107 protein-coding genes, 2 tRNA genes, 1 pseudogene and 1 riboswitch (1 of these 111 cut by a window edge) are annotated in these 112,363 nt (G+C 63.0%); of the genes and pseudogenes, 63 read left to right on the top strand and 47 right to left on the bottom strand.

What is annotated here, in order from left to right; all coding sequences use genetic code 11:
* Both cobT and BQ8794_RS03130 read left to right on the top strand, forming a co-directional pair.
* Positions 1-823: the final stretch of a cobaltochelatase subunit CobT gene (cobT, locus tag BQ8794_RS03135; RefSeq protein ID WP_077372972.1), read on the top strand. The gene continues 1,076 nt to the left of window position 1, outside the view; 823 of the gene's 1,899 nt are visible here — the last part of the coding sequence; the start codon falls outside the window, past its left edge; its stop codon occupies positions 821-823.
* Complete coding sequence (locus BQ8794_RS03130; RefSeq protein WP_077372969.1) at positions 820-1,851, top strand: esterase-like activity of phytase family protein; 1,032 nt, start codon at positions 820-822, stop codon at positions 1,849-1,851. The genes cobT and BQ8794_RS03130 overlap by 4 nt, the downstream gene beginning before the upstream one ends.
* Before the next feature lie 33 nt (positions 1,852-1,884).
* On the opposite strand, the gene BQ8794_RS03125 is transcribed toward BQ8794_RS03130, so the two are convergent.
* The 3 genes from BQ8794_RS03125 to rpmB all read right to left on the bottom strand — a co-directional run bounded on the left by BQ8794_RS03125 (position 1,885) and on the right by rpmB (position 3,708).
* Complete coding sequence (locus tag BQ8794_RS03125; protein ID WP_077372965.1) at positions 1,885-2,586, bottom strand: spermidine synthase family protein; 702 nt, start codon at positions 2,584-2,586, stop codon at positions 1,885-1,887.
* Positions 2,587-2,648: 62 nt separating this feature from the next.
* Complete coding sequence (locus tag BQ8794_RS03120) at positions 2,649-3,329, bottom strand: queuosine precursor transporter (protein ID WP_077372962.1); 681 nt, start codon at positions 3,327-3,329, stop codon at positions 2,649-2,651.
* A gap of 82 nt (positions 3,330-3,411) precedes the next feature.
* Positions 3,412-3,708, bottom strand: coding sequence for a 50S ribosomal protein L28 (rpmB, locus tag BQ8794_RS03115; RefSeq protein WP_006328411.1), 297 nt, complete (start codon positions 3,706-3,708; stop codon positions 3,412-3,414).
* A gap of 254 nt (positions 3,709-3,962) precedes the next feature.
* On the opposite strand from rpmB, the gene BQ8794_RS03110 reads away from it, so the two are divergent.
* The 3 genes from BQ8794_RS03110 to BQ8794_RS03100 are packed head-to-tail and all read left to right on the top strand — an operon-like array spanning position 3,963 to position 6,335.
* The gene (locus BQ8794_RS03110; RefSeq protein ID WP_077372959.1) at positions 3,963-4,751 is read left to right on the top strand and encodes a DUF3108 domain-containing protein; all 789 of its coding nucleotides are present in this window, start codon (positions 3,963-3,965) and stop codon (positions 4,749-4,751) included.
* A gap of 28 nt (positions 4,752-4,779) precedes the next feature.
* Positions 4,780-5,667, top strand: a complete 888-nt coding sequence (gene yddG / locus BQ8794_RS03105) for an aromatic amino acid exporter YddG (RefSeq protein ID WP_077372956.1) — start codon at positions 4,780-4,782, stop codon at positions 5,665-5,667.
* On the top strand, positions 5,667-6,335 hold the full coding sequence (locus BQ8794_RS03100) for a lysoplasmalogenase family protein (RefSeq protein WP_077372953.1): 669 nt from the start codon (positions 5,667-5,669) through the stop codon (positions 6,333-6,335). Before yddG ends, BQ8794_RS03100 begins: the two co-directional genes overlap by 1 nt.
* On the opposite strand, the gene BQ8794_RS03095 is transcribed toward BQ8794_RS03100, so the two are convergent.
* Both BQ8794_RS03095 and gloB read right to left on the bottom strand, forming a co-directional pair.
* Positions 6,310-6,750 (bottom strand): cupin domain-containing protein, encoded by a 441-nt coding sequence (locus tag BQ8794_RS03095; RefSeq protein WP_077373337.1) that lies wholly within the window; start codon positions 6,748-6,750, stop codon positions 6,310-6,312. The genes BQ8794_RS03100 and BQ8794_RS03095 overlap by 26 nt on opposite strands.
* Positions 6,751-6,772: 22 nt before the next feature.
* Entirely contained in the window at positions 6,773-7,540 is a 768-nt protein-coding gene (gloB, locus tag BQ8794_RS03090; protein ID WP_077372950.1) for a hydroxyacylglutathione hydrolase, read from the bottom strand.
* Positions 7,541-7,839: 299 nt separating this feature from the next.
* On the opposite strand from gloB, the gene BQ8794_RS03085 reads away from it, so the two are divergent.
* From BQ8794_RS03085 to BQ8794_RS03075, 3 genes are all read left to right on the top strand, one after another.
* Entirely contained in the window at positions 7,840-8,616 is a 777-nt protein-coding gene (locus tag BQ8794_RS03085; protein ID WP_077373334.1) for a class I SAM-dependent methyltransferase, read from the top strand.
* Between the two features lie 115 nt (positions 8,617-8,731).
* Positions 8,732-10,558: an ABC transporter ATP-binding protein/permease gene (locus BQ8794_RS03080; protein ID WP_077372947.1), complete on the top strand. Its 1,827-nt coding sequence runs from the start codon at positions 8,732-8,734 to the stop codon at positions 10,556-10,558.
* Between the two features lie 240 nt (positions 10,559-10,798).
* Complete coding sequence (locus BQ8794_RS03075) at positions 10,799-11,593, top strand: DUF1194 domain-containing protein (RefSeq protein ID WP_244554835.1); 795 nt, start codon at positions 10,799-10,801, stop codon at positions 11,591-11,593.
* A gap of 69 nt (positions 11,594-11,662) precedes the next feature.
* Here BQ8794_RS03075 and metW read toward each other — a convergent pair whose 3' ends face one another.
* A complete protein-coding gene (metW, locus tag BQ8794_RS03070; protein WP_077373331.1) occupies positions 11,663-12,277 on the bottom strand; it encodes a methionine biosynthesis protein MetW in 615 nt (204 codons plus the stop codon).
* Positions 12,278-12,335: 58 nt separating this feature from the next.
* A complete protein-coding gene (metX, locus tag BQ8794_RS03065) occupies positions 12,336-13,505 on the bottom strand; it encodes a homoserine O-acetyltransferase MetX (protein WP_077372941.1) in 1,170 nt (389 codons plus the stop codon).
* Between the two features lie 120 nt (positions 13,506-13,625).
* A riboswitch (SAM riboswitch) is annotated at positions 13,626-13,703 on the bottom strand.
* Between the two features lie 173 nt (positions 13,704-13,876).
* Between metX and hisC the strand changes: the two genes are divergently transcribed.
* The gene (hisC, locus tag BQ8794_RS03060; protein WP_077373329.1) at positions 13,877-14,986 is read left to right on the top strand and encodes a histidinol-phosphate transaminase; all 1,110 of its coding nucleotides are present in this window, start codon (positions 13,877-13,879) and stop codon (positions 14,984-14,986) included.
* Positions 14,987-14,992: 6 nt separating this feature from the next.
* Positions 14,993-15,928: a prephenate/arogenate dehydrogenase family protein gene (locus BQ8794_RS03055; RefSeq protein ID WP_174654354.1), complete on the top strand. Its 936-nt coding sequence runs from the start codon at positions 14,993-14,995 to the stop codon at positions 15,926-15,928.
* A 21-nt stretch (positions 15,929-15,949) separates the two neighbouring features.
* Here BQ8794_RS03055 and BQ8794_RS03050 read toward each other — a convergent pair whose 3' ends face one another.
* Together BQ8794_RS03050 and BQ8794_RS03045 are read right to left on the bottom strand one after the other, a co-directional pair.
* Positions 15,950-16,876 carry a PfkB family carbohydrate kinase gene (locus tag BQ8794_RS03050; protein ID WP_077372935.1) on the bottom strand — a complete coding sequence of 309 codons (927 nt, stop codon included), beginning with the start codon at positions 16,874-16,876 and terminating at the stop codon, positions 15,950-15,952.
* 53 nt (positions 16,877-16,929) lie between these two features.
* Positions 16,930-17,928 (bottom strand): DUF2125 domain-containing protein, encoded by a 999-nt coding sequence (locus tag BQ8794_RS03045; RefSeq protein ID WP_077372932.1) that lies wholly within the window; start codon positions 17,926-17,928, stop codon positions 16,930-16,932.
* Positions 17,929-18,048: 120 nt separating this feature from the next.
* Between BQ8794_RS03045 and BQ8794_RS03040 the strand changes: the two genes are divergently transcribed.
* On the top strand, positions 18,049-18,573 hold the full coding sequence (locus BQ8794_RS03040; protein ID WP_077372929.1) for a gamma-glutamylcyclotransferase: 525 nt from the start codon (positions 18,049-18,051) through the stop codon (positions 18,571-18,573).
* 76 nt (positions 18,574-18,649) lie between these two features.
* Here BQ8794_RS03040 and BQ8794_RS03035 read toward each other — a convergent pair whose 3' ends face one another.
* The gene (locus tag BQ8794_RS03035) at positions 18,650-19,630 is read right to left on the bottom strand and encodes a quinone oxidoreductase family protein (RefSeq protein ID WP_077372926.1); all 981 of its coding nucleotides are present in this window, start codon (positions 19,628-19,630) and stop codon (positions 18,650-18,652) included.
* A gap of 170 nt (positions 19,631-19,800) precedes the next feature.
* On the opposite strand from BQ8794_RS03035, the gene BQ8794_RS03030 reads away from it, so the two are divergent.
* The 3 genes and pseudogenes from BQ8794_RS03030 (at position 19,801) to BQ8794_RS03020 (ending at position 22,291) form a co-directional block, all read left to right on the top strand.
* On the top strand, positions 19,801-20,769 hold the full coding sequence (locus BQ8794_RS03030) for a GlxA family transcriptional regulator (protein ID WP_077372923.1): 969 nt from the start codon (positions 19,801-19,803) through the stop codon (positions 20,767-20,769).
* Between the two features lie 165 nt (positions 20,770-20,934).
* Positions 20,935-21,588: pseudogene (locus BQ8794_RS03025) on the top strand (aldo/keto reductase); the annotation flags it as partial.
* A gap of 85 nt (positions 21,589-21,673) precedes the next feature.
* Positions 21,674-22,291, top strand: coding sequence for a LysE family translocator (locus BQ8794_RS03020; RefSeq protein ID WP_077372920.1), 618 nt, complete (start codon positions 21,674-21,676; stop codon positions 22,289-22,291).
* 27 nt (positions 22,292-22,318) lie between these two features.
* On the opposite strand, the gene BQ8794_RS03015 is transcribed toward BQ8794_RS03020, so the two are convergent.
* Entirely contained in the window at positions 22,319-23,113 is a 795-nt protein-coding gene (locus BQ8794_RS03015) for a lysophospholipid acyltransferase family protein (RefSeq protein WP_077372917.1), read from the bottom strand.
* An 80-nt stretch (positions 23,114-23,193) separates the two neighbouring features.
* Positions 23,194-24,105, bottom strand: coding sequence for a LysR family transcriptional regulator (locus BQ8794_RS03010; protein WP_077372914.1), 912 nt, complete (start codon positions 24,103-24,105; stop codon positions 23,194-23,196).
* A 118-nt stretch (positions 24,106-24,223) separates the two neighbouring features.
* Between BQ8794_RS03010 and BQ8794_RS03005 the strand changes: the two genes are divergently transcribed.
* A complete protein-coding gene (locus BQ8794_RS03005) occupies positions 24,224-24,856 on the top strand; it encodes a pyridoxamine 5'-phosphate oxidase family protein (RefSeq protein ID WP_077373327.1) in 633 nt (210 codons plus the stop codon).
* Between the two features lie 24 nt (positions 24,857-24,880).
* On the opposite strand, the gene BQ8794_RS03000 is transcribed toward BQ8794_RS03005, so the two are convergent.
* The 3 genes from BQ8794_RS03000 to ftsE all read right to left on the bottom strand — a co-directional run bounded on the left by BQ8794_RS03000 (position 24,881) and on the right by ftsE (position 27,320).
* Entirely contained in the window at positions 24,881-25,600 is a 720-nt protein-coding gene (locus tag BQ8794_RS03000) for a YdcF family protein (RefSeq protein WP_077372911.1), read from the bottom strand.
* A gap of 81 nt (positions 25,601-25,681) precedes the next feature.
* Positions 25,682-26,668: a cell division protein FtsX gene (locus BQ8794_RS02995; protein WP_077372908.1), complete on the bottom strand. Its 987-nt coding sequence runs from the start codon at positions 26,666-26,668 to the stop codon at positions 25,682-25,684.
* Positions 26,661-27,320 carry a cell division ATP-binding protein FtsE gene (gene ftsE / locus BQ8794_RS02990; RefSeq protein WP_023797212.1) on the bottom strand — a complete coding sequence of 220 codons (660 nt, stop codon included), beginning with the start codon at positions 27,318-27,320 and terminating at the stop codon, positions 26,661-26,663. The genes BQ8794_RS02995 and ftsE overlap by 8 nt, the downstream gene beginning before the upstream one ends.
* Before the next feature lie 235 nt (positions 27,321-27,555).
* On the opposite strand from ftsE, the gene BQ8794_RS02985 reads away from it, so the two are divergent.
* The 3 genes from BQ8794_RS02985 (at position 27,556) to BQ8794_RS02975 (ending at position 29,164) form a co-directional block, all read left to right on the top strand.
* Positions 27,556-28,161, top strand: a complete 606-nt coding sequence (locus tag BQ8794_RS02985) for a hypothetical protein (protein ID WP_244554834.1) — start codon at positions 27,556-27,558, stop codon at positions 28,159-28,161.
* A 27-nt stretch (positions 28,162-28,188) separates the two neighbouring features.
* Positions 28,189-28,731 (top strand): hypoxanthine phosphoribosyltransferase, encoded by a 543-nt coding sequence (gene hpt / locus BQ8794_RS02980; RefSeq protein ID WP_077372902.1) that lies wholly within the window; start codon positions 28,189-28,191, stop codon positions 28,729-28,731.
* 61 nt (positions 28,732-28,792) lie between these two features.
* Positions 28,793-29,164 (top strand): response regulator, encoded by a 372-nt coding sequence (locus tag BQ8794_RS02975; RefSeq protein ID WP_077372899.1) that lies wholly within the window; start codon positions 28,793-28,795, stop codon positions 29,162-29,164.
* A gap of 12 nt (positions 29,165-29,176) precedes the next feature.
* On the opposite strand, the gene BQ8794_RS02970 is transcribed toward BQ8794_RS02975, so the two are convergent.
* Positions 29,177-30,127: a DMT family transporter gene (locus tag BQ8794_RS02970; RefSeq protein ID WP_077373324.1), complete on the bottom strand. Its 951-nt coding sequence runs from the start codon at positions 30,125-30,127 to the stop codon at positions 29,177-29,179.
* 273 nt (positions 30,128-30,400) lie between these two features.
* Between BQ8794_RS02970 and BQ8794_RS02965 the strand changes: the two genes are divergently transcribed.
* The gene (locus tag BQ8794_RS02965) at positions 30,401-31,258 is read left to right on the top strand and encodes a LysR family transcriptional regulator (RefSeq protein ID WP_077372896.1); all 858 of its coding nucleotides are present in this window, start codon (positions 30,401-30,403) and stop codon (positions 31,256-31,258) included.
* A 19-nt stretch (positions 31,259-31,277) separates the two neighbouring features.
* Here the strand turns inward: BQ8794_RS02965 and BQ8794_RS02960 are convergent, their stop codons facing one another.
* Together BQ8794_RS02960 and BQ8794_RS02955 are read right to left on the bottom strand one after the other, a co-directional pair.
* Complete coding sequence (locus BQ8794_RS02960; RefSeq protein ID WP_077372893.1) at positions 31,278-33,932, bottom strand: TIGR02302 family protein; 2,655 nt, start codon at positions 33,930-33,932, stop codon at positions 31,278-31,280.
* A gap of 173 nt (positions 33,933-34,105) precedes the next feature.
* Positions 34,106-35,047, bottom strand: coding sequence for a threonine/serine dehydratase (locus BQ8794_RS02955; RefSeq protein ID WP_077373321.1), 942 nt, complete (start codon positions 35,045-35,047; stop codon positions 34,106-34,108).
* A 51-nt stretch (positions 35,048-35,098) separates the two neighbouring features.
* On the opposite strand from BQ8794_RS02955, the gene BQ8794_RS02950 reads away from it, so the two are divergent.
* Entirely contained in the window at positions 35,099-35,401 is a 303-nt protein-coding gene (locus tag BQ8794_RS02950; protein WP_077372890.1) for an ArsR/SmtB family transcription factor, read from the top strand.
* Between the two features lie 75 nt (positions 35,402-35,476).
* Here the strand turns inward: BQ8794_RS02950 and lysA are convergent, their stop codons facing one another.
* The 3 genes from lysA to argH all read right to left on the bottom strand — a co-directional run bounded on the left by lysA (position 35,477) and on the right by argH (position 38,472).
* Positions 35,477-36,745, bottom strand: a complete 1,269-nt coding sequence (lysA, locus tag BQ8794_RS02945) for a diaminopimelate decarboxylase (RefSeq protein WP_077372887.1) — start codon at positions 36,743-36,745, stop codon at positions 35,477-35,479.
* A gap of 52 nt (positions 36,746-36,797) precedes the next feature.
* Positions 36,798-37,004 (bottom strand): hypothetical protein, encoded by a 207-nt coding sequence (locus BQ8794_RS02940; protein ID WP_077372884.1) that lies wholly within the window; start codon positions 37,002-37,004, stop codon positions 36,798-36,800.
* Between the two features lie 67 nt (positions 37,005-37,071).
* Entirely contained in the window at positions 37,072-38,472 is a 1,401-nt protein-coding gene (gene argH, locus BQ8794_RS02935) for an argininosuccinate lyase (RefSeq protein ID WP_077372881.1), read from the bottom strand.
* Between the two features lie 34 nt (positions 38,473-38,506).
* Between argH and tlpA the strand changes: the two genes are divergently transcribed.
* From tlpA to BQ8794_RS02910, 5 genes are all read left to right on the top strand, one after another.
* Positions 38,507-39,193, top strand: coding sequence for a thiol:disulfide interchange protein TlpA (gene tlpA / locus BQ8794_RS02930; protein WP_077372878.1), 687 nt, complete (start codon positions 38,507-38,509; stop codon positions 39,191-39,193).
* Positions 39,194-39,433: 240 nt separating this feature from the next.
* The gene (ugpB, locus tag BQ8794_RS02925; protein WP_077372875.1) at positions 39,434-40,744 is read left to right on the top strand and encodes a sn-glycerol-3-phosphate ABC transporter substrate-binding protein UgpB; all 1,311 of its coding nucleotides are present in this window, start codon (positions 39,434-39,436) and stop codon (positions 40,742-40,744) included.
* Between the two features lie 83 nt (positions 40,745-40,827).
* Complete coding sequence (gene ugpA / locus BQ8794_RS02920; protein ID WP_077372872.1) at positions 40,828-41,712, top strand: sn-glycerol-3-phosphate ABC transporter permease UgpA; 885 nt, start codon at positions 40,828-40,830, stop codon at positions 41,710-41,712.
* 8 nt (positions 41,713-41,720) lie between these two features.
* Complete coding sequence (gene ugpE, locus BQ8794_RS02915) at positions 41,721-42,569, top strand: sn-glycerol-3-phosphate ABC transporter permease UgpE (protein ID WP_077372869.1); 849 nt, start codon at positions 41,721-41,723, stop codon at positions 42,567-42,569.
* A gap of 7 nt (positions 42,570-42,576) precedes the next feature.
* Positions 42,577-43,644: a sn-glycerol-3-phosphate import ATP-binding protein UgpC gene (locus BQ8794_RS02910; protein WP_077372866.1), complete on the top strand. Its 1,068-nt coding sequence runs from the start codon at positions 42,577-42,579 to the stop codon at positions 43,642-43,644.
* 48 nt (positions 43,645-43,692) lie between these two features.
* On the opposite strand, the gene BQ8794_RS02905 is transcribed toward BQ8794_RS02910, so the two are convergent.
* The 3 genes from BQ8794_RS02905 to BQ8794_RS02895 all read right to left on the bottom strand — a co-directional run bounded on the left by BQ8794_RS02905 (position 43,693) and on the right by BQ8794_RS02895 (position 47,536).
* Positions 43,693-44,775 (bottom strand): ABC transporter ATP-binding protein, encoded by a 1,083-nt coding sequence (locus BQ8794_RS02905; protein ID WP_077372863.1) that lies wholly within the window; start codon positions 44,773-44,775, stop codon positions 43,693-43,695.
* Positions 44,772-46,352 carry an ABC transporter permease gene (locus tag BQ8794_RS02900; RefSeq protein ID WP_167378605.1) on the bottom strand — a complete coding sequence of 527 codons (1,581 nt, stop codon included), beginning with the start codon at positions 46,350-46,352 and terminating at the stop codon, positions 44,772-44,774. Before BQ8794_RS02900 ends, BQ8794_RS02905 begins: the two co-directional genes overlap by 4 nt.
* 176 nt (positions 46,353-46,528) lie before the next feature.
* Positions 46,529-47,536 (bottom strand): iron ABC transporter substrate-binding protein, encoded by a 1,008-nt coding sequence (locus BQ8794_RS02895; RefSeq protein ID WP_077373319.1) that lies wholly within the window; start codon positions 47,534-47,536, stop codon positions 46,529-46,531.
* A gap of 206 nt (positions 47,537-47,742) precedes the next feature.
* Here BQ8794_RS02895 and BQ8794_RS02890 point away from each other — a divergent pair, with 206 nt between their 5' ends.
* The 7 genes from BQ8794_RS02890 to BQ8794_RS02865 all read left to right on the top strand — a co-directional run bounded on the left by BQ8794_RS02890 (position 47,743) and on the right by BQ8794_RS02865 (position 53,577).
* On the top strand, positions 47,743-48,312 hold the full coding sequence (locus tag BQ8794_RS02890) for a sigma-70 family RNA polymerase sigma factor (protein WP_077372857.1): 570 nt from the start codon (positions 47,743-47,745) through the stop codon (positions 48,310-48,312).
* A 1-nt stretch (position 48,313) separates the two neighbouring features.
* Positions 48,314-48,952 (top strand): NrsF family protein, encoded by a 639-nt coding sequence (locus tag BQ8794_RS02885; RefSeq protein WP_077372854.1) that lies wholly within the window; start codon positions 48,314-48,316, stop codon positions 48,950-48,952.
* A gap of 289 nt (positions 48,953-49,241) precedes the next feature.
* The gene (locus BQ8794_RS02880) at positions 49,242-51,107 is read left to right on the top strand and encodes an adenylate/guanylate cyclase domain-containing protein (protein ID WP_077372851.1); all 1,866 of its coding nucleotides are present in this window, start codon (positions 49,242-49,244) and stop codon (positions 51,105-51,107) included.
* A 120-nt stretch (positions 51,108-51,227) separates the two neighbouring features.
* A complete protein-coding gene (locus tag BQ8794_RS02875) occupies positions 51,228-52,556 on the top strand; it encodes a gluzincin family metallopeptidase (protein ID WP_077372848.1) in 1,329 nt (442 codons plus the stop codon).
* 22 nt (positions 52,557-52,578) lie between these two features.
* Positions 52,579-53,220 (top strand): hypothetical protein, encoded by a 642-nt coding sequence (locus tag BQ8794_RS02870; protein WP_077373317.1) that lies wholly within the window; start codon positions 52,579-52,581, stop codon positions 53,218-53,220.
* Positions 53,207-53,353 carry a hypothetical protein gene (locus BQ8794_RS35435; RefSeq protein WP_167378604.1) on the top strand — a complete coding sequence of 49 codons (147 nt, stop codon included), beginning with the start codon at positions 53,207-53,209 and terminating at the stop codon, positions 53,351-53,353. The genes BQ8794_RS02870 and BQ8794_RS35435 overlap by 14 nt, the downstream gene beginning before the upstream one ends.
* A gap of 8 nt (positions 53,354-53,361) precedes the next feature.
* Positions 53,362-53,577: a hypothetical protein gene (locus tag BQ8794_RS02865; RefSeq protein WP_077372845.1), complete on the top strand. Its 216-nt coding sequence runs from the start codon at positions 53,362-53,364 to the stop codon at positions 53,575-53,577.
* A 136-nt stretch (positions 53,578-53,713) separates the two neighbouring features.
* Here the strand turns inward: BQ8794_RS02865 and BQ8794_RS02860 are convergent, their stop codons facing one another.
* The 7 genes from BQ8794_RS02860 to BQ8794_RS02830 all read right to left on the bottom strand — a co-directional run bounded on the left by BQ8794_RS02860 (position 53,714) and on the right by BQ8794_RS02830 (position 59,404).
* On the bottom strand, positions 53,714-54,592 hold the full coding sequence (locus BQ8794_RS02860; protein ID WP_023797239.1) for a 3-hydroxybutyryl-CoA dehydrogenase: 879 nt from the start codon (positions 54,590-54,592) through the stop codon (positions 53,714-53,716).
* A gap of 117 nt (positions 54,593-54,709) precedes the next feature.
* A complete protein-coding gene (locus BQ8794_RS02855) occupies positions 54,710-55,639 on the bottom strand; it encodes an electron transfer flavoprotein subunit alpha/FixB family protein (protein WP_077372842.1) in 930 nt (309 codons plus the stop codon).
* 159 nt (positions 55,640-55,798) lie between these two features.
* Positions 55,799-56,548, bottom strand: coding sequence for an electron transfer flavoprotein subunit beta/FixA family protein (locus BQ8794_RS02850; protein WP_077372839.1), 750 nt, complete (start codon positions 56,546-56,548; stop codon positions 55,799-55,801).
* Positions 56,549-56,883: 335 nt separating this feature from the next.
* Positions 56,884-57,687 carry a rhomboid family intramembrane serine protease gene (locus tag BQ8794_RS02845; RefSeq protein ID WP_077372837.1) on the bottom strand — a complete coding sequence of 268 codons (804 nt, stop codon included), beginning with the start codon at positions 57,685-57,687 and terminating at the stop codon, positions 56,884-56,886.
* 25 nt (positions 57,688-57,712) lie between these two features.
* Positions 57,713-58,294, bottom strand: coding sequence for a cob(I)yrinic acid a,c-diamide adenosyltransferase (locus BQ8794_RS02840; RefSeq protein ID WP_077372834.1), 582 nt, complete (start codon positions 58,292-58,294; stop codon positions 57,713-57,715).
* Positions 58,295-58,322: 28 nt separating this feature from the next.
* Positions 58,323-58,514, bottom strand: a complete 192-nt coding sequence (locus BQ8794_RS02835) for a twin transmembrane helix small protein (RefSeq protein WP_023797244.1) — start codon at positions 58,512-58,514, stop codon at positions 58,323-58,325.
* Between the two features lie 23 nt (positions 58,515-58,537).
* Positions 58,538-59,404, bottom strand: a complete 867-nt coding sequence (locus BQ8794_RS02830; RefSeq protein ID WP_077372831.1) for an SDR family oxidoreductase — start codon at positions 59,402-59,404, stop codon at positions 58,538-58,540.
* 57 nt (positions 59,405-59,461) lie between these two features.
* Between BQ8794_RS02830 and BQ8794_RS02825 the strand changes: the two genes are divergently transcribed.
* Positions 59,462-60,313, top strand: a complete 852-nt coding sequence (locus tag BQ8794_RS02825; protein WP_077372828.1) for a YihY/virulence factor BrkB family protein — start codon at positions 59,462-59,464, stop codon at positions 60,311-60,313.
* Between the two features lie 68 nt (positions 60,314-60,381).
* Here BQ8794_RS02825 and BQ8794_RS02820 read toward each other — a convergent pair whose 3' ends face one another.
* Both BQ8794_RS02820 and gluQRS read right to left on the bottom strand, forming a co-directional pair.
* Positions 60,382-61,257 carry a DMT family transporter gene (locus tag BQ8794_RS02820; RefSeq protein ID WP_077372824.1) on the bottom strand — a complete coding sequence of 292 codons (876 nt, stop codon included), beginning with the start codon at positions 61,255-61,257 and terminating at the stop codon, positions 60,382-60,384.
* 255 nt (positions 61,258-61,512) lie between these two features.
* Positions 61,513-62,388: a tRNA glutamyl-Q(34) synthetase GluQRS gene (gluQRS, locus tag BQ8794_RS02815; RefSeq protein WP_077372820.1), complete on the bottom strand. Its 876-nt coding sequence runs from the start codon at positions 62,386-62,388 to the stop codon at positions 61,513-61,515.
* A gap of 91 nt (positions 62,389-62,479) precedes the next feature.
* On the opposite strand from gluQRS, the gene BQ8794_RS02810 reads away from it, so the two are divergent.
* On the top strand, positions 62,480-63,121 hold the full coding sequence (locus BQ8794_RS02810; RefSeq protein ID WP_077372817.1) for a DNA-3-methyladenine glycosylase family protein: 642 nt from the start codon (positions 62,480-62,482) through the stop codon (positions 63,119-63,121).
* 228 nt (positions 63,122-63,349) lie between these two features.
* On the top strand, positions 63,350-63,907 hold the full coding sequence (locus tag BQ8794_RS02805) for an HNH endonuclease (RefSeq protein WP_023797250.1): 558 nt from the start codon (positions 63,350-63,352) through the stop codon (positions 63,905-63,907).
* A 254-nt stretch (positions 63,908-64,161) separates the two neighbouring features.
* Here BQ8794_RS02805 and BQ8794_RS02800 read toward each other — a convergent pair whose 3' ends face one another.
* Positions 64,162-64,680, bottom strand: coding sequence for a disulfide bond formation protein B (locus BQ8794_RS02800; protein WP_077373315.1), 519 nt, complete (start codon positions 64,678-64,680; stop codon positions 64,162-64,164).
* A 94-nt stretch (positions 64,681-64,774) separates the two neighbouring features.
* On the bottom strand, positions 64,775-65,362 hold the full coding sequence (locus BQ8794_RS02795) for a YqaA family protein (RefSeq protein WP_077372813.1): 588 nt from the start codon (positions 65,360-65,362) through the stop codon (positions 64,775-64,777).
* A gap of 467 nt (positions 65,363-65,829) precedes the next feature.
* On the opposite strand from BQ8794_RS02795, the gene BQ8794_RS02790 reads away from it, so the two are divergent.
* Positions 65,830-65,914 (top strand) — tRNA-Leu (locus tag BQ8794_RS02790).
* 302 nt (positions 65,915-66,216) lie between these two features.
* On the opposite strand, the gene BQ8794_RS02785 is transcribed toward BQ8794_RS02790, so the two are convergent.
* Positions 66,217-67,974, bottom strand: coding sequence for an adenylate/guanylate cyclase domain-containing protein (locus tag BQ8794_RS02785; RefSeq protein WP_077372810.1), 1,758 nt, complete (start codon positions 67,972-67,974; stop codon positions 66,217-66,219).
* A gap of 584 nt (positions 67,975-68,558) precedes the next feature.
* On the bottom strand, positions 68,559-69,575 hold the full coding sequence (locus BQ8794_RS02780; protein WP_077372807.1) for an alcohol dehydrogenase: 1,017 nt from the start codon (positions 69,573-69,575) through the stop codon (positions 68,559-68,561).
* A gap of 1,018 nt (positions 69,576-70,593) precedes the next feature.
* On the opposite strand from BQ8794_RS02780, the gene BQ8794_RS02775 reads away from it, so the two are divergent.
* The 5 genes from BQ8794_RS02775 to BQ8794_RS02750 all read left to right on the top strand — a co-directional run bounded on the left by BQ8794_RS02775 (position 70,594) and on the right by BQ8794_RS02750 (position 75,829).
* Positions 70,594-73,056, top strand: a complete 2,463-nt coding sequence (locus BQ8794_RS02775; protein ID WP_143744445.1) for an arylsulfatase — start codon at positions 70,594-70,596, stop codon at positions 73,054-73,056.
* A gap of 629 nt (positions 73,057-73,685) precedes the next feature.
* Complete coding sequence (locus BQ8794_RS02765) at positions 73,686-74,369, top strand: DUF2092 domain-containing protein (protein WP_244554844.1); 684 nt, start codon at positions 73,686-73,688, stop codon at positions 74,367-74,369.
* The gene (locus BQ8794_RS02760; protein ID WP_077372798.1) at positions 74,366-74,578 is read left to right on the top strand and encodes a hypothetical protein; all 213 of its coding nucleotides are present in this window, start codon (positions 74,366-74,368) and stop codon (positions 74,576-74,578) included. The genes BQ8794_RS02765 and BQ8794_RS02760 overlap by 4 nt, the downstream gene beginning before the upstream one ends.
* A 96-nt stretch (positions 74,579-74,674) precedes the next feature.
* Entirely contained in the window at positions 74,675-75,580 is a 906-nt protein-coding gene (locus BQ8794_RS02755) for a lipase family protein (RefSeq protein ID WP_167378603.1), read from the top strand.
* 164 nt (positions 75,581-75,744) lie between these two features.
* Positions 75,745-75,829: transfer RNA gene (locus tag BQ8794_RS02750), tRNA-Leu, on the top strand.
* A 118-nt stretch (positions 75,830-75,947) separates the two neighbouring features.
* Here BQ8794_RS02750 and BQ8794_RS02745 read toward each other — a convergent pair.
* The 4 genes from BQ8794_RS02745 to secA form a co-directional block, all read right to left on the bottom strand.
* Positions 75,948-76,556: a hypothetical protein gene (locus tag BQ8794_RS02745; protein ID WP_077372793.1), complete on the bottom strand. Its 609-nt coding sequence runs from the start codon at positions 76,554-76,556 to the stop codon at positions 75,948-75,950.
* 501 nt (positions 76,557-77,057) lie between these two features.
* Positions 77,058-78,338, bottom strand: coding sequence for a GNAT family N-acetyltransferase (locus tag BQ8794_RS02735; RefSeq protein WP_077372790.1), 1,281 nt, complete (start codon positions 78,336-78,338; stop codon positions 77,058-77,060).
* Positions 78,338-79,738, bottom strand: coding sequence for a lipopolysaccharide biosynthesis protein (locus BQ8794_RS02730; RefSeq protein WP_077373312.1), 1,401 nt, complete (start codon positions 79,736-79,738; stop codon positions 78,338-78,340). Before BQ8794_RS02730 ends, BQ8794_RS02735 begins: the two co-directional genes overlap by 1 nt.
* Positions 79,739-80,218: 480 nt before the next feature.
* On the bottom strand, positions 80,219-82,951 hold the full coding sequence (gene secA / locus BQ8794_RS02725) for a preprotein translocase subunit SecA (protein ID WP_077372788.1): 2,733 nt from the start codon (positions 82,949-82,951) through the stop codon (positions 80,219-80,221).
* A gap of 251 nt (positions 82,952-83,202) precedes the next feature.
* Here secA and BQ8794_RS02720 point away from each other — a divergent pair, with 251 nt between their 5' ends.
* Positions 83,203-84,135 (top strand): peptidylprolyl isomerase, encoded by a 933-nt coding sequence (locus tag BQ8794_RS02720; protein ID WP_077372786.1) that lies wholly within the window; start codon positions 83,203-83,205, stop codon positions 84,133-84,135.
* 279 nt (positions 84,136-84,414) lie between these two features.
* Here BQ8794_RS02720 and BQ8794_RS02710 read toward each other — a convergent pair whose 3' ends face one another.
* Positions 84,415-85,071 (bottom strand): TetR/AcrR family transcriptional regulator, encoded by a 657-nt coding sequence (locus tag BQ8794_RS02710; protein WP_077373310.1) that lies wholly within the window; start codon positions 85,069-85,071, stop codon positions 84,415-84,417.
* Between the two features lie 195 nt (positions 85,072-85,266).
* Here BQ8794_RS02710 and argJ point away from each other — a divergent pair, with 195 nt between their 5' ends.
* From argJ to BQ8794_RS02685, 5 genes are all read left to right on the top strand, one after another.
* Positions 85,267-86,508: a bifunctional glutamate N-acetyltransferase/amino-acid acetyltransferase ArgJ gene (gene argJ, locus BQ8794_RS02705; RefSeq protein ID WP_077372783.1), complete on the top strand. Its 1,242-nt coding sequence runs from the start codon at positions 85,267-85,269 to the stop codon at positions 86,506-86,508.
* Complete coding sequence (locus BQ8794_RS02700; RefSeq protein ID WP_174654353.1) at positions 86,508-87,287, top strand: GNAT family N-acetyltransferase; 780 nt, start codon at positions 86,508-86,510, stop codon at positions 87,285-87,287. Before argJ ends, BQ8794_RS02700 begins: the two co-directional genes overlap by 1 nt.
* Positions 87,284-87,706 (top strand): (deoxy)nucleoside triphosphate pyrophosphohydrolase, encoded by a 423-nt coding sequence (locus tag BQ8794_RS02695; RefSeq protein ID WP_077372780.1) that lies wholly within the window; start codon positions 87,284-87,286, stop codon positions 87,704-87,706. Before BQ8794_RS02700 ends, BQ8794_RS02695 begins: the two co-directional genes overlap by 4 nt.
* 112 nt (positions 87,707-87,818) lie before the next feature.
* Positions 87,819-88,166 (top strand): hypothetical protein, encoded by a 348-nt coding sequence (locus BQ8794_RS02690; RefSeq protein WP_077372777.1) that lies wholly within the window; start codon positions 87,819-87,821, stop codon positions 88,164-88,166.
* 98 nt (positions 88,167-88,264) lie between these two features.
* Complete coding sequence (locus BQ8794_RS02685) at positions 88,265-88,444, top strand: Flp family type IVb pilin (protein ID WP_143744444.1); 180 nt, start codon at positions 88,265-88,267, stop codon at positions 88,442-88,444.
* A 28-nt stretch (positions 88,445-88,472) separates the two neighbouring features.
* On the opposite strand, the gene BQ8794_RS02680 is transcribed toward BQ8794_RS02685, so the two are convergent.
* The gene (locus BQ8794_RS02680) at positions 88,473-89,345 is read right to left on the bottom strand and encodes a methyltransferase domain-containing protein (RefSeq protein WP_077372771.1); all 873 of its coding nucleotides are present in this window, start codon (positions 89,343-89,345) and stop codon (positions 88,473-88,475) included.
* Positions 89,346-89,398: 53 nt separating this feature from the next.
* Here BQ8794_RS02680 and BQ8794_RS02675 point away from each other — a divergent pair, with 53 nt between their 5' ends.
* From BQ8794_RS02675 to BQ8794_RS02650, 6 genes are all read left to right on the top strand, one after another.
* A complete protein-coding gene (locus BQ8794_RS02675; protein WP_077372768.1) occupies positions 89,399-90,184 on the top strand; it encodes a ComF family protein in 786 nt (261 codons plus the stop codon).
* Between the two features lie 27 nt (positions 90,185-90,211).
* Positions 90,212-90,481: a glutaredoxin 3 gene (gene grxC / locus BQ8794_RS02670; RefSeq protein ID WP_077372765.1), complete on the top strand. Its 270-nt coding sequence runs from the start codon at positions 90,212-90,214 to the stop codon at positions 90,479-90,481.
* A 10-nt stretch (positions 90,482-90,491) separates the two neighbouring features.
* Entirely contained in the window at positions 90,492-91,373 is an 882-nt protein-coding gene (locus BQ8794_RS02665; protein ID WP_077372762.1) for a carbon-nitrogen hydrolase family protein, read from the top strand.
* On the top strand, positions 91,370-91,795 hold the full coding sequence (locus BQ8794_RS02660) for a DUF1178 family protein (protein ID WP_077372759.1): 426 nt from the start codon (positions 91,370-91,372) through the stop codon (positions 91,793-91,795). Before BQ8794_RS02665 ends, BQ8794_RS02660 begins: the two co-directional genes overlap by 4 nt.
* 242 nt (positions 91,796-92,037) lie before the next feature.
* Positions 92,038-92,295 carry a BrnT family toxin gene (locus tag BQ8794_RS02655; RefSeq protein WP_244554833.1) on the top strand — a complete coding sequence of 86 codons (258 nt, stop codon included), beginning with the start codon at positions 92,038-92,040 and terminating at the stop codon, positions 92,293-92,295.
* Positions 92,292-92,570, top strand: coding sequence for a helix-turn-helix domain-containing protein (locus BQ8794_RS02650; RefSeq protein ID WP_077372756.1), 279 nt, complete (start codon positions 92,292-92,294; stop codon positions 92,568-92,570). Before BQ8794_RS02655 ends, BQ8794_RS02650 begins: the two co-directional genes overlap by 4 nt.
* Before the next feature lie 138 nt (positions 92,571-92,708).
* Here BQ8794_RS02650 and BQ8794_RS02645 read toward each other — a convergent pair whose 3' ends face one another.
* Complete coding sequence (locus BQ8794_RS02645) at positions 92,709-92,981, bottom strand: ankyrin repeat domain-containing protein (protein ID WP_244554843.1); 273 nt, start codon at positions 92,979-92,981, stop codon at positions 92,709-92,711.
* Positions 92,982-92,995: 14 nt separating this feature from the next.
* Entirely contained in the window at positions 92,996-93,487 is a 492-nt protein-coding gene (locus BQ8794_RS02640; RefSeq protein ID WP_077372750.1) for a MarR family winged helix-turn-helix transcriptional regulator, read from the bottom strand.
* 98 nt (positions 93,488-93,585) lie between these two features.
* On the opposite strand from BQ8794_RS02640, the gene BQ8794_RS02635 reads away from it, so the two are divergent.
* A complete protein-coding gene (locus BQ8794_RS02635; protein WP_077372747.1) occupies positions 93,586-94,515 on the top strand; it encodes a DMT family transporter in 930 nt (309 codons plus the stop codon).
* 19 nt (positions 94,516-94,534) lie between these two features.
* Here the strand turns inward: BQ8794_RS02635 and ubiG are convergent, their stop codons facing one another.
* Positions 94,535-95,284 (bottom strand): bifunctional 2-polyprenyl-6-hydroxyphenol methylase/3-demethylubiquinol 3-O-methyltransferase UbiG, encoded by a 750-nt coding sequence (gene ubiG, locus BQ8794_RS02630; protein ID WP_077372744.1) that lies wholly within the window; start codon positions 95,282-95,284, stop codon positions 94,535-94,537.
* A gap of 365 nt (positions 95,285-95,649) precedes the next feature.
* On the opposite strand from ubiG, the gene BQ8794_RS02625 reads away from it, so the two are divergent.
* The 9 genes from BQ8794_RS02625 to BQ8794_RS02585 all read left to right on the top strand — a co-directional run bounded on the left by BQ8794_RS02625 (position 95,650) and on the right by BQ8794_RS02585 (position 109,940).
* Complete coding sequence (locus tag BQ8794_RS02625; protein ID WP_077372741.1) at positions 95,650-96,903, top strand: aspartate kinase; 1,254 nt, start codon at positions 95,650-95,652, stop codon at positions 96,901-96,903.
* Positions 96,904-97,084: 181 nt separating this feature from the next.
* Positions 97,085-99,355: a phosphoenolpyruvate--protein phosphotransferase gene (gene ptsP / locus BQ8794_RS02620; protein WP_077372739.1), complete on the top strand. Its 2,271-nt coding sequence runs from the start codon at positions 97,085-97,087 to the stop codon at positions 99,353-99,355.
* 241 nt (positions 99,356-99,596) lie between these two features.
* Entirely contained in the window at positions 99,597-100,676 is a 1,080-nt protein-coding gene (gene prfA, locus BQ8794_RS02615) for a peptide chain release factor 1 (RefSeq protein ID WP_077372735.1), read from the top strand.
* Positions 100,677-100,817: 141 nt separating this feature from the next.
* Positions 100,818-101,708, top strand: coding sequence for a peptide chain release factor N(5)-glutamine methyltransferase (prmC, locus tag BQ8794_RS02610; RefSeq protein WP_077372731.1), 891 nt, complete (start codon positions 100,818-100,820; stop codon positions 101,706-101,708).
* Positions 101,709-102,010: 302 nt separating this feature from the next.
* Positions 102,011-102,940, top strand: a complete 930-nt coding sequence (locus BQ8794_RS02605) for a DUF4167 domain-containing protein (protein WP_077372728.1) — start codon at positions 102,011-102,013, stop codon at positions 102,938-102,940.
* A gap of 224 nt (positions 102,941-103,164) precedes the next feature.
* The gene (gene clpB, locus BQ8794_RS02600; protein WP_077372725.1) at positions 103,165-105,774 is read left to right on the top strand and encodes an ATP-dependent chaperone ClpB; all 2,610 of its coding nucleotides are present in this window, start codon (positions 103,165-103,167) and stop codon (positions 105,772-105,774) included.
* A gap of 44 nt (positions 105,775-105,818) precedes the next feature.
* Positions 105,819-106,184 carry an MmcQ/YjbR family DNA-binding protein gene (locus BQ8794_RS02595; RefSeq protein WP_027153335.1) on the top strand — a complete coding sequence of 122 codons (366 nt, stop codon included), beginning with the start codon at positions 105,819-105,821 and terminating at the stop codon, positions 106,182-106,184.
* Between the two features lie 252 nt (positions 106,185-106,436).
* Complete coding sequence (locus BQ8794_RS02590) at positions 106,437-107,915, top strand: L,D-transpeptidase family protein (protein ID WP_077372722.1); 1,479 nt, start codon at positions 106,437-106,439, stop codon at positions 107,913-107,915.
* A 465-nt stretch (positions 107,916-108,380) separates the two neighbouring features.
* The gene (locus tag BQ8794_RS02585) at positions 108,381-109,940 is read left to right on the top strand and encodes an MFS transporter (RefSeq protein WP_077372719.1); all 1,560 of its coding nucleotides are present in this window, start codon (positions 108,381-108,383) and stop codon (positions 109,938-109,940) included.
* 25 nt (positions 109,941-109,965) lie between these two features.
* Here BQ8794_RS02585 and BQ8794_RS02580 read toward each other — a convergent pair whose 3' ends face one another.
* Entirely contained in the window at positions 109,966-111,927 is a 1,962-nt protein-coding gene (locus BQ8794_RS02580) for a M23 family metallopeptidase (RefSeq protein ID WP_167378601.1), read from the bottom strand.
* Between the last annotated feature and the right edge of the window lie 436 nt (positions 111,928-112,363).

Below are 112,363 nucleotides of genomic sequence, written 5' to 3'. Positions count from 1 at the left end.
CCGGCTGCAGCGCCGCCTGATGGCGCAGCAGAACCGGTCCTGGGATTTCGATCTCGAAGAGGGTTATCTCGATCCGGCGCGGCTGGTGCGCGTCGTCATCGACCCGATGCAGCCGCTGTCCTTCAAGCAGGAGCGCGACACCAAATTCCGCGACACGGTGGTGACGCTGGTGCTCGACAATTCGGGCTCGATGCGCGGCCGGCCGATCACGGTCGCCGCCACCTGCGCCGACATCCTGGCGCGCACGCTGGAGCGCTGCGGTGTCTCGGTCGAGATCCTCGGCTTCACCACCCGCGCCTGGAAGGGCGGGCAGGCGCGCGAGAAATGGCTGAAGGAAGGCAAGCCGCCCAATCCCGGCCGGCTCAACGATCTGCGCCACATCATCTACAAATCCGCCGACCATCCATGGCGGCGGGCGCGGCGCAATCTCGGCCTGATGATGCGCGAAGGCCTGCTCAAGGAAAACATCGACGGCGAGGCGCTGTTGTGGGCCCACAACCGCCTGATCGCCCGGCCGGAGCAGCGCAAGATCCTGATGATGATCTCGGACGGCGCGCCGGTCGACGATTCGACGCTGTCGGTCAACCCGGGCAACTATCTCGAACGGCATCTTCGCGCGGTGATCGAACTGATCGAGACGCGCTCGCCGGTCGAGCTCCTGGCCATCGGCATCGGCCACGACGTTACCCGCTACTATCGCCGCGCCGTCACCATCGTCGATGCCGAGGAACTGGCCGGCGCCATGACCGAGCAATTGGCCTCGCTGTTTGGCGAGGAAAACATGCGGGACACGCGACGCGGCGGCATGCGGCGCGCCGGATGATTTTTTTGCGGGGCGGCTTTCGGCAGACGCTTTTCGCCGCCACAGCGCTGTTCGTTGCCGGCATGGCCCTGTCGCCTCCCATCGCTGCCGGCAGCGTTTCGGTCGAGCCGATCGAAATCTCGGCGCGGCTGATAGACCGGTTTCAAATCGGCCGTGACGAAAAGCGGTTCGGCCCGCTCGAATTCGTCGGCGGACTGGAAATGACCTCGCGGTCACGCGATTTCGGTGCGCTGTCGGCGTTTCGCTTCCGCAAGCCCGGCAGTGATTTCATCGGCGTCGCCGACACCGGTTTCTGGTTCTTCGGCACCGTCACCCATGATGCCGACAAGCGCCCGTCCGGCATCCGGAATTTCCGTATGCAGCAAATGGCCGACGATGCGGGCCATCCGATCGACGAGAAATGGCAGGTCGACTCCGAAGGGCTTGCGGTCAAGGACGGCATTGCCACAGTCGGCTTCGAGCGCGATCACCGCATTGCACAGTTCAAGATCGAACCGGGCGACATGAAGCCGCCGTTCAAGCAATTGGATTTCCTGATTCCAGCCTGGGAGCTCCGCCGGAATCGCGGCTTGGAGACCATCACCCACGCCAATCCTCACGGGCAGCACGAAGGCGGGCTGGTCGTGGTCTCGGAAAAGAGCCTCGACAAATCAGGCAACATCTATGCGGCTGTTATCGAAGGGCCGCACAAAGGCGTTTTCACCGTTAAGCGCAACGGCGATTTCGATATCACCGACGGCGCCTTCCTGCCGGACGGCGACCTCTTGCTTTTGGAGCGCAGCTATTCGACGGCCCGCGGCGTCAAGATCCGGCTGCGGCGCATCTATGGCGAGAGCGTCGAGAAGGGCGCCGTTGCCGACGGGCCGCTGCTGATGGAAGCCGACATGAGCTACCAGATCGACAACATGGAAGGGCTAGACGTCTGGACCCGCGACGACGGCGCGCTGATGGTGTCGCTGATCTCCGACGACAACCACTCGGTGCTACAGCGTAATCTCTATCTGGAATTTATGCTGCACGAGGATTGAGAGGCGGTCGGCAAGGGACGGCCGATAACAAGTCTACAGCTTCGCGCCGGTTGCCGCAGGCTGGGGTCCGTTGGTCGCGATCCAGATGACGTGGCGCGCGCCGCGCTTGCCATTGGCGCGGACTTTGACTTCCTCGACCGCGAAGCCCGCCTGCTTGAGCCTGCGGGTAAAACCGCTGTCGGGTCCCTGCGACCAGACCGCCAGAACGCCGCCGGGCGTGAGCGCTGCTCTCGCGCTGATCAGCCCAGCTATACTGTAAAGAGCACCGTTGGCCTGGTGGACGATCCCTTCCGGACCGTTGTCGACGTCGAGCTGGATGGCATCCCAGGCCGAGGCCTCCGATCGTATGAGCTGCCCGACATCCGCCTCGCGAACAGTCACGCGTGGATCGTCGAGACAGCCACCCAACACCGCGGTCATCGGGCCGCGCGCCCACGCCACGACGGCGGGCACCAACTCGGCGACAACGATACGGGCATCGGCGCCAAGCCCGGCTAGAGCGGCACGCAGCGTGAAACCCATGCCCAGCCCGCCAATCAGGATTTTCGGCTGGCTACGGCCGGCAATCCTTTGGCAGGACAGCCTCGCCAGCGCTTCCTCAGAACCGCAGAGGCGGCTGTTCATCAACTCGTTCGAGCCGAGCATGATCGAGAATTCGGCGCCGCGTTGTTTCAGGCGCAACTCGTGGTCGCCGTCAGGCGTTTTCGCGGTATCGAGTTGGACCCATGGGATCATGCTCGAGAACCTGTGAGCATGATCTTTTCCGAAAACCGGTTCCCACTTTTCGGGATCATGCTCTATGCCGCCAGTGCCGGCTGGCTCCAGCGGGCGGCAAGCAGCCGGTAGGGGATCAGCGCCACCACGGCGATGACCAGCTTCACGCCGAGGTCGCCGAGCGCCCATGACACCCAGCGCATGGCCTCGACCGGCAGCACGCCGATCAGCGGCGCGGTTTCGAGCGCAAAGCCATCGTTCGGGCCAGCGAAGGCGAAAGCCGCCGAAAAGGCGATCGTGAAGAACACCGCGGTGTCGAACACCGAGCCGACCAGCGTGCCGACGATCGGCGCCCGCCACCAGCTCTGCCGGCGCAACCGGTTGAACACGGTCACGTCGAGCAGCTGCGCGATCAGGAACGCGGTGCCGGAAGCCGCCGCAATGCGCACCAGCCGGTCGGCAGCCGTCTCGAATTCGATCAGGCCGTAGCGGAACAGCAAGGGCGGGATGACGACCGAGCAGATCACTGCAGCCGTGAAGCCGACAAACACGATCCGGCGCGCCACAGCCGGGCCGTAGCGGCGATTGGCAAGGTCGGTGATCAGGAAGGAGAATGGGTAGGTGAAGGCGCCCCAGGTCAGAATGTCGGCCAGCGACAGGCCGCCGATCGCACCCTGCAGCGGGAACTGCACGAGGATGTTCGACGCCACCACGACAAGCGCCATGGCCGCAACAAAGGGCAGATATCGGGAGAAAAAGCTCATTTTTTTATCCTGGGTAATGGAACCAGCGGGGTGTCATGCCGAGTTCGGACGACACTCCTTGGAGGGCGGCTGCCTGAGAAAATTAAGCGGCCGGCTGTTCGGCAAGCTTCTTGGCGATCTGCTTCTTCAGCAGCCGCGCGCGCTGCGACAGCTCCTTGGCGTCGGCCTTGGCCAGGAACGCATCAAGGCCGCCGCGATGCTCGACCGAACGCAGCGCGTTGGCCGAAATGCGCAGGCGCACATTCTGGTTCAGCGCTTCCGAGATCAGCGTCACATTGACGAGATTGGGCAGGAAGCGACGCTTGGTCTTGTTGTTGGCGTGGCTCACATTGTTGCCGGACATGACTGCCTTGGCAGTGAGTTCGCAGGTGCGGGACATGGTTCTAAACCTTCAGTTCTCGGTCTGGCCAAACATTCGACCCGCGCCGGGTGGCGCGCGGTTTCGGTCAGGCGGCCTTATGGAAAAAGTTGGCGTTCCATAGTTGCATTTCGCCGATGCGTCAAGCTCCGGCTTGCGCCCGGGTGTGACGACGTCTTTCACATAAAGGCCGAAATTCAGTCTATAAGCGGTCGCACAAGGAGATGCCAGGCTGGAGTTGCGCCTTCTGCTGAAAATCGAGGATCGATCCCGCCATGCTTCGTTCGTCTCATGCTCTCCTTGCCTCGCTCGCCGTGGCGCTGCCGACGGCAATTTCTGCCGCCACGCAACAATCCTTCAAGGGCGAGTATACGGTTTCGGTCCACGGCCTCTCGGTGGCCAAGGCAAGCTTTTCCAGCAGTTACGAAGGCGATACCTATTCGATCGAAGGCAGCGTCTCCAGCGCCGGCCTCGCTACAATATTCGACGACACGCGTGGCACGGTCTCGTCGAAGGGCAAGATTTCAGGCAAGCAATTGCAGCCGCAGGCGTTCCGCGCCGACTACAAATCGGGCGACAAGGCATCGATGATCGATATCCGTTTCGCCAACGGCACTGTTACCGCGACGAAGGTCGTGCCTGCGCCGAAGAAGCGCAATCCCAAGAACTGGATACCGCTGGCCGCCAGCCATCTCGCCTCGGTGCTCGATCCGATGGCCGCCACCGTCATCCATGCCGATAGCCTCGACAAGGTCTGCGGGCGAACGGTGAAGCTCTATGATGGCGAGATGCGCGCCAATCTGACGCTGACCTACGAGTCAAAAGGCTCGACCTCGGTGCGCGGCTACAAGGGCGATACCGTCACTTGCCGGCTGGATTTTGAGCCGGTGGCGGGTTATCGCAAGAACCGCAAATCCTTGGATTACCTGAGAAAGCACAGCCGCATCACGGTGACGTTTGCACCGGTCGGCCAAACCGGCGTATATGCGCCGATCCACGCCACGGTCGGCACGAAAATCGGCACTCTCACCGTCAGCGCGGAGCGGTTCGAAGCGACAGAATAGGCGCGATCGCGCGCCGCCGGAGACGGACATGGGGCGCGCAACACTGATCGGCTTCTCGGCGGTCGCCATGTGGGCGCTGCTGGCGCTGCTTACGGACGCTTCCGGCGCGGTGCCGCCGTTCCTGCTTTCGGCGATCACCTTCACGATCGGCACCGGTGTCGGGCTCGTCGCGTGGCTGTTCACGCCGGCCATCGCCGGGAGCGAGAAAATACCGCCGCAAGTGTGGGTGATCGGCATTGCCGGCCTGTTCGGCTATCACTTCTTCTATTTCACTGCGCTGCGCAACGCGCCGGCGGTGGAGGCGAGCCTCATCGCCTATCTGTGGCCGCTGCTGATCGTGCTCGGATCGGCGCTGATGCCGGGCGAGCGGCTGGCCTGGAACCATGTCGTCGGCGCACTGCTCGGCCTTGCCGGCACTTTCCTGATCGTCACCAAGGGCGGCGGGCTTGCCTTCGACGCGCGCTATGCATTCGGCTATGCGATGGCCGGCGTCTGCGCCGTGCTGTGGGCGTCCTACTCGCTGTTGTCGCGCCGCTTCCCGTCGGTGCCGACCAGCATCGTCACCTGGTTCTGTGCGGCCACGGCAGCGCTTTCCCTTGTCTGCCATCTCATGCTGGAAGAAACGGTGTTGCCTGTCGGCGCCGGCCAGTGGCTGGCCGTGCTCGGCCTCGGGCTGATGCCGGTGGGCGCGGCCTTCTACGCCTGGGATATCGGCGTCAAGCGCGGCAACATCCAGGTGCTGGGCGCGGCAAGCTATGCCGCGCCGCTGCTGTCGACGCTGGTGCTGATATCGGCTGGTTTCGCCGAGCCGTCCCTGCGCATCTTCGCCGCCTGCGTGCTGATCACCGGCGGCGCAGCGCTTGCGGCGAAATCGCTGTTCTTGCGCAAGAGGGCTGCGAGCGAGGCAGGGGCGTGATGCCGTTTCCCGGCGGCATCGACGCCGACGCCAATGCGACGCTGCTGTTTTCGCTGGCGGCGGCGGTGATCTACGCCTTCACCATCGACATGCCGCCGAAGCTTGCGCGGTCCGCGGTCAAGACGCTGGCCGTCGCGATGCTTGCCGTGCTGGCATCGCTGCAGGGCGGTCCGTGGCTGCTCATCGCTGCGCTGGCGCTCAGTGCTATCGGCGATGCGTTGCTGTCACGCGACGGCGAAAAGGCTTTTGTCGGCGGGCTGGCCAGTTTTCTCGTGGCGCATGGGCTTTACATCGCGCTGTTCCTGCGCTCCGGCGATGGCGTTGGACTGTTTTTGGCCGAGCCGTGGCGCGCGGCGATTACCGGGGCAATGGCCGTGTTCGCGCTCGCCATGCTTTTTGCGCTCTGGCGTCGCGTCGGTCCCGCCCTGCGCCTTCCGATCAGCGTCTATATCGCGACAATTTTTGCCATGGGCATTTCGGCCCTCACTCTGAGCAATCTCTGGGTCGTCGGCGGCGCCGTGCTGTTCATGGCGTCCGACGGGCTGCTCGCCTCGGAAAAGTTCCTCCTGAGCGCCATCTCGCCGCACCGTATCTGGACGCGCCACGCGGTCTGGATGCTGTATTACGCCGCCCAGATGGGGATCACGATGGGTTTCCTGCTGGGTTAGGACTCCAGCCCGGTTCGGCCAGCTCGAATGCGGCGAAATCGAAGCCCGGCGCCACGGTGCAGCCGGCCAGCGTCCACTCGCCCAGGCTGCGCGCCGACTGCCACCAACCTGCCGGCACAACGATCTGCGGCCGCTCGCCCGCCGCCAGTGCCGTGCCGAGCACCTGCTCGATCACCGGCCCGTTTTCCCGATGCATCGACAGTGCCAACGGGGCGCCGGCATAGAAATGCCAGACCTCGGCGGCGTCCTTGACGCGGTGCCAGGCCGACACTTGCTCCTGCTCCAAAAGGAAATAGATCGCGGTCGAATGGCCGCGAGCGCCTTCCGCGCCATCGCGAAAGGTCTCGGCATACCAGCCACCTTCCGGATGCGGTTTCAGGCCGAGCGTCGCGATGATTTCGGCGGAACTGGTCATGATTTCCAGCACGTCATGGTGCTCAGAAATTATCCTTGCGCTTGCGAATTTCGGCGAACACTTCGGCGTCGGAGGCGTTCTCCATGCCGAGATGCTTGCGGATTGCCGGATCGTGCCAGCGCAGGAACGGATTGGTCGACAGTTCCTCACCGATGGTGGTCGGCAGCGTCGGCTTGCCGTCGGCGCGCAGCGCCTCGATTTTCGCGGCGCGCTCCTTCAATGCCGAATTGGTCGGATCGACGGTCAGCGCGAAGCGGGCGTTGGAAAGCGTGTATTCATGGCCGCAATAGACGACCGTCTCGGCCGGAAGTGCCGCGAGCTTCTTCAACGAATCGTACATCACCGGCGGCTTGCATTCGAACAGCCGGCCGCAGCCGAGCGCGAACAGCGTGTCGGCGGTGAACGCCACCTTCGACGCCGGCAGATGATAGGAGACATGGCCCGCCGTATGGCCGGGCGTGGCGATCACGTCGATCCTCTCCTCGCCGAGGTGGATGACCGAACCCTGCTCGACGGTTTCGTCGATGCCGGGAATCTTGGCCTGTTCCGCCTCCGGTCCGACGATGCGCAGCTTGAACCGCTCCTTCAACGCCAGATTGGCCTCGACATGGTCGACATGGTGGTGCGTGGTCAGGATCGTCGTCGGCGCCCAGCCGGTGCGCTCGATCGCGGCTAGGATCGGCGCCTCCTCGGGCGCGTCGATGATCGCGGTCTGGCCGCTTTTCGGGTCATGCACCAGCACGCCGAAATTGTCGCTGCGGCACATGAATTGTTCGATTTCAACCGGCATCGCATCTCTCCACGAGAGCGGTTCATCGTTTCACGGAAACGCCGAACCGCTCTCTCTCCTTGTTTTTGCGCAATTCCAGGAAAACCGTTTCACACTTTTCCTGGAATTGCTCTAGTGCGCCGCGCGTCCAGTTGGACGCACAAAGGACGCTCTAACACTTTTTATCTGCTGCATCGTGCTTTCCGAAATCGAAACCGATTTCTGGCCGATGCAGCAGTCGCCGCAGACATAGGGCGCTTGCCCGCGGATGTCATCCGCCTTTGTTGAACTTGGACAGCATCGAAGATAGCGTGCCGCGCATGTATTCCGATATCGTCGACCTTCGCTCCTTTTATTCGACCACGCTCGGGCGATTGGCCGAACGCTCGATCACCATGGCGTTGTCCTCGATATGGGCTGTTGTGCCCAATGAGCGGCTGGTCGGCCTCGGCTACACTTTGCCGTGGCTGGAGCGGTTCGGCACCGATGCCGAACGTGTCTTTGCCTTCATGCCGGCGACGCAAGGCGCGGTGGTCTGGCCGGCCACCGGGCCGACCGCGACCGCGCTGGTCTTCGATGAGGAATTGCCGCTGGTCGATGCCTCCATCGACCGCATGCTGCTCGTCCATTCGCTCGAACATGCCGAGAACCCGCGCGAGACGCTGAACGAAATCTGGCGGGTGCTGTCGCCCGCCGGCCGCGTCGTCATCGTCGTGCCCAACCGGCGCGGTGTCTGGGCCCGTTTCGAGCATACGCCGTTCGGCAGCGGCCGGCCTTTTTCGCGCGGCCAGCTCACCGAATTGCTGCGCGAAGCGAATTTCACGCCCGCGGCCTGGTCCGACGCCCTGTTCTTCCCGCCATCGCGGCGACGCTTCATGATGCGGTTCCACAATGTGCTGGAGCGCGCCGGCCGCAGGTTCTGGCCGATCTTTTCCGGCGTCATCGTCGTCGAGGCGCAGAAGCGACTCTATCAGGGTGTGCCGGTCGTCCAGCGCGCCTCTCGCCGCGTCTTCGTGCCGGTTTTCTCGCCGCATGGAGCCACAAGGCTCGGCCGGATATCGCCGACCGGAAACGCCCCGTCGCCGGGCTGTCGATGACGTTTTCGTGATCGGAATCACGCTTTTTCCCACCTATCTGTCGTGGGCGGGTTTGCTACCCGATTGAGTCGACTTGCTCACCGGTTTCAGCACCGCTTGCGAAGGGTCTTCATCAATGGCTGATCATCCGGATTTCGAGGCCAGCGCCAAGCCGATTGCCGCGTCGGTCGAAGCCAGCAGCCTGCGCGACCAGCTGGCGACAATCAGGCTGGCGATGGCGAAGTCGCCGATCCGCAAACAACTGCTCTGGGCCTGCCTCGGCATAGTCGCCGTCATTGTGGCAACCTCGATCGGGCAGGTTCTGCTCAATCGCTGGAACGAGCCCTTTTACGACGCGCTGGCTCGGCGCGACATGCAGGGTTTCCTGCACCAGCTTCTGGTGTTTGCCGCCATCGCCGGCGGGCTTGTGGTGCTCAACGTCGGCCAGACCTGGCTCGACCAGACGATCCGGCTGAAGCTGCGTGAGGCGCTGACCGTCGATCTGATCGGTGAATGGATGCGGCCGGCGCGGGCTTTCCGGCTCGCCAACGCCGGCGCCATCGGCGTCAACCCCGACCAGCGCCTGCAGCAGGATGCCGGGCATCTCTCCGATCTTTCTACCGGTCTCGGCATAGGGCTATTGCAGTCGTTCATTCTGCTTGTTTCGTTCGTCGGCGTCCTATGGTCGCTGTCTTCCGGCTTCGTCTTCCATGTCGGCGGCTATTCGCTGGCGATTCCGGGCTACATGGTGTGGGCCGCGATCCTCTATGCCGGCACCGCCTCCTGGCTGAGCTGGCTGGTCGGACGGCCGCTCATCCGCTTCAACAGCGACCGCTACACGCGCGAGGCGGAGCTGCGCTCTTCGGTGGTCCGCGTCAACGAGAATGTCGATGCCATCGCGCTTGCGCACGGCGAGGCCGACGCGCGACGACGGCTTGAGCTCGACCTCGGCACGGTGCTGGGCGCGATGCGGCGCATCTACAGCGCCCAGATCAATCTTTCCTGGGTGACCGATACCTATGGCTGGATCACTGTCGTCGCGCCGATCCTAGTCGCCTCGCCGGTCTATTTCGCCGGTGATATCAGCTTCGGCGGGCTGATGATGGCGGTCGGCGCCTTCAACCAGGTGCATTCCTCGTTGCGCTGGTTCATCAACAATATCGGCGGCATCGCCGATTGGCGCGCCACGCTGATGCGCGTCGCCGATTTCCGCATCGCGCTCGTTGAAACAGATGTGCTCCACCACACCGAGAGGCGCATCGAGTTCGGCGAAAATCCGGACGGCAGGCTGACATTCGAGAACCTTGAGGTTGCGTCGCGGGATGGATGCACCAAGCTCGCCGAGCCCCATGTCGAAATCCGTGCCGGCGAGCGCGTCATGATCACCGGAGATCCGCGCGCCGGCAAGACGCTGTTCTTCCGCGCCATTGCCGGTCTGTGGCCGTGGGGAAGCGGGCGGATCGGCATGCCGGCCGGAGAGGTGCCGGCCTTCGTTCCCCGAAAACCCTATTTCCCGCTCGGCACGCTGCGCGAGGTGCTCGACCACGCCGATGCGGCGGTCAGCGACGCCGAGATCTCGGCGGTGCTTGCCGAGGTTGGTCTCGCGCGGCTGTCGTCCTCGCTCGACCGGTCGGCGCGCTGGGAGCGCGAATTGAGCGATGACGAGCAGCGCCTGCTTGCCTTTGCCCGGCTGGTCTTGCGGCAGCCGAAATGGGTGATCATCGACGAGGCTTTGGACACGTTCGACGGCGCGACGCTGCGGCGGGTGCTGTCGATGCTGGAGGCACGTCTTGCCGACGCCGCGATCCTCAATATCGGCCGTGGCCAGCACAACGTTGAATTCTTCCCGCGCTCATTGGCGATCGTGAAAGACGTCGAGCGACCGGCTCTCAAGCCGGTTCGCGTCAGGGCCGGCGCGATCGAACCACCCCCGGCCGTCGCCAAAGCCCACCAACAGGCATAGCCGGCCGTACAGCCAAGCTTTATTTTGCCGTGATCGCAGCGAAAGATTGCCGGTATCGTTCGGAAACCTGCGGCGTTGGACCCATGCTTGACGCGCTGAAAGCGCGTCCCGGTGAAGAGATACATGCGACACGCTTTAAGTCTTTGTTTCGATGCTTGTCGTTACCCCAAAACCGCTGCGCACTTTTGGGCGACATGCGTTAGCCTGCTTGCCTGCCTTGCCCGTGCCCAGGCAGCACCATTGGCCGCGCCTGCCGACACGATTGCGGTGGACGTCGAACTGGTGCTGGCGGTCGACATCTCGCACTCGATGGACGAAAAGGAATTCGCCCTGCAGCGCGCCGGCTATGTCAAGGCGCTACGCCACCCCGACTTCATCAATGCGGTGCGTTCGGGCGTGACCGGCCGGATTGCGCTGGCCTATTTCGAATGGGCAGGCACCGTCCGCGACGATGCCGTCATTGCCTGGCAGGTCATCGACGATGCTGAGAGCGCCGAGGCATTCGCCGACAAGATCGAGGCGCGCCCGTTCAGGAGCTTTCGCGGCACCTCGATTTCCGGTGCGCTCGCCTTCGGCGCCAAGCTTTTGGATGGAGCCGCCTTCGATGCGACGCGCAGCGTCATCGACATCTCAGGCGATGGGCCCAACAATATCGGGATGCCCGTCACCACGACACGCGACGCCGCGATAGCAAAGGGCATCGTCATCAATGGCCTGCCGATCCTGATCAGCCCGTCGCCCAGCTTCAGCCATCTCGACCAATACTATGCCGAGTGCGTCACCGGCGGGCCAGGCTCCTTCGTGCTGCCGGTCTATGCCGCTTCGGAATTCGTGACCGCCATACGCCGCAAGCTGGTCCTCGAGGTCAGCGGTGTTGCCGATCCCAATGCCGGTCCTGGGGCTGGTCCCGGGGCCGATCCCAGTGCCGACCCTGGGTCCGTCCCGGTCGATGCGGCAGCACCGGTCGACTGTTTGCAGGGCGAGCGCGGTCGGCGGTTTTTCTCCGATCCGTATTTTCCGGAACTTGATCGCTAGACGATCAGTCCTGGATGGTCTCCGGACTGAGGCAGGCGAGCGCCATATTGGCCGAAGAAGCGACGGCCGTTATCGCCTCAACAGGAACACCGCCTGCTGGCCAAAGAAGTTCCAGAACCACCATGGCATCGAGAGGCCGATTTTCTGGCCATTGGCGTCGAGCGCGGTTGCCTTTTCCACCGTTGCGCCAAGCTCCTCGCAGAGATTGACGAAGTCGCGGATGGTGCAGAAATGGATGTTGGGCGTGTCGTACCAGGAATAGGGCAGGTCCTTGGTCACCGGCATCCGCCCTTCGACGAACAGCGAAAGGCGCACCCGCCAATGGCCGAAATTGGGGAAGGAGACGATGGCGTGGTTGCCGATCCTGAGCAATTCGTCGAGCACCAGCTTCGGGTTGCGGGTCGCCTGCAGGGTCTGCGACAGGACGACGAAATCAAAACCCTTGTCGGGATAGAATTTGAGGTCCTTGTCGGCGTCGCCCTGGATGACAGACAGGCCGCGCGCCACGCATTCGTTGACGCCGCGCTGCGACAGTTCCATGCCGCGGCCGTCGACCTGCTTCGTCGCCTGCAGCAATTCGAGCAGCAGACCATCGCCGGAGCCGACGTCCAGCACCCGCGACTGCGGCGGGATGAGATCGGCGACGACTTCGAGGTCGACGCGCTGGGCGTGGTTGACACTCATGATCGTGGCCTTCGACTGGCGCATGATGCCGGTCCGAAAAGCCTGGGATCATTCGGGGTCATGCGCTGAGCCCCCTGGCGCGGGCCGCCGAGGCGATGAAGCCGTTGATGGCGGCGAACAGCTCCGGCTCGTCGAGCAGGAAGGCATCGTGGCCGCGATCGGTCTCGATCTCGACGAAGGACACCGAGGCGCCGGCGGCGTTCAGCGCATGAACGACCGAGCGGCTCTCCTCGGTCGGGAACAGCCAGTCGCTGGTGAAGGAGACCAGGCAGAAACGGGTCTTGGTGCCGGCAAAGGCGTCGGCGAGCCGGCCGCCATGGTCGGCGGCGAGGTCGAAATAGTCCATCGCCCTGGTCATGTAGAGATAGGAGTTGGCGTCGAAGCGGTCGACGAAGGTCATGCCCTGATGGCGCAGATAGCTCTCGATCTGGAAGTCTGCGTCGAAACCGAAGGTGAGCGCTTCACGGTCCTGCAGGTTGCGGCCAAATTTTCGGTGCAGGGCCGCCTCCGACAGATAGGTGATGTGAGCCGCCATGCGCGCCACGGCCAGTCCCTTTTCCGGGCGCTTGCCCTGCTCGAAATATTTGCCGCCATGCCAGTCGGGATCGGCCATCACCGCTTGCCGGCCGACCTCATGGAAGGCGATGTTCTGCGAGGAATGACGCGCGCCGGTGGCGATCGGCAGCGCCGAGAAAACGCGCTCCGGATAGCTCGACGCCCATTGCAGCACCTGCATGCCGCCCATCGAGCCGCCCAGCACCGAGAACAGTTTTTCGATGCCGAAATGGTCGACCAGCATCAACTGCGCCCGCACCATGTCGCGGATGGTGATGATCGGCAGATCGAGCCCGTACGGCTTGCCGGTGGCGGGATTGGTCGAAGCGGGACCGGTCGAGCCGAGGCAGCCGCCGATGACGTTCGAGCAGATGACGAAGAAGCGGCTGGTGTCGATGATCTTGCCGGGGCCGATCAGCACTTCCCACCAGCCCGGCTTGCCGGTCACCGGATTGGTGCTGGCGACATGCTGGTCGCCGGTCAGCGCATGGCAGACGAGGATGGCGTTGGAGCGGGCATCGTTGAGCGTGCCGTAGGTCTTGTAGGCGATCTGGAACGGCGACAGCAGTGTGCCGGCATCGAGCTTGAGCGGCTTGTCGGCGCCGAAACGCAACACCGGGCTCGATGGCTCGTCGGCCTCGTTGTTGGTTCTTTTCGTGCGCAGCGCGACCATCGCATCCTCTTACATCAACCCATCGCGTTTTCCGAAAGTCGATTGCGATTTTCGGATCGATGCGACTATCCGGCCGGCTGCGGACAACAAAAAAACCGGCATTGCCTTCGCAAAGCCGGTTACAGGATGCAAACGGCCCTTTAGCGAGTTGTTTAACGTGGCTGCAAGCCGACCGGCCAAATCACCACGGGATTTCGCCTTTCTTCTAGGACCGGCGCGCCTCGGCGTCAACGGCCAGTCGCGCACCGATCATTGCCGCCTCTCGACATTCCAGGCCACGGCTTGTATTTCCGCGGCGGCTTCAAGTGTGGCGGATCCGAAATTCGCATCGCGTTGGAGCGGCGGAAGCGTTCTCGACGGATTTTTGCAATATGAACCAGGCATCGGATCAGGCACGTCCAACGCCCCGCCCGGGGATCATGGAGATCGAAGCCTATGTGCCGGGCAAAAGCACGGCGCCGGCCGGCGTTGCCAAGGTCCATAAATTGTCGTCGAACGAGAACCCGCTCGGCCCCTCGCCGAAGGCGATAGAAGCCGCGCGCGACGTCGCGGCCAAGCTCGACATATATCCCGACGGCACCGCCAGGCGCCTGCGGGAGGCAATTGCCGAGGTGCATGGCCTCAACCCGGCGAACATCGTCTGTTCCAATGGTTCCGACGAGATTCTCGGCCTGCTTGCACAGACCTATCTCGCGCCCGGCGATGAGGCTGTGATCACCGAACACGGCTTCATGGTCTACAAGATCTACATCCAGTCGGCAGGTGCTGTCCCGGTCTCGGTCAAGGAAACCAATGAGCGTGCCGACGTTGATGCGATCCTTGCTGCGGTGACGCCGCGTACCAGGATCATTTTCCTCGCCAATCCCAACAATCCGACCGGCACCTATTTGCCGTTCCAGGAGGTTCGCCGCCTGCATGAAGGCTTGCCTCGAAACGTGCTTGTGGTGCTTGATGCAGCCTATGCCGAATATGTCCGCCGCAACGACTATGAAGCCGGCGTCGAACTGGTGGCTGGTGTGGAAAACGTGGTCATGACCCGCACCTTCTCCAAGCTCGGCCTCGGCGGTGCGCGGATCGGCTGGATGTACGCGCCGATGCATGTCATCGATGCGATCAACCGCGTGCGGGGTCCCTTCAACGTCAACGCGACGGCGATCGAGGCCGGCATTGCCGCGATCCGCGACCGCGCCCATGTCGAGCGCAGCGTGGCGCATAATGAGACCTGGTTGACCTGGGTGAGTGAGGAGTTGACCAAGCTCGGACTGCGGGTGACGCCGAGCGTCGGCAATTTCGTCCTCATCCACTTTCCCGAGGACAAAAAACATTCGGCGGCTGCTGCCGACGATTACCTCTGTGCGCGCGGCTACATATTGCGGCGCGTTTCCGGCTACGGCTTTCCGAATGCGTTGCGCATGAGCATCGGCACCGAAGAGGCCAATCGCGGCGTTGTCGCCGCCCTCGCGACATTTCTGAAAAGCTAGAACACCATGACATCACCGATGTTCGAAAAGATCGCGCTGGTCGGCATCGGCCTGATCGGCTCGTCGCTGGCCCGCGTAATCCATCGCGAAGGCCTTGCCGGTCACGTCGCCATCTCGACGCGCAGCGAAACGACGCTGGCGCGGGCGCGGGAACTCGGCCTCGGCTCCTCCTACACGACGGATGCGAAAGAGGCGGTCGGCGATGCCGACCTGGTCATCGTTTCGGTGCCGGTCGGTTCTTCGGGCGAGGTCGCCGAGGAAATCGCACCGGCGCTGAAGCAGGGCGCCATCCTCACCGATGTCGGCTCGACCAAGGCGTCGGTCATCGCGCAGATGCAGCCGCATGTGCCTGCCGGCGTGCATTTCATTCCCGGCCATCCACTGGCCGGCACTGAAAAATCGGGTCCGGACGCCGGCTTTGCCGAACTGTTCGAAAACCGCTGGTGCATCTTCACGCCGCTACCCGGCACCGACGCCGAGGCGCTGGAAGGGCTCTCGGAATTCTGGCGCCGCTGCGGCTCCAACATCGACACGATGGATCCCCAGCATCACGACATGACATTGGCCATCGTCTCGCACCTGCCGCACATCATCGCCTACAACATCGTCGGCACCGCCGACGATCTGGAGTCGGTGACCAAGTCGGAGGTCATCAAATATTCGGCCTCCGGCTTTCGCGACTTCACGCGCCTTGCCGCGTCCGATCCGACGATGTGGCGGGACGTCTGCCTGCACAACAAGGATGCCATCCTCGAAATGCTGGCACGGTTCTCGGAGGATCTGGCCTCGCTGCAGCGGGCGATCCGCTGGGGCGACGGCGAAAAGCTGTTCGACCTGTTCACCCGCACCCGCGCCGTCCGCCGCTCGATCATCGAGGCCGGCCAGGACATCGACGTGCCGGACTTTGGTCGGCAGGCAGTCGAGCACCCGGCCAAGCAGTAGCCTGTCTCGACCGCCCGGCCGTCAGTCCGCCGGCCAGTGAGCCGCCATCATCGCCAGTGTCTCGGCCCTGTCCGGCGCGCCCAGCCTGCCGCCGAAGCGCAGGCATTTGAGCGCGGCGGCGGCGCTGGCAAAGCGCAATGTCCGTTCGATCGGCATGGCCTCGGCCAGCCCGACGGCAAAGGCGCCGTGAAACACGTCGCCGGCGGCAAGCGTGTCCACTGCCTTGATCCTTGGCGCCGCGACGTGGCGCACCGACGCCACCGAGCGGTCGAACCACCAGCTTCCCGCTGCGCCGCCTGTCACCGCTACGAATGCATCGGTGCGTCTGGCCAGCGCTGCACAGGCCTCCTGCGGGCCTTGCTCGTCACCGCAGAGGATGAACGCCGCCGGCTCCGACGCAACGATGTGCGAGGCGAGCGGAAACAGCCGTTCCAGCGCATCCCGTGGCGCGGTGTCGGCATCGAGTATGGCTGGACGGCCGATTGCGCGCGCCGCCGTCAGGGCCAGAGCTGCCGCGCCCGGCCAGCGCACGTCGACCAGGACGGCGTCGAATGCGGCGAGATCCTGAGTGGGGAGCGCTTCGGGGTCGGCCTGGGCGAGCTTGTCATAGAACGGAACAATAATGCGCTCGCCATGCGTGTCGACCAGGATGGCCGACAGTGCCGACCGCGCGCCGGCGACGCGCCGGACAAAGCTGCAATCGACGCCTTCGGCCTCAATGCCGGCGACCAGCTGATCGCCGACGAGGTCGTCTCCCGCGCTCGCCCACAGCGATACGTCCGCGCCGAGGCGGCGTGCGGCGCAGGCAGCGCTCGAAGCCATGCCCGAGGCGATCTGGACGCCGTCGGACGCGATGAACTTGCCCTGACGCGCCGGAAGCGTATCGACGCGAAGGATCGTATCGAGCGTCAGCGCGCCAACACTCAGGAGCTTCACCGGGCGGTTCATCTATCTTCCTGTTTGGCCATGGTCTTTCCGAACTGGAGGTTCGCAATCATCGCCTAATCGACCGGCTCGATCCTGCCCAGCGGGATAAAACCGAGCGAGGCCTTGCCCTTGACGATCTTGAGCGGCATCGACGGTTCGTTGCCAAGCAGCGCCAGCCCGGCAAAGCCTGTTTTGATCTGGCTCTTCTGCTCGGGAATGGCTTTGCCGAGGATTTCCGCCACCGCCTTCGGATCGCTGATCCTGATCATCAGGTCGGCGTCGATCAGCCCGTCGGCATCGACCGAAACCGGTCCGGAAACGGTGACGCCCGCGCTTCCCGACGACAGATCGAGCTTGCCGATATCCACCGCCTGGCCGCGCAGGCTCTCTGTTTGTGTCTTGATCAGCGCCACGCCGTTCTTCAGCGTCACGTCGCCGCCGCCGTCGAGCGGCGGCAGCACGCGCCCATCGATGGCATCCGGTTCGATTTCGAGATTGGTGAAACTCCCGGCATAGTCGATGTCCTGGCCGTTCGGACGCAGTTGTCCGGCCGCTGTCCCGGCGCTGAACAGCTCGACCGGGTCTGTGCCATCCGCCGGATCGGTCTGGGCTGACAGGCCCGCGGCCTCCAGTGAAACGCGCCGGGGCAGGGGCCAGGATAGTTTGACGTTCGCTCGCAGATTGTCCCAGTCGATCCACAGCGGCGCCATCCCCGGCACGGAGGTCCTGAGCGGCCCGCGCAGGTCGGCGCCAGGTGACAGGATCTGGGTGATGTGCGTGACTGCTTTGAGGCTGCCGAGCGAGGCGGCGACGTTCCTGGTGTCGTCCTGATAAGCCAGGCTGTCGCAGGAAATGGCGAAGCTCGAGGGATAGCCGCTGACCGTGAGATTGGCGCAGTCCGCCTCGATGCCATTGCCGTTGAGGTCGGCCACCGCTTTGCCGGCTTCGCTCTTGACCTTGTCTGCCAGGTAGAACCAGCCGGCGCTGTAGAGGCCGAACAGCACGACGATGAAAACGCCGAGCCAGAACAGCCGGCGGAGAAAATTCGGCGGGCGTTCGTCATTTGACGTCATGCTGCGGCTCTCGTTGGCGCGTGTTGCAGAGGGGACTGTCGTTTCCGGCAAGATCGGGTAGACGGAGACGGATTGAAAAAACACCGATTCCAGTGCGGTGCTGCAACCAGGCTTGGCGATATGGGCGATTTTTGGGTTTTTGGCTACGGCTCGCTGATCTGGAGGCCGGGATTTGCGCATGTCGAGACGCGGCGGGCCCGCCTCCATGGCTACCGCCGCTCGCTGTGCGTCTACTCCTTCGTGCATCGCGGCACGCGCGAACGGCCCGGCCTGGTGCTCGGCCTCGACCGTGGCGGCTCCTGCATCGGGCTGGCTTTCCGCGTCCCCGGCGATCTGCGCAACGAGGTCATCACTTATCTGCGCGAGCGCGAGCTGGTCACCAATGTCTATCTAGAGCGCATGCTTAGCATTCGCCTCGACAATGACGCTACGAACGGCGAGAGGGTCTTGGCGGTCGCCTATGTCGTCGATCGCGCCCACGAGCAATATGCCGGCGCGCTCGATGCTGCCGATGCGGCGAGCGTCGTTCGCGGCGCCGTTGGCCAGTCGGGAAAGAATGAGGACTACGTGCTCAGCACGCTGGAGCACCTCGAAGCGCTGGGCATCCGCGACCATTGGCTGGAAGAGGTAGCGAAACGGATCTGATCGTGATCTTCTTTCGTTGTTTGACCATGATCCCGAAAACCGTCGCTTACCCTTCGGTTCGGGATCATGGTCCGGGTTACATCCCGAAAATCTGCTTTCCGAGATCGGCGCGATCCAGGCTGTTTGTCACGGCGAGCTCGAACTCCGCCAGCGGATGGATGCCGCCGACAGGGACATGGAAATCGGGTTGGCCGAAGATGTCGACAATCTCGCGCAACACTGGCCGGTCGGCTTCGACAGGCGGCGAAAAGAAGTAGCGATAGATATTTGCCCTGATCTCGAGGCCGCTCAGCAGCACGTCGAAATTGTGCAGTTCGAAACGCTCTGTGCTCATGCCGCCATTGATGATCATCTGCCCGCCCATCGCCAGGGTGCGGATCAATTCGCCACTGACGGGTCCGCCGACATTATCGATGATCCCGTTCAGCCCGGCGCCGCCGGTCATGTCCATGACCGCTTCCCTGATGCCGACCTTCAAACCCGACAGATCGAGGATAGCGGTGGCACCAAGCCCCTTCAGGTCCAGCCTGTCGCGAGATCGTCGCACGAGCGCAATCACGTTGATGCCGCGCCGTTGGGCGAACTGCATCACCATCGTCGAAACCGATGAATAGCCGGCCGTGACGGCCAGCCACTGCCCAGGCTGCACACGGGAATCCGCCAGCAGGTCCCAGGCGGTGATGGGGTTCACCATCTGCCCGGCGCGTTCGACCGGATAGCCGGCGGGCAGCGGGATCAGCCAAGCGGCCGGAACGGCCGCATATTCTGCCCAGCTGTCGTAGTAGCTGAATGCGACAAGTGTGCCCGGTTTCAAGCCGACGTTCGCGCCCACGGCCTCGACAATGCCGGCGCCATGGTTTCCGGCGATCTGGCGGGGGAAATGCGGCTTCTTCGGTTCGGGATAGAGGTTTTGGATGAACAGAAAGTCGCCAGGGTTGATCGAGGCGGAGACCATCCTGAGCAGCACCTCACCGTCGCCGATTCGCGGCATGGGCACGTCGCCGAGATAGAGCACGTCCTGCGGCGAGCCGATTGCGTCGAATACAACTGCTTTCATGGTGGTCTCCAATAAAGGGCGATCTGGCCATGCAATCCGGACGCGGCCAGATCGCAGGCACCGGCGTTTTCATCGGCGTCGCGGAACCTAAGGCCGCTGGCAAAAATCGGAAATTGGCAGATTTGACAATCTATGTGCTAAACTTGCCATAGCTGTTCAAAGGAGCCATCTTGGACAATCGTCCCGTCCACGCCGTGATCTGGCTGCCGTCGACCTTCTATTCTGCTGTCGCCGCGACGCTTGTCGAAATGTTCGAGCTGGTAAACACCATTCGCGGCGCGCCGGCGATTTCCTTCGAATTCGTGGCACGGCAGGCCAACGCCACGACGACGCCTGGAATCGCCTTTCACACCAGACGCGAACCCTCGCAGCGCATGGACCTGCTGGTCCTGCTGGCCATGCCCGGCATGCAAATCCCGGAGCTTGTTGCCGCGCTGGAGGAAGAGAGCCGCCACGCCGCGCCGCTTATCGCAAGTGCGCAACGCGACGGCGCCATCATCGCCGCGCATTGCGGGGCCGGTTACTTCCTGGGAGACGCCGGTCTTCTCGACCGAAAGCGCGCGACGATCTCCTGGTGGCTGAAGACCGATGCCCAGCGTCGCTTTCCGAAGGTGCGTTGGGACGCTTCACGTGTGCTGATCCGGGACGGACGGATCTATACTTGCGGCGGCGGTTTTTCAGGCCTGGAACTCGGCAAGGCGCTTCTGCGGGATCTTGGCTTCGCCAGGGAGGAGCGTCTGGTTCGCAAATTGCTGGTGTTGCCGCCGTCGCGGCAGATCCAGACACCCTATGAGTTTCCGCTTACCGATCTGCTGCCTTCGCAAGAGCCGTTCCGCGACCGGCTCGAAACGATGTCCAGAAAACAGCTCGGAGCGCTCGACCTTGCCTTCCTTGGTGCGCAACTCGGTCTGTCGCCGCGAACGCTTGCGCGCCGGTTTTCCGATGAATTGCACACCACTCCCGGCCGATGGATCCAGGACCGGCGCCTTGAGGCCGCGAAAACACTTCTTGAAAGCACTAAACTCGGTATTGCGGAAATATGTTACCAGGTCGGATACCGGGATACGGCCTCATTCAGCCGGCTTTTCAACCGCGTGGTCGGACTGCCGCCTGGTGAATACCGGCGCCAGAGCCAGTAGACATCGGCTGGAACGTCGAACGCGGCGGATCGCGCCCCCGGATCGCGCCCTTGTGAAGCACTGGCCCGTCGGAAAGAACGGCCAGGCCTTTGACCTCGGCGCGGTGAGACCTAGGTAAGCGAGGGCTTTTCGCCCGCTCCTTTCCATTCCCCACGGAGATCAGTCTTGCAGAAACGTCGTCTCGGTCAAACCGACCTGTCCATCGCGCCGCTGGTTCTGGGCGGCAATGTCTTCGGCTGGACCGCCGACGAGAAAACCTCTTTCGACCTGCTCGACCGGTTCGTCGGCGCCGGCCTCAACGCCATCGACACCGCCGATGCCTATTCGCGCTGGGTTCCCGGCAACAAGGGCGGCGAATCCGAAACGATCATCGGCAAATGGATGAAGAGCCGCGGCAACCGCGACAAGGTCGTGGTGATCACCAAGGTCGGGTCGGACATGGGGCAGGGCAGGAAAGATCTCTCCGCGGCCTATATCGAAAAGGCCATCGATGCGTCGCTGAAGCGGCTGCAGACCGATGTCGTCGATCTCTATCTGTCGCACTGGCCGGACCCGGCCACCCCCTACGAGGAAACGCTCGGCGCCTACCAAAAGCTGCTCGACAAAGGCAAGATCCGCAACGTCGGCGCCTCCAATCTCGATGCCGGCCAGTTGCGCGCCGCGCTCGATGTAGCAAGCTTGCGGGGCCTGCCGCACTATGCGGTGCTGCAGCCGGAGTACAATCTCTACGATCGCGCCTCCTTCGATGGGCCGCTGCGCGATCTGTGCATGGCGGAGGATATCGGCGTCATCACGCGCGCTTTTGCCGAGATCGGCTTCGCTGCGGTACTTGCCGCTCAAAAACCCCTTGGCGAGGTGCCCTGCCATACCATTGCCGGCATCGCGCCTGGATACTGGTATACAGATGGCCGAACAGGTCTTTTCCCATCCGGAACTATGGCAGCAATTGCTCGCACTTGTGCTGGCATCTGCGGTCGTGATGGGCAGTCCGGGGCCGGCGACGATAAGCGTCACCGCCGTTGGCGCCGCCTTCGGCCTGCGCGATTCGCTCCGCTACGCCTCGGGCATCATTCTTGGTACGGTCGCCGTGCTTTTGGTCGTCGCGACGGGCATTACGGCCATGCTCGCCTCAGTGCCGAAGCTCACACCGCTCCTGGCGGTGGCATCCGCAGCCTACATCCTCTACCTCGCCTTCAAGATAGCAACGGCCCCGCCTCTGGCAGCGCGTACCGGCGGGGCGGCGCGTCCCACATTCCTCGGCGGGTTTCTTCTGGCCGTCGCCAACCCGAAAGCCTATGTGGCGATTGCCGCCGTATTCGGCGGCACGTCGTCCGCCGGTGAGCTCGATGCAGGGCTCAAGCTGGCGGTCCTCGCTTCGATGATCGTCGCCATCCATGTCCTGTGGCTTCTCGCCGGGGCAGCGTTTGCGCGCTTCCTGCGCAAACCGCTGGCCTCGCGGATCATCAATCTGACGTTCGCGGCAACACTGGTTTTGACAACGGCGCTGGCTGTGATTCCCTAGGGGGATAGTGCCGACCAAGCAGATGGTTCAGGCCGGGGTATCGGAGCCAAGTTCCCTCAGCCGCTTTACCGCCGTCGGCGGCATCGGCGGCGGGTTTGGCGCCTGGGACGCCTCGATGAGCAGCTGGTCGCAGGCGGCTTCCGTCTCGCCGATCAGCCGTTCCATGAATTCCTCCTTGCCCAACCCCGCCGGGATCGGCGGCAGGAAGCGCGCCTTGATCGTGCCGGGATAGCGCAGGAATTTCCGGCGCGGCCAGTAGAGGCCGGCGACATGGGCGACCGGCACCACGGGAATGCCAAGCTGGGTATAGAGCTCGACGATGCCGTATTTATAGGCCGGCTCGTCGCCCGGCGCCCGGCGCGTGCCCTCGGGATAGATGATCAGCTGGCGGGGATTGCGCGCCAGCTCCTGCCTGGTCGCGGCGACCACCGCTTTCAGCGCCTTCGAGCGGCTGCCGCGGTCGACCGGGATCATCCGCATTTTCAGGATGTACCAGCCGAAGAACGGGATCCAGGTCAGTTCCCGCTTGAGGATGTAGATCGGATCTTGCAGGAACGGGAAGAAGGCGATCGCGTCCCAGAAGGACTGGTGCTTCGGCGCCAGGATGAATGAACCCTCGGGCAGGTTTTCCTGGCCGGTGATCTCGCTTTTGGTGCCGGCGATCTTGTCATAGAGCCACATGCTGGTGTGTGACCAGAATTTCGGCACGAACCAGGCGCGGTGGCGCGGCGAGAAGAAATAGTACGGGGTCCAGAGAATCATCTGGACGATCAGATTGACGTAGAAGACGAAGTTGAACGCCAGCGAGCGGACATAAAGCATGCAGGAAAGAGCCCGGTGAGGAGGTGTGCGTTGGTTACACCAAGCGCGGGCAAAAAGGAAACGGTGCGATGGCCCGTTCTTCAGGCCTGCCACGTCGCTTGCAGCAGCCGTTTCTTCAGGCGTGGGGCGGCGAAATCGAGGAACGCGCGCAGTTTCACCGGCAGCAGGCCCTGGCCGGCATGCACGAGATTGACCGGCCATGGCTGCGGCTCGAATGCCTCCAGCACGGTGCGGAGGGTGCCCGACTGCACTGCAGCTGCGATCTGGTAGGAAAGCACCCTCGTCAACCCGGTGCCGGCAATCGCGGCATCGATCGCTGCTTCCGCGGTGTTGACCCGAAGCCGTGAGCGGATCGGAACGGTGAGGTCGGTCTTGCCCGTAGCAAAAGTCCATGCGCCTGGAGCGGTGAGCCCCTCGAAGGTGACGCAGTTGTGTGCTGCGAGGTCTTTCGGCGTATCCGGCGTGCCGTGGTCGGCCAGATAGGCCGGGCTCGCGCAAACAACGCGCCGAATCGAGCCGATGCGGATGGCCACCAGGCTGGAGTCGGGAAGTTGGCCGATGCGGACGGCGAGATCGATGTGCTCCTCGGTCAACTGGGTTATCCGGTCCGCAAGCATCAGCCGAATAGCCACGTCGGGGTAGGCGGCGAGAAAGCCGGTGACGACCGGCAGCACATGCAGGCGGCCAAAGACGATCGGTGCGGTGATGATCAGTTCGCCCGTCGGGGCGCTGTATTCGCCGGCGGCGGTCCGCTCGGCCTCGCCGACCTCGTCGAGAATGCGATGGCAGGCGGCGAGGTAGGCGTGACCTGCGTCGGTCAGCGTCAGCTGCCGCGTCGAGCGGTTCAGAAGACGCGTCTTCAGATGCCGCTCCAGGTCGGAAACCTTGCGGCTGACCGTTGCAAGCGGGATGCCGAAACGGCGCCCTACGGCCGAAAGGCTGCCGGCCTCCACCGCGGCGACGAAAAGCGACATGGCCTCGAGGCGATCCATACTTCTCCCAGAAAATGGAAGGATTCTTTCCATTTATACCATCTGCGTCCGTAACATGGAAGGCATTATCTCTTCGCTGGCTATGGCTCGCAGTTCTGCTTCAAAGGAGGCCTTTTCCATGAATGCGCACGTCTTCACCAGCGATGTCGCCTTTACGCCAACCGTCAAGGCGATCCAGGCCCGCAAAGGCTCACGCGAGGCCTACGCCCGCGCCGAGGAGCGCGGCAGCTGGCAAGCTGATATCACGCCCGATCTCGCCGCCTTTATCGAGGCGCAGACCAGCGTCTTCCTGTCGACGGCCAATGGTGAGGGCCAGCCCTACATCCAGCATCGCGGCGGGCCGGCCGGCTTCCTCAAGGTGCTCGACGAGCGGACGATCGGCTTCACCGATTTCTCCGGCAACAGGCAATTCATCACCCAGGGCAATCTGGACGACAACCCGCGGGCTTTCCTGTTCCTGATCGACTATGCGCATCGGCAGCGCATCAAGATCTGGGGCAGCGCGCGGGTCGTCGAACAGGACGCCGAACTGATGGCGAAGCTGATGCCTGAAGGCTACAAGGCGCGCCCGGAGCAGATCATCCTGTTCACGGTTTCGGCCTGGGATTCCAATTGCCCGCAGCACATTCCACAGCGTTTCGAAGCGGCCGATGTGGCGGCGGCGCTGGCCGAGCGGGACAAGCGTATCGAACGTCTCGAACACGAGATCGCGCAGTTGCGCAGCGCCTCAAGCGCCACGCTCAAGGAATGATACCGCTGCCGGTTCCTGATCGGCTCAGTTCGGCGCAACAGCCTCGGCCAGCGCGATGCCGGTTGGCGTTGGCTTGACTGGCACGATGCCGCGCGCCAGCGCCAGCAGATATTTGTTGTATTCGGTGAACAGCACGCGCAGCGCCCTAGGCTTGGTCAGCCAGCCGCCATTGCCAAGATTGCTGTTGACCACCGGATAGGGCTCGAGCTTGGCCTTGTGCAGCAGCCGGCCCATTTCCAGCAGGCTGCGCGGCATGTGATAGTTGTTGGTGACGAGGATCACGGTGCCATAGGCGTGGTCTTCCACCCACTTGGCACTTTCCTCGGCATTGCCGATCGTGTCGAGCGCGGCACGGTCGATGTCGACGCAGCAGGAAAACAATTTCTTGTCGCCGCGGGTCGCGACCTGAAGCTGGCGGCGGCTGGCGGAAGGATGCACGCCGCTGATCAGCAGCCGCTCGCCCTTGCCGGACGCCAGCAGGCCCATGGCCGCGTCGAGACGCGAATGGCCGCCGGTCAGCACGATGATGGCATCGGCCCTTGCCGGATTGGCGGGCGTTGCTAGACGGCTGACGGTGTTGGCGAACCAACCGAAGCCGCCGGCAAACAACGTTGCCAGCACGAGCAGAAAGAAAGCTGAGATGCGTAGTGCGCTCGCCAACCGGCGGGGCTTGACGCGCTCGCTTGAACGCGTAATCACCAAGGGCAACTGTCCAGCCGTTCCGGTCGAGTCGCGCGCGTCCATCGTCTTTATCGTTAACTCCGAAATACGGCGTTTAGTAGGCCGAAAGGCACAAATTTCGTTACGCTAATTCTCTATCCGTGATCACCCTGCGTCCGGCTGGCGGACATCGATGTCGCTGAGATAGGTGACGACGGTGACATGGGAGGTTGCCGCCGTCAGCGCACCGATGACCAGCACCATGAGAACAACGCCGAGATAGCCCGCCGAACCGATGGCGAAATTGCCGAACAGGGCGGTCGCCTGATCGGCCTGCGGCGTCGCCATGTTTCGCGACGACCACCACGAGAAGACGATGAAGACGAACACCGCCGCCGCACCCCCGGCGGCGGCGCCCTTCATGCCGGTGACGAGAAAGTGGTGGCGGAATTCGCGCGCAATGAAGCGCGCTTCGGCGCCGACGAAATGCAGCACCTCGATGATGTGGCCGTTGCCGGCCATGGCGCCGCGCGTCGCGAACACCACGGTCAGCACGGTTGCTGCCAGCATCAGCGCCAGCACGGCGATGCCGATGGTCACCGTGGTGCGGGCCATGGCGACCAGCCGGTCGACCCAGGTGCGATGGTCGTCAAGCGAGGCACTGGGCAGTTTCGGCGTGATCGCGGCGCGCATTGCGGCGAAATCGGGCGGGTTGGTCTCGTCTATGGTGACGATGATCAGACGCGGCACCGGCAGCTCGTCGATGTTGAGACCCGAACCCAGCCAGGGTTCCAAAAGCCGAGCCGTGGCATCGCGGTCGACGATCCTGGCGCTCTTCACGCCAGGAAATTCGCCGGCGATCTGCGAGGCCTGGGCAAGTGCTGCCTCGATGTCGAGGCCGTCCATCGGCTTGATCTGGATCGTCGCCTCGCGTGAGATCTGGTTCTCCCAGACCGAGGCGGTGTCGCGCACCAGCGTCACCGCGCCGAAGGTCAGGCAGGAGAGGAACGTCATGATGGCGATGACCAGGACCAGCGCCCGGCCGGCGATGTTCTGCGCGGGCACGATCGGCGCCATCTTGCGCTGAACGCGCTGCGTCCCGGCCCTCTCGGCGTATTGGTCTTCGACATGGCGAGCGGACGGGTCAGTCATAGATATCCAGCCTTCCGCCGGACAGGATCATGCGGCGTGCGTCGACCTGTTCCATCAGGCCGAGGTCGTGCGTTGCGATCACCACGGCGGTGCCCAGCCGGTTGAGTTCGATGAACAGCCGCAACAGGCGTCGCGCCAGCGGCGGATCGACATTGCCGGTCGGCTCATCGGCAAGCAGGATTTCGGGCTGCTCGATCAGCGCCCTGGCGATTGCGGCGCGCTGCTTCTCGCCACCCGACAGCACCGGCGGCAGCACATGCATGCGCTCGCCAAGGCCGACCCATTTCAAGAGCTCGGTCACGTCGGTGCGGTAGCTGGCCTCCTCGCGCCCGCGCACGCGCAGCGGCAAGGCCACATTCTCATAGGTCGTCATGTGGTCGAGCAGGCGAAAGTCCTGGAACACCACGCCGATGCGCCGCCGCAGATGCGGCAGCTCGGCGCGCGAGATGCGCGAGCGGTCCTTGCCGAAGATGGTGATCAGCCCGCGCGTCGGTTTGAGCGACATGAACAAAAGCCGCAGCAGCGTCGTCTTGCCGGCGCCCGAAGGGCCGCTCAGGAACTGGAAGGAGCGCTCCGGTATGTGCAAGGAAATGTCGCGGAGGATTTCCGGACCCATGCCATAGCGGAGGCCGACATTTTCGAAGCGGATCACGTTCGACGACCTGAAACTTGCGGCGGCGACGAGCCAGCCTTCTCTGAGAAAAGACCATCGGCCGCCATGGTTAACCGGCGGTTAATTTTGGGTTTTTTTGGGCGCGTCACAAGGGTTTCCGGGGGAAACGTTAACCATTTCCGTTTACGCATAAGAAACGAAGAGCGAACAAGTGCGAAGTGCTGGGGCCGCGATGGCTGACGATCGAACCGCGCGCCCGGTTTCCGGCGAAATCATGACCGATACGGCCGCAAATCCTGTGCCGGAACGCATCATGTGGGAACCAGCCGACGACGTCGTCGACGCCGACTACGAGGTGCTGCCGCGCTTAACCGCCAGCACGGGCCTTTCACCGCCGCTTTTGCCCGTGATCACCACGCCATCGATCAAAGGCATGGACATGCTGCGCAAGCCGGTAGCGGCGATGGAACGACTGCGGACGTCGCGCGGCGGGCCGATCTTCTGGATCGCCGGCCTCAGTGCCGCGTTTGCAGCCTTCTGGGTCTCGGGCGGCCACGCGCTGGTGCGCCAGACGCCGCTTCGTTTCGCGACGCAGGAAACGGGCGCCGCACTGACCATTTCAGGTGTCACATCGCGTATCGATGCGTCCGGGCCGCAACCGGTCTTGTTCGTCGGTGGCGAGGCCGCGAATGACGGCGCCAGCCCGTCGCCATTGCCACCGCTGGAAGTCCGGGTCACCGGCAATGACAGGCGCACAACCCGTTATAGGCTGGCGACATTTAACCGTTCGCTGGCGCCCGGCGAAAGATTTGGCTTTTCCAGCCGGCTCGACGTGCCTAGAAACGGGGTCAAGACCGTCTCGGTCACCTTCGCCAATTAGCGGCGATCATTTCTGGAAAGGCAGCCAATGCCAATCGTGCGCGGCAAGGATATCGAGGTCCTGTTTTCGGCGTCGGCGATCGCCCGCCGCAATCTGGAGCTCGCCAAGGAGATCGCCGGGCACGACTATCATGACCTTCTGGTGATTTCGGTGCTGAAAGGATCGTTCATCTTCGCCGCCGACCTCATCCGCGCCATGCACGATGTCGGCCTGTCGCCCGAGGTCGAGTTCATCTTCATCTCCAGCTACGGCGCCGGCACCACCAGCGGCGAGGTGAGGGTGCTGCGCGACATCGACAACGAGGTCGACGGCCGCGACGTGCTGTTGATTGACGACATCCTCGAATCCGGCAAGACGCTGTCGTTCACCCGCGACCTGATGCTGTCGCGCGGCGCCAAAAGCTGTGCCATCGCCGTGCTGCTCGACAAGCGCATGCGCCGCCAGACCGCGCTCAACGCCGACTATGTCGGCTTCGACTGCCCCGACTATTTCGTCGTCGGCTATGGCATGGATGTCGCCCACGCCTTTCGCGAACTGCCGTTTGTCGGCGTCGTCAAGGGCGACGCCTAGATTTATCTTCGATGCGGTTGCGGTTCAGGAAAAGTCAACTTTTCCACGCCAACATTCCGCTATGGCAAAGCTCCTGATCGTTGAGGACGATGAGTCCGTCCGCACCCTCGCCGCTCGCGCGCTCGAACGCGCCGGGCATATGATCGACATCGCCGCCGACGGCGCGCAGGGGCTTGTCCTGATCCGCGCTGCACGTGGCGGCTACGACCTTGTCGTCTCGGATATCCGGATGCCGGGGATGGACGGCATCCAAATGGCCAAGGCGGCGGCATCGCTTTTCCCGGCGATGAAGATCCTGCTGATGACCGGCTATGCCGACCAGCGCGAGCGCGCCGAGGAATTGAACGGCGTCATTGTGGATGTCGTGCAGAAGCCGTTCACGCTGGCCGAAATCCGCGCGCGCGTCGAACAGGCGCTCGCCTGTTTCGCTTAAGATCCAGCGCGGTCACGCCGGATCGCAGGTCGCTGCGATTGCCGGCCCGCTGCTCCGGCTCCGGCTGGCGTTGAGCGCGAACAGACCGGCGCCGATGATGAGAGCGGCGCCGATGACGGTGGTCGATCGCGGCACTTCGGCAAAGAACAGGAAGCCCCACAGCGGCGACCAGATGATGCCGGTGTATTCGAAGGTGGCGACGCCGTTGGCAGGCGCCAGCCGGTAGGCCTGCGACAACAGGATCATCCCGGCCGAAGCGACGACGCCGCAGGCGGCCATCGTCAGGAAGTCGATGGGTGTCGGCCAGATCCATGGCCTGACCAGGAATTCGAGGCTCGGATGCGTGGCATGAGCTATTCCTGCCAGCCAGAACAGCCCGGCGACCGCTGCAGCGCCCAGGACATAGACGCCGTTTTGATAGAACGCCATGATCGTGGACGATTCGGTGTCGCCGATCTTGCGGGCCATCAACTGCGAAAAACCGTACAGCACCGCCGAGGCCAGCGACAGCAGCGCCGCCCAGTCGAACAGCCCGGCACCGGGTCGCAGCATCACCAGCACACCGAGCATGCCGACCATGACGGTGACCAGCGTCTGCCACGCCACCCGTTCGCCGAGATAGGGGCCGGCAAGCGCCATGATGATCAGCGGTGCCATGAAATAGAGCGCCACCGCGTCGGCGAGCGGCAGGGCGGCGATCGCCAGGTAGTAGAGTGTGTAGGAGGTGAACAGGATCATAGCGCGCATCGTCAGCATGCGAAACCGCTTCGAAAAGATCGCCCTAAGCCCGACATCGGCATGAACCAGCACGAGAAGAATGGGCAGGGCGACGATCGAGCGGATCGCCATCACCTCGGTCACCGGATAAGTGTCCGATACGGCCTTGATCAGCGGATCCTGGAGCGAGAACACCAGAACGCCGAGGCAAAGGCTTGCCATGCCAAGGAAGATCCGGTTCGGCATGTCGTTCGGCGGCTCCTTACGTTGCGGCCCGAGGCGTCGGGCCTGCGTAATTTTTGGCATGTCGTCGTCGCAAAACCGCCGCGCACCTTGGGCGACATGCATCAAAAAGAACCCGCCACCGTTTCGGGCAGCGGGTACGAGTGAGGACTTTATTGGTCCGCAGCCGATTTCGCAGCCGCATATCCAATGGGTGAAGCGACTATTATCCGTCGTTTGACATGTTGCAAACGAATTGGAATGATGCCAGCAATCAGATTTTCTTATGGCGGACAAATGAAGCCCACGCTCGACAGCGATCTGCTGCGCACCTTCGTCGCGGTCGCCGACGCCGGCAATTTCACCAAGGCTGCGGTGCAGGCCGGCCGTACCCAGTCGGCGGTTTCGATGCAGATGAAGAAGCTCGAAGATATGGTCGGCGACAGCCTGTTCGAGCGCGGCTCGCGGGGTGTGGCGCTGACGCGCCGCGGCGGCGAACTCATCGTCAACGCCCGCCGCATCGTGTCGCTGCTGGACGAGACGGCGGCATCGATGGTCGCGGCGCCGCTTGGCGGACCGGTGCGCATCGGCATTCCGGAGGAATACGGCCGCGCGATCCTGTCGCGCGCGCTCGGCGCCTTTGCCAAACGCCATCCTCAGGTCGACATCACCGTCCGTTACGCGCATTCCGGTGCGCAGATCGCGGCGCTCGCCGCCGGCGAGCTCGATCTGGCGGTGGTGTTCGAATGGCAGGACCTCTCCGGCGGTGAGGTGCTGATGCATGACCCGACCGTGTGGGTGACGTCGGAGCTGCACCACATGCATGAGGAGCGGCCGGTGCCGATCGCGCTCTACAACCGCGCCGGCTGGTGCAAGGATTTCGCGATAAAGTCGCTGGAACAGCGTGGTCTCGCCTATCGTGTCGCCTATACCAGCGATACCAATGGCGGCCTGCGGCTTGCCGTCACCTCCGGGCTGGCGATTGCGCCGATCTCGCGCAGCAACATCCCGGCCGGCTGCCGCGAGCTTACCGCCGCCGACGGATTCGGCGACATCGATTCCTCGAACGTGGTGCTGCGGCGCAATCCAAACGCTTCCGGCGAGGCCATCGCCAGCATGGAAGAGGCGATCCGCGAGGCGTTTACCAACCGCTAATCACAGCAGGCCGGCGGCATTACTTAAGCTCCAGCAGCCGCTCCAGATAGCTGCGCTCGATGTCGGGGCTGAGCGCGTTGCCGAGCCGCTTGCGGATCGCTTCGAGGATCTGGCGGGCGCGCTGCACGTCGATCTCGTCCGGCACCTTCACCGACTCGCCGAAATCAGGACCCTCGGTGGCGCGTGGCCGGCCGAGCGGATCGCGGTCGGCATTCTGCTGGCGGCCGCCGCGCTCGCCTTGGCCCTCGTCGCCCTGCATGGCCTGCAATTGCTTCATCATGTCCTTGGCGCCCTTGCGCAACGCCTCCAGCGCGCGGCCCTGGTGACCGACCGCCTGATCGCCATCGCTGTCGCCAAGCGCCTGTTCGGCATCGCCCATGGATTTGCCGGCCTCGCCAAAACCCTCATTGGGCTCGAGCCCCATGCCTTCGAGACCCTTTCTCAATTGGTCGAGCTCGCTTTGCAGTTTGCCCTGGCCTTCCTGCAACTGCTTCAGCGCGTCGGCGAATTCCTCCGGCGTCATCGGCTTCGGCCGGCCGAGCGGATCGCGGTCTTCGCCCGGGCCGGGCTGCTCGCCCTGTTCGCCCATTTGGCCCTGCTCACCGTTCTCGCCGAGCTGCTCGTCTCGGTTCTGCCCGCGCTGTTGCTGGCCGCGCTGCATCTGGTCCATGCGGAAGGTCTCGTTCATCATCTCCTGCTGGCGCCGCATGATCTCGCCGAGCTTGTCCATCTGCTGGCGCATTTCGCTGTTCTGCTGGCCGCCCTGCTGCTGACGCCCGGCCTGCAGGTTGTTCATCATGTCCTGCAGCTGCGAAAGCAATTGCTGCGCGCTGTCGCGATCGCCGGACTTCGCCAGATTCTCGATCTGGTCCATCATCCGTTCGATATCACTCTGGCGCAGTTCCTGGCCGTTCTGCTGCATCTGCGGCGCGTTCGGATTCTGCTGCGCACGTTGGGCGAATTCCTGCAGGAACTGGTTCATCGCCTCGCGCAGTTCCTTCATCGCCTTGTCGATCTCCTCGTCGCTGGCGCCGTTCTTGATCGCGTCCTGCAACGCCTGCTGCGCCTGGCGCAGCCGCCGCTCGGCGTCCGAAAGGTTGCCTTCCTCGATGCCGAGGGCGATCTCCCAGAGATAGGCGACCTCGTCGCGCAATTTGTCGTCGTTGTCGGCCATCTTCAGCCGGGTGCGGGCGCTCATGATGGCGAGGTAATGCGCCATATTGTCGAACGTATCTTCGGGCCTGAGCGTGATCGCATCCATCAGGTCGAGCACGCGGCTCTTGGCGTTGGCGTCGAGTGCCAGCACCCGGCGCTGCTCGATCACGGCCCTGGCCAGCGGGTTGGAGAAAGGTCGCTCCGGCATCACCAGTGTCTTGGTTTCGCTGGTTGCCGTATGCCCGGCATCGTCGGTGGCGACAAGCCTGAGCTTGATGTCGCCGCCGGCCCAGACATGCTCGGTCAGGTCCTTGGTAGTCTTGGCGGCATTGCCCTTGGCGCCGCGGCGCGGCAGCGTCAGCGGCATTTCGGGCGCGCCATAGAGCGGATGCGCATTCGGCGCCGGCGGATCGGCCAATACGAAATCCGCCTTGGCGGAGGCCGCGCCATAGTCGTCGTCGATCTGGTAGTTGAGCTCGAAGGAGCCGTTGGCGGCGCGTTTCGGCTCGCCGACGAAGCGGATCTGTGGCGGCTTGTCCGGGATCACCGCGAAGGCCCAGCTGCCGAGTTCGTCGCCGCCCGAGTTCAGCGTCAGCGTGCCGTTGGCCGTCAGCTTTTCCGTGAACTGGCGCACCGTGGAGGCCGCCGGCTTGGCCGCAGCCGGCTTGCCCGCAGCCGACTGGGCCGCGTCGGCCTGCTGCCCGGCCGGCTCGATGGTGCGGGCGTTGCCGTCGGCGTCGGCAAAGCTCAGCGTTTCCTCGCCCGAGCCGCCGGTGACGCGCAGCGACACATCGCTGCCTTCCGGAACGGTGAAGGTGGACGCAGCCTGATTGCCATTGCTGGCGAGGGCCGGGTTGGCGAGGGCTGGGGAAGTGAGGAATACCGGTGCCCTGCCAGTGTAGGCCGGCGGCGTCACCCAGGCGTCGATGCGCGGCGGCACGGCGTCGCGCGCCGCGTGGGCGCTGAACCCGTCTGCTATGCGGCCGCCCGACGGCCCGAAGGAGAAGGCGAAAGCGGCGACCAACACAAGCGCCGCCACGGCCCGCAGCCCCCACGGGTCGCGCTCCGGCACCCGGGTGCGCGGCAGGTCGCCACCGAGGTTGCCGAGTTTTTCGGCCATGCGTTTCTGGTGCTCGCGCCACAGCGCTTGCGAAAAAATGCTTTCCCTGCCGCTCGGCCGGTCCGTCTGCACCAGCACCGGGCTGTGCAGCAATAGGTTGGCCGCCTCGATGCGCCGATCGATCTCGGCACTCGACGGCACCCGGAAGAAACGCAGGGGATAGAGCGCGACAAGGGCTGCGATGGCGAACACAGCCACAAGACCGATGCGCGCCATGTCGGGCAGCAGAAGGAAGAGGCCGAGCCAAGAGACGCTGAGGAACAGGCTGGCGACGATGACGAGCGGGAGCAGCAACGGCCAGCCACGCTCGACCGTCATCGAGACCCGCGTCGCCAGCCGGCTCAGGGCAAGACGCCCGGCCAGGCTGCGATCGCTGGTTAAGGTGGGTCGTTGCGTCATCGGCCCTTCCTGTTCGGGCGGGATAACCCGAACCTCACAAATCTATCGCACCGGCCCGAAAATCGGATGCAAAGGACTCAAAGTCTTAGATGCACGTCGCTCCAAACATACCAAGAAACACGGCGAAGGCGAGGCAGTTCCCTAAAACGTGAACAGGACTGCCCCTGCTATCGTCAGAATCGAGCCGGATTGGCGTTTGCACCGCAGACCAGCACGGCGACACGCTCGCCCGCAGCCGGCGCGTAGCGGCCGGACAGGAGCGCCGCGAAGGCCGCGGCGCCGCCCGGCTCGGAGATGATTCGCACCCGGTCCCAAAGCGCCGCCTGCGCGGCGATGATCTCGTCGTCGCTGACCAGTATGGAACGCTCGACGAAGGCCTCGGCGATCGGAAACATCATTTCGCCGACGCGCTTCGGCGCCAGCGAATCGGCGGCGATGCCCTCAGTCGGCGCATCGACGGGCCGGCCGGCCTCGAAGGCGCGATGAAGCGTCGGCGCGCCCTCGGGCTCGACGGCGATGATCCTGATGCGGCCGGCAAACCAGGCGGCGATGCCGCCGATCAGGCCGCCGCCACCGACGGCGACCAGCAGCGTGTCGAGGCCAGGCAGGTCGGCCTCGATCTCGAGGCCGAGCGTGCCTTGCCCGACCAGCGTTTCCTCCTGGTTGAAAGCGTGGATCTGCAGCGCGCCGGATTTTTGCGCGAGACTTTCGCTGGCGGCCAGTGCCTCGGCATAGCGCGCGCCGCCGACGACCAGCTCGGCGCCATAGCCGCGGATGCGTTCCAGCTTGGCCGGCGGGCTCACTTCGGGAACGAAGATGGTCGCCTTGTGGCCGAGCCGCATGGCGGCGTAGGCGACCGCGGCACCATGATTGCCGCCCGATGCGGCGACGACGCCAGCCTTGGGAACCAGCCGCTCGAGAAGATTGGTGAACGCGCCGCGCGCCTTGAACGAGCCGGAATGCTGCAGGCATTCGAGCTTCAGGTCGACGCCAAGAGGCGGACGGCCGAAATCGGCCATGTCGATGCGCAGCACCGGCGTGTGGCGCACGAAGGGCCGGATGCGCGGCTCCATTGCGGCGATGCGTTCGCGAGTGATGCTATTGCCGTTCAGCATGGTCTGCTCCCAAGGGGTTGACATCACTTAGTAACTTAGCAAAATAGCTAAATGCAAGAGGTTGATGTCTTCAAGGCGATCGCCAACGAGCGCAGGCTGCAAATCCTCGATTGGCTGAAGGACCCGCGCGCGCATTTTTCGCCGCAGACGGATGGCGATCTGGTCGAGGACGGCGTCTGCGCGCTGCTGATCGCCGAAAAGCTGGGGATTACCCAGGCGACGCTCAGCGAGCACATGCGGGTGCTGACCCAGGCCGGCCTTTTGCGCAGCAAACGCATCAAGCAGTGGACATTCTATCGCCGCGACGAAGGCAGGATCGCCGAGACCAGGGCGCTCATTCAGCACCGGCTGTAGCGCTGCAGACGATCTATTCTTGTTTGACCATGATCTTTTCCGAAAACCGGTTCCCACTTTTTCGGGATCATGGGTCTACGCCAGCCAATCGGGCAGCGAATCCAGGCCGATCAGCTCGTCATAGGTCTGGCGCCGGCGCACGACGTGGAAACGGTCGCCGTCGACCAGCACTTCCGGCACCAGCGGCCTGGTGTTGTAGGTGCCGGCCTGCACCGCGCCATAGGCGCCGGCGGTGGCGATGGCGATCAGGTCGCCGGCCTTGAGCCGCGGCAGGTCGCGGTCGAGGCCGAGATAATCGCCAGTCTCGCAGACCGGGCCGACGACGTCCACCATCATGCGCGGCGCTGCGGCCGGCTGCTGCACCACCGGCTTGATGTCATGGAAGGCGTCGTAGAGCGTCGGCCGGATCAGGTCGTTCATCGCGGCGTCGACGACCAGGAAATTCTTGGCGTCGCCCTCCTTCACGAAGATCACTTGCGAGACGAGGATGCCGGCATTGCCGACGATCAGCCGGCCCGGCTCGAACATCACCTTCAGTCCGAGCTTGGCGACATGCTTCTTGACGATCTGGGCGTAAGCGTCCGGCAAGGGAGGCGGGCTGTTGTCGACGCGGTAGGGAATACCAAGGCCGCCGCCGAGGTCGATATGCCCGATGGCGTGCCCGTCGGCGCGCAGCACGCCGATCAACTCCACCAGCAGCGCAAAGGCGTCGTCGAAGGGCTGCAACTCGGTGATCTGGCTGCCGATATGAGTGTCGATGCCGGTGACCTTGATGCCAGGCAGCTCAGCTGCGCGGGCATAGACCTTTCGCGCCTTCTGCCAGGGAATGCCGAACTTGTTCTCGGCCCTGCCGGTGGAGATCTTCTTGTGGGTCTTGGCATCGACATCCGGATTGATACGCAGCGAGATCGGCGCCACCTTGCCCAGCGCCGCGGCGCGGGCCGACAGCAATTCCAGTTCCGGCTCGGATTCGACGTTGAAGCACAGAATGCCGGCCGAGAGCGCAAAATCGATTTCGCGCGCGGTCTTGCCGACGCCGGAAAACAGGATCTTGTCGGCCGGAATGCCGGCGGCCAGCGCGCGGCGCAATTCGCCTTCCGAGACCACGTCGGCGCCGGCGCCGAGCCTGGCCAGGATTTTTAGCACCGCCTGGTTGGAATTCGCCTTCATGGCGTAGCAGACCAGCGCGTCGAGCCCGGCAAAGGCCTGCGCAAACACGCGGAAATGCCGGGTCAACGTCGCCGTCGAATAGCAATAGAACGGCGTGCCGACGCTTGCGGCGATCTCTGATATCGCCACGTCCTCGGCATGCAGCACGCCGTCGCGGTAGTCGAAATGGTTCACGAGAGTGGTTCCGGAAGTTGGAGCACGATGAGATCGGCCGATCTCATCAGCTCTAGATCAACGGATCGAGAATGAATTTTTTGTCCTCGACCGGTTTTTCCGGCTCCGGCGGCACGGGCTGCTCTGCCTTTTGTGCGTCCTTGCGCGCCTGCACGGCCGCTTCATAGGGCGTCTCGAGCCCGGCTTTCCTACCGCAGGCCGTTACGGTTGCCAGCGCCGCCAGCAGCGTCAGCGTCACCAAAATCCTGCTTGCGGTCATCGATCCATCCGTCCGAAACTTTTGCCCGCCGCTTTTAGCCGAGTTTTTCCGGCATTGCACCCCGGCATCACGCCCTCGCAATGTGCTTTTTCCAGTAGCGGATCTGCTTCCTCACTTCCGACGGCGCGGTGCCGCCGAAGCTCGTGCGGCTCTTCACCGAGTTCTGCACGGCAAGCACGGAAAACACGTCCGCTGTGATGCCGGGGTGAATGGACTGCAAGTTTTCCAGCGGCAGCCTGTCGAGCCCGATCTTCTTCTCTTCGGCCAGCGCTACCGCGCGGCCGGTGACATGATGCGCCTCGCGGAACGGCAGGCCGAGCGTACGCACCAGCCAGTCGGCGAGATCGGTCGCGGTCGCATAGCCTGAGCCGGCGGCCTTCTTCATGGCGGCGGCATTCACCGTCATGTCGCGCACCATGCCGGTCATCGCCGCCAGCATCAGGTCGAGCGTCTCGGCGGCGTCGAACACGGATTCCTTGTCTTCCTGCATGTCCTTGCCGTAGGTCAGCGGCATGCCCTTCATCACCGTCAGCAGGCCAACCAGATGGCCGGTGACGCGGCCGGTCTTGCCGCGCACCAGCTCGGCGGCGTCGGGGTTCTTCTTCTGCGGCATGATCGAGGAGCCGGTGGAGAATGAGTCCGACAGCCTGACGAAGCCGAATTGCGGCGTCGACCAGATGATGATTTCTTCGGCAAGCCGCGACAGATGCGTCGCGCAGATCGCCGCCAGCCCCAAAAACTCGAGCGCGAAATCGCGGTCCGAAACGCTGTCCAGGGAATTGCGCATCGGCTCACGGAAGCCGAGCGCCTTGGCCGTCTGGTGCCGGTCGATCGGAAAGCTGGTGCCGGCAAGCGCGGCCGCACCGAGCGGGCTTTCGTCCATCCGTTCGATAGCGTCGCGAGCACGCGACAGGTCGCGCGAAAACATCTCGACATAGGCCATGCAGTGGTGGCCAAAGGTCACCGGCTGCGCCGCCTGCATGTGGGTGAAGCCAGGCATCACCGTTGCCGCATGCTCCTCGGCCCGCTCCAGGAACGCCGTGATCAGGCCCTTCAGCGCCTCGGCGACGCGAAAGCACTCGTCCTTGACCCATAGCCTGAGATCGACCGCCACCTGGTCGTTGCGCGAACGGGCGGTGTGCAGGCGGCCGGCAGCCGGGCCGATCAGCTCGGCAAGGCGGGCCTCGACGTTCATGTGGATGTCTTCCAGCCTGGTCGAGAACTCGAACGTGCCGGCTTCAATCTCTGCCAGGATCGTGTTCAGCCCGTGAGCGATTTTTTCTTGATCGGCCGCCGAAATAATGCCCGTTTGCGCCAGCATCTCGCTATGGGCGATCGAGCCACTGATATCCTGCGCGTAGAGTTTGCGGTCGAACGAGATCGACGCGTTGATCGCTTCCATGATCGCGGCCGGACCCGAGGCAAAACGTCCGCCCCACATCTGGTTGCTGGCCTTCTTGTCGCTCATCGCTATACCCGTGCTCCGGAGCAGTTTTTAAAAAATGGCAAACGGCAATCGATTTTTCCCGGCCCCGCGCCTCATCCTCGCCGCTTTGGTGGCAGGCGTGCTTGCCGGCGCGGTCGCGGTATATGTCAGCGAAAGCGGTTCTGGCAACAACGCCCCCGCTCAAGTCGCGGTTGGCGACGGCAAGGACGATGTCGCCTGCGCCGCCAAGGCCGACCGCGCCAAGACGGTCGCGGCGGCTGCCACCGGCCAGGTTGCAGCACTTTTGCCCGCCGATCCGCCGCAATCGCTGAAGGGCCTTGCCTTCAACAGCCCCGACGGCAAGCCGATGACGCTCGCCGACCATGCCGGCAAGACGGTGCTGCTCAATCTGTGGGCGACATGGTGCGCGCCCTGCCGCGCCGAAATGCCGGCGCTCGACGCGCTGCAGAAAGAAATGGGCAGCGACGCCTTCGAGGTCGTCGCGGTCAACGTCGATGCCGGCAACGACGCCAAACCGAAGAAATTCCTCGAGGAAACTGGCGTCAAGGCGCTCGGCTACTACCGCGATTCGACGATGGCGCTGTTCAACGATCTCAAGACACGTGGCCTGGCGCTCGGCCTGCCGGTCACCTTGCTGATTGACTCGGAAGGCTGCCTGATTGCCCACATGAACGGCCCGGCAGAATGGTCGAGCCCGGACGCCAAGCGGCTGGTCGAGACGGCGCTCGGCAAGTCGGACTAATGCATGTCGAGCAAAGTGCGACGCGCTTTTAGGCGCCGGCGATCGTTGCCGGTTCCGTCGCCTTGTTCGTAAGCCGGCTTGGCAATTCCTTTCCATCGGCTCTCATTTCGGAGCGTGCGCCACTTTAAGTGGAAATCAAGTTCATCGGTCCGCAACAAAACCGTTGTCCAATTGTCACGGGCGACACATATTGACTTTGCGAGAGCGCCCCTTTCGCCAACGACAAACGGGAGATGAAACATGAAGTTCTTCGGCTTCGCGGCCGGTGTTGCCGCCAGCTTGACCCTGCTTTCCACCACCTCCGCCTTCGCCGTCACGCAGATCAGCTGGTGGCACGCCATGACCGGCGCCAACGCCGAGGTCGTCGACAAGATCTCCAAGGATTTCAACGCCAGCCAGAGCGACTATGAACTGGTTCCGGTGTTCAAGGGCACCTATCCGGAGACGCTGAATGCCGGCATCGCCGCCTTCCGCGCTGGTCAGGCGCCCGACATTCTCCAGGTGTTCGATGTCGGCACCGGCGTGATGATGGCGGCCGAGGGTGCGATCAAGCCGGTGGCCGAGGTGATGACCGGTGTCGCAATGAGCTTCGACAAGAGCCAGTATCTGCCTGGCATCGTCGGCTATTATTCGAAGCCGGACGGCACCATGCTGTCCTTCCCCTACAACTCCTCCTCGCCGATCCTCTATTACAACAAGGACATCTTCCAGAAGGCCGGCCTCGACGTGAACAACCCGCCGAAGACCTGGAACGAGGTGTGGGAAGCTGCCAAGAAGATCAAGACGAGCGGCGCCGCCCCTTGTGGCTATACCTCGACCTGGCTGACCTGGATCCATCTGGAGAATTTTGCGGCATGGAATGATGTGTCGTGGGCGACCCAGCAGAACGGTCTGGCCGGCGGTGATGTCGAGCTCAAGATCAACGCGCCGATTTTCGTCAACCACTTCCAGGCGCTCGCAGACCTCGCCAAAGACGGCACCTTCAAATATGGCGGGCGTACCTCCGAAGCCAAGCAGATCTTCCTCGCCGGCGAATGCGGCATCTTCACCGAATCGTCGGGCGGCCTCGGCGACATCGTCAAGTCCGGCATGAACTATGGCATCGGCCAGCTTCCCTACGACAGCGACGCCAAGGGCGCGCCGCAGAACACCACGCCGGGCGGCGCCAGCCTGTGGGTGTTCGGCGACAAGTCGGACGAGCAATACAAGGGCGTCGCAGCCTTCTTCGCCTACCTGTCCAAGACCGATGTGCAGGAATATCTGCACCAGAAGTCGGGATACTTGCCGGTGACGCTCGCCGCCTACGAGGCAACCAAGAAATCGGGCTTCTATGACAAGAACCCCGGCCGTGAGACGCCCGTCCTGCAAATGACGGGCAAAGCGCCGACCGACAACTCGAAGGGCGTGCGCCTGCCGAACCTGCCGCAGGTGCGCGATATCCAGAACGAGGAGTTCGAGAAGATGCTGGCCGGCCAGCAGACCGCTCAGCAGGCGCTTGACAACGCGGTCACGCGCGGCAACGCCGCGATCAAGGAAGCGCTGGAGAACTGACGAGATTATCTCGGTGGTGTCGGTTTGAATATCGCCCACGCGAGCTCGCGTGGGCGTCTCCTGAGATAGCGAAGGGAATCAGCCTGTCTCCACGCGTCGTCTTTCCCAACAAGATCCTGCCCTACCTGCTGGTGGCGCCGCAACTCGCCATAACACTGGTTTTCTTCTACTGGCCGGCCGGTCAGGCGCTCTACCAGTCGATGCTCAGACAGGACCCGTTCGGGCTGAGGAGCCGGTTCGTCTGGTTTGCCAATTTCCGCAAGGTGCTGGCCGATCCGGCCTACCTCAACTCGATCCAAGTCACCGTAGTGTTCTCGCTTGCGACCGCGATCGTCGCGATGTGCGTGGCCCTGCTGCTTGCGGTCATGGCCGAGAAGGCGGTGCGCGGCAAAGGCCTCTACCGCACGCTGTTGATATGGCCTTATGCCGTGGCGCCGGCGATTGCCGGCATGCTGTGGCTGTTTCTGTTCAATCCTTCAATCGGCTCGTTGGCCTATTTGCTGCGAAGCCTCGGCATCGCCTGGGATCCGCTGCTCAACGGCACCCATGCCATGATCCTGCTGGTGTCGGCGGCTGCCTGGAAGCAGATCAGCTACAATTTCCTGTTCTTCGTCGCTGGCTTGCAGGCGGTGCCGAAAACGCTGATCGAGGCGGCGGCCATGGATGGCGCCGGCGAGACCAAGCGCTTTTGGACCATCGTCTTCCCGCTGCTCGCGCCGACCACCTTTTTCCTGTTGGTCGTCAACACCGTCTATGCCCTGTTCGACACGTTCGGCATCGTTCATGCCGTAACCGGCGGCGGGCCTGGCAAGACCACCGAGACCCTGGTCTACAAGGTCTACAATGACGGCTTCGTCAATCTGATCCTGGGTGACTCGGCGGCGCAGTCGGTCATCCTGATGGCAATCGTCATTGCGCTTACAGCCATCCAATTCCGCTACGTGGAACGCAAAGTCCACTACGGCTGAGGGCAGCGATGATCGGCCAGTCCCCGCTCCGCACCGTCATCGCCCATGCCGTGCTTATCCTCGGCATATTGATCGTGGCTTTCCCGATCTACTACACGTTCGTTGCCTCGACACACACGCTGCAAACCATCCTCAGGCCGCCGCTGCCGCTCTTGCCCGGCGGCCAGCTGTGGAACAACTACAGCGAGGCGCTGTTCGGCGGCATTGGCCGCATCGGCGGTGTCAGCGTCGGCCAACTGCTCCTCAACACCACGATCATGGCGCTTGGCGTTGCGGTGGGAAAGATCTGCATCTCGATCCTGTCGGCCTATGCGATCGTGTTCTTCCGCTTTCCCCTGCGCATGACCTTCTTCTGGCTGATCTTCATCACCTTGATGCTTCCGGTGGAGGTGCGCATCCTGCCGACCTACAAGGTAATGGTCGATCTCGGCATGATCGACACCTATGCCGGCCTGATCATACCGCTGATCGCCTCGGCCACCGCGACGCTGCTGTTCCGCCAGTTCTTCATGACCATACCGGGCGAATTGGTCGAGGCGGCACGTGTCGACGGTGCCGGGCCATGGCGCTTCTTCTTCGATATCCTCCTGCCATTGTCGCGCACCAACATCGCGGCGCTGTTCGTGATCCTCTTCATCTATGGCTGGACGCAGTATCTTTGGCCGCTGCTCGTCACCAACAGCAACGACATGAACACCATCGTCATCGCGCTGAAAAAGATGGTTTCCTTTGCCGATGCCGATACCGAATGGCACCTGGTCATGGTCACGGCGATGCTGGCCATTGTGCCGCCGATCCTGGTGGTGGCGCTGATGCAACGCTGGTTCGTGCGCGGCCTGGTCGAATCCGAAAAGTGAGAAGCTGATGGCGACCGTCGATCTGAAGGACGTGAAGAAGGTCTATCCCAGCGGCGTCGAAGCCGTGAAGGGGGTCTCCATCGCCATTCCCGACAAGGAGCTTTGCGTGCTGGTCGGCCCATCCGGCTGCGGCAAGTCGACGCTGCTTAGGATGATCGCCGGGTTGGAGACCATTTCCGCCGGCACGGTCGCCATCGACGGCAAGGTGGTCAACGCCATCGGCCCGACCGAGCGCGACATCGCCATGGTGTTCCAGAACTACGCGCTTTACCCGCATATGAAAGTCTATGACAACATGGCCTATGGCCTGCGCAATCGCGGCACGCCGAAGGACGAGATCGACAGCCGGGTGCGTTCGACCGCCAAGGTGCTGGAGCTTTCGGCGCTGCTCGACCGGCGGCCGCGCGAGCTTTCAGGCGGCCAGCGCCAGCGTGTCGCCATGGGCCGCGCCATCGTGCGCAATCCGAAAGTCTTCCTGTTCGATGAGCCGCTCAGCAATCTCGATGCCAAATTGCGCGGCCAGATGCGGGTCGAGATCAAGAATTTGCAGCGCACGCTCGGCGTCACCTCGGTCTATGTCACCCACGACCAGCTCGAGGCGATGACGCTGGCCGACATCCTTGTTGTCATGAACGCCGGGCTGGTCGAGCAAACGGGCGCGCCGCTCGACGTCTACGAAAGGCCGGCCTCGATCTTCGTCGCTTCCTTCATCGGCGCGCCGCCGATGAATCTCCTGGCGCTGACCGGAAGTTCCTCAGGCCCGATGCTGGCTGACGGCATCGCGATCGGCTTTGCGGCTCCCGGAACACAAGCCGTGACGCTGGGGTTTCGCCCTGAAGATGCCGACGTCACCTTCAATGCGGAGGCGCTGCCCGGTGCGCTCGTCCTGCCGGCGACAGTCGAAGCGGTCGAGCCGGTCGGTGCCGAAAGCTTTCTTCACTGCGCCGCAGCCGGCAGCCGTATCATCGTGCGCGTCTCGGGGCGCGCCACCGCAAAGCCCGGCGACCAGTTGCGTGTCGTGGCCAAAGCCGAAAAGCTGCACTGGTTCGATCAGGCTGGAAAGCGGGTCGAGTGAAGCCTGCCTGTCGGCCTGACTGGCGAACTGCGCCAGACGCAAGACCGTTCAGGCGAACACATGCGCCTTGCCCGACACCGTCAGCCGGACGATCTCGCCAACCACCGGTGTGTCCATGCCCGGCTTGCGCAGGACCAGTGGCGTGTTGCCGATCGCGGCTGCGTCCGGCGGATCGGGGCTGTTCAAGAGCCGCACCGCGATGGTGCACATCGAGCCGGCGAATTCGGACTCCGTGACTTCGCCGAACAGCATGTCCGGCGTGCCCGACATGCCTTCGCGCGATGTCCGTTTCAAAAGCACCTGTTCCGGCCGCAGCATGATGCGGACGAGATCACGCCGCTCGGTGCTGTCGACGGCGATGCGGCCGAGCGGCGAGCTGGCGAAACCGTCCGCGATCCTGGCCGGCAGGATGATGGCGTCGCCAAGGAATTCGGCGACCATCCGGTCTTTCGGCTTGAGATAAAGCTCGCGCGGCGTGCCGACCTGCGAGAATTTGCCGTCGCGCATCACCGCGACCTGGCTGGCAAAGGACAGCGCCTCGGCCTGGTCGTGCGTGACCAGGATCGTGGTGATGCCGGCGGTCTCCAGAAGCTCGGCCACCGCCTTGCGCATCGAGGCGCGCAGGCCGGTGTCGAGCGCCGAGAACGGCTCGTCGAGCAGCATCAGCCGCGGCTTCATGGCCATGGCGCGGGCCAGCGCCACACGCTGCTGCTGGCCGCCTGAGAGCTCGTGCGGCCGCCGTTTCAGGATCGCCTTGTCGAGCCCGACGATATAGGCGAGCTCGACGATACGCTCGGTGCGCTTGTCCTCGTGATGTCGCATGCCGAAACCGATATTGGCGGCGATGCTCAGATGCGGGAACAGGGCGCCGTCCTGCGCCACCACGCCGATGCCGCGCCGATATGCCGGCACGGCGGCGCCGCCATTGGCCAGCACCTCGCCGTCGAGCACGATGCGGCCCTGGTCCGGCGCTTCGAAGCCGGCGATCAGCCGCAGCAAGGTCGTCTTGCCGCAGCCGGACGGCCCGACGATCGCCGTTCGGCTGCCGCTGGCCACGCTGAGGTCGACGCCGGCCAGTGCGGCCACCGGGCCGTAGTGCTTGTGCACATCGGTGAGTTCGAGGAAGCTCATCGTCCGGCCATCCGCTTCGACTGGACGTAGAGCAGCCAGGTCAGCGGCAGCGACATCGCCACCATGATGAGCGCGTAGGGTGCGGCGGACGCATAGTCGATCTCGCCGCTGTGGGCCCAGAACGCCATCGCCAGCGTGCGGGTGCCGTTGGGCGCCAGCATCTGGGTGGCGGTCAATTCGTTCATGATGCCGAGCGCCACCAGTGCCATCCCCGCCGCGGCACCCGGCGCCGACAGGCGGATCGTCGTCGACCACAGCGCCTTGAGCGGTGACCGGCCGAGACTGGCGGCGGCGCGTTCGAGCTCGACCGGCGCCTGCGCGATCGACGCTCGCAGGCTGATCAGGGCGCGCGGCAGGAACATCAGCGCATAGGCAACAAGGATCGTGAACAGGGTCTGATAGAGCGGCAGAGCAATGCGCACCGTGATGGTGACCAGCGCCAGCGCCACGACGACGCCGGGCAGCGATCCGACGATGTAGTTGCAGCCCTCTAGAAGGCGCTGCAGCGGCCCCGGCGCGCGGATCGAGATCCATGCCATCGGCATGGCGGCGATAGTGGCGAGCAGCGCGCCGGCGAGCGCCAGGAACAGGGTCTGGCCGAGCGCCAGGCCGATCTCATCGAGGCGCCAGACATTGGCGCCGCCGGCCACAAGCCAACGGCCGACGGTGACGAACGGCACGCCGAGCGCCAGCAAGGTGGTGACGACCGGCAGCAGCAGGCAGGGGATCGTGGCGCGGCCAAGCCTTGTGCGTTGCTGCTGCCGCGCGGCGCCCGAGCCGACGCGGGCATAGCGCTCCTCGCCGCGCACCAGCACTTCGATCCCGAGCAGCACGAAACAGCATGTCACCAGCACCGCCGCCAGCATGTTGGCGGCGGGGCCGTTGAAGGTCGACTGGAACTGGTCGACGATCGCCGTGGTGAAGGTATCGAAGCGGATGAACACGTAGAGCCCGTACTCGGCCAGGAGATGCAGGCCGACCAGCAGCGAGCCGCCGCAGATGGCGAGCCTGAGTTGCGGCAGCACGACCCGCCGGAACACGCGCCATGGCCCGAGGCCGACGGCTGCCGCGGCATCTTCGAGAGCAGGATCGAGCCGGCGCAAGGCTGCCGCCACCGGCAGATAGAGGAACGGGAAATAGGCGACGACGGAAACCAGGACGCCGGCCCACAGCCCGTGCAGCCCCGGCACCACGGTGATCCAGGCGTAGCTGTGGACGAAGGCCGGGATGGCGAGCGGCGCCACCGACAGCCAGGCCCACAGCCGGGCACCGGGAAGGCTGCTGCGTTCGGTCAGCCAGGCCAGCGCCACCGAGAGCACGATGCAGATCGGTACCGCCAGCACCACCAAAAGCAGGGTGTTGACCAGGAGCTCACCGACACGTGGCCGGAAGACCAGTGCCGATACGGTTTCCCAGCCGGTCTGCACGGCAATCCAGATGATGAAGGCGAGCGGCAGCAGCGAGAACAGTGAGACCAGGATGGCGGCGAGCGAAATCCAGGATATCGGCCGCCGGCGCGTCCATTGCCCAGCCACCATGCCGGTCGGTGAACGTGCAAGGTCGGCCGCAGACCGCATCAACTCAGACGCCGAGCCGTTGCCGCCCGGTGGCGGAAACGATCGAACGGCCGCAAACACGGCCAAGAATGCAGTCTGTCGTCATGGACGAATGCCACCTCGAAAAACAGAGCGCTCCTGCGGAAAGCGAATTCCCGCAGAAGCGCAGTCGGTTGCCGTTTTAGGACGAACGCGAACTAAAGCAAGCCGGCTGCCGTCATCAGGTCGGTCACCTTCTTGGAGTTCAGCGTCGTCGCATCGACCTTCGGCGCCTGCAGATCGGCCAGCGGCACCAGCGCCGGATTGGACTCCGCGCCCTTGCCGACCGCGTATTCAAAGGAATTGCCGGTCTTCAGCACGTCCTGACCACCCTTGCCGGTCACCCATTTCAGGAAGGCCTGAGCTTCCTTCGGGTGCTTGCTGGAGGCCAGCACGCCACCGCCGGAAACCGAGACGAAGGCGCCTGGATCCTGGTTCTTCATATAGTGGAGCCCGACGTTGTTGCTGTTCTCGCCGGTCTTGGCCTGGTCGCCGTAGTAATAATAGTGATAGATCACGCCGCCATCGACCTCGCCGGTATTGACCGCCTTCATCACCGTGCTGTTGCCTTTGTAGGCGGTGAAGTTCTCCTTCATCGCCTTCAGCCAGTCGGCCGTTGCGGCCTCACCCTTGAGCTGCAAAAGCGCGCTGACGATCGCCTGGAAATCGGCGCCGGACGGCGAAGCGGCCCAGCGTCCCTTCCAGCTCGGATCGGCGAGTTCAAGCAGCGATTTGGGCAACTGCTCGGCGGTCAGCTTGGTCTTGTTGTAGGCAAAGACGGTGCTGCGCGCGGCGATGCCCACCCACTTGCCGCTGGCCGCCTGGTATTCCTTGGGAATCTGCGCCAGCGTGTCGGCGTCGACCGGCGCGAACAGGCCTGATGACTCGACCAGCACCATGGCGGGCGAGTTTTCCGTCAGGAACACGTCGGCCGGCGAGGCGGCGCCTTCGGCGACGATCTGGTTGGAAAAATCGCTGTCGCCACCGTGGCGAACGGTGACCTTGATGCCGGTTTCCTTGGTGAAACCTTCCACCCAGGCATTGGTCAGGCTCTCATGCTGGGCATTGTAGACGACGATGCCGCCGTCTTGGGCCATAACCGGGCTGGCGATCAGGCTGATTGCAAGTGCTGTGACTCCGGCAAGGGCGGAAAGAGCTTGTTTCATCGACGTCATCCCGCTCGGTCTCGATGGTCTCTGATTTAGCATGGCTGCACCTATCAATTCATGACCGGTGTAGTCAACATTGATGAGCTGCGCAATCGGGCGCCGGAGGTGAAACCTTCGTGATGTTCCCATATTTGGCTTGGACATTATTTCGCCAGCACGTAACAAATCAGCGCCGAGGCGCGAATATCGGGGAGTGAACTCTTGTGACCGGCAAGGACGAGGCCGAGCTTTCCCGGCTGATGCAGGCCGCGATCGCCGGAGATGAAAAAGCTTACGCCGATTTTCTGCGCCGGACGGCTGCTCTCGTTCGCGGCGTTATCAGGCGCAAGATCGTTCAGGGCGGGGTCGATCCCGAGGATGTCGTGCAGGAAACCTTGCTGGCCATTCATGTGAAACGGCATACCTGGCGGCAGGATTTACCTGTGCTGCCCTGGGTCTACGCCATCGCGCGCTTCAAGCTGATCGACGCCTTTCGACGGCGCGGCCGGCGCATCGAGATCGAGATCGACGAGATCGCCGAGACCTTCGCCGAACCGGAGGCCGAGACGGTCAGCGGGCGCGACATCAACCGGGCCCTGGATGGCCTGCCGCCGGCGCAGCGTTCCGTGGTTTCGTCGGTGTCGGTCGAAGGCCGTTCCATTGGTGAAACGGCAGCGAAGTTCGGCATCAGCGAGACGGCGGTGCGCGTGTCGCTGCATCGTGGTCTCGCAGCCATTGCCAAACGGTTCGGGGCCAAACAATTCGGGCGGGCCAAACAGTTCAAGCGGGAATGACATGAGGACTGACGATCTCATCAAGGCGCTCGACGCCGATGCCCGCAGCACGGCGATGCCGCTTGGCTCGGCCTGGTGGATAGGCGCAGGTGCGGCTACGCTGATCGCGGCGGCGGTTTTCTGGCTGGCGATCGGTCCGCGCACCGACATCGCGACCGCCATGTATACGACGCGTTTCGTTGCCAAGTTCGTGTTCACGATGGCTCTGGCGGTCAGTGCCTTCGCCTTGAGCCGCGCCCTGTCGACACCCGGTGCAGCGACGAGCAGAGCGGCGGCCTGGATGGTTGCCGCACCGCTGCTGGTGGGCGTAGCGGTGGGTCTGGAACTCCTTTCCGTGCCTGCGGCCGACTGGGGCCGGCGGCTGGTCGGCAGCAACATGGTTATCTGCCTGAGCTTCATTCCGCTGATCGGCATCGGTCCGCTTGCCGTCTTCCTGGCGGTGCTGCGTTATGGCGCCCCGACGCGGCCGGTGCTTGCCGGAGCCGTGGCGGGCCTGCTCGCCGGCGGGCTGGCGGCAACCTTCTATGCCGCGCACTGCTTCGACGATTCGCCGCTTTTCGTCGCCACCTGGTATACGATCGCGATTGCCATCCTCGCCGCGCTCGGCGCGCTCGGCGGGCGGCTTTTCGTGCGCTGGTAGCGACTGCCTGCGATCGGAGACCGTGATGCTATAAGGTCAAAACTCATTCATTTCTGAACGACTTGGTTTGACCCGTTGCAGAAGTTCGTTCGCCCGTGCCGATTCACGCCCTTGACCCAATCTCGACCTTCCCGAACCGATCTTCTTCAATGCCGACCTGGGCGCAGCCAACGCTCATGACCCTGAGCGGCCGTTCCAGTGGCATTGCCGGTAAGCCACTAGTGTCGGTAAGCCATTAGTTGCCGGTATGCCGTTGAATCGTGTAGTATCGACGTTTTCCGGAGACGGCATGTCCGAGGAGCGGGTTGAGCGCCGTCTGGCGGCGATCCTGGCTGCCGACGTGGTAGGCTACAGTCGCCTGATGGAAGCAAATGAAGAGCGAACGCTCGGCGCGCTTCGCCAGCATCGCCGCGAGTTCTTCGATCCCACTGTAGCCAAGCATGGCGGGCGCATCTTCAAGGTGATGGGCGACGGCTTGCTTGTCGAGTTCGGCAGCGTTCTCAACGCCGCCCGTTGTGCCGTAGAAATCCAGCGCGGGATGGTAGAGCGCAACGCCGGGATCCCGGAAGGCCGCCATTTCAAGTTTCGGATGGGCATCAATCTCGGCGATCTTATCGTCGACGGCGACGATTTTTACGGCGACGGCGTGAACATGGCAGTCCGGTTGCAAGGTCTCGCCGTACCCGGCGGCATTGCCTGTTCGGAGGCGGTACGCCACGAGGTCGGCAACAAACTCGACCTGGACTTCGCCGATCAGGGTGCCAGGACGGTGAAGAACATGTCCCATCCGGTGCATGTCTATTTCGCCAATTGGGGGAATGTCGCCTCGCGCAACGAAATGCGGACCGGCGAGATTGGGACGCGCCCCGACAAGCCTTCGGTGGCCGTCCTGCCCTTCGCCAATATGAGCAACGATCCCGACCAGGAGTTCTTCAGCGACGGCATCACCGAGGACATCATCACGGACCTGTCCAACGTTTCGGGCCTCTTCGTGCTCAGCCGCAACACCGTCTTCGCCTGCAAGCGCCGCGCCCTGAACCTGGAACACATCGCCAGTGAACTCGGTGTCGCCTATGTGGTCGAGGGAAGCGTCCGCAAAGCCGGGAACCGCGTCAGGATCAATGCCGAACTGACCGAAGGGGCGAGCGACGGCCACGTCTGGGCCGCCCGCTACGACCGCGACCTCACCGATATCTTCGCCGTGCAGGACGAGATCGCCAAGGCAATCGTCGAGCAGCTCAAGGTCAAACTCCTTCCCGAGGAGAAGAAGGCGATCGAGCAAGCGCCGACCGAGAATGTGGAAGCCTATACGCATTATCTGAGAGGCCGCGAGTATTATCACATCGCGTCGAAGGCAAACCACCTGATGGCAAGGCAAAGTTTCGCCAGGGCTATCGAACTCGACCCGAGCTATGCTCGAGCCTATGCCGGCATCGCGGTCTGCAACACGCGGCTCCGCTCGCAATTTGGCTTCGACATTCAGGTCGAGGATATTCTGGCAACCACTGCAAAGGCGTTGGCTATCGACCCCAATCTGCCAGAAGCGTATGCGGCCATGGGGCACGCCCTTTCGGGCGCTGGTCGCCGCGCCGAGTCAGTTGCCGCCTTCGAGCGGGCTTTGGCCATCGATCCTAACTGCCATGAGGCCAATCGGTACTATGCCGAGTTCTGCGTGACCCAGGGTCAGTTCGAACTGGCAGCAACGTATTTCCTGAGGGCAATGGAGATCAAGCCGACGGACTATGGTGCGCCGGTTATGCTCGTGAACGTCTTCCGCTCGCTCGGGCAGAACGATCAAGCCGAAAACTATGCGCGGATCGCGATAGAGAAGGCCGAGGAGGAGCTAAGGCTCCACCCGGAGAATGCCAATGTCGGATGCCTTGGCGCGATCATGCTCGCCTTCCTCGGTGAGCACGATCGAGCATTGGCATGGCTCGAGCGCTCCCTTGCGACCGAAACCGGCGACATAAATATCCAGTACAATGCCGCCTGCACCTATGCGCTGCTGGGCGAGAGCGACCGGTCGATCGACCTGCTGGAGGCCTGGTTGCCTCAGGTCGGCACGGAAATGAAGCTGTGGTTCAAGAACGATTCCGATTTCGAGCCCATTCGCGGCCACCCGCGCTACCCCAGGCTGATAGAACTCACGGAATAGGGCGGGGCCGGCGCGCGTTCGCAGACCCGACAAACAGAAAGACTTACGCTGCTTACGAAGTTCTCGCCAAGCAACGAAGATTAATTTATGCTGAGCTAATATAGGTCGTGGGGTACTGGGATGGCGACCCGGTTCAGGCTCTTTGTCCAGCCTCCGTTCGAGGACGCTCGAGCGTGCCCTGAAATCGTCACGGTTTCATCGCCGCTCGGAAGCGTCGGTGTCGGCCCGTCTGACGATCGAATGTATGTCGTGGAGCCGGTCGGCAAGACCATGCCCTATGGCGTGAACCGCGCGCCCTTGGGAACGCCGTTTATCTATCTGCCGCCGTGGACAGGAAATATCCTCGCGCCGGCAGTGCCCGACGAGCGCGGCAATTTCGATCACTACCAGCCATCGATGCCCGGCTTCGAGGCCGCGCATCTCTTCGGCTCCGTGCGGTTCACGCTCGATGTGTGGGAACGCTATCTCGGCCAGTCGGTTGCATGGCATTTCCGCGATCACCATGAGCGTCTGGAAATCTCGATTCTGCCGACGTGGAACAATGCGCAGTTCGGCTACGGCTATCTCGAAGTGGGCAGCCAGTTCGAGACGGACGGAAGTATCCTCCCTTTCAGCCTCGACTTCGACATCGTCGCCCACGAGGTCGGCCACGCTATAGCCTTCGCCGTGCTGGGCGTGCCGGGCCTGGGCAAAGAGTTCCCCGAATATGTCGGCTTCCAGGAAGCCTTCTCCGACTGCGTGTCGCTGATCGCCGCCATGCATTTCCCGTCGGTGATCAACAATGTGCTGGACGAGACGCGCGGCAACCTCTATCTCGCCAACCGTCTCGCGCGCTTTTCGGAATTTTCGCCGCATAGCCAGATAAGGTTGGCGAACAACCAGCGGACGATGGCCGAATTCGTTCACGGTTGGAAGAACGAGCATGACCTGTCGGAGCCGCTCACCGGCGCGATATTCGACATTCTGGTCGATATCTTTCACGAGAGCCTGGTGGCTCGCGGCCTGATCTCGCCCGAGGTCGAGAATCTCGCCGATGTCGCCGAAGCCGATCCGGCTGCCCGGGCGCCGCTGCAGGACGCCTTCGACCGCGCTTTCGCCCGCCGGACTGACGGCTTCCGCGAGGCGCTGCTCGATGCGCGCGACGTCGTCGGGATGTATCTCGCCGAAACGCTGTGGGCTCTTGGGCCTGATTTTCTGGACTATGGAGATGTCGCGACGGCGATGCTCGCCGTCGACGAGGTCGAGACGGGGGGTGAGTTCGCAAGGCTCATCGATCGCAATTTCAGGCGTCGGGGCATCGGCGAGCTGCACGCTGGCAGGCGGATCAACAATAGGCCGCGCCGCGGTCATTCCCATTCGGCGCGCACCTTGCTGCCGAGAGATATATCTAATTTTCCGAAGATGAGTTATCGAGAAAGAGTTCTGTTAGCGAGGTCGATGTCTAGCTAGATAATAATGAGTGGAGAGGAAGATGTCAGATAATGAAACACTACTTGGCGTATCGTCTGTATATCTGTTTGGTCGGCTGCTTGAAGACGTGATTTTGAAAGGAGGCGGCATAAACGGTAACTTGCAGGTACCAAGACTAGGAAACAACAATTTTCTGCGACGCCAGCTCGAACATGTTGCTGGTCCCGCTGGGAAGGAAGACCCTGACGCGCGTTTGGCACGGATTTTTTCTTTTTCCTTTGAAGGAGCATTTTATGAACTGGCTCCGCCAGCGATTTTTCTCGTCCATGGGGCTGGCCTCGACCCCGACGACCCTCCCCCGACCGATGCCGACAACGAAGTTGCGTACAAAAGACTGTCCCGAGTTCCCGGCTCCAGTGCGCGAACGGGTCTCGGCTTTCAGATTGGGGCTTTCTCCAAGGACATGAAAGTATGGATTTACGACAAGAGCGACCATTCGCTCAGGTTGGACGCAGAGACGGGGTCACTCGAGCAAATCCTGTTATCTGGAGAGGCCTATGGCGGAGGCATGGGCAGGTCGGGCGGAGGCATGGGTAGATCGGGCGGCGGCATGGGCAGATCCGGTGGCGGCATGGGTAGATCGGGCGGCGTGATGGCAAGATCAAGCGGATGGACGCCACGAAAACCAGGTGATCTCGATTGATCTCGTCGAACATCAGGCAGGAACAAGGGAGGAACTTCATATGGCTGTAGAGATAGATTATCTGGAAGAAAGCCCTGTTGGAATCGTCAGGGGGGCATTGGATACTTTGACATTGTTGGCGATGAGCTTCTGACGGCCAACTTGGAATTCTACGCCTCATTCGATCAGGCTGGCGCGCAACCGGACGATCAAATTGAAGTCTATGTCGATGATTCGAAGACAGCAAGTGAAACAAGACTGCCGATGATTGCTGAGGCGACTGAAAAAGCGGACAACGATGCGAATAAGGTACGCTGGGTTGTGATCAAATTGAGTGGAAATATAGAGGGCGCCGCACAAGGTTTAATAGTCATTTAGAGAGGCCTTCGGCGGTCGGCGAGCAAACGAGCAAGGATCGGCCCGATGCGGTCTTCGATCCGCGGCCACGAAGCTGTCGACAAAACAGCAGCATGGTCTTCACTCAGCGCGACCGCGCGCTGGCTCGTATCGCCGGTCAGCGCGTCGGAACGGGATGCTCGCCGCGATAGTCGTAGAAGCCGCGTCCGGTCTTGCGGCCGAGCCAGCCGGCCTCGACATATTTCACCAGCAGCGGGCAGGGGCGGTATTTCGAATCCGACAGGCCGTCATGCAGCACCTGCATGATCGACAGGCAGGTGTCGAGGCCGATGAAATCGGCAAGCTGCAGCGGTCCCATCGGATGGTTGGCGCCGAGCCGCATGGCGGTGTCGATCGCGTCGACCGAGCCGACGCCTTCATAGAGCGTGTAGATCGCCTCGTTGATCATCGGCAGCAGGATGCGGTTGACGATGAAGGCCGGAAAATCCTCCGAGACGGTGATCGTCTTCTCGAGATGGTTCACATAGGCCTTTGCCGCTTCGAAGGTCTGGTCCTCGGTGGCGATGCCGCGCACCAGTTCGACCAGCTTCATCACTGGAACCGGATTCATGAAATGGATGCCGATGAAACGCTCCGGCCTGTCGGTCTGCGCGGCGAGACGTGTGATCGAGATCGACGAGGTGTTCGTCGCCAGGATGGCTTCCGGATTGAGCTGCGGACAGAGCTGGGCGTAGATCTTGCGCTTGACCGTCTCGTCCTCGGTCGCTGCCTCGATTACCAGATCGGCACCGGCAAGGTCGGCCATGGTCGGTGCTGACGAAATGCGCGCCATCGCCTCGTTGCGCAGTTTTTCCTCGAGCTTGCCGGAGCCGACCTGGCGGGCCATGTTGCCGCTGATCGTGGCGATGCCCTTTTCGATGCGCTCGGGCGAGATGTCGTAAACCAGCACCTTGTAGCCCGCCAGCGCGGACACATGGGCGATGCCGCCGCCCATCTGGCCCGCGCCGATGATGCCGATCGTCTCGATCTTGTTCATTACACCGATCCCGTCAAATGGCCTTTGCGGCCTGCTTTTTGTGCGGTGCAAACTAAAAGGGCGGGGCGACTTCGTCTACCCCGCCCTTCACAATTTAATACGCTTTGGCAGAAGGCGTCAAAGCGCCTTTTGCAGTTCCGGCAGAATGACGAAAAGGTCGCCGACGAGGCCGTAGTCGGCGACCTGGAAGATCGGCGCCTCCTCGTCCTTGTTGATGGCGACGATGACCTTCGAATCCTTCATGCCGGCAAGATGCTGGATGGCGCCGGAGATGCCGACGGCGATGTAGAGATCGGGTGCGACCACCTTGCCGGTCTGGCCGACCTGCCAGTCGTTCGGCGCATAGCCGGCATCGACAGCGGCACGCGAGGCGCCGACCGCGGCGCCGAGCTTGTCGGCGATCGGCAGGATGACTTCCTGGAACTTCTCCGAGGAGCCCAGCGCGCGGCCGCCCGAGATGATGATCCTGGCCGAAGTCAGCTCCGGACGGTCGGTCTCGGAAAGCTTGTTCTCGACGAAGCTCGACAGGCCGGGATTGACTGCTGCCTGAACCGTCTCGACCGGGGCTGAACCGCCCTCGGGTGCAGCCTGGAAGGAGGCGGTGCGCACGGTGATCACCTTCTTGGTGTCGCTCGACTGCACCGTCTGGATGGCGTTGCCGGCATAGATCGGCCGCTTGAAGGTATCGGGCGAGACAATCTCGATGATCTCCGACACCTGCGCGACATCGAGCAGGGCCGCCACGCGCGGCGCGACATTCTTGCCCGACGAGGTCGCCGGCGCGACGATCGTGTCATAGGCATCGGCGATGCCGACGACGAGCGCCGCCAGCGGTTCGGCGAGACGCTCGGTGAGTTCGTCGGCTTCGGCGAGCAGCACCTTGCTCACGCCCTTGAGCTTGGCGGCGGCGTCCGCTGCCGGCTTGGCGCCGTTGCCGGCGACCAGCACATGCACGTCGGAGCCGATCTGCAGTGCCGCCGAAAGCGCCTTGGCGGTCTGGTCGGAAAGCGTCGCATTGTCGTGTTCGGCAATCAGAAGAATTGTCATCTCTCTATTCCTTGATCCACTTTAGTGGGGACGTCTCGAATTCATGTCAGGCCGAGTCGAAAACGGTTGGGTTCGAGAACCGGAGCGGAGCGTACTTCGGTCCGTGAGCCTAGGTGAGCGGAGAACCCTGCCGTTTGCAGGCCGGCATCACATGAATTCCTACAGCACGCCGGCTTCGTTCTTCAGCTTGTCGACCAGTTCGGCGACGCTCTTGACCTTGACGCCCGCCTTGCGGCCGCCCGGCTCTTCGGTCTTGATCACCTTCAGCCGCGGCTTGACGTCGGCGCCGAAATCGGCGGGAGATTTCTCGTCCAGCGGCTTCTTCTTGGCCTTCATGATGTTGGGCAGCGAGGCATAGCGCGGCTGGTTGAGGCGAAGATCCGCGGTGACAATCGCCGGCATCTTCAGCTCCACCGTCTGCAGGCCGCCATCGACCTCGCGCGTCACCTTGGCCTTGTCGCCATCGATAACGACCTTGGAGGCAAAAGTGCCTTGCGCCCAGCCCAGAAGTGCGGCCAGCATCTGGCCGGTCTGGTTCGAATCGTCGTCGATCGCCTGCTTGCCGAGAATGACGAGACCGGGCTTTTCCGCCTCGACGACGCCCTTCAGCACCTTGGCGACACCCAGCGGCTCGGTCTGCTCGTCGGTCTTGACCAGGATGGCGCGGTCGGCGCCCATGGCGAGCGCGGTGCGCAAGGTTTCCTGCGCCTGCTGCGGCCCGATCGAGACAACGATGATCTCCTCCGCCTTGCCGGCCTCCTTCAGCCGGATCGCCTCTTCGACCGCGATCTCGTCGAACGGGTTCATCGCCATCTTGACGTTGGCGAGTTCCACCGCCGAACCGTCAGCCTTCACACGAACCTTCACATTCGCATCCACAACCCGCTTCACGGGCACAAGGATCTTCATTTGCCTGTCACCTCTTTCACGATAGCCACCTCTTTCAAGATAGTCACCTCTTTCAAGATATTCGGGCGCGCTATAGCAGTGTGCGCCTCTTCAGAGTTGTCGAAAGCCGACATTCCGGACGGAATTCTGGTCTCCGACCGTCTAAAGTGCGTCGCATTTGGCCAACCTCACGCGACGCGCTTCAGGTTGTGTGTTTCATGCATGTCGTTATCGCAAAAACCGCTGCACAGTTTTGCGCGACATGCATTGGTGTGGGAACGCTTCCGTAGTTGCGGCGACCCCGCACGTCAATATCCGGGGCGCGCCCAAATCATCCGCGCCGCACTCAAATCGGTTCAGTCCGGACTGGAGGCGCTTGCCCGTCCCCAGCGCGGCGCCGGCTGCGCCGGCAGCGGCTCACCTGGCGCCGGCTCTGCGGCAACAGGCATTTGGCCGGCGACCACCACTGCCTCTTCGTCCGCACCGGCAAGCAGCGGTACGGCGCGGTTGCGCAAGATGAGCACCAGCACGGCCCCGGCGATGATGCCGCCGACATGGCAGGCCCAGGAAATCTGATCCTCGCCACCGGCGGCGAACATCACGATCTGGAACAGGATCCACAGGATGAGCGGGATGAAGGCCGGGATGCGCAGCGGAATGCGGGCGAAGGCCAGCACCCATACCTTCACCCTGGGATAGAGGATCAGATAGGCGGCGACCACGCCGGCAATGGCGCCTGAGGCGCCGATCAGCGGAACCTGCGAGTCCCACGCGATCAGGCCCTGGAAGAAGGCGCCGGCGATGGCGCAGAGCAGGTAGAAGGCGAGAAAGCGGATATGACCGAGCGCGTCCTCGACATTGTCGCCGAACACCCACAGGAACAGCATATTGCCGCCGAGATGGAAAATATCGGCATGCAGGAAGGAATAGGTGACGTAGCTCAGGCTCTCCGGGATCACGACAAACTGAGGAGCCAGTTCGGCGCTGTCATGGACGACCGACGGGATGAAGCCGAGGCCCAGAACCGCGGCGTTGGTGAACTGCTCGCCGCCAAGCGCGGTGGCGAAGTAGATGAGCGTATTGAACGCGATCAGGCCGATCGTGACATATTGCTGCTTGATGTGGCGCAGCCGGTTGGTGTCATAAAGCGGGATGAACATCGGACCCCCTCCCGCCTCGGCAGATTCAGCGGTTCTTGCCGGGAACCCATAGCACGTCGGCGTTTCCATTGTCATTGACTGCGCGTGCGGCGACGAACAGAAAGTCCGACACGCGGTTGATGTATTTTATCGCCTCGCGGCTGACGTGCTCGCCCGGGGCCTGCGTCAAAGCCACCATGATGCGCTCGGCCCGCCGCGCCACCGTGCGGGCGAGGTGAAGGGCAGCCGCCGCCGGCGTGCCGCCGTTGAGCACGAAGGATTTGAGCGGCTGCAGATCCTTGTTGAGCAGGTCGATGTCCTTTTCGACCCGGTCGGTCTGCACAGCGGTGATGCGCAGCGGCTCATAGCCGAGCGGCTGGCCGTCGTCCGGCACCGCCAGATCGGCGCCGAGGTCGAAAAGATCGTTCTGGATGCGGCCGAGCATCGCGTCGATCGCCGGGTGTGTTGCCGCGGTGTGGATGCGGGCCATGCCGATGCAGGCATTGGCTTCGTCGACCGTGCCATAGGCGTCGATGCGCAGATCGGATTTCAGCCGCCGTTCACCGGTGCCAAGGCCGGTGGTGCCGTCGTCGCCGGTGCGGGTGTAGATCTTGTTGAGCTTGACCACGCTCTGCCTCCCGAAATCGCCACCCTCGTCACTTGCGGGTGAAATACACCGCCAGCATGATCAGCACCAATGCCACGAACTGCAGCAGCACGCGCGTCTGCATCAGCTTGTTGGAGGTCATGCCGGAGCCGCCGCGCATCATGTTGATGAGGCCGCGGATCAGCACGATCACCACGGCGACCATGACGAGGACAGCGAGGATGTTGAAGACGGTTGCCATAGTGTGTTTCCAGTCGATTGCGTTCAGGCGCGTTTGGCAAGCAGGCGGTAGAGCATTGATGCCGGCAGGATGCGTTTGAGGACAACGCCGATCCTGGCCGGCACCGTTACCACATAATGCGGACGCGGGCGCCGCGACAGAAGGGCATGGCGCAGGGCCGCATGAACCACCTCCGGCCCAGGCTTCAGCCGTGACGTGCTGCCGCCGGCCTGCAGCCGTTGCAGCTGCGCCTCGTAGGCTAGGCGGTGGACGGAATTCTCGCGGTCGATATTCCTGAGAAACCACACAAGGCCGTTGCTGGCGATCTTCGATGTCACCGGCCCCGGCTCGATCAGCGAGACATGGATGCTGCTGCCCTGGAGTTCCTGATGCATGCACAGCATCAGCCCTTCGATCGCGTGCTTCGACGCCGAATAGGCGCCGCGAAAGGGCAGCGGCGCCAAGCCGAGGATCGAGGAGCAATGGACGAGACGGCCATGGCCCTGGCGGCGCATCACCGGCACGACACGGCGGGTGAGGTCATGCCAGCCGAAGACATTCGCCTCGAATTGCTCCCTGAGCGCTGCGACAGGCAAGTCCTCGACGGCGCCGGGCTGGGCGTAGGCGCCGTTGTTGAACAGCGCATCGAGCCGTCCGCCGGTCCGCTCCAGCACCGACGAAACCAGCGTCTCGATGGATCCCGGTTCGCGATAATCCAGATAGAAAGCCTCGATGCCATCGGCCTCGAGGGCGGCGATATCCTCCGGCTTGCGTGCCGTCGCGAACACCCGCCAGCCTTCCGCCTTCAGCGCCCGGGTGCAATAGGCGCCTATCCCGGAAGAAGCTCCGGTGACGATGATGGTGCGCAACTTTTCTCCAGGAGGAGGCGTGCTTTGACCTAGGCTTGCCATTTGCCGCAATCCCTTCCCATATTCGCGGCGTCGAGACAATCGAAGGGAACGCGGTTCGTGTTGCGGAAGATCGTAGCCGTCAAACGCGTGCTCTATGACGCGTTCGGCCATTTCGATGCAGACGATGGCTGGGCGATGGCCAGTCATCTGGCGATCACGGCGCTGATGGCGCTTTTCCCTTTTCTGATTTTCGCCACGACACTGGCCAGTTTCCTTGGCGCACAGGCCTTTGCCGACACCGCCGTGCACCTCGTCTTCGACACCTGGCCCGAGCAGATCGCCGAGCCGATCGCGCGCGAAGTGCTCAACGTGCTCACCGTGCAGCGCACCGATCTGTTGACCTATGGCGTGCTGCTTGCCGCCTTCTTCGCCTCGAACGGCATCGAGGCGCTGCGCACCTCGCTCAACCGCGCCTACCGCGTTTCCGAAACGCGCGGCATCATCTACCGCCGGGTGCAAAGCATCGCCTTCGTGCTGATCGCCACGGCAGGTTTTCTGGTGATTAGCGTGCTTCTGGTGTTTGCGCCGTTGCTGGCGCGGCTGGCCGAGGCCAATTTCGAATGGGTAAAACCCTATATGGGAACGATCACGCTGTGGCGTTACATCATCGCCTCGATCGTCATCGTCGGCGGACTGTTCGCGGTGCATTACTGGCTGCCTGCGGGCAAGCGCCGCTTCGTCTCGATCATACCGGGCATCATCTTCACGCTGATTGCCTGGCTTATCGGGTCGACCATCTTCGCCGCCTATCTCGACCGTTTCTCGTCCTATGTGACGACCTATGCCGGCCTTGCCTCGATCATGGTCGCGGTCGTCTTCCTCTATATGGTTTCGGCGATCTTCATTCTCGGCGGTGAACTCAATGCCGCGATCAGCCGCTATCTGGAGGCACGCGCCCGAGTTGGCTGATTCTTGGTTGAGAATGATCTTTTCCGAAAGCCGGTTTCCACTTTGCTTCGCTGACCTTCAGTTCGGGATCATGCTTTGGTCGGCTGAGCGGTTGCCAGCCCGACGCCGAGCGTCGCAATCGCCATGCCGACGATCTGGACCAGGTTCAACTGTTCGCCGAACAACAGCCAGGCGATGACCGCGGTGACGGCCGGGACCAGATAGAACAGCGAAGCGACTTTCGACATCTCGCCGTCGCGGATCATCACCATCAACAGGAAGATGGCGCCGATCGACAGCACCAGCACCAGCCATGCCATGGCGAAGATCAACTCGCCGTTGACGACGACGGTTCGCGTCTCGAAAGCGAGCGAGGCCAAAGCCATCACCGATGCGCCGCCGACATATTGCCATTTGGTGGCCGCTACGAGATCACCGCCGGAGGCGAAGCGCTTCTGCCAGATCGTGCCAGCGCTCATACCAAGCACCGAGACAAGCGAGGCGGCCAGCGTCTCGGCCGTCACGCCGCCGCCGAGCGTCCCGAGCTTCGGCCAAAGCACGATGACCACGCCGGCAAGTCCGACAGTGAGGCCGGCCCAATGGCGCGGCAGAATGGCCTCGCCGAGAAACCGGCCGGCCATTACCGCCGTGATCAGCGGCTGCAGGCCGACGATCAAGGCCGATAACCCGGCCGGCATGCCCCTGTGGATGGCCCAGAACACGCCGCCGAGATAGACGCCATGCATCAGGATGCCGGCGCCGGTCGCGTGAAGCGCCTCCTTGCGCGTCGCTCGCCTGGAGCCGAGTGCCGCCATCAAGGCGGCCAACAGGACAGCGGCCAGAACGAAGCGCGCGGCCAGGAAGGTGAAAGGCTCGGCCCACGGCATGGCATAACGCGCGCCAATGAAGCCGGTCGCCCACAGGACGACGAAGGAGGCGGGGATGAACCGCTTGACGCTGTGCATTTTTGGAGGGCTGCCGCTCGGTGATGGGTTTTGTACGGGACTGCTGTAAAGCGGTTCAACCCGGCTAGCAAAAGCAAACGGTTGATCCATAGGCTCATCCGAGTTGAAGGATGCGCTCTGGGTCACGGAGGATCAAATCATGATCCAGTTCCACCCGCATAAATGCTCATCTGTAGTGATCCTTCGCGCCCCCCCTCTGTCCCGCCGCCATCAAAGGTTCTGCACCGTCGCGACGCTCTGAGGTAACGGAATGGACTAGATCCCGACCAGCCGCCGGACGTCTTCCGGTGATGCGCCGGCCTCGCGCAGGGCGGCAAGGCCGGTATCCGCAAAACTTTTCGACAGCTTTCGTCCATCCGGGCCGAGGACGAGGCGATGGTGGAAATAGCCTGGTTGCGGCAGGCCGAGGATCTCCTGGAGCAGGCGCTGCACGCCGGTGGCGGAATAGAGGTCCTGGCCGCGCACCACGTGGCTGATGCCCTGCAGCGCGTCGTCGACGACGACGGCGAGATGATAGCTGGTCGGGATTTCCCGGCGCGCCACGATCACGTCGCCCCAGTCCTGCGGCCGGGCTTTCACCGCACGTTTTGCGGAAAGCCTCTCATCCGAAAATTCCAGCCATGACAGGTCTGTGCCGACGCGCGCCATCGCAGCATCGACGTCGAGCCGCCAGGCGAAGGGCGCACTCTCGGCCATCCGTCGCTGGCGTTCCTTCATCGGCAACGCCTTGTCGACGGCGGGATAGAGCGGCACCCCGTCGGGGTCGCGCGGCCAGTTGCGGCCGCGCTTTTCGCTGGCGGTAATGAAGGCGCGGATTTCGCCACGGCTCATGAAGGCCGGGTAGACGAGCTCTTCGCTGATCAGCCGATCGAGCACCGCCCGATAGTCCGAAAAATGCTCGGACTGACGGCGCACCGGTTGTTCCCAGCCAAGCCCGAGCCATTCCAGGTCGCGAAAAATGCCGGCCTCGAATTCCGGCGTGCAGCGCGTCGTGTCGATGTCCTCGATGCGCAGCAACAGCCGCCCGCCGGTTGCGCTGGCCAATTTTTGATTGAGCAGCGCCGAATAGGCATGGCCGAGATGCAGTTCGCCATTCGGGCTCGGCGCGAAGCGGAATGTCAGGAGTGTCATCGTTCGGCGGCAATCGGGTTGTGCGGCGCTTTCGCCAGTTGCTACTTTGCGCCTGATTACATCTGCCACTTTGCGCCGGGAACAAGCAGACATGCAACGCATCGCCACGCTCGACGACGTCTCGCAAGGGCTCGACGCGCTCTGCCTGCTCGACCCGCGCCTGGAAAAGGTGCGCGGCATTGCCGGCGAGGTGCCGCTTCGGCTGTCCGAGCCGGGGTTCAGAAGCCTTGCCTCGATCATCGTCTCGCAGCAGGTATCCCGCGCCAGCGCCGACGCCATCTTCGGGCGGCTGGCAAAACTCGTCGATCCGCTGACGCCGCAAGCGATCCTTGCCGCCGACGAAGCCGTGTTTCGCGAGGCCGGACTGTCGCGGCCGAAACAGCGCGGGCTGATCGCCGTCGCCCAGGCAGTGGTCGACGGCCTCGACCTCGATCATCTCTGCTTGCTCGATGCCGCGGAGGCGATCACGGCGATGACCAAGGTGTCAGGCATCGGTCCGTGGACGGCGGAAGTCTATCTTCTGTTCGCCGCCGGCCACCCCGACGTCTTCCCGGCACGCGACGTTGCCCTGCAGAGCGCGGTCGGCCACGCGCTCGGCATCGACCCGCGTCCGCCCGAGAAAACGCTGGTCAAGCTCGCCGAATCATGGAGCCCGTGGCGCGGTGTCGCATCACGGCTTTTTTGGGCGTATTATCGCGAATTGAAGGGCAGGGACGCCGCGCCTCCGGCCTGAGTTCGCAAAAAAGCATTGAAATCAGGCGCTTTTAGCGCTGCGTTTGATCGACAAGCCGCTTCACATCCCTGTCATGTCGGGCTTACAGTATCCGCGCCGACAGGCTACAGCGCCGCGCATCCAATTGGATGCGCAAAGGACGCTGTAGGACTTTTGAATCTGTGCATGATCCTTTCCGAAAATCAGTCGATTTTCGGGGTCATGCACTGGACCAAGGAGGTCAATGACGTGACGGTTGCCGTATCTCCGGATGGGCTTCCAGCACTGGTGCTGAACGCGGATTACCGTCCGCTCAGCTATTACCCCCTGTCGCTCTGGTCGTGGCAGGACGCCATCAAGGCGGTGTTCCTCGAGCGGGTCAACATCGTCGCCGAATACGAGCACGCCGTGTCGTCGCCGACCTTCTCGATGAAACTGCCGAGCGTCGTCAGCCTGAAGGCGTATGTGAAGCCATCGCGGCATCCGGCCTTCACCCGCTTCAACGTCTTCCTGCGCGACCGTTTCCAGTGCCAGTATTGCGGCACGCCGGAGGATCTGACCTTCGACCATGTCGTTCCCCGCCATCGCGGCGGCGCGACGACGTGGGAAAATGTCGTCGCCGCCTGCTCGCCCTGCAATCTGAGGAAGGGCGGCATGATGCCGGCGCACGCCAAGATGTGGCCGCTGCAGAAACCTTTTCAGCCGACGGTGCACGATTTGCACAACAATGGCCGCCTGTTCCCGCCCAACCATCTGCATGAAAGCTGGATGGATTATCTGTACTGGGATGTCGAACTGGAGCCTTGAGATCATCCGATAATTCGGGAGGTTGGCCGTCTGAAGCGATTGTCTGCGCTTCCGATGCTCACGGACCAGCGCATGACCCCGGAAACCGATTTCGGTTTCCGGAAAGGATCATGCGCAAATGCAAAGTGTTAGAGCGTCCCTTGCGCGTCCAATTGGACGCGCAGCGCTCTAATGTCCGCTGCGCTTCGGTTCTCGACAATCACTCCATACGACTCAGCCTGCCGAATTCTTGAATGATCTCGCGCCGCACTAGATTAATCGCGGGCAAAGGCGCCGCGGAAGGCGATGACGGCCAGGACCAAACTGGCGATGGCGTTCCAGCCGGCCAGCGACAGGCCGAGGATGCGCACAGCCGCCTTGTCGCAGGAGGGCGGCACGAATCTGTCGAGCGCATCGAGCACGCCCTTGCCGCCGGTGTCGACCGGTCCGGCAGCCGCTGCACAGTCGGTCGGCCCCGGCCACCACGCCCATTCGACGCCGGAGTGATAGACGCCGAGATAGACGCCGTAGACCATCAGCAGGCCGCCGACGGCCAGCAGGCCGCGGATCAGCCATGCGGGCGCGCGCAATGTCGACGCAAGCGCCGCCAGCAGCATCAGCGGCACGCCGATGTAATAGGGAGTGCGTTGCTCCAGGCAGAGCTTGCAGGGGATGTAGCCGCCGAGGTGCTGGAAGGCCAGCGCCGAGCCGACGGTGGCGGCCATGGCAGCGGCGAGGAACAACGCCGTCCGCATGCGCTGGCCTCCCCTGTCGGCATTCACGGTCGCTGTCATCGATCTGCCGTTCGCCTTCTTGTTGAGCATGATCTTTTCCGAAAACCGGTGCGCCCACTTTTTGCTACGCTGACCTTCGGTTCGGGATCATGCTCTAGAAAGCGTATTTGACGACGATATAGAGCGAAATCAGGGCAGCGGCGGCGGCGCCCGCAATCAGGCCAAGGCGCTTTTCGATGAACTCGCGGATCGGTTCGCCATAGCGACGCAGCAGCCAGGCGAGGAACAGGAAACGGGCGCCGCGCGCCACGATCGCCAGCACGATGAACAGCAGGAGATTGACGCCGATGACGCCGGACAGGATCGTCACCACCTTGATCGGCGGCAGATGGGCGAGGCCGGAGGTGATCAGCATCAGGATGATGAAGCCAACGCCCGACGAGACGCGCAGCGCCTCGAAGTCGTCATACTTGCCGTAGAATTCGAGGATCGGCTTCGCCACCGTGTCGTAGGCATAATGGCCGATGTACCAGCCGGCGATGCCGCCCAGAACGGAAGCGAGGGTGGCGACCAGCGCGTAGCGATAGGCGCGATCCGGCCGCGACAGCGCCATCGGCAGAAAAAGCACGTCGGCCGGCACCAGGAACACCGAGCTTTCGACGAAGGCGATGAAGGCCAGCCACCATTCGGCGGATTTTTTTGCCGCCAGCGACAAGGTCCAGTCGTAAAGTCCGCGAAGCATCGGCACTCCTGATGCACGTCGCCCAAAAATGCGCAGCGCCTTTGGGATAACAATGCATAAAAACCAAGACCAAAAGCGCGCCAGATGAATCTCTCCAGACGCGGCGCGCTTTAATGCGCTGCCTGTCTAGAAAGATTTTTCGCGCTGCACAATGGCCGCCGCTTCACGAAATCGAAAGGCCGCGGCCGAGCGAAAGCGACATGCCCGGAATTGGCCACCCCGAATTGGCCAGTTGACGAACAGGCCTCCAACCGTATAGTCCGCGCCCATCCAGGCCGCCCGGCCTGAGCCCCTATGGCGGAATTGGTAGACGCGCTCGACAAAAAATCAGGATGCTACCTTCAGCCCGCAGGGTAATAGGATTAGAGGTCAATAGGTTAGGAGTTGAGGGTCGCTCAATTCTCAAACTGCCACCTTCTACCTAGGTGCAGGATGAGAGCGTTGAGAGGTCAACGAGTTAGTGCTTTGCGGGTGTGGTGAAACTGGTAGACGCGCTGGATTCAAAATCCAGTTCCGAAAGGAGTGTCGGTTCGATTCCGACCACCCGCACCATTCAATTCTTAGTTGGCACGGCCGCACCTTGAGCGCTGCTCTCCGAAGGTGGAGTTGACACGTTCGAATCGTGTCGGGCGCGCCAAAATTTCGAACCCCTTGAGTTGAAACGGTTTTTCGAAGAGGCGCCCGAACAAAAGAGAGAACTGTCTGGGAGCCCATTCGTCACCAGCGAATAAGGTGACTCGGCGTTGCCGTTTGAACGCGAAGATCTGACCTGAGCTGTCGTTGCGGGAGGTTGGCTCGAACGTCTCAAATGGGTGCTCGAAGCCGCCAATGGCACCAGTGGCGCAGAGGCGCGCCTAACCCTTTGCGCCGATGGCATTTGCATCTGGAGCTAAATCCGGCCCCATGCCTCGCATCTTGACATTATAGACGCGTACGTGCCCGTCGAGGCCTTTGAGGCGGCGAGTGCCGAGCTCGATGATCGGAACCTTGCCACCCACAAAGCGCGCCACGGAATGATCGATGAGGATTTGTTGATCATCAGCGGACGAACACAGTCTCGACGCCAGGTTCACGACATTGCCGATCGCGGTGTAGTCAACGCGGGCTTCATAGCCAATTCGGCCCACCGTTGCCCACCCCATTGCGAGACCTATGCCGAAACCAATCTGATGGCCACGCAGTCGCCACCCAGAGATGAGGCCTTGAATGGCATCCCGCATGTCGACAGCCATTTTCACAGCATGAAGCGCCGGCTCTTCGCACGGAACCGGGGCGTTGACGAGAACCATCAACCCATCCGCCGAAAAACTGGTCAGCGTTGCCTCATACCGGGTGATGATCGCGCCGAGCGCCTCATAGTACTCACGCAAGACCTGCATGATGTCCTCAGGCTCGGCATGCGCTGAAAAAGCGGTAAAACCACGCAAGTCGCAGAAAACAGCGACCACTTCCGCGCGCTGGCCAGCGAGCACGCTCTCGTCGCCAGCCTTTTCTACGAGCTCCGCGACCTGCGGTGCGAGGAAGCGCTTCAGCCGCGTCATTCGCTCCGCGCGGTCCCTCGATATGGCGAGTTCGTGCGCCATTTGATTGAACTGCGCCGCCAGCCGCTCGAGTTCATCTCCAGTGGCGATGTTGATCCGGTGATCGAACTGTCCGGCACCGATTTTGTGGGTGCCCTCTTCCAATAGTCGGATGGGGCCGCTCATCCGTCTGGCAAGCCAATAGGCGAGTGCCGCCGCAAGGACTGTGGCGGCGAGCAATAGACCACCGGTCCGCCACAATGAAGCGTATAGGGGCGCAAAAGCCTCTGCCTGCGACTGCTCGACAAACACCGTCCAGCCGGCTGCGGCAATCGGTGCAACAGCGGTCACAACGGGTTCATTCTCGGCGTTGCGGGTTGCAATCGCATTGCCGCCCGCGGCGGCGATTGCATCCCGCAATCTGCGCAGGGCTAACGCCGCTTTCTCGTCGGTGCCATGCAATACCTTGGTGATGTCTCGGTGAGCTACTAGGCCGCCGGTCTGGTCGACAACAAATGCCTGGCCGCTGCGACCAATGCGAATTTCGGAAACGATGAGCCAGACAGGCTTCAGGCTGATTTCGGCGACGACTGTGCTGCCTGAGTATGCGGCCACCGCCATGGTCATGAGCGGTTCGGAACCCTGGCGATAGGTGACCGGGCCATACCAGAATTTCGCCGACCTGGCACCCACGACAGCGGGATCGCCGGAGCGGTCCGCTCCGCCTTCCGTCCTGTTCAAGCCAATGCGGGAGACGTGCAGCCGCTCTGCGCCAGTACTGTCGAGAAAACTGATGCTGACAATTCCCGGGGCTTGGTGCATCGCCCGTATGGCAAGGAACCGATACTGTTTCACGGCGTCCGTGGTCGACCGGATCTGGTTCACCGTCGGGGCGAGCTGACGCTTGATCTCGTCGAGAAAGCTCTCAATCTTGTCGGCTGCGGATGTTGCCTCGGACCGCAGCAGGGCGCTGAGGATCGCACGCTGGTCGCCATAGCTGAACCAGGCGTCGCTGATGCCGCCGGCAGCCATCGGAAAAATGACGGCGGCGAATAAGACTAGAAAGTACTTCCGGAATAGCGATCGACGCATGGGAGCGGCTTCGAGATTGATCGGCCCCCCAGAAGCGACCGACGATACGTCGGACAATTCAACCCCGGAAAGATACCCTATGTTCTTGTGGATTGGTATAGGCTGGGCCGTTCCCCGCCCATATGGGGGGCTTCCTACCTTCCCACCACTCCTAGTGGCACGATCGCTTTTTTTGGATCGCTCGCGACCTTTGCTAGCGAGACCAATGAGCTTTCGCAAATGGCGTCAAAACGCGACCTTCACGGCATCACGGCAAAGGTCCGGAGGTGGCGCAACCACGCCGTTGAGACAAATCGCGCTCCATCGAGGGACAGGGCTTGAAACCCTTGACCCTCAGGTTATCATGCTGACGAGCCAGTTCTCATCTTCATCCTCTCCGGCGCGCCACTAAATACCCTGCAAAAACACAGGGTTGGAGGTGCCTCCCCACTCCCGAAATAGCTCTTTGTTGCGGCCGGTCACAATCTCGTCACATCAAAAGGAGCAACGCGTTATGGCATCCATACGCAAACGAAACGACAAGTGGCAGGCGCAAGTCCGCGGCGTCGGGGGTGCTCGGCGACACAGGCACAACGACCGGGCTATTACCCGGTCGTTATCACCATCCGGAACCGGGCTGCGCCGCTCATCATCCTCTCATAGGCTTCTGCCGCCCGCTCAAGCGGCATCGTTTCGATCATTGGGCGAATGTTGGCGAGGGCGCTGAAAGCCAAAGTGTCTTCGGAATCAGCCGAGGTTCCAGAAGGCCATCCCTGGATCGCCCGGCGGCCGCCGATCAGAAGGAATGGCGAGACCTCGATGGGGTCGGGTGAAGCGCCAACGACGATCATCTTGCCATCAACAGCCAGTCCGCCAAGCACCGCGCTCATCGCCTGCGAATTGGTGACGGTGGACAGGATCACGCGAGCCCCACCCAGCTTATTCAGTTCGGCGGCAGCATCCTGGGTGGTGCTGTCGAAATAGTGATGAGCGCCAAGCTTGTGCGCCAGCGGCCGCTTGTCAGCGCCCCGCGCAATGGCGACCGTGCGGCAGCCCATTTTGGCGGCGAACTGCACACCGAGATGACCTAGACCGCCGATGCCGAGCACCGCGACGGTATCGCCCGCACGGATCCCGCTATTCCGCAACGCATTGTAGGTCGTGATGCCTGCGCACAGGAGCGGCGCGGCTTCGGCGGCCTGCAGATCATCTGGGATCGCAGCCAGGGCTTCGAACGGCGCGATCATGTAATCGGCGTACCCGCCATCATAGGTGATGCCGGGAATCTGCCCATTCGCACATGTGATGAAATCACCACGACGGCAGGAGGGGCAATGGCCGCAATGACCGCCGTGCCAGCCAACGCCGACCCGCTGCCCAGGCTTCCAATTGGGCACTCGCTCGCCGACCTTGTCGATGACACCCACAACTTCGTGGCCTGGCACCCGCGGATAGGCGATTCCCGGGAATACCCCCAATTTGGTCAAGGCATCGCTGTGACATACTCCACACGCTTGGACCTTGATCAGGACTTGGCCCGGAGCCGGGATCGGAATCTCGCGTTCGACCAGCTCGAATGGTCCATTGGCGTTTTTCACTTGAACAGCACGCATACGTGGCATTGGGGGCCTCCTGTAGTTGGGGTTGCGTCGGGCAAAGGGTTGATATCGATTGGCCGCTTTCTAAGTCTTGCCCTGCTTAAACTCTGCGCTGGCATCACGTAAATCGCTTCAATCACCCGCCGCGGTGATCGTTGAGATCGAACTGCCAGCAATGCGCGACTATACGCCTGAATCGGAGCGCTGTGGCGGAGCGAGCATGCCGTGGCATCGACCGAGGTCTGTCAAGCAGAAATAGCGCAATTTCTGCCTAAGACGCCCGTTTTCCAGACTGTGTCAAAGCTCAGAGAGGCCCGCCACAGGCCGGATGAAGCCTCGTGACGGCGCTGTCGTGTTTGACCCCTTCACGCGATTCCGACCTCGCGCCGCAATGGATGGAGCTGACGATGCTGACAGCCCTTGTTCTCATTTGCTCGGTTGCAACTACACCCAATCGACAGGACTGCACCTCTGACAATGCGGCGGCAGTCTTGCGTGCCCGTCGAGTTCGCGAGCCCGACCACGTGCTTCATGCACGGGCAGGCCTACCTGGCCGGCGGGACGAAAGCATAGACCAGCCACGCCGCTATTGTATTTTGCTAGATTGAGCAGATGCTTATTTAGCCTGAGCTTGGGAAACCCAGCATGACCCGGCTGCCTCGACTCCCACCCGATTCCCTGGGCAGCCGGGTCGCCTTTTCAGACCGTGGCAATCTCAGGGGATGTTCGCCGAGCCAACGTCTGCCCTGTCGCGTGCCGGTCACGCAGCCTTGCGACTAATGAGCCAGCAACTCCGTCTCGACCCGACTAGACGTGCATTGACGCAGATCAAAGAACGTGGCGCGGTTTCAGACCGACATGAAGTTTCGCGTAACTTACATGCTGCTTATCGACAGTGTGATGCATTGAGAAGATGTTGCGCCAGGTGGTCAGCACAGTCCGTTCTGCACCGGTTCGTTTGCATGCAAAGGAGGAAGGCTTGAAACGTCACCTTGGCAAAATAGCTACTTGCTCAATGAGAACGGTAGTTGCGGCGACCGGCATGGTTGTTGCACTGACGGGCGTTGGGCAGGCACAGCAATCCGATGCGCCGCTGGGTTCTCCGGCTGCCACGCGAGCGATCGACGGGCTCCAACTGCCTGCGCCCGACATGCCGTTTGGCGGCAAGACCGAGCGCAACGCGCTTGAATCGACCCCGTTCTGGCAGCCGCGCGTCGCCCCGCCAGAAGGAGCTCCGAACGTCCTGCTGATCATCACCGACGACGTCGGCTTTGGCGCTCCTTCAACGTTCGGAGGCGTAATTCCAACCCCGACACTCGACAAAATTGCTGACATGGGGCTGCGCTATACGAACATGCACTCCACGGCGCTTTGTTCGCCGACGCGGGCCGCCCTGATAACCGGACGCAACCACCATTCGACGGGTTTCGGGGTTATCTCGGAACAGGCGACCGGGTATCCGGGCTACGATAGCGTCATCACCAAGGACAAGGCGACCGTCGGCACGATCCTGAAGGACAACGGCTACAATACCTCGTGGTTCGGCAAGAACCACAACACGCCAGGCTATCACATCAGCATGGCCGGTCCCTTCGACCAGTGGCCCACAGGCATGGGCTTCGACTATTTTTATGGCTTCATGGGCGGCGACACGAGCCAATGGACGCCGGGCAACCTGTTCCGCAACACCACCCAGATCTACCCGTTTGAAACGCAGAAGGGCTACAACCTGATCACCGCGATGGCGGACGATGCCATCGACTATATGACCCAGCTAAATACTCTGTCGCCGGACCAGCCTTGGCTGGTCTACTACGCACCCGGCGGGACCCACGCGCCGCACCATCCGACGCCCGAGTGGATCAAGAAGACCGAAGACATGCATCTCTTCGACGGTGGCTGGAACAAGCTGCGCGACACGATCTTCGCCAACCAGAAAAAACTCGGCGTGATCCCGCAGACAGCGGATCTTACCCCTTGGCCTTCGGACCTTCTAAAGAACTGGGACCAGCTGACGGATGACGAGAAGAAGATGTTCATCCGGCAAGCCAATGTCTATGCCGCCTATCTTTCCTACACCGACGCCGAGATTGGCCGGGTGGTTCAGGCTGTGGAGGATAGCGGCGACCTCGAGAACACGCTGATCATCTACATATCCGGCGACAACGGATCGTCTGCGGAAGGCACATTGATCGGCACGCCGAACGAAGTGGCGATGTTCAACGGCATTGAAGTGCCGGTGGACGTGCAGCTGAAGAGCTTCTACGACATCTGGGGCACCGAGTTCACCTACAACCACATGGCGGTTCCGTGGTCCTGGGCCTTCGATACGCCGTTCAAGTGGACCAAGCAGATTTCGTCCCATTTCGGCGGCACACGGCAGGGCATGGCGATTGCCTGGCCCAAAGTCATCGCTGACAAAGGCGGCATCCGCAACCAGTTCGCCCACGTCATCGACGTCACTCCGACCATCCTAGAGGCCGCAGGAATCCGCGAACCCTCGGTCGTCGACGGCATTCCGCAGAGCCCGATGGAAGGATCGAGCCTCAGCTACACTTTCGACGCAGCAAACGCCGACGAACCCTCGCATCACGTGACCCAATACTTCGAGATGTTCGGCAATTACGCGATCTACCACGAGGGCTGGATGCTGGTGGACAAGGTGAGCCGTCCGGCGTGGGTGACGGCGGGTCCGCAGAACACCAATCCGGCCAAGGCCGACTGGGAACTCTACGACATCAACACGGACTGGACGCAGAACCGCGACTTGGCGGCGCAAAGTCCGGACAAGGTCAAGGAGCTTGAGGCGGTCTGGTGGCAGGAGGCCAAGAAGTACAATGTGATGCCGCTCGACGCTTCGGTGGTAAGCCGTCTCGTCACGCCGCGGCCATCAATCACAGCTGGCCGGTCCGAGTTCGAGTTCCCTGGCAAAATGACAGGCATCTCGAATGGCGTCGCGCCCGCGATACTGAACTCCTCTTACACTTTCACCGCCGAGGTGACGGTGCCCGAGGGCGGCGGCGACGGCATGATCATTACGCAAGGCGGCCGCTTCACCGGCTACGGTTTGTTCGTCAACAAAGGCAAGCCCACCTTCGTCTGGAACCTGCTCGGCCTGCAGAAAGTGGCCTGGGAAGCTCCCGACGCTCTGACTCCCGGCAAACACACACTTGAGTTCGACTTCAAGTATGACGGGCTAGGGGCTGCGACGCTCGCCTTCAACGACTTCAGCGGCATCGGCAAGGGTGGCACGGGCGAGCTGAAGGTGGACGGCAATGTCGTGGCGACGCAGAAGATGCCGGGCACCGTTCCGCTCATCCTGGCCTGGGACGAGAACATGGACATCGGGTCCGATACGGGGACGCCGGTGGACGACGCTTCCTACTCTGTGCCCTTCGCCTTCACAGGCACAATCGACAGCCTCAAGCTTGTGATCGATCGGCCTCAGCTGAGTGATGCTGACAAGGGACGGCTTGAGGAAGCTATGAAGAAGGCTGCCGAGTAACGCCTTTGGTTGGCCTGGCTTGCGCCATGGTCAAGCAAAGCCCCTCGCGGCCCTGGCAATTGCCAATCGAGTCGCGAGGGCGAATGACCGAGCGGACTGGTACAATGAAGAAGGTGCTCATTTTCGCGGCCGTCGGTGAAGTCTTGACAGGGGTGGCTTTGTTCGTCGTCCCGTCGCTCGTCGGGCGGCTGTTGCTCGGCCAGGAACTTGCCGGCATCGCCCTACCGGTCGCACGGGTCGCAGGCCTCGCCCTTGGGAGTCGCCTGCTGGCCGGGTTCGCCACTGCTCGGGATGTTGACCTACAGCACGGCCGTCGCTCTGTATCTCGCCTGCCTCGGTTTCACAGGCGGCTTCACCGGCATCCTGTTGTGGCCGGCGGTTGTCCTGCACATACTCCTGACATCACTTTTGACTTGGAGTGCGAGACAAGGAAGGGCATGCGGCACGCTAAACTCGTTCCAAAAGTGGATGATGCGTGCGACGATGAGGAGGAGCTAATGAGGAGGAGTTGTCTGATGATTAGCCTCAGATCGAAAACGACCAAAATTTCAAAAGCAACCTTGCTGGCGGCCGCCCTAAGCCTGTCAGCGCCTTTGGCCGCGAACGCCGACGAGACTCACGCCAAGAGCATGCTGAAAGCCATGTCGGACTACATGGCTGCACAGCAGATGATTTCGTTCGGCTACGATACGAACCTGGAAGTCGTCACTAGTGACCATCAGAAGCTCCTGTTCGCGAGTTCGGGCACCGCCGCCCTCAGCCGTCCCGACAAGATTCGCGCCACCCGCGACGGCGGCTTTGCTAGCGTGGAGATGATCTTCGACGGAAAGACGCTCACTCTGCTGGGTAAGAATGCCAACCTCTACGCCCAAGCCGAGGTCCCAGGCGATCTTGATCATCTGATCGACGAGCTGCGCGACAAGTTCCACAGGCCCGTCCCCGGTGCCGATCTGCTCACGTCCAATGTCTACGACGTGCTGATGGACGGCGTGACCGACATCAAGGACCTCGGCAGCGGCGTGATCGGCGGCACCGAATGCGATCACCTGGCGTTCCGGGCCAAGGAGGTCGACTGGCAGATCTGGATCGCGCAGGGCGAGAGCCCCTATCCCTGCCGCTATGTCATCACCTCCAAGGAGGTGGACCAAGGCCCGCAATACAGCGTCCAGGTCAGGGACTGGAAGGTTGGCAGCGAGGTCGCGGCCGACGATTTCGCCTTCAAGAACACGACGGATGCCAAGAAGGTCGAGGCGACGGAACTCACCGATACGGATGAACTGCCCAGTCAATTTTCCCCAGGAGGCAACCAATGACCATGACAAACAAGGTGACAACTGTTTTCCTCGCCGGGGTGATCGGACTTGTCGGGATGGGAGCCTCAGAGAGGTTTGCGGTTTCCGGCTCATATGGGTTCATCTCAGGCGCCGAGGCCAGGGTCGGCCGTCCGCTTACGCCGGTTAGCGTTGCCGGCGTAGCGCGTCGCACCGTGCGGCGCTGCGCTGTTGGTGTATACTACTGCTAGAGAAGAGTTCACCGGTGCAGCGCAATGGGCGAAGAACGCAGATTAAGGCAGAGCCGCAGCACCACAATTCTTCGGCCACCACGCCTCGCTGTCGAAATGTTGACAGCGATCGCTCTCTGCACGATGGCGTTGACGGGTTGCGTCGGAGTTTCTTCCAAGGAATTGCTGGCGCTCGGTTCGACGGTCACGCCCAGCAAAGTCGATTTCGTAGAGCTTTCCGCTTATGCCGGTAGGGCAAAGACCGCCTATGCAGCGGAAGCGGCCATCCGCGCCAAATATCCCTCCACGGTGCGCGTCGGCTCGCCGGGCAAGACCGATGCGCTGTATTTCGTCGAGCGGGACGACAAAGCCAAGAGCCAATACATCTCGATCCGCGGAACGGCCAACAAAAAGAACATTTTCGAAGACATCGAGATAAGAGTCCGGCAGGATCTGGATATCGATATCCCGGTCCATTCCGGCTTCGACGCTACAGCTCGTGCCATCTACGATGACATGAAGCCGTATCTGAAGCCGAACTACAAGACCTTCATAACCGGACATTCGCTGGGCGGAGCGATCGCTGCGCTACTTGCGATATACATGGTCGAGGATGACTACGACGTCGTGAAGGTCGTCACCTTCGGGCAGCCGAAATTCACCACCTCGGCCGGCGTCGAACGGCTTGGGTTTCTGACGATCACCCGTGTCGTCGATGAGAACGACATCGTGCCGATGCTGCCGCCGACAACTGTATTCAACCGTATTCATGGTTCGTACCAGCATATCGGTCCAGAAGTCATTCTCCTGGAAGGTCCGCGCTACGTGTTCCTACCCGAGCACGATGCCGATCGCATTTCCCTCGGAGAGTTGTCGCGCTCCATCGGTCTTGCCGACCTCGCCGACCACCATATGGACAACTACGTGAATAGGCTCTCGACCAAGGCGACCAGCGCTGTCGCGGTTTCCTACAATGATCGCGAAGAGTACGTTGCGCTCAAAAAGAAACCCGCTTCGAACTGAAGCAATACGATCATTGTGGTTCAGCTACGTTACTGCGTCGGCATTCGCCGGCAAAAAAGGCTATACACCCTGCCTAGGCAGCATCGCCGCATGCCGGGAATTGGCCAGTTGACGAACAGGCCTCCAACCGTATAGTCCGCGCCCATCCAGGCCGCCCGGCCTGAGCCCCTATGGCGGAATTGGTAGACGCGCTCGACTCAAAATCGAGTTCCGCAAGGAGTGCTGGTTCGATCCCGGCTAGGGGCACCATTTTCCACCCGAGACGCCTTGAAAGCTCTGGGGGAGGTTATCCCAGGCGCGCCCTGGGATAACTGCAATTGAGGCCGGCCCTTCCTGACACCTTTGGATTGCGTTGCCTAAGTCACAGTTACATCGGCCCCGGCACCATCTTGGTCGGCTGCTCCGGCATCGGAAACGCGTAATTGTCGCATTTCACATCGGGGTTCGTCGGGCTGAACATTCCAAGTGGGTTGTCTTTGAACAGCCAGACGTGAAGATCGTAATGGTAGAATTTCACCGGAATAAGCGGATAATGCCCCTCCATCGGCCCCTGGAACGTCTGTCCAAACAGTTTCGGCGGCTCCTTGGTGTCGGGCGTCAGCGGAACAAGCCATTCCACGGCCACCAGGCGCAAGCCGCCGTCGACCGGCTCATAGATAAGGACATTGGGGCGCGTCGGATCTGGTGTCGGGCTGACGCTCGCGACGTTGACGAAATGAATGCCCATCGCGCCCTTCGGGTAATCCATAGCTCCAGCCACTTTTTCGCCGCTGTAATAAACGCATCCGACCGTCGACAGATAGAGGTCGCGAATGGCGGCCTTGTAGTCTTCGTACTTCGATAGCGATTGTTTCAGGGCATCGATCTCGGCCTTGTCAGGCTCGGCGGCCTGAGCTGCGGCCGCGGTCAGACATCCTCCAACAAGACCGATCAAAGCGAAAATACTGCGACGCCTGAAGCGAGTTGTTTTCGTCATGCATTCCTCCCAGACTTTTTTTGTTCTGGCCGTGCAAGGCGGCAATGATGCTGGTTGCGCGGCCGATCGCCGATGCTAATCCTTTCCGCTGGTTGGGAGAATTAACCCTGATGACCTAGGCCCTCGACACAGTTCTTCGACTGAGTCTGAAAGGGACTGTGGACGGTCGCCGCCGACCGGCCTGCAGCTGCCAATTTTTAGCCGACGCGGCGGCGCGGTAGACCAGGCGATGGTCCTGGATGATGCGCCGCGACCACCAGCCGGCGCTGCCCCCTCTTCCTTCTCCCCTTGTGGGGCCCGAAGGGCGGGCGAGGCCCGTGACTCGCCCCGGGCGGTGGATTGGCGCGCAGCGCCAAGACGGTTACTGGATGGAGCGCAGTCGGTGCCAAGCTGGAGCACCCCCCATCCGACCGAGCGGAGCCTGTCCTCGGGCTTGCCGGAGGACAGACCCGTGGGCGGCCACCTTCTCCCACACGGGGAGAAGGGAGAACAGCCTTTGCCCTACCGCCGTCCCAGCAAGTTCTTCATCCGGTTGCGCAGCAGGCGCGCCATGTTGCGGGTTTCGCGGTAGAGGTGAAGCTGCGACGCCGCCTGGCGGGCGAGGCGGTCGGCGTCCGGCGTCAGGCCGATGACCAGCGTGCCGATCGGCCTGCGCTCCGTCCATAGCCGGCTCATCACCGGATGGTCGGGCACGGCGCAGGAATCGGTCATCATGATGTTGGGATCGTCGAGATGCTGCCTGGTCACCTCGATCATCAGCAGCGTGCCCGGCGAATAGGCGGCGAGCGTCTCGTCATAGGCCGTCTTCCAGGTGTAGGCGACGCCGGCCTCGACGAAGACGATCAGGCTGGCGATGGTGCGATCGTCGAGTGTCAGCGAATGGATGCGGCACAGATCCTGTTCGGCCAGCCGGTGCACGGCCTCGCGGGCAAAGGCGGCGCGGTAGCGGTCGATGGCCATGGCGGTGCGCTCGCGGCCTTTCCAGCCGGCGGCCTCGAGCGTCAAAAAACGCTCGATGGCATGGCGGATGTTTTCCGGTCCGCGCGCCACCTGATGCTCCAGCCTGCCTAGGTCGGCGAGGCGGCGCTTCAGGCGGCGGAACTCGCGATAATGGTGCGAGCGCAGCGAGGCCTTCAGATACTCATCGCCGTCGATCTCGCTTTCGAGCATCGGGCGTTCGGCCTTGCCGGTGGTGACCAGCGTCAGGCCACGCGTCTCGGCGACGGTGGCCAGCAGGCTGGCCACCGGGCCGTCGAGCCGGATGTCGGGCAGCACGAAGACTTTTGGCAGCTTGAGATGCGGCCGCGACAGCATCGCGAAAAAATCCTCGATGACGCCGACGGGATCGTCACGGTCGACCAGCGGCGAGCCGATCGGCCCGAACGGGCTCGACCATGTGCGCATCACCCGCACGCCCATCGGCGTCGCCGGCCGCTCCACCGAGAACGGCACCAGCAAGCGCAGCCGGTTGCGGTATTCGTCGCCGTCGCGGATGACCGCCAGCCGCACCTCGCGGTCTTCCAGTCGCGGCATGGCGGGTGCCAGGAAGCGCGGGTTGAAGAAGACGTTGGGCTCGATCGTGCGGGCGCAGAGATAGTCGAGTTCCTCGACCAGGTCGAAGCCGGCGGAGGCGGCGTAAATAGCCAGTTTGCGCTGGGGTCGGCCGTTGGCCAACAATTCGATATGGGCGGGATCGGCTTCGCGGGCGAGCCCGGCGAGGCCCGACACCAGGGCGCCGGCCGGGCCGCCGCTGGTTTCCTCGAGCAACGGGGTGGCAGCCATCAGACGGCTCCTTTGGCGGCTACGAAGATGACCATGACGATGCCGAGCCTGCGCCAGACCGTGAAGGACAGCGCGCCGGCCTCGAAGATCATGGCGAAGGCGGTGGCCATCGCCGCGCCCCACAGGCCGAAAAGCGGGATCAGCACCAGATTGAGGCCGATGTTGAAGGCCAGCGTCATGGCGTAGACGGCGGCGCAGATGTTCTGGTTGCCGCTCATGGTGAGCAGGCTTTCGCAGGGACCGACGGCGGCGCGGGCGACGACGCCGAAGACCAGCAGGAACAACAGCGGGTAGCCGGCAACGAACTCAGGCCCGAACAAGCCCAGCATCGGCTCGCCCAGCACCAGCACCAGCAGCGCCATCAACAGCGACGGCCAGAACGTCCACGACACGGTTTCGCGGGCGAAGGCGGCGAGCTTTTCGGGCTCGCCATGGGTGAATTGCGCGTAGCGCTGGGCAACGCCTGCCTTGACCGCGAAATAGACGAAATGCACCAGCGCCAGCGTCTTGACCGTGGCGAAATAGACGGCGACGTCGTTGGGGCTCATATAGGCGCCGACCATCAGCACGTCGGCATTGGTGAGCAGGAAGAAGAAGCCTTCGACCAGGAAGATCGGCAGCGACACGAAGAACCATTGCGCGAAATGCAGCTTCATCGGCCCGGCGGGGATTTTTTTGTCGATGCGCGCAGTGATGCCGATGAGTTGGCCGAGCGTGGTGGCATAGGCAGCGGCGATCGAGGCGAAAATCGCCGTCCTGGCATCGGGCGCAAAGCCGACCAGAAGCATCAGCGCCATCAGCGCCAGGATCAGCACCGGCCGAACCAGATAAGTCGGCGCCAGCGCAAAAAGCGCCCACGAGTTGGCCCGCGCCAGCCCCTGCAGCAGATCGGACATGGCGATCATCGGCATGCAGATGAGGCCGAGGATGAACGGCACGACATAGTAGTTCTCGATAAACGGCGAGAGCAGCCAGACGCCAAGCGCGCCCAGCCCGGCGATCGCGGTCGAGGCGACCAGCACGAACAGGCGGCTGGTCAGCACGATGCCGCGCAGTTCGGCCAGCATGTTGCGCTCGCGATATTCGGGAATGAAGCGGATGACCGAGGTATGGAAGCCTAGGCAGGCGAGGTTGCCGACGATGACCATCGTCACCCAGACAAGGACAAAAATGCCGTATTCGAACGAGCCCATCCAGCGCGCCATCAGCACCTGGCTGACAAAGGCGATGACGGCGCTGACGATGCGGATGGAAAAGGCGATCAGCGACATGCGGCTGGCTTCGCCGCGCTCGTCGGCGGTGAACAGCACGGCATCGATGCGGCCAAGCAGCGGCTTTGCGCGCAGCGCAAGGCGCTGCGGCAGAAACCGCCCGGCTGTCGTCGCCGCGGAAAAGCGCACCCTGATCACACTCCGCTTTCCGCCTCTTTTTCGGGTCTGGGTCTAGCGAAAACACATTAAGAAACGGTTGGGCGGGCTTTCCTTCGCCACGTCCAGGGCGTGCCAAAGAACCTGCCGGTCGAGATACAAAAATTCGTGGTCTGACGCCGGCGGGACGGTGCCCCCCTCTGGCCTGCCGGCCATCTCCCCCTCAAGTGGGGAGATTGGCTAATCGCGGACGCCAACGCTGCCCCTCATCCGCCCTTCGGGGATATTCTCCCGGTGAACGGCAGGGCATTCGCATTTGGCTTCTTGCGAAGGTGTACCCCCACCCTAACCCTCCCCACAAGGGGGAGGGAACGCTGCCGCGCGCCCTTAACTTCCCTTTGGAGTCAAAAAAAGCAGGCAATTTGCCGAGGTCAGCGCCAGCGGAAGTCTCCCTCCCCCTTGTGGGGAGGGGTTAGGGTGGGGGGTCCATCGTAGAGCGAAAGCCTCGGCGCCTTACGCAAACGCCCCATGGCAGTGCTTGTACTTCTTGCCCGAACCACACGGGCAGGCCTCGTTGCGGCCGACCTTGCCCCAGCTGCCGGGGTTCTTCGGGTCGCGGTTTTCGGGGGCGACGGTGGCGTGGGTCTCCTGGCGAACCAGAAGCCCGGTTTCGCCGCCGTCAAAATCGTCCTCGCCGGTGGTGCCGTCGAGATGACTGCCGAACATGTCCGGCGCCTCGGGCGGCGGCGCTTCGGCGGCCTGGCGGACCAACTCGACGCGCATCAGCTGCGCGGTGACCGCCTGGCGCAGATTGCCCAGCATCGCCTGGAACAGCTCGAACGCCTCGCCCTTGTATTCCTGCAGCGGGTCGCGCTGGGCGTAGCCGCGGAAGCCGACGACCGAGCGCAGGTGGTCGAGGTTGACGATGTGCTCGCGCCACAGATGGTCGAGCGTCTGCAGTACCACGGAGCGCTCGACATAGGCCATCACGTCGGGGCCGAAGCGCTCTGCACGCTCCTTGGCAGCGGTCTCGGCGGCCTGGCTGATGCGCTCGCGGATGTCGTCCTCGGCAATGCCCTCTTCCTTGACCCAGTCCTCGACCGGCAGGTCGAGATTGAGGAACTCGGCGACCTCGGCCTTGAGGCCGGCGACGTTCCACTGCTCGGCATAAGCGTTTTCGGGAATAGCCTTGGCGACGACCTCCTCGATGACGCCCTCGCGCATTTCGGCGATGGTTTCGGACAGGCCTTCACCGTCCATCAGTTCGAGGCGCTGCTCGAACACCACCTTGCGCTGGTCGTTCGAGACGTCGTCATATTTCAGCAGGTTCTTGCGGATGTCGAAATTGCGCGCCTCGACCTTCTTCTGCGCTTTTTCCAGCGCCTTGTTGATCCAGGGGTGGATGATCGCCTCGTCTTCCTTGAGGCCAAGCTTCTGCAGCATGCCGTCCATGCGCTCGGAGCCGAAGATGCGCATCAGATCGTCCTGCAGCGACAGGAAGAATTTTGAGCGGCCGGGATCGCCCTGGCGGCCTGAGCGGCCGCGCAACTGGTTGTCGATGCGGCGCGATTCATGGCGCTCGGTGGCGAGCACGTAGAGACCGCCGGCGGCGAGCGCCTTCTCCTTCAGCCGGGCGACGTCGTCGCGGATTGCCTTTTCCTTGGCGTCGCGCTCGGGGCCGGCCGGCATGTCGCCAAGCTCCTCGGCGATGCGCATGTCGGCATTGCCGCCGAGCTGGATGTCGGTGCCGCGGCCGGCCATGTTGGTGGCAATGGTGATGGCGCCGGGTTTTCCCGCCTGGGCGACGATCGCCGCCTCACGCTCATGGTGGCGGGCATTCAGCACCTCGAAATCGGTAAAACCTTCCTTGCGCAGGCGTTCGGCCAGCAGCTCGGATTTCTCGATCGAGGTGGTGCCGACCAAGGTAGGCTGGCTCTTGGCGCGGGCTTCCTTGATCTCCCTGACGATCGCCTTGTACTTCTCCTCGACGGTCCGGTAGACCTCGTCGTCCTCGTCAATGCGGATGACCGGCAGATTGGTCGGGATCTCAGTGACGTCGAGATTGTAGATGTTGGCGAATTCCTCGGCCTCGGTCAGCGCCGTGCCGGTCATGCCGGCGAGCTTCTTGTAGAGGCGGAAATAGTTCTGGAAGGTGACGGAGGCGAGCGTCTGGTTCTCCGGCTGGATCGCCACATGCTCCTTGGCCTCGAGCGCCTGGTGCAGGCCTTCCGAATAGCGGCGGCCGGGCATCATGCGGCCGGTGAATTCGTCGATGATGACGATCTCGCCGTTGCGGACGATATAGTCCTTGTCCTTCTGGAACAGCTGGTGCGCCTTGAGCGCATTGTTGACGTGGTGGACGATGGCGACGTTCTCGACGTCGTAGAGCGACTCGCCCTTGAGCAGGCCGGCGTCGCGCAATAGGTTTTCCAGCTTCTCGGTGCCCTCCTCGGTGAAGATCGAGGTCTTCTGCTTCTCGTCGATCTCATAGTCGGCCGGCTCGAGCTTCAGCATGAAGGCGTCGATGGTGTTGTACATTTCCGAGCGGTCCTCGAGCGGACCGGAAATGATCAGCGGCGTGCGCGCCTCGTCGACCAGGATGGAATCGACCTCGTCGACAATCGCGTAGCTGTGGCCGCGCTGCACCATCTGGGCGCGCTCGTATTTCATGTTGTCGCGCAGATAGTCGAAGCCGAGTTCGTTGTTGGTGGCGTAGGTGACGTCGGCGGCGTAGGCGGCGTGGCGTTCCTCGTCGGACAGGCCATGGACGATGACGCCGACGGTAAGGCCGAGGAATTTGTAGACGCGGCCCATCCATTCGGAGTCGCGTTTGGCAAGATAGTCGTTGACGGTGACGACATGGACGCCTTTGCCGGCGAGCGCGTTGAGATAGACGGGCAGCGTGGCGACCAGCGTCTTGCCCTCGCCGGTGCGCATCTCGGCGATGCCGCCATTGTGCAGCACCATGCCGCCGATCAGCTGCACGTCGAACGGGCGCATGCCGAGCACGCGGCGCGCCGCCTCGCGCACGGTGGCGAAGGCCGGCACCAGGAGATCGTCGAGACTGGCGCCGTTGGCGACGTCCTGACGGAATTTTTCCGTGCGAGCCGTCAGTTCGGCGTCGGAGAGCGCCCGCATCTCGTTTTCCATGGCGTTGATCGCTTCGACGCGCGGTCGGGTCGACTTGACCCGGCGATCGTTGGAGGAGCCGAAAACCTTACGGGCGAGACCGCCAAAACTGACCATTCAATGGTCCTTTCGATAGCATTCCAAGTCGTTGCGACGGGTGCCGGCCGGCCCCATCAAATCCACGTGAAACGCGGACAAACGCAAAAAGCGCCCGGAAAACGGTTCTGGACGCAAAGTCGTTGGACAGATAAGAGGGGGTTCAATCGATGTCAACGGCGCGCTCGCCCTGACGACCGTGCCAAATTCCGCCACAATCCGGCTGGTCTGGAAGCCATCCCGCCCTAGCTATCCCCATTGGAGTTAATTGTATGTCCTCATTGTTCCGCCGCGCGTCGCTCGCCAGCCTCGGCCTGGCATTCGGGCTGACGGCGCTGTCGCTGTCGCCAGCGATGGCACAGGACGCCGCGCCCGCCCAATCAGCCCCCGCCCAACCGGACGCACCCGCCCAGCCGGCCGCGCCGGTCGATCCGAACGCCGTGGTCGCCACGATCAACGGCCAGTCGCTGACCGAGGCCGACCTTGCGCTTGCCGAAGGCGAGCTGTCGCAGCAGTTTGCGCAGATGCCGCCCGAACAGCGCCGCGCCGCAGCACTTTCGGCGGCGATCGAAATCAAGGTCATGGCCGCCCAGGCGGTCACCACCGGCCTCGACAAGGATCCCGACTTCCAGCGCCGCATGGCGTTCCTGCAGCAGCGCGCCCTGCATGGCGAAATGGTCGAGAAGGATGTCGTCGGCAAGATCACCGATGCCGAGATTCGCGCCCGCTACGACCAGGAAATCGCCAACACGCCGCCGGCCAACGAGGTGCATGCCCGTCACATCCTCGTGAAGACGAAGGAAGAGGCCGATGCGATCATCAAGCAGCTCGACGGCGGCGCCGATTTCCAGAAACTCGCCAACGAGCACACCAGCGATCCGAGCGGCAAGACCAGCGGCGGCGATCTCGGCTGGTTCGGACCCGGCCAGATGGTGCCGGAATTCGACAAGGCGGTCTTCGCGCTGGCGGTCGGCAAATACACCGAGCAGCCGGTGCAGTCGCAGTTCGGCTGGCACGTCATCCAGGTCGAGGACAAGCGCGCCAAGCAGCCGCCGGCCTTCGACCAGGTCAAGGACCAGGCCCGCCAGGCAGTCATCCGCGATAAATATATCGCGCTGGTCAAGTCGCTGCGCGCCGCGGCCAAGGTCGAGATCCCGGACGAGAAGCTGAAGAAGACGGTCGACGCGCTGGAAAACACCAAGTAGGCGAGGGCGCCATGGCAGATGATAGTGCCAATTAATTGTTGGTGCCGGCGCTGCCCCTCATCTGCCTGCCGGCATCTTCTCCCCGTATAGTGACGGGGAGAAGGACAGCCTTTGCAAAGGATTTCGCCAATCTCCAGCGTTGCAGGAAACGTGCTGAGGTTGCGGTCAGCCATTTCTCCCCGTCACTATACGGGGAGAAATGCCCGGCAGGGCAATGAGGGGCAGCGCCGGCGTCAACAACTGATCGCCTGATGTGCCTACGGCAGGAGCCCTGTCGCTCTACCTTGTGGTGCGACCGACGACACGTCGACGCCTCCGCCGGACTGCCGCGGCGTCGACCGAGCCGGCATCGTCAGCTTCTATGCCCTTCAACAGATAGCCAACCGCCCTGCGCAGCGTCGTTTCGTCTTCGTCGAGGCGATTGGTCAAAAGATGCGTCCAGGCAAAGGAGGCGACCAGGTCGGCGACGAGCGTGGAATCGACGTCGGCCGCGACTTCGCCTCTTGCCTTGGCGCGTTCGATCATCTGGCCGGTATGGGCATGGCGTCCTTTGGTGTATTCGGCAAGCACGGCGGCCACGGTTGCGTCCGACTGCGCCTCGGCGATCAGCGATCTGAAGATGCTGCCTGACGATGTTTCGCGCCAGTGCGAGAACAGGCTTTTGAGGAAGCCGACGAGATCGTCCTCGAGGTTGCCGGTATCGGGATAGTCGACGCGCTTTAGCCGCTGATAGAGGTCGAACAGCAAGGCGGCCTTGCTCGGCCACCAACGATAGATTGTAGGCTTTCCCGCACGCGCCCGCCGCGCCACCGCTTCGATCGAGAAGCCGGAATAACCGGCCTCGACCAGCACTGCCTCGGCGGCGTCGAGAATGGCGTCGGCGCTGTCGGGATTGCGCCGCGCGCCGATCGACCTGCGCCCCGGATCCAGGCCCATCCTGTTTTCCTTGCCCATGATTTTCGTCGGCACATCGTACACACTTTCTCGACGAAACGAAACGGTCCGTTTCGTGCAACTGAGCGTTTCGTTCCGATGAGAAAGGGCATGTGCCCAACCACCAAACGCCCTTGCGCCGGCGCCCGCTATCGGGCAAACCGGCGTTCCCTTGCGATTTTCCCGCCCGAGGTCTTCATGTCAGCCACGATTTCGCCGCTCGCGCCGAAAAAATATCCTAAAATGCCTGACATCGAGGGCGTCCGCATCGCCACCGCCGAAGCCGGGATAAAGTACAAGAACCGCACCGATCTGCTGACCATGGTCTTCGATGCCGGCACCACGGTCGCCGGCGTGTTCACCAGGTCGAAATGCCCGTCGGCGCCGGTTGATTTCTGCCGGCAGAATCTTGCGCAGGGCAAGGCGCGCGTCCTGGTCGTCAATTCCGGCAACGCCAATGCCTTCACCGGCAACAAGGGCCGAGCCTCCACGGCAATGACCGGCGAGGCTGCAGCCAAGGCTGCGGGCTGCACGCCGGACGAGGTGTTTCTGGCCTCGACCGGCGTCATCGGCGAGCCGCTGGATGCCGGCAAGTTCAGCCATCTGCTCGCCGGACTGGTCAAGGCCGGCAGGCCTGACCTGTGGACCGAAGCCGCCAAGGCGATCATGACCACCGACACCTATCCGAAACTGGCGACCGCGACGGTAAAACTCGGCGACGCCGACGTCACCATCAACGGCATTGCCAAGGGCGCCGGCATGATCGCGCCCGACATGGCGACGATGCTCTCCTTCATCGCCACCGACGCGCCGATCGCAACTCCCGTGCTGCAGGATCTTTTGTCGCGCGGCACCGCCAAGACCTTCAATGCGGTCACCGTCGACAGCGACACCTCGACCAGCGACACGCTGCTGATGTTCGCCACCGGCACGGCCGGCCGGCGCGGCGCGCCTGATATCACGAATGCCGGCGATGCGCGCCTCGGCGCCTTCCGCCGCGCGCTCGGCAAGGTGCTGAAAGCGCTGGCGCTGCAAGTGGTGCGCGACGGCGAGGGCGCGCGAAAACAGGTCGAGGTCACCGTCACCGGTGCGAAATCGGCCCGCTCGGCCAAGCGCATCGCGCTGTCGATCGCCAATTCGCCGCTGGTCAAGACGGCGGTCGCCGGCGAAGACGCCAATTGGGGCCGCGTCGTCATGGCCGTTGGCAAGGCCGGCGAACCGGCCGACCGCGACCTGCTCTCGATCTGGTTCGGCGACATCAGGCTGGCGCATCAGGGCGAGCGCGATGCCGCCTACTCAGAAGAGGCGACATCGGCCTACATGAAGCGCGACGAGATCCGCATCCGTGCCGATATCGGCATCGGTCGCGGCAAGGCGACGGTGTGGACTTGCGACCTCACCAAGGAGTATGTCGCCATCAACGGCGATTATCGGAGCTGATGGCATTGGTTTCCAGACATCCGGCAAGCGTGCTTGCCATCGTGCGCCGCTACGAGGCGGCCGGCTTTCGCGCCTGGCCGGCGGCGGCCGTGCATTATGACGGCACCTGGGTGGTGCGGCTGACGGCGGGCCATCCGGCCAAGCGGCTGAATTCGGTCAACCCGCTCGATCCGGGCGACATCCAGCACATTGCCGAGCGCATCGGCCGCGCCAGCCGTCGTTTCGACGCCTATGGCCGGCCGCTGACCTTCCGCATATCGCCGCTGTCGGGGCCGATCCTTGCCAAACATCTCGACAGCGAGGGCTGGAGCACATTCGACGAATCACTGGTGATGCGGCTGCCGCTGGCGGACGCCCAGCTCGATGCCGCCATGGACCAGATCCCGCTGAAGGACATCAGCCGCTTCATCGGCGCGGCGCTCAAGGTAAGCGGCTCCGATGTGTCGCTGCGGCCGGGCCTGTCGGAGATCATCGGCGCCATCCAGCCGGAGGCCGGGCTGTTCGCGCTCGAAGACGGCACCGAACCGCTGGCGACGCTGATCTGCGTCCATGACGGCGATCTTGCCGGGCTGTTCGAGATCGCCACCGACAGATCGGTGCGCAACCAGGGCCATGGCCGCCACCTCATCCTGTCGGCGCTGAAATGGGCACGGCTGCGCGGCGCCCGGGAAGCCTGGCTGCAGGTCGAGGCCGACAACGCGCCGGCGCTGGCGCTCTATCGTTCGCTCGGGTTCGACGAAGTCTATCGTTACCATTATCGCCGGCCGCCCGGCGCATGACCGGTTCGGATCCTGTCGGCAAGCGCCTGCTCCTGGTCGCAGCCTGCGCGCTGGTCGATACCGACGGCCGCGTGCTTCTGGCGCAGCGCCCCGAAGGCAGGCAGCTGGCCGGCCTGTGGGAGTTTCCGGGCGGCAAGGTCGAGCCGGGCGAGACGCCGGAAGAATGCCTCATCCGCGAGTTGTACGAGGAGATCGGCATCGAAACCGATATTCCCTGCCTGGCGCCATTCACCTTCGCCAGCCATGCCTACGATGATTTTCACCTGCTGATGCCGCTGTTCGTCTGCCGTCGCTTCCGCGGCATCGCGCAGCCGAAGGAGGGGCAGGTGCTGAAATGGGTGCGGCCGCGCCAGATGCGCGATTTTCCGATGCCGCCGGCCGACGCGCCGCTGATCCAGTTCCTCATCGATCTTCTGTGACTTTGCCCTCCGCGACTTAGACAACGTTAATGGAAGATTTATCTGGCCGTGAAAAAATGACGGCAGAAATCGAAGGAAGGTCGTGTCCAGGCCTTCGCCGGAGGGCGGTTGCATGAGCCTCGACAGGGACTGGGATTCGATCCGACCCGACCGCAGCTTTAGGGCTGCCGGCATGGGAATATTGCGAATCACGCTTTTGTTCGGCTCGGCCGCGGTGGCGCTGGCCTTGATCGCGACGCCCCTCCTCGACAGCCGGACGCGGTCCGGCCGCGCCGATTTTGCCGGCGGCCTTGACAGGATGAGCACAGGGTCGGTTGGAAGCACCGGGTCGGTCGGGAGCACAGGCACGGGCTCGACCGGCCGTCGTGAGACCTACACGGTGCGCTGGAGCGTGCTGCAGCCGCTGCCCACTTCGATCTGCGTGATACGCGACAATGGCCAGCGCAGCGGCGACTGCTGACACCGGCCAAAGCGGTGCTTTCATCGCCTGTTAAGCCTGTGTCATTAACCTTTCTTAACAGGTCCGCGCTAGGGTTCCGGCAAGCGGGATCGATGGCCATGAAGACATTGCTGCAACGTTTTTGGGAAGACAAGACCGGCGCGACGGCTGTCGAATATGGGCTGATCGTGGCCGTGCTGTCGCTTACCATCGTAGGCGGTGTCGGCAAGGCCGCCGACGCAATCACGTGGCTGTTCAGCGACAATTCCAGCAGGCTTGTGAACGCTTTCGCGCGGTAACCGGCCAGCCGCATCCATAATAATCCGGTCAGCGCCGGCCGGGATTTTCCAGGATTGTCTTCAGCGACAGTTTTGCCGAGCCCGGCTTCAGCGGTTTTTGCTGCGAGGCGTCGGGCGCCCAGCCTGACATCCAGACGATCGGAAAACTCGCCCTGACGCGACCATCGGCATCCGAAAATCGTTCGGCATAGATTTCGGCGGCGCGGGCAAACAGCTTTCGTGTGCCCGGTCGCCTGCTGCGGTCGGTCAGAGCGCTGGTCTCGCCCATCGCCCGCAGATCCGCCATCAGGCCGAACAGGGAATCGTAGCGCACCGTCACCGTCTCGACGTCGGCGACGGGCAAGGCCAGGCCGGCGCGTTGCAAAAGCGCCCCGGCGTCGCGCACGTCGGTGAACGGGATGACGCGCGGGCTGGCGCCGCCATAAAGCTCGGTCTCGGCGGCGAGCAGGCATTCGCGCAGCTCGGAAAGCGTGCCGGCGCCGGCAAAAGCGCCGAGGAAAAGACCGTCCGGTTTCAGAGCGCGGCGGATCTGCACCAGCATGCCGGGAATGTCGTTCATTGCCTGAAGCGACAAAAGCGACACGGCAAGGTCGAGGCTTTCCGGCTCGAACGGCACGGTCTCCAGCGGCGCCACCAGTCCCGCGGCATCGCCCAGGAAGGTCGCATCCGCCTCGACGCGCACGATGTCCGCCACCTTGCCGCTTGTCGCGAGCACGTCGACTGCCGCCGGCGTCTGGCAAAACAGGACGGCCGCCCTGTCGAATTTGCGTTCCACCGCGCCCAGCCGGTCGGCGAGCTCTTCAGCTGCCCGCCGCATCAGGAAGTCCGCGCCGGAAGTCGGATAGGCGAGCGCCCGGCGCTTGTGCGCCAGCCAGAGAGAAGTATCGACTATAGGTTGCAACTGGCAGTTCCTGGTTTCCGCTGTCTGATATAGGGTGGCGGAGAAAGAACCACGTGGCCGATCCAATGCCGGATATCAAGAGTTTCGCTCGAAAGGCGTTGGACTGGCCGGCGCGCATCCTGTTTCCGCCGGTTTGCGCCGGCTGCCGACGGCATGTCTCGCAGCCCGGCGTGCTGTGCGGCGCCTGCTGGCCGAAACTCAGGCTTCTGGAGCGGCCATGGTGCCCGGTGATGGGCACGCCGTTCACCCATCACATGGGCGAGGGGTTCCTGTCGGCCGAGGCGATCGCCGACCCGCCGCCCTTCGAGCGGGCACGGGCCGCGGTCGCTTACTCGGGTGTCGCCCGCCAGATGGTGCAAGGGCTGAAGTACCAGGATCGCACCGATCTGGCGCCTTGGATGGCGCGCTGGATGCTGCGCGCCGGTGCCGAACTGATCGCGGAAGCCGATGTGGTCGTGCCGGTGCCGCTGCACTGGCGGCGCTTTTTCAGGCGCCAGTTCAACCAGTCGGCGGAACTGGCAAGGGCGGTATCGCAGCTTGGCGAGCTGCCTTTTGCGCCCTCTGCGGTCAGGCGCGTCAAACTCACCCGCCAGCAGGTCGGGCTGGAGCGGCGGGAACGCGAGGAAAATGTGCGTGCCGCCTTCAGGGTGCCGGAGGAGGCCGAGATCGAGATCGCCGGCCGTCGGGTGCTGCTGATCGACGACGTCTATACCACCGGCGCAACTGTCCGCGCGGTCGCCAGGGCGCTGAAGAAGGGCGGTGCCGGGACGGTCGACGTGCTGACCTTTGCGCGCGTGCTGCCGGGGGACTTTCGGGCCGACGAGTCCGCGACTATATAGATTGGGAAAAGGCAGGATTGCTGACCGATGGTCGACGTGACGATCTATACACGGATGATGTGCGGCTATTGCACGGCGGCCAAGCGGCTGCTCGAGCGCAAGGGTGTCGCCTACACCGAGCACGATGCCTCCTTCTCGCCGGAACTGCGCCGGGAAATGATTTTTCGCGCGAACGGCCGCTCGACCTTTCCGCAGATATTCATCGGCGACACGCATGTCGGTGGCTGTGACGATCTCCATGAACTGGAGTCGGAGGGCCGGCTGGACCGTCTGCTCGCCAATGGCTCGACGAATTGAGGACATGACGATGGGTACTTTCAAGGCGGCGGCGATCCAGATGCGTTCGGGCACCAGCCCCGAGCGCAATGCGGTCGATCTGGAGCGGCTGGTGCGCGAGGCCGCGGGCCAGGGTGCGACCTATATCCAGTCGCCGGAAATGACCGGTGCGCTGGTCCGCGACAGCCAGGCGCGGGCCGCCGCCTTCACATCCGAGGACAAGGACATCATCGTCTCGACCTCGCGCAAGCTGGCGAAAGACCTTGGCATCTTCCTGCATATCGGCTCGACCGCCATCCTGCGCGCCGACGGCAAGCTCGCCAACCGCGCGCTTCTGTTCGGGCCGGATGGCGCCACCATTGCCACCTACGACAAGATCCACATGTTCGACGTCGATCTTGACAATGGCGAGAGCTGGCGCGAATCCGCCGCCTACGAACCAGGCACCGAGGCCGTCGTCACCGAGATCAGCGGCGCCGGGATCGATGGTGCGAAGCTGGGTTTCGCCGTCTGCTACGACCTGCGCTTTCCGCAGCTCTTCCGCGCCGAGGCGCTGGCCGGCGCCGACCTGCTGTCGGTGCCCGCCGCCTTCACCCGCCAGACTGGCGAGGCGCACTGGCATGTGCTGCTGCGGGCGCGCGCCATCGAGAACGGCGCCTATGTCGTTGCCGCGGCGCAAGGCGGCCTGCACGAGGACGGCCGCGAGACCTATGGCCATTCGCTGATCGTCGATCCGTGGGGCCGCATCGTCGCCGAGGCGGCACATGACGAACCGGCGGTGATCGTCGCCGAGATCGACCCGGCGCAGTCGGCCGCCGCGCGCAAGAAGATCCCAAATCTGAAAAATGCACGCGACTTCGCCGTGAACGCCACTCCGGTCGAGGCGCAAAGTCTCAGGGGTGCGGCGTCTTGATTCGCTTTTCACTGATCTGCGAGCACGAGCATGAATTCGAAGGCTGGTTTCGCAGCAACGACGATTTCGATACCCAGAAGAAGCGTGGCTTCGTCGATTGCCCGACCTGCGGCTCGCACAGGGTCGAGAAGGCGTTGATGGCGCCGGCCGTCTCCACCGGGCGCAGCCGAGAAAAGATCGCGCTCGCCATGGGCGAGGCCCAGAAGCAGGCGCTGGCGCAATTGAAGGCGATGGCCGAGAAGGTGCGCGAGAACGCCGACTATGTCGGCGACAAGTTTGCCGAGGAAGCGCGCAAGATCCATTTCGGCGAGAGCGATCCGCGCGGCATCTATGGCGAGGCGACGCTGGAGGAGGCCAAGAGCCTGGCCGAGGACGGCGTCGAGTTCATGCCGGTGCCGGTATTCCCGGAGGATCGTAACTGACTGCCGTGTGACGGTTGGTACCGGGACGGGATTCCGCTTCGACCCGTTTGCAGTCCTTGGAGCATGTCGCAATACCGATTTATGCGAATCTTGCAAAAATCGGGCGCGAAACTGTCGCTTTAATCGGGATTTTCGCGACAGTCGCAAAATCCGCATAGCTGCCGTTCTGTCGCGGAACTCCTAAAACCTAGTCAGCCCACGAGCGGATAAAGGGTTGCATCCTATACGGGAATCCCGTATAGTTGAGCCTCACGACGGAAGACAGGTTCGACCCCGCCAAGGATGCGGTCAACCGCGAAAAGCACAAGCTGCTGCTGGCCTTTGGCGACCGGATTTTTGCAGACGACAACCACCTGATTATCCCCTCCATCCGCGAGATCGACGGCGAGGAACGGTTCAAGGTGGTCGGTTTCGTCGGGGGAGAAGCTGTTCACCGGCGTTTTCGTCTGGCGGGGCGACTTGCCTCGCTTCATCTCGGTGAGAAGGAGCAACAAGGGTGAAGAAAGAGCACATCACGCTGCCTGCTGACCCGACCGACGCCGAAGATTTCGACGTGACGGCCGAAGCACTGGACCGGGGCCAGCGCGCGCGCCTGGTCCGCAGGACGAGGACTGGGCTTGGCCTGTCGCAAGCCGAGTTCGCCAGCCGCTTCCGGGTCCCGGTCGGCACGCTGCGCGACTGGGAGCAGGCGCGGGCGACCGCGCCGGATTTCGCCATCGCCTATGTGCGGGTGATCGGCCAGCATCCGGACATGGTGGCAAAGGCGGTCGCATAGCTGGCGTTGCCCGCATGCGACTTCGCCGTGAACGCCACTTCGTCGAGGCGCAAAGTCTCGGGGTGCGGCGTCTTGATTCGCTTTTCATTGAGCCTCCAGCCGCCAATCTCAAACGTTGCGATTTGCCACTAAACGGAATTACCCAGCCACCTTTAGGGGAGCACGCAAGTCTTTCCTGGATCGCGGGATCAGGTCGATGGCGCGCTTTCCGTTCAAATTCTTCAAGCTACGATCTGCACCCCGTTTTAGAAGAAGTTCGATCGAGGCGGCGTCAATGGCATCGGGCGCAGCGATGTGAAGAACCGTCTGCCCCGCTTTGTCCCGTGCGTTGACATCGATGCCCTGCGACAACAGCAGGTCGAGGATCGCGACCTCCTGCGGAAACGGGCGGTAGTTTAGTTTGGGCGGCACCAACCGTCAGATCTTCACCCCCGGCTGACGCTCGCTATCAACTTCTCAAGCAGGCGAGCAAGTGTGTCCTGTTCGGCGCGCGTCAGGCCGGAAAGTATCTCGTGTTCGTTGGCGACGTGAGCGGCGACCGCCTCATCGACCAACGCGAGACCTTTATCGGTCAGTTGCACGACAACCCCGCGCCGGTCGTTGGGATGCGGCCCACGCTTGATCAATCCGGTTTTCTCAAGCCGGTCGAGCCGGTTGGTCATGGCGCCCGACGTCACCATCGTCGCCTCATAGAGGGCGGTGGGCGTCAGCGCGTAAGGTGATCCGGAACGGCGCAGCGTCGCCAGCACGTCGAATTCCCCGGATTGCAGTCCGAAACGGGCAAACAGCGGAGCGAGGCGCTCTCGTGCTATCAGCGACGAGGCTTCGTTCAACCGTCCAAGCACGGCCATCGGCGAGACATCCAGGTCCGGCCGTTGTCTTTTCCACTGCTCGATCGCTTTCGCGGCGCGATCCATCTCTCTCACCGTTAAATATCTTGACGTTAAGAATCTTTGCATTATCTTAGCTTGTGCCACGGTGCTGGCCAAGAGCAGCAAGGACAATAAGGTTCGTTATGAAATTTCTCTGGGATTCAGCGCTCGGCCTTTTGGTCGTCACCGGCGGCCTACTCGGCCTGACGCTGCCGTTCGGCAAGATCGCAACGGCGGCCGGCGTTTCTGCCATGGTCTGGGCCCTCGTCATCTCGCTCGGCGCCGGCGGGGTGCTTTTGTGCGTCCTGCTGCTGCGCGGGCAGCGCATCCGGCTCACCCCGCACAGGCTGCGTTATTTCTTCGTCACCGCAGCGGTGTCCTACGCCTTCCCCAATCTCTTGATGTTCTCGGCCATTCCGCATCTCGGTGCCGGCTACACCGGCATCATGTTCACGCTGTCGCCGGTGGTCACACTGGTGTTTTCGATCCTACTCGGCGTCCGGCGCCCCAATCTGCTTGGCGTCGTCGGCATTGTCGTCGGCTTCGTTGGTGCGGTCATGGTGGCGGTGACGCGTGGCGAGGCCGGCCAGCCGGCTGAATTTTTCTGGGTGGCGGTGGGGCTGCTCATCCCGGTCAGCCTTGCCGCCGGCAATATCTACCGCACGGTCGACTGGCCGTTAGGGACCGGACCGATCGAGCTTGCCGTCGGCAGCCACCTGGCATCGGCTGCACTGCTTGTTTGCGGCATCTTCACGCTACAGGGCAGCGGTTCGCTCGCCCTGCTCGCCGGCGTGCCGCTGGTGGTCGTCGGCCAGGTCGCATCAGCCGCGGCGATGTTCGTTTTCTTCTTCCGGCTGCAGGCGGTTGGCGGCCCGGTCTATCTCAGCCAGATCGGCTATGTCGCGGCGGCGGTCGGATTGTTTGCCGGGACGATGTTTCTCGGCGAGCACTATCAATTGCTGACCTGGGCCGGGGCTGCGATCATTGTCGCCGGCGTGTTCATCACCACCAAGGCGCAAAGCCAGATCCCCACAAAGGCGCAAAATCAGACGGGGGAGGAGGTGGCGGCGTGAGAAGGCGTCGTGAGCAAGTTCAGGCAGGCGCCTTCTCCGCCAGAACCATGTAGTTGACGTCCATGTCCTTCGAACGCTGCCAGCGGCCGGCGAGCGGATTGTAGGTGACACCGGTGCGGTCGATGATGGTCAGGCCAGCGCCGGCAAGCGCCTTTTCCAGTTCGTCCGGCCGCACCAGCTTGCCGAACTGGTGGGTACCGCGCGGCAACCAGCGCAGCACATATTCGGCGCCGATAATGGCCAGGCCCAGCGCCTTCAGCGTGCGGTTGATGGTGGCGACGAACATGATGCCGCCGGGCTTGAGCATCTCGCCGCATTTGGCCACGAACAGGTCGATGTCGGCAACATGCTCGACCACTTCCATGTTGAGGATGACGTCGAATTTCTCACCGGCGTCAGCCAGGTCCTCTGCTGTCGTGGCACGGTAATCCACCATCACGCCGACGTCGGCCGCATGCAGCTTGGCCACTTCGATGTTGGTGGCGGATGCGTCGGCGCCGACCACTTCGGCGCCAAGCCGCGCCATCGGCTCGCACAACAGCCCGCCGCCGCAGCCGATGTCGAGGATGCGCAGGCCCTCGAACGGCCGCGCCGCGCGTGGGTCGCGGCCGAAGCGCGCCGCCACCTGGTCGCGTATATAGGCAAGCCGGATCGGATTGAACTTGTGCAGCGGGCGGAATTTGCCGTTCGGATTCCACCATTCGGCGGCGAGAGCGGAAAAACGCTCCACTTCTCCGGCATCGATCGTCGATCGTCGGGGTTCTGGCATCGTGTGGTCTCCCGCAGACTCAAAAGTTCAGAGCGCGATCGGGCGCAAAACCGGATACCACTTTTGCTGATCGCGCTCTGGTGCGCTAGGAAGTCGGTCGAGAGCCGGCGAATGTCAAGGCAGCAAATTTCGCCTGTTGCCCGCTGCGCCTATGCGACAGGCATTCGGGTACGCGCGTTGCACTCGTATGTCGCCTTCGTCGCCCAGGGGCAAGCGGGGGCAAGCGGCGGCACGCGGCGGCACGCCTTGCGAAACCCAAAGCATTTGGCTAAGGAGGCCGCGAATTCAGCGGCTGGCCCAGCCCGACGCTCGCTTTCCGTTTTTCGGCCGCCGCTCCGGCACCCAGTCAAAGGCATTTCGCTTCCATGGCGCGCATCGTGATGAAATTCGGCGGGACCTCCGTCGCCGACATCGCCCGCATCCGCAATGTGGCGCGCCATGTCAAACGCGAGGTCGATGCCGGCCATGAGGTCGCGGTGGTCGTCTCGGCGATGGCCGGCAAGACCAACGAACTCGTGCAGTGGACGCGCGAAGCCTCGCCGATGCACGATGCCCGCGAATATGACGCCGTTGTTGCCTCCGGCGAGCAGGTGACTGCCGGCCTGCTGGCGATCACACTGCAGAACATGGGCGTCCATGCCCGTTCCTGGCAAGGCTGGCAGATCCCGATCAAGACCGACAATGCGCATGGCGCGGCGCGCATTCTCGACATCGACGGCGCATTCCTGATCAAGCGCTTCGGCGAGGGCCAGGTGGCGGTGGTCGCCGGCTTCCAGGGCATCGGGCCGGACAACCGCATCGCGACGCTCGGCCGCGGCGGCTCCGACACCAGTGCTGTCGCCATCGCGGCGGCGGTCAAGGCAGACCGCTGCGACATCTACACCGACGTCGACGGGGTCTACACCACCGACCCGCGCATCGAGCCGAAGGCGCGACGGCTGGCCAAGATTTCCTTCGAGGAAATGCTTGAAATGGCCTCTCTCGGCGCCAAGGTCCTGCAGGTGCGCTCGGTCGAGCTTGCCATGGTGCACAGGGTGCGTACTTTCGTGCGGTCGTCGTTCGACGATCCCGACGCGCCCGGAATGGGGGATTTGCTCAATCCGCCCGGAACGCTTATTTGCGACGAGGAAGAAATCGTGGAACAGCAGGTCGTCACCGGAATTGCCTACGCCAAGGACGAAGCGCAGATATCGTTGCGCCGTGTCGGCGACCGGCCCGGCGTCGCCGCCGGCATTTTCGGGCCGCTGGCCGAGGCCAACATCAATGTCGACATGATCGTCCAGAACATTTCCGAGGACGGCAAGTTCACCGACATGACCTTCACCGTGCCGTCCGGCGATGTCGACAAGGCGCTTGCCGTGCTCGAGCGGCTGAAGACCACGATCGGCTATGACGTCGTGCAGTCGGAAGCCGGCATGTCGAAAGTCTCGGTCATCGGCATCGGCATGAGGAGCCATGCGGGCGTCGCCGCCACCGCCTTCAAGGCGCTGGCCGACAAATCGATCAACATCCGTGCGATCACCACGTCCGAGATCAAGATTTCGATCCTGATCGACGGTCCCTACACAGAACTTGCTGTTCGCACTTTGCATTCCATCTACGGTCTGGATAAGCAGTAGCAGACTGCTCGGTCCGGAAATCGGAGGTCGATCGTCGGAAAGCACGATGCAGCAGTTCGAAGTCTTGGAGCGCCCTTTGTGGGTCCAATTGGACCGACGCCGCTCTATTTGAGTTGTTGCGTGAGCGCCGGCCGCGGGAGAAACTGCGGCGGGCATAATGTCCATTGGAGAACAAGCCGCGATGCGTGATACGGCCAGTGGCCCGCGCGTTTTGCTGAAACGGCTCCGCGAGCTCATGCAGGAGCCGCTGGAGCCGCAGGAGCGGCTCGACCGCATCGTGCGCGACATCGCCGCCAACATGGTCGCCGAAGTGTGCTCGCTCTACGTGCTGCGCGCCGATTCGGTGCTCGAACTCTATGCCACCGAGGGTCTGAACCCGAAGGCTGTCCATTTGGCGCAGCTCAGGCTGGGGGAAGGCCTCGTCGGCACGATCGCCGCCTCGGCACGGCCACTCAACCTCTCCAACGCGCAGGAACATCCAGCCTTCGCCTACCTGCCGGAGACGGGGGAGGAGATCTACAATTCCTTCCTCGGCGTGCCGGTGCTCAGGGCAGGGCGCACGCTCGGTGTGCTGGTTGTCCAGAACAAGACCATGCGCCACTATCGCGACGACGAGGTCGAGGCGCTGGAAACGACGGCGATGGTGATCGCCGAGATGATCGCCACCGGCGACCTTGCCCGGCTGACCCGGCCCGGCCTGGAACTCGACCTGCGCCGCCCGGTGAGCTTTACCGGCCTGTCCTTCAACGAGGGCGTCGGACTCGGTCACGTCGTGCTGCACGAGCCGCGCATCGTCGTCACCAATCTGTTCAACGAGGACAGCGATGAGGAGATCAGGCGGCTCGATGCGTCGCTCGGTTCGCTCAGGCTCTCGATCGACGACATGCTGGAACGCCGCGAAGTCGCCTTCGAGGGCGAGCACCGCCAGGTGCTCGAAGCCTATCGCATGTTCGCCAACGACAGCGGCTGGGTGCGCCGGCTGGAAGAGGCGGTCCGCAACGGTCTGACCGCGGAAGCGGCGGTGGAAAAAGTGCAGAGCGACATGCGTGCCCGCATGCTGCACATGACCGATCCTTATCTGCGCGAGCGGATGAGCGATTTCGACGATCTCGCCAACCGGCTGCTGCGCCAGCTGATGGGGCGCGGGCCGGACGATGTCGCGGCCTCGCTGCCGAAGGACGCCATCATCGTTGCCCGCTCGATGGGGGCCGCCGAACTGCTCGATTATCCCAGAGACAAGCTGCGCGGGCTGGTGCTGGAGGATGGTGCAGCGACCAGCCACGTCGTTATCGTGGCGCGGGCCATGGGCATACCGGTCGCGGGCCAGATGAAGGGCGCCGTCTCCATGGCGGAAAATGGCGACGCCATCATTGTCGACGGCGAAGAAGGCGCGATCCACCTGCGCCCCCAGCCCGACCTCGAAGCCGCCTATGCCGAAAAGGTCCGCTTCCGGGCGCGGCGGCAGGAGGTCTATCGCGAGCTGCGCAAGAAGCCGTCGATGACCAAGGACGGCGTCCAGGTCGACCTTTTGATGAATGCGGGCCTGGCCGTCGATCTGCCGCAGCTTGCCGAGGCGGGCGCCGCCGGCATCGGCCTGTTCCGCACCGAGCTGCAATTCATGGTCGCCTCGACCTTTCCGCGGGCGGAAGCCCAGGAACGGCTCTACCGTGACGTACTCGACGCGGCGCGCGGCAAGCCGGTGACATTCCGCACCATCGATATCGGCGGCGACAAGGTGCTGCCCTACTTCAAGGACACGATCCAGGAAGAGAACCCGGCGCTTGGCTGGCGCGCCATCCGCTTGACGCTCGACCGGCCGGGCCTGTTGCGCACCCAGATCCGCGCGCTTTTGAAGGCCTGCGGCGGGCGTGAACTGAAGCTGATGCTGCCGATGGTGACGGAGCTAGGCGAGATCGCCCAGGCGCGCGAAATCATCGATCGCGAAGTGCGGCATCTGTCGCGTTTTGCCCATCATCTGCCGACCAGCCTGAAGCTCGGGGCCATGCTGGAAGTGCCTTCACTGCTGTTCCAGCTCGATGAACTGATGAAGGCCGTCGATTTCGTCTCGGTCGGCTCGAACGATCTGTTCCAGTTCGTCATGGCGGTCGATCGCGGCAACACGCAGCTCGCCGACCGTTTCGATGTGCTGTCGACGCCGTTCCTGCGCGCGCTGAAGCAGATTGCCGACGCCGGAGTGCGCAATCAAACCCCGGTGACCTTGTGCGGCGAGCTGGCGGGCAAGCCGATCTCGGCGATGGCGCTGATCGGCCTTGGCTACCGATCGATCTCGATGTCGCCGGCCTCGATCGGTCCGGTCAAGGCGATGCTCACGGAACTGCCGCTGGCCGAGCTGGAAGCGTTCTTCGACGACAATCTCATGGCGCCGGCCCAGGGGTTGCCGATGCGGGCGCTGCTGCAGGCCTTTGCCGACGACCGCTCCATTCCGTTGTAAATTCACGTGAGGGCGGCCTGCAAATGTCGATTTTCTGCGCTTCCGGTGCTCATGTACCTAGAGCGGTTCATCGTTTCACGGAAACGCCGAACCGCTCTATCTCTTTGTTTTTACGCAATTCCGGACGGAAAACCGTTTCACACTTTTCCTGGAATTGCTCTAAATGTACATTCCGCTCCGGTTCTCGAAACTCGTCATTTTCGGCTAGCCCTGACGTGAATCTTATCGAAGTTCCAGGACCATGATCAACCTGCCCCGTGACCGTATGGATCAAGTCGTCAAGCGTTTCGACATGCTCGAGGCGCAGATGTCGGCCGGGCCGGCGGCGGACGCCTATGTCAAGATGGCGTCGGAATATGCCGACATGCAGGAGATGGTGGCAAAGATCAGGGCGCTGCGAACCGCCGAGGATGAACAGGCCGACTTGCAGGCGATGCTCGCCGACAAAAGCACCGATGCCGAAATGCGGGCATTGGCCGAGGCCGATCTGCCAGAGGTCAGGGAGCGCATCGAAGCGCTGCAGAGGGACATCCAGATCCTGCTTCTGCCCAAGGATGCCGCAGATGACAAGAACGCCATCCTTGAAATCCGCGCCGGCACCGGCGGCGACGAGGCGGCTCTCTTTGCCGGCGACCTGTTCCGCATGTACGAACGCTACGCCGCGGCACGCGGCTGGCGTTTCGAGACGGTGTCGGCCAGCGAGGGCGAGGTCGGCGGCTACAAGGAAATCATTGCCACGATTTCGGGCAAGGGGGTCTTTGCCCATCTGAAATTCGAGTCCGGCGTGCATCGCGTGCAGCGCGTGCCGGCGACCGAGGCCGGCGGGCGTATCCACACCTCGGCGGCGACGGTTGCGGTGCTGCCCGAAGCAGAAGATGTCGACATCGACATCAGGGCCGAAGATATCCGCATCGACACGATGCGCGCCTCGGGTTCGGGCGGCCAGCACGTCAATACCACCGATTCGGCAGTGCGCATCACCCATCTGCCGACCGGCATCATGGTCGTGCAGGCGGAGAAGTCGCAGCACCAGAACCGGGCCAAAGCCATGCAGATCCTGCGTGCCAGGCTTTACGACCTCGAGCGCAGCAAGGCTGACGAGGAACGCTCCGAATCGCGCAAATCGCAGGTCGGTTCGGGCGATCGCTCGGAGCGCATCCGCACCTATAATTTCCCGCAGGGCCGCGTCACCGACCATCGCATCAATCTGACGCTGTACAAGCTCGACCGGGTGATGATGGGCGAACTCGACGAGATCATCGACGCGCTGATCGCCGATCACCAGTCGAAGCTGCTCGCCGATATCGGCCTCGATGGCTGACAGTCGGCCCGGTAGGCCGGTGTGGCTTTGAATTCGAAATTCGTATCACGTTGGAGCAGCGCAATGACGAATTTCGGATTCAAAATCACACCAGCAATTTGCTGGTATCTAGGGTGGTGGATTTGAGGTTCCTGAACGCTGATGCCAACAAATAGCAGGAACCTCAAATCCACCACACTAGGGCTGCTGCTGAAAGCGGCGCGGACACGCCTTGCTGCGGCCGCAGTCGCCGACCCAGCGCTGGATGCGAGGCTGATCGTCGAATATTTTTCCGGCACGACCCGCACCCAAGCCATCGCCGATCCGGAATGCAGTGTCGATGCCGGCGCGATCGCCGCGATCGATGCAGCCCTGAGACGGCGGGTTGCCGGTGAGCCGGTGCATCGCATCCTGGGCTATCGCGATTTCTACGGCTTGCGCCTGTCGCTGTCACCGGAAACGCTGGAGCCGCGACCGGATACCGAAACGCTGGTCGAAGCAGTGCTGCCCTTCGTAAAGACGACTGCGGAACGGCAAGGCGAATGCCGCATCCTCGATCTCGGCACCGGTACCGGCGCCATCGCGCTGGCGCTGCTCAGCGCGGTTCCGGCGGCGGTCGCCACCGGGGTCGATATTTCGCCAGGCGCGCTGGCGACCGCCATGCGCAATGCCGGGGAATTGGGGTTGGCCGACCGGTTCCAGGTGCTCGAATCCGACTGGTTCGAAAAAGTTTTTGGCCGATACCATGTAATTGCCGCCAACCCGCCCTATATAGCGGCCATAGACATTGAAAATCTGCAGGACGAAGTCCGCGATTTCGATCCACGCCAAGCCCTCGATGGCGGCGTGGACGGTCTGAGTCCCTACAGGATCATCGCCGCCGAGGCGGCAGGTTTTTTGGAAGCCGAGGGCAGGATTGCGGTCGAGATCGGCCACACCCAACGCAAAGAGGTCACGGGCATATTCTCCGCAGCCGGCTATGTGCCGGCGAGGGTATTCCGCGACTTTGGCGGAAACGAGAGAGTTCTGATCTTTGATCTGACAAAGCCGTGATGCAGCGCAAAAAAGCGCTTGGCAATGCCGGGGAATGCGGCTAGGGTCGCCTTAACCGGATGAGACGAAGCAGGCAGTGCTCTTAGCGATTCGGTTTCCTTGGAAATAGCTGCCTTCTTGCGCAAACGACGCCCAAGCTTCGTGCGGGGATCGTCCGGCAAGTGATGTAACCGGAACAGGATGACACGTGGCGCCAACGCAATCGATGCGGGCGAACGCCGGTGAAGAGACGAAACGGCTGGCTGCATGAGCGCCTCCGTTCGTGAAAAAGTTTTCGAAAATTTCAAAATGAAGAGAGTCGAATGAGGCCACAACAGCAGAACAGGCGCATGCGCGGTCGCAACAACAATGGCGGCGGCAACAACAATAACAACAACCGCAAGGGTCCAAATCCCCTGACGCGCAATTACGAGAGCAACGGTCCGGACGTGAAGATCCGCGGATCGGCTCAGCAGATCGCCGAAAAATATGCAACCCTTGCCCGTGACGCGCAGAGCTCCGGCGACCGGGTGATGGCGGAAAACTATCTCCAGCACGCCGAGCACTACAATCGCATCATCGCTGCCGCGCAGGCGCAGCTACCGGTCCAGAGCGCTCAACAGAATCGCGACGATTTCGACGATGACGGCGACGAAGATCGCGACGAGTTCGACAATGCCGGCAACAGCAATGTCGGCGAGACTGCGGCTCCGGTGGTCAACCACGGTGCAGGCCCGCAGCCGGTTATCGACGGCACGCCGGCCGAATTGACGTTCAACCAGGAAAACGGCCGCGATAATCGTGATGCCAGTGGGCGCGATAACAGTGGGCGCGACAATGGCGGCCGCCATCGCGACCGTCGCCCGAATGGCGGCTACGGCCAGCGCGGCGAATTTGGTGCGCGCGGCGAGCAGGGCGGACAGCGCGGCGATCAGAACCGGCGCAACGAGAGACCGGTTCAGAACGAAACGCCCGTACAGGCGGAAGCTGTGTCTCCGATCGAGCCTGTTTCTGTGGCCGAATCCGCACCGCAGTTCGAGAGCTTTTCGCCGGCGGCTCTGGCTGCCCAGGCCGAGATGAACGAAGCCGCCGCCGAAAGCGGCGCTGCCCGCCGCCCCAGGCGTCCGCGCCGTCCGCGCGTCAATGCTGATCAGGTGGATGGCGGTAACGACAATGCAGGCGGTGACAACGCAAATGCAGCTCCGGCGGAAGACGCCGGTGGCGAGCCCGCCATCGTTGACGTCAGCAACTGATCGAGCAAGGCCCAGACATTCCTAGACGGCGGAGAGAAATCTCCGCCGTTTTTGTATGTGCGCCGCTCGGGAAATATTATGAGTCCGCCGTTATCGGGACGTCTTGAGGGTCCGTGGCTTGCGCCCCATATCTCGCGTGAACAGGACCCGGCTCGAACGGGCGGGTCCGTCACCGCAATCTGATCCGGTGCCGCAAAGCGGGCCGGTGACGGAAGGAGACAGATATGAATCTTGAAAAATATTCCGAGCGCGTGCGCGGCTTCATCCAGTCCGCGCAGACCTTGGCGCTCTCGCGCAACCACCAGCAGTTCACCCCCGAACATATATTGAAAGTGCTCGTCGACGACGACGAGGGCCTGGCAGCGTCGTTGATCGAGCGCGCCGGCGGCAGCGTCCGCGACGTCAAGCTGGGCGTCGAGACGGCACTTGAGGCAATGCCCAAGGTGGAGGGCGGCAACGGCCAGCTCTATCTGGCGCAACCGCTGGCCAAAGTGTTCTCGACCGCCGAGGAACTGGCAAAGAAGGCCGGCGACAGCTTCGTCACGGTCGAGCGGCTGCTGACGGCGCTGGCGGTCGAGAAATCCGCCAAGACTGCCGACATCCTCACAAAGGCCGGCGTGACGCCACAGGCGCTGAATCAGGTGATCAACGACGTCCGCAAGGGTCGCACCGCCGATTCGGCGAGCGCCGAGCAGGGCTATGATGCGCTGAAGAAATACGCGCGCGATCTCACCGCCGACGGTCGCGCCGGCAAGCTCGACCCGGTCATCGGCCGCGACGACGAGATCCGCCGCACCATCCAGGTGCTGTCGCGCCGCACCAAGAACAATCCGGTGCTGATCGGTGAACCCGGCGTCGGCAAGACGGCGATCGCCGAAGGGCTGGCATTGCGCATCGTCAATGGCGACGTGCCGGAATCGCTCAAGGACAAGCAGTTGATGGCGCTCGATATGGGATCGCTGATCGCCGGCGCCAAATATCGCGGCGAATTCGAGGAGCGGCTGAAGGCGGTTCTTTCGGAAGTTACCGCTGCGGCTGGCGGCATCATCCTGTTCATCGATGAGATGCACACGCTGGTCGGCGCCGGCAAGGCGGATGGCGCCATGGATGCGTCGAACCTGTTGAAACCGGCGTTGGCACGCGGCGAACTCCACTGCGTCGGCGCGACGACGCTCGACGAATACCGCAAGCATGTCGAGAAGGATGCGGCCCTTGCCCGCCGCTTCCAGCCGGTCTTCGTCAATGAGCCGACGGTGGAAGACACCGTCTCCATCCTGCGCGGCCTGAAGGAGAAATACGAGCAGCACCACAAGGTGCGCATTTCGGATTCGGCGCTGGTCGCGGCAGCGTCGCTGTCCAACCGCTACATCGCCGACCGGTTCCTGCCGGACAAGGCGATCGATCTTGTCGACGAGGCCGCGTCGCGGCTGCGGATGCAGGTCGATTCGAAACCGGAAGCGCTGGACGAGATCGACCGCCGCATCATGCAGCTCAAGATCGAGCGTGAGGCGCTGAAGGTCGAGAAGGACGACGCGTCGAAGGACCGGCTCGCCCGGCTCGAAAAGGATCTTTCCGCCCTGGAAGAGGAATCGACCGAACTGACCTCGAAGTGGCAGGCCGAGAAGCAGAAGCTCGGGCTCGCCGCCGACCTGAAGAAACAGCTCGACGAAGCGCGCAACGAGCTCGCCATCGCCCAGCGCAAAGGTGAATTCCAGCGCGCCGGCGAGCTTGCCTATGGCAAGATTCCGGAGCTCGAAAAGAAGCTTACGCAGGCCGAGGCACAAGACGGCAAGGTCGGCATGGTCGAAGAGGTGGTCACCCCCGATCACGTCGCCCACATCGTGTCGCGCTGGACCGGCATTCCGGTCGACAAGATGCTGCAAGGCGAGCGTGACAAGCTGCTGCGCATGGAAGACGAAATCGGCAAGCGTGTCGTCGGCCAGGGCGAGGCGGTGCAGGCCGTGTCGAAAGCCGTTCGCCGGGCCCGCGCCGGCCTGCAGGATCCGAACCGGCCGATCGGTTCGTTCATGTTCCTCGGGCCGACCGGCGTCGGCAAGACCGAACTGACCAAGGCGCTTGCCAGCTTCCTGTTCGACGACGAGAGCGCCATGGTGCGCATCGACATGTCTGAATTCATGGAGAAGCACGCGGTCGCCCGGCTGATCGGCGCGCCTCCCGGCTATGTCGGCTATGAGGAGGGCGGCGCGCTGACCGAAGCGGTGCGACGCCGGCCCTACCAGGTCGTCCTGTTCGACGAGATCGAGAAAGCGCATCCGGACGTGTTCAACGTGCTGCTGCAGGTGCTCGATGACGGCCGCCTGACCGACGGGCAGGGCCGCACGGTCGATTTCCGCAACACGCTGATCATCATGACGTCGAACCTCGGCGCCGAATATCTGGTCAATCTCGGCGAGAACCAGGACGTCGATGTCGTGCGCGACGAGGTGATGAGTGTCGTCAGGGCGTCGTTCCGGCCGGAGTTCCTCAACCGCATCGATGAGGTGATCCTGTTCCACCGGCTGCGCTGGCAGGATATGGGCCGCATCGTCGAGATCCAGCTCAAGCGGCTGGAAAGCCTGCTCGCAGATCGCAAGATCACGCTTTCGCTGGATCAGGAGGCGATCGACTGGCTGGCCGCCAAGGGCTACGATCCGGCCTATGGCGCGCGGCCGTTGAAGCGGGTGATGCAGAAGGACCTTCAGGATCCGCTGGCGGAGATGATCCTGCTCGGTGACATCCTCGACAGTTCGACCGTCAAGGTCACCGCTGGTTCCGACCGGTTGAACTTCCGGTCGAAGCCGGCGGCGGTCGTAGCGACCGAGGCGGCGGCCTGATTTTCGAGGCCGCCGCATAATCAAAAAATTAAACGGGGGCGCAGATGACGTTGGACGACTACAACAGCTTCTGCGCCTCGCTGCCGTCGGCGACCCATGTCGTCCAGTGGGGCGGCGCTCATGTCTGGAAGGTCGGAGCCAAGGTCTTTGCGATCGGCGGTTGGAGCGATGGCAAGGAGCCGTTCGTCACCTTCAAATGCTCCGACATCGCTTATGACATCTTGAAGGAACAGCCGGGCCTTCGGCCCGCGCCCTATCTTGCCTCACGCGGCATGAAATGGATCCAGCGCCAGACAAGCCAAAGCATGGACGATGACGCGCTAAAAGACTATCTGCGCGAAAGCCACCGCCTTGTCGTGCTCAAGCTGACGAAGCAGGCGCGCAAGGAATTGGGATTCGCCGCCAGCTAGTGTTCTTGCTCCAGCCCGCCAGAAATCCGCCATCTTCATGCCCGGTTCATGTTGGAACCTTATGGTTGGCAACTGATTTGCTGGCGAAGGGGTTCGTCTCCGCAAAGGCCCGAAAATCGAATTGGATTTTCGGAAAGCATGATGCGGAGATTTTTAAGTGTTAGAGCGTCCCTGCGCGTCCGAAGGGCCGCGCGGCGCTCTGAAGAAACAACGCCGGGCGGCGGCAATTACGGACCGGAGAATTTGGCCAGCATGTTCCGCACGATCTTCACCCTTTCGGCGCTCGCCGCCGGGCTGCTTTCTTCGAGCGTGATGGCCGCGCCGACGGAGGACATCGCGCCGCGATCTGCCCGCGCCGTGGACGCCCGAGCTGTGGATCGCCATGCCGTGCTGGTCGCCCAGAACGGCGATTTCGACGTCTACTACGACGCCAGAGGAAACCGCGTCATCGTCGATACGGAAACCGGCAAGGTGCTCGCCATCCAGCCGCCGCAGACCAGGTTCGATCGCCGTGCACTCCGCCGCGAGGGCTTGCGCAATCTCGGACCGGTCGAGGACGACCGCTATTATCTCGACGATCCGGAAGACACGGCGCGCTTGCGCCGCAGGCAATTGGAAGAGGAAGGCGTGGTCGTTGTACCGCCGGTCGAAGAATATGATGCCTACGGCGATCCGGTGGACGCTTTTCCCGAAGCACCGCCGGAAGGCGGCAACTATGGCAACAATTATCCGGAAGCGCCGCAGCCGGTAAAGCCGGGCACCGTCAAGCGCCAGCCGCTCAACGAGGCTGCGATCGAACCGGTCGAGCCGACGGCGCCGGGCGACCAGGCGGCACTGCCGCCAAAGATCGACGGTAAGATTGTCGTCGATCCATCGCTTTCACTCGGCGCACGCCAGGAGGTCGCGGCGCTGCAAGTGCTGCTCGACCGCGCCGGCGCTTCGCCCGGCGTCGTCGACGGGCGCTTCGGCTCGAATGTCGACAAGGCGCTCGCCGCCTACAACGAGATCACTGGCAGCAATCTGCGGTCGACCGATGTGGTCGGCATCCAGGCGGCCCTTGAGCAGTCCGGCGGCGATGCCTTCGCCTCCTACAGCATCACGCCCGAGGATGCTGCCGGCCCCTATGTCGCATCGGTGCCGGAAGACTACGGCCAGAAGGCGCAACTCGAACGGCTGAGCTACACCTCAGTCACCGAAGCGCTGGCCGAGCGGTTCCACATGGACGAGAACTATCTGAAGGCGCTCAATCCGGAAGCCAATTTCAACCGTCCCGGCACGATCATCAAGGTCGCCAATTTCGGCAGGCTGGTGGCCACGCCGGTGGCACGCATCATCGCCGACAAGGGCAAGAAGCAGGCCCGCGCCTATGACGCGTCGGGCAAGCTGATCGCGGCCTATCCAGCCACCATCGGCTCGGTGGACACGCCTTCACCCACCGGCACGCATGCGGTGTCGCGGGTCGCTCTCGACCCGAACTACACCTACAATCCGAACATCAATTTCAGACAGGGCGAAAACAACAAGATCCTGACCATCCCGCCGGGCCCGAACGGCCCCGTCGGCTCGGTCTGGATTGCGCTGGACAAGCCGACCTACGGCATTCACGGCACACCTGACCCCTCCAAGATCGGCAAGACCGAAAGCCATGGCTGCGTGCGGCTGACCAATTGGGACGCGCGCGAACTGGCAAAAATCGTCTCGCCGGGCGTCACGGTGGAATTCATCGACTGAGCGCCATGGTGCAAAAGATTGGCCGAAACGCCTATCGCCTCGTCATCCTGGGGTGGAGCAAGGAGCGAAGCGACGCGGCGCAAACCCAGGATCCATGCCGCGACATCAGAGCGTTGCGACGGTGCGGAATTCTGTCTCGCCGCGCACTTCGGTTGAGGTCACGGAATGGATCCCAGGGTCTTCGCGACGTCGCTTCGCTCCTGCTTCGCCCTGGAATGACGAAGCTGAGGGGTCCTCGGCCAACTTCCACGGTTTGCGATAGTCCACTGCAACGAACGGTGTCAGCCGATGATCTTGCTCAGCATTCCTCCTTGCTGCTGTGCTGCGAGAAGCCTAGTACGGCATCTGCCGTCGCACCCGAATCGGCGTGATCCTACTTAGGCCGCCAGATTTCCTGTTCTGGTTTCAACGACAGCAGTCCTCTGGCCGGTTGTTGCCGGCGCATAGGAGGTCTAAGCAGGCCTCATGCGTTCTCCGAGCGAAGTCGGCGCCGAAGCCGTCCCCCGGGTCAGGCCGCTGCCGGCCGATACGTTTTGCCCGCAATCGCGGCGCAGCTTCGTGCTGATCGCGGCGATCCTGGCTTCCGCGCTCGGCTTCATCGACGGCTCGATCCTGGCCATCGCCACGCCGGCGATCCGCGTCGATCTTGGCGCCAGTTTCGCCGAGGCGCAGTGGATTTCAAACGCCTATGCGCTGACGCTTTCGGCACTCATCCTTGTTGGCGGCGCCGCCGGCGACCGTTTTGGCCTGCGGCATGCTTTTGTGGCAGGCATCGCGCTGTTCATTGCCGCCTCGCTTGCCTGCGCGGTGGCGCCGAACCCGCCAATGCTCATTGCGTTTCGCGCCATTCAGGGCATCGGTGCTGCCATCATGGTGCCAGGCAGCCTCGCCATTATCGCCAAGGCCTATCCGAAGAAGGAGCGCGGCAGGGCGATCGGCATCTGGGCGGCGGCCTCGGCGCTGACGACGGCGCTTGGCCCGGTGCTGGGCGGCGTTGTCTTGTCGGCCTTCGGCGACGGCATCTGGCGGCTGATCTTCGCGGTCAATCTGCCGCTTGGTCTTGTCTCGATCTATCTTCTGCTCGCCAAGGTCCCGGCCGACGCACCGACCGAAAAGCGCAGCCTCGATCTCGGCGGCGCTTCACTCGCCACCTTGGCGTTCGGAGCGCTTGCCTACGGCTTGACTTCGATGAGCGCAGAGGGCGAGGGGCAAATGTCCGGCTCGAGCATTGCCGCCGGCGCGGTGCTGCTCATCGTGTTCATTGTCTTCGAGCGCCGGCAGAGCGAGCCGATGATCGATCTCTCGCTGTTTCGGGTCGGCGCCTTCGCCGGCGCCAATGTGGCGACCTTCTTCCTCTATTTCGCACTGTCGGCCAACCTGTTCTATCTGCCGATGCTGCTCATCGCCGGATGGGGGCTGAGCGCCGCTGAGGTCGGCTTCATCTTCCTGCCGCTGTCGGTCTTGATCGCGCTGTTGTCGGGGCCGGTCGGCCAGTGGTCCGACCGGATCGGTCCGCGTTTTCCGATCGCCAGCGGCAGTCTCGTCGTCGCTGTCGCCTTTGCCGGGCTTGCCTTGCTGGCCTATGCCGGCATCCACAGTTTCTGGTGGGGCGTGTTTCCGCTGATGGCGCTGATGGGGCTCGGCATGGCGCTGGTGGTGTCGCCGCTGTCGACGGCGGTGATGACGGCGGTCGAGGACAAGGATACCGGTGCTGCCTCGGGAATCAACAATGCCGTCTCGCGCATTGGCGGCCTGATCGCAGTGGCGGCGATGGGGTCACTGGCGGCCTGGGTCTATGCGGCAGCGCTGAACAGCGGTGCCGCATCCGGCATTCCGGGTTTCGGCGAACCGGCGGGCCTGGCGCCGGATCTCGATGCAGCAAGGCTGGCCGCCAGCGACGCAGCGTTCGCAGCCGTCGCCTTGGTGACGGCGCTGCTTTGCCTGCTCTCGGCGATCGTGGCGTGGACAACTGTTTCCGGCGAGCGACTGCCATGGCCGCGTGGATCCGAGGCTCCGCAGCGCTGAGCAGCCGGCAAAGGCCCAGCTCGGCTCAGCCTTCGATCTTGGCGCTCGCGACCTTCAGCGAATCATTGTCTTGCTGCTTGAGCAGATCATCGATGCGCCCGCGCTCGCGCTTGAAGGCGACGAGGTCGTCGCCCTTCAGCACCTTGCCGACCGGCAGGCGAACGCGCATCGGGTCGACCTTGGTGCCGTTGACGATCAGCTCGTAGTGGAGATGCGGACCGGTGGCGAGGCCGGTCTGGCCGAGAAAGCCGATGGTCTGGCCTTGGCGGATGCGCACGCCCGGCGCGATGCCTTTGGCAAAAGCGCTCTGGTGATTGTAGGAGGTCTCGTAGCCATTGGCGTGACGGAGGATGATCTGTTTGCCATAGCCTCCGGCCCAGCCGGCCTTGTCGACGACACCGTTGCCGGCGGCGATGATCGGCGTGCCGATGGCGGCTGACCAATCGACGCCGGTATGCAAGCGCACATAGCCGAGGATCGGATGCCTGCGGGCACCGAAGCCGGAGCGGAATTTTCCTGCGGGCAGGGGATTGCGCAGCAGGAATTGCTGGGCGCTGCGGCCGTCCTCGTCGAAATAGTCGGTGCTGCCGTCCTGCATCTGGAACCGGTAGAAATTGCGCGTCGTGCCGCCGAAGCTCGCCGAGACATAGAGCAGCTCGGATTCGTCGGATGCCCGGTCGTCGCCATCCGGCTGCGAGAACAGCACCTCGATGCGGTCCGACGGATTGAGCCGCGACTGGAAATCGACACCGGACGCCAGGAGCTTGATCAGCCGCTTGGTCATCGCCTTGGACATGCCGTAGGAGTAGGCGGCGCGGTAGATGCCGTCATAGACGTTCGGCAGATTGCCGCGCACCACCACCGGCGGCGAATCATCGAATGCGGTCAGCAATTCGGGATTGGGCTCCGGCTCCTGCGCCGGCACATATTGGCCGTGATCATCGAGCGCGATGGTGACGATATGCTGGGCCCTGTCGTAGATGCCGGTGCGAACGACCTTGGCGGCGTCGCCATGGATCTCAAGGCCGACGCGCAGCACGGTTCCCGCCTTGAGCGCTGTCGCATTCAGCAATTTGGCGATCGCCTCGGCCATGCCGGTGGCGTCCTCGCCGGTATAGCCCGAATCGGCGAGGGCCTCGACGATGTTGCGGTCCCTGGTGAAGGGGATGATCTCCTCGGCGAAGGCTGGCGCCTGATCGTCGGGGGCAGCGCGCGGCGACACCGAGACGTTTTCCGGAACGATCCTGACGTCGTAGGAGCCGGCCATACTCTCGGCGAATGCATCGCCGAATCGCTGCGGGTCGACATAATGCAGCGACGCGACCTGCACGGCGCCGTCGCTCAGACCCGTGCCGGCCTCGCGCACCACCTCTTCCACCTCGTCGGCGGACAAGTCGCTCTTTTCGTCGAACGCTGCCGTCTCGATCGGGAAATCGACCGTCTTCAGGCTCAACTCGCTTTCGACCTTGGCGCCATAGATCTGGCCGGCGGCGGCGGTCGCCGGCTGACCGGCATTGCCGTCGCGGTCGTCGCCAAACACCTGCATCGGATTGAAAGGCGGATAGGCGCGGCTGGTCGTGTGCCCGGCGGCAAGCGCCATCTTGATCTGCACGAAAGGCATGGTGTGGATGACATCGCGGTCGCCGACCTTGGTCACCATCGGCACTTCCATGCGCCGGCGGTCCTTGGCCCTGGCGATCTGGCGCGGCGCCACCAGCCTGGTGGTCTTGGCGATCTCGCCGGAATCGTCGCCTCTTGCAAGGCTGATCAGTTCGGCGATCTCGGGCGGCGTCGCCAATTGCTGACGGCCGTCGAGGGCTGCGAACAGCGCCACACCCATCAGCACGCTCGACGTCACGCCCGTAAGAAAAGTGCCCGACAGCCAGCGCGCCGAAACCTCGCGCCGGTCGGGCGGGCCACTGCGACCGTCCGCAATCAGCGGCGGCTCGTTGCCGAGTTCGGCTATGACATTTTCCGTATCTGGCATCCAGAAAGGCTGCTTCTTCCCCGGGCGGGACGGCTTGTCGCTGTTGTTGTGGCCATGACATTTGCCTGTCACGGCGGGCGAAGTCAACGAAGCGCCTGGCTTCGGCCGAGATCCCCAGTCATACTTCTCTCTTAGTGGCTCTCTTACAGTCTCTTATAAGGCGCCGCGCCGGTGGTGCATGCGCCGGCTTCGTTGGCTGGTGTCAAACCGCAATGCGGCGGCAATAGGGCTCCGAGGCGGTGGTCGGCCTTGTTATCCCCATGCCGCCGCGGAAGTCGGCTACCGAAAATCGGCGCCGCAATCTTTCGTCGCAAAAAATTCAAAAAAGACCGAAATCGTTGTTGACACTTTGAACGCCTGCCGACTATATACGCCTCACCAACGAGGGCGGCGCGCCGCTGGCGACGAAGAAGTTCGCTTCTAGATCTGCCCTCTG

It is taken from the genome of Mesorhizobium prunaredense, from assembly GCF_900156895.1.
GTDB classification, from domain to species: domain Bacteria; phylum Pseudomonadota; class Alphaproteobacteria; order Rhizobiales; family Rhizobiaceae; genus Mesorhizobium; species Mesorhizobium prunaredense.
Note: the sequence above shows the minus strand (reverse complement) of the source record. Positions and strands in the feature narration are given on the sequence as shown.

What these genes read in the sequence shown, in the direction of transcription:
- BQ8794_RS03130 (WP_077372969.1), top strand. Translation starts at nt 820, where the DNA reads ATGATTTTTTTGCGGGGCGGCTTTCGGCAGACGCTTTTCGCCGCCACA.
- BQ8794_RS03125 (WP_077372965.1), bottom strand. Translation starts at nt 2,586, where the DNA reads ATGATCCCATGGGTCCAACTCGATACCGCGAAAACGCCTGACGGCGAC.
- BQ8794_RS03120 (WP_077372962.1), bottom strand. Translation starts at nt 3,329, where the DNA reads ATGAGCTTTTTCTCCCGATATCTGCCCTTTGTTGCGGCCATGGCGCTT.
- rpmB (WP_006328411.1), bottom strand. Translation starts at nt 3,708, where the DNA reads ATGTCCCGCACCTGCGAACTCACTGCCAAGGCAGTCATGTCCGGCAAC.
- BQ8794_RS03110 (WP_077372959.1), top strand. Translation starts at nt 3,963, where the DNA reads ATGCTTCGTTCGTCTCATGCTCTCCTTGCCTCGCTCGCCGTGGCGCTG.
- yddG (WP_077372956.1), top strand. Translation starts at nt 4,780, where the DNA reads ATGGGGCGCGCAACACTGATCGGCTTCTCGGCGGTCGCCATGTGGGCG.
- BQ8794_RS03100 (WP_077372953.1), top strand. Translation starts at nt 5,667, where the DNA reads ATGCCGTTTCCCGGCGGCATCGACGCCGACGCCAATGCGACGCTGCTG.
- BQ8794_RS03095 (WP_077373337.1), bottom strand. Translation starts at nt 6,750, where the DNA reads ATGACCAGTTCCGCCGAAATCATCGCGACGCTCGGCCTGAAACCGCAT.
- gloB (WP_077372950.1), bottom strand. Translation starts at nt 7,540, where the DNA reads ATGCCGGTTGAAATCGAACAATTCATGTGCCGCAGCGACAATTTCGGC.
- BQ8794_RS03085 (WP_077373334.1), top strand. Translation starts at nt 7,840, where the DNA reads ATGTATTCCGATATCGTCGACCTTCGCTCCTTTTATTCGACCACGCTC.
- BQ8794_RS03080 (WP_077372947.1), top strand. Translation starts at nt 8,732, where the DNA reads ATGGCTGATCATCCGGATTTCGAGGCCAGCGCCAAGCCGATTGCCGCG.
- metW (WP_077373331.1), bottom strand. Translation starts at nt 12,277, where the DNA reads ATGAGTGTCAACCACGCCCAGCGCGTCGACCTCGAAGTCGTCGCCGAT.
- metX (WP_077372941.1), bottom strand. Translation starts at nt 13,505, where the DNA reads ATGGTCGCGCTGCGCACGAAAAGAACCAACAACGAGGCCGACGAGCCA.
- hisC (WP_077373329.1), top strand. Translation starts at nt 13,877, where the DNA reads ATGAACCAGGCATCGGATCAGGCACGTCCAACGCCCCGCCCGGGGATC.
- BQ8794_RS03055 (WP_174654354.1), top strand. Translation starts at nt 14,993, where the DNA reads ATGACATCACCGATGTTCGAAAAGATCGCGCTGGTCGGCATCGGCCTG.
- BQ8794_RS03050 (WP_077372935.1), bottom strand. Translation starts at nt 16,876, where the DNA reads ATGAACCGCCCGGTGAAGCTCCTGAGTGTTGGCGCGCTGACGCTCGAT.
- BQ8794_RS03045 (WP_077372932.1), bottom strand. Translation starts at nt 17,928, where the DNA reads ATGACGTCAAATGACGAACGCCCGCCGAATTTTCTCCGCCGGCTGTTC.
- BQ8794_RS03040 (WP_077372929.1), top strand. Translation starts at nt 18,049, where the DNA reads ATGGGCGATTTTTGGGTTTTTGGCTACGGCTCGCTGATCTGGAGGCCG.
- BQ8794_RS03035 (WP_077372926.1), bottom strand. Translation starts at nt 19,630, where the DNA reads ATGAAAGCAGTTGTATTCGACGCAATCGGCTCGCCGCAGGACGTGCTC.
- BQ8794_RS03020 (WP_077372920.1), top strand. Translation starts at nt 21,674, where the DNA reads ATGGCCGAACAGGTCTTTTCCCATCCGGAACTATGGCAGCAATTGCTC.
- BQ8794_RS03015 (WP_077372917.1), bottom strand. Translation starts at nt 23,113, where the DNA reads ATGCTTTATGTCCGCTCGCTGGCGTTCAACTTCGTCTTCTACGTCAAT.
- BQ8794_RS03010 (WP_077372914.1), bottom strand. Translation starts at nt 24,105, where the DNA reads ATGGATCGCCTCGAGGCCATGTCGCTTTTCGTCGCCGCGGTGGAGGCC.
- BQ8794_RS03005 (WP_077373327.1), top strand. Translation starts at nt 24,224, where the DNA reads ATGAATGCGCACGTCTTCACCAGCGATGTCGCCTTTACGCCAACCGTC.
- BQ8794_RS03000 (WP_077372911.1), bottom strand. Translation starts at nt 25,600, where the DNA reads ATGGACGCGCGCGACTCGACCGGAACGGCTGGACAGTTGCCCTTGGTG.
- BQ8794_RS02995 (WP_077372908.1), bottom strand. Translation starts at nt 26,668, where the DNA reads ATGACTGACCCGTCCGCTCGCCATGTCGAAGACCAATACGCCGAGAGG.
- BQ8794_RS02985 (WP_244554834.1), top strand. Translation starts at nt 27,556, where the DNA reads ATGACCGATACGGCCGCAAATCCTGTGCCGGAACGCATCATGTGGGAA.
- hpt (WP_077372902.1), top strand. Translation starts at nt 28,189, where the DNA reads ATGCCAATCGTGCGCGGCAAGGATATCGAGGTCCTGTTTTCGGCGTCG.
- BQ8794_RS02975 (WP_077372899.1), top strand. Translation starts at nt 28,793, where the DNA reads ATGGCAAAGCTCCTGATCGTTGAGGACGATGAGTCCGTCCGCACCCTC.
- BQ8794_RS02970 (WP_077373324.1), bottom strand. Translation starts at nt 30,127, where the DNA reads ATGCCGAACCGGATCTTCCTTGGCATGGCAAGCCTTTGCCTCGGCGTT.
- BQ8794_RS02965 (WP_077372896.1), top strand. Translation starts at nt 30,401, where the DNA reads ATGAAGCCCACGCTCGACAGCGATCTGCTGCGCACCTTCGTCGCGGTC.
- BQ8794_RS02960 (WP_077372893.1), bottom strand. Translation starts at nt 33,932, where the DNA reads ATGACGCAACGACCCACCTTAACCAGCGATCGCAGCCTGGCCGGGCGT.
- BQ8794_RS02955 (WP_077373321.1), bottom strand. Translation starts at nt 35,047, where the DNA reads ATGCTGAACGGCAATAGCATCACTCGCGAACGCATCGCCGCAATGGAG.
- BQ8794_RS02950 (WP_077372890.1), top strand. Translation starts at nt 35,099, where the DNA reads ATGCAAGAGGTTGATGTCTTCAAGGCGATCGCCAACGAGCGCAGGCTG.
- BQ8794_RS02940 (WP_077372884.1), bottom strand. Translation starts at nt 37,004, where the DNA reads ATGACCGCAAGCAGGATTTTGGTGACGCTGACGCTGCTGGCGGCGCTG.
- argH (WP_077372881.1), bottom strand. Translation starts at nt 38,472, where the DNA reads ATGAGCGACAAGAAGGCCAGCAACCAGATGTGGGGCGGACGTTTTGCC.
- tlpA (WP_077372878.1), top strand. Translation starts at nt 38,507, where the DNA reads ATGGCAAACGGCAATCGATTTTTCCCGGCCCCGCGCCTCATCCTCGCC.
- ugpB (WP_077372875.1), top strand. Translation starts at nt 39,434, where the DNA reads ATGAAGTTCTTCGGCTTCGCGGCCGGTGTTGCCGCCAGCTTGACCCTG.
- ugpE (WP_077372869.1), top strand. Translation starts at nt 41,721, where the DNA reads ATGATCGGCCAGTCCCCGCTCCGCACCGTCATCGCCCATGCCGTGCTT.
- BQ8794_RS02910 (WP_077372866.1), top strand. Translation starts at nt 42,577, where the DNA reads ATGGCGACCGTCGATCTGAAGGACGTGAAGAAGGTCTATCCCAGCGGC.
- BQ8794_RS02905 (WP_077372863.1), bottom strand. Translation starts at nt 44,775, where the DNA reads ATGAGCTTCCTCGAACTCACCGATGTGCACAAGCACTACGGCCCGGTG.
- BQ8794_RS02900 (WP_167378605.1), bottom strand. Translation starts at nt 46,352, where the DNA reads ATGCGGTCTGCGGCCGACCTTGCACGTTCACCGACCGGCATGGTGGCT.
- BQ8794_RS02895 (WP_077373319.1), bottom strand. Translation starts at nt 47,536, where the DNA reads ATGAAACAAGCTCTTTCCGCCCTTGCCGGAGTCACAGCACTTGCAATC.
- BQ8794_RS02885 (WP_077372854.1), top strand. Translation starts at nt 48,314, where the DNA reads ATGAGGACTGACGATCTCATCAAGGCGCTCGACGCCGATGCCCGCAGC.
- BQ8794_RS02880 (WP_077372851.1), top strand. Translation starts at nt 49,242, where the DNA reads ATGTCCGAGGAGCGGGTTGAGCGCCGTCTGGCGGCGATCCTGGCTGCC.
- BQ8794_RS02875 (WP_077372848.1), top strand. Translation starts at nt 51,228, where the DNA reads ATGGCGACCCGGTTCAGGCTCTTTGTCCAGCCTCCGTTCGAGGACGCT.
- BQ8794_RS02870 (WP_077373317.1), top strand. Translation starts at nt 52,579, where the DNA reads ATGTCAGATAATGAAACACTACTTGGCGTATCGTCTGTATATCTGTTT.
- BQ8794_RS02860 (WP_023797239.1), bottom strand. Translation starts at nt 54,592, where the DNA reads ATGAACAAGATCGAGACGATCGGCATCATCGGCGCGGGCCAGATGGGC.
- BQ8794_RS02855 (WP_077372842.1), bottom strand. Translation starts at nt 55,639, where the DNA reads ATGACAATTCTTCTGATTGCCGAACACGACAATGCGACGCTTTCCGAC.
- BQ8794_RS02850 (WP_077372839.1), bottom strand. Translation starts at nt 56,548, where the DNA reads ATGAAGATCCTTGTGCCCGTGAAGCGGGTTGTGGATGCGAATGTGAAG.
- BQ8794_RS02845 (WP_077372837.1), bottom strand. Translation starts at nt 57,687, where the DNA reads ATGTTCATCCCGCTTTATGACACCAACCGGCTGCGCCACATCAAGCAG.
- BQ8794_RS02835 (WP_023797244.1), bottom strand. Translation starts at nt 58,514, where the DNA reads ATGGCAACCGTCTTCAACATCCTCGCTGTCCTCGTCATGGTCGCCGTG.
- BQ8794_RS02830 (WP_077372831.1), bottom strand. Translation starts at nt 59,404, where the DNA reads ATGGCAAGCCTAGGTCAAAGCACGCCTCCTCCTGGAGAAAAGTTGCGC.
- BQ8794_RS02820 (WP_077372824.1), bottom strand. Translation starts at nt 61,257, where the DNA reads ATGCACAGCGTCAAGCGGTTCATCCCCGCCTCCTTCGTCGTCCTGTGG.
- gluQRS (WP_077372820.1), bottom strand. Translation starts at nt 62,388, where the DNA reads ATGACACTCCTGACATTCCGCTTCGCGCCGAGCCCGAATGGCGAACTG.
- BQ8794_RS02810 (WP_077372817.1), top strand. Translation starts at nt 62,480, where the DNA reads ATGCAACGCATCGCCACGCTCGACGACGTCTCGCAAGGGCTCGACGCG.
- BQ8794_RS02800 (WP_077373315.1), bottom strand. Translation starts at nt 64,680, where the DNA reads ATGACAGCGACCGTGAATGCCGACAGGGGAGGCCAGCGCATGCGGACG.
- BQ8794_RS02795 (WP_077372813.1), bottom strand. Translation starts at nt 65,362, where the DNA reads ATGCTTCGCGGACTTTACGACTGGACCTTGTCGCTGGCGGCAAAAAAA.
- BQ8794_RS02785 (WP_077372810.1), bottom strand. Translation starts at nt 67,974, where the DNA reads ATGCGTCGATCGCTATTCCGGAAGTACTTTCTAGTCTTATTCGCCGCC.
- BQ8794_RS02780 (WP_077372807.1), bottom strand. Translation starts at nt 69,575, where the DNA reads ATGCCACGTATGCGTGCTGTTCAAGTGAAAAACGCCAATGGACCATTC.
- BQ8794_RS02775 (WP_143744445.1), top strand. Translation starts at nt 70,594, where the DNA reads ATGGTTGTTGCACTGACGGGCGTTGGGCAGGCACAGCAATCCGATGCG.
- BQ8794_RS02765 (WP_244554844.1), top strand. Translation starts at nt 73,686, where the DNA reads ATGCTGAAAGCCATGTCGGACTACATGGCTGCACAGCAGATGATTTCG.
- BQ8794_RS02760 (WP_077372798.1), top strand. Translation starts at nt 74,366, where the DNA reads ATGACCATGACAAACAAGGTGACAACTGTTTTCCTCGCCGGGGTGATC.
- BQ8794_RS02755 (WP_167378603.1), top strand. Translation starts at nt 74,675, where the DNA reads ATGTTGACAGCGATCGCTCTCTGCACGATGGCGTTGACGGGTTGCGTC.
- BQ8794_RS02745 (WP_077372793.1), bottom strand. Translation starts at nt 76,556, where the DNA reads ATGACGAAAACAACTCGCTTCAGGCGTCGCAGTATTTTCGCTTTGATC.
- BQ8794_RS02735 (WP_077372790.1), bottom strand. Translation starts at nt 78,338, where the DNA reads ATGGCTGCCACCCCGTTGCTCGAGGAAACCAGCGGCGGCCCGGCCGGC.
- secA (WP_077372788.1), bottom strand. Translation starts at nt 82,951, where the DNA reads ATGGTCAGTTTTGGCGGTCTCGCCCGTAAGGTTTTCGGCTCCTCCAAC.
- BQ8794_RS02720 (WP_077372786.1), top strand. Translation starts at nt 83,203, where the DNA reads ATGTCCTCATTGTTCCGCCGCGCGTCGCTCGCCAGCCTCGGCCTGGCA.
- BQ8794_RS02710 (WP_077373310.1), bottom strand. Translation starts at nt 85,071, where the DNA reads ATGGGCCTGGATCCGGGGCGCAGGTCGATCGGCGCGCGGCGCAATCCC.
- argJ (WP_077372783.1), top strand. Translation starts at nt 85,267, where the DNA reads ATGTCAGCCACGATTTCGCCGCTCGCGCCGAAAAAATATCCTAAAATG.
- BQ8794_RS02700 (WP_174654353.1), top strand. Translation starts at nt 86,508, where the DNA reads ATGGCATTGGTTTCCAGACATCCGGCAAGCGTGCTTGCCATCGTGCGC.
- BQ8794_RS02695 (WP_077372780.1), top strand. Translation starts at nt 87,284, where the DNA reads ATGACCGGTTCGGATCCTGTCGGCAAGCGCCTGCTCCTGGTCGCAGCC.
- BQ8794_RS02690 (WP_077372777.1), top strand. Translation starts at nt 87,819, where the DNA reads ATGAGCCTCGACAGGGACTGGGATTCGATCCGACCCGACCGCAGCTTT.
- BQ8794_RS02685 (WP_143744444.1), top strand. Translation starts at nt 88,265, where the DNA reads ATGAAGACATTGCTGCAACGTTTTTGGGAAGACAAGACCGGCGCGACG.
- grxC (WP_077372765.1), top strand. Translation starts at nt 90,212, where the DNA reads ATGGTCGACGTGACGATCTATACACGGATGATGTGCGGCTATTGCACG.
- BQ8794_RS02665 (WP_077372762.1), top strand. Translation starts at nt 90,492, where the DNA reads ATGGGTACTTTCAAGGCGGCGGCGATCCAGATGCGTTCGGGCACCAGC.
- BQ8794_RS02640 (WP_077372750.1), bottom strand. Translation starts at nt 93,487, where the DNA reads ATGGATCGCGCCGCGAAAGCGATCGAGCAGTGGAAAAGACAACGGCCG.
- BQ8794_RS02635 (WP_077372747.1), top strand. Translation starts at nt 93,586, where the DNA reads ATGAAATTTCTCTGGGATTCAGCGCTCGGCCTTTTGGTCGTCACCGGC.
- ubiG (WP_077372744.1), bottom strand. Translation starts at nt 95,284, where the DNA reads ATGCCAGAACCCCGACGATCGACGATCGATGCCGGAGAAGTGGAGCGT.
- BQ8794_RS02625 (WP_077372741.1), top strand. Translation starts at nt 95,650, where the DNA reads ATGGCGCGCATCGTGATGAAATTCGGCGGGACCTCCGTCGCCGACATC.
- ptsP (WP_077372739.1), top strand. Translation starts at nt 97,085, where the DNA reads ATGCGTGATACGGCCAGTGGCCCGCGCGTTTTGCTGAAACGGCTCCGC.
- prfA (WP_077372735.1), top strand. Translation starts at nt 99,597, where the DNA reads ATGATCAACCTGCCCCGTGACCGTATGGATCAAGTCGTCAAGCGTTTC.
- prmC (WP_077372731.1), top strand. Translation starts at nt 100,818, where the DNA reads ATGCCAACAAATAGCAGGAACCTCAAATCCACCACACTAGGGCTGCTG.
- BQ8794_RS02605 (WP_077372728.1), top strand. Translation starts at nt 102,011, where the DNA reads ATGAGGCCACAACAGCAGAACAGGCGCATGCGCGGTCGCAACAACAAT.
- clpB (WP_077372725.1), top strand. Translation starts at nt 103,165, where the DNA reads ATGAATCTTGAAAAATATTCCGAGCGCGTGCGCGGCTTCATCCAGTCC.
- BQ8794_RS02595 (WP_027153335.1), top strand. Translation starts at nt 105,819, where the DNA reads ATGACGTTGGACGACTACAACAGCTTCTGCGCCTCGCTGCCGTCGGCG.
- BQ8794_RS02590 (WP_077372722.1), top strand. Translation starts at nt 106,437, where the DNA reads ATGTTCCGCACGATCTTCACCCTTTCGGCGCTCGCCGCCGGGCTGCTT.
- BQ8794_RS02585 (WP_077372719.1), top strand. Translation starts at nt 108,381, where the DNA reads ATGCGTTCTCCGAGCGAAGTCGGCGCCGAAGCCGTCCCCCGGGTCAGG.
- BQ8794_RS02580 (WP_167378601.1), bottom strand. Translation starts at nt 111,927, where the DNA reads ATGCCAGATACGGAAAATGTCATAGCCGAACTCGGCAACGAGCCGCCG.